At 40.1% G+C, this 115,343-nt stretch carries 88 protein-coding genes and 2 tRNA genes (2 of these 90 cut by a window edge); 56 read left to right on the top strand and 34 right to left on the bottom strand.

All coding sequences use genetic code 11. The annotated features are described in order from the left end of the window. Nucleotides 1-368 carry the 5' portion of a hypothetical protein gene (locus HDF25_RS17660; protein ID WP_184627156.1) on the bottom strand. The gene continues 70 nt to the left of window position 1, outside the view, so only the first 368 of its 438 coding nucleotides appear in the window; it begins with the start codon at nt 366-368; its stop codon lies beyond the left edge, outside the window. Between the two features lie 226 nt (nt 369-594). On the opposite strand from HDF25_RS17660, the gene HDF25_RS17655 reads away from it, so the two are divergent. Next, nucleotides 595-1,875, top strand: a complete 1,281-nt coding sequence (locus HDF25_RS17655) for an acetyl-CoA C-acetyltransferase (protein ID WP_184627153.1) — start codon at nt 595-597, stop codon at nt 1,873-1,875. A gap of 5 nt (nt 1,876-1,880) precedes the next feature. Here the strand turns inward: HDF25_RS17655 and HDF25_RS17650 are convergent, their stop codons facing one another. The 4 genes from HDF25_RS17650 to HDF25_RS17635 all read right to left on the bottom strand — a co-directional run bounded on the left by HDF25_RS17650 (nt 1,881) and on the right by HDF25_RS17635 (nt 6,120). Continuing rightward, nucleotides 1,881-2,423 carry a YbhB/YbcL family Raf kinase inhibitor-like protein gene (locus tag HDF25_RS17650; RefSeq protein ID WP_184627151.1) on the bottom strand — a complete coding sequence of 181 codons (543 nt, stop codon included), beginning with the start codon at nt 2,421-2,423 and terminating at the stop codon, nt 1,881-1,883. Between the two features lie 80 nt (nt 2,424-2,503). Continuing rightward, entirely contained in the window at nt 2,504-3,373 is an 870-nt protein-coding gene (locus tag HDF25_RS17645; protein WP_184627149.1) for a helix-turn-helix domain-containing protein, read from the bottom strand. Nucleotides 3,374-3,382: 9 nt separating this feature from the next. Beyond that, complete coding sequence (locus HDF25_RS17640; protein WP_184627147.1) at nt 3,383-5,587, bottom strand: alpha-galactosidase; 2,205 nt, start codon at nt 5,585-5,587, stop codon at nt 3,383-3,385. Nucleotides 5,588-5,691: 104 nt separating this feature from the next. After that, nucleotides 5,692-6,120 carry a DUF417 family protein gene (locus HDF25_RS17635; protein WP_184627145.1) on the bottom strand — a complete coding sequence of 143 codons (429 nt, stop codon included), beginning with the start codon at nt 6,118-6,120 and terminating at the stop codon, nt 5,692-5,694. Nucleotides 6,121-6,512: 392 nt separating this feature from the next. Here HDF25_RS17635 and HDF25_RS17630 point away from each other — a divergent pair, with 392 nt between their 5' ends. The 5 genes from HDF25_RS17630 to HDF25_RS17610 are packed head-to-tail and all read left to right on the top strand — an operon-like array spanning nt 6,513 to nt 14,180. Next, nucleotides 6,513-9,740, top strand: coding sequence for a SusC/RagA family TonB-linked outer membrane protein (locus tag HDF25_RS17630; RefSeq protein WP_184627143.1), 3,228 nt, complete (start codon nt 6,513-6,515; stop codon nt 9,738-9,740). 17 nt (nt 9,741-9,757) lie between these two features. Beyond that, the gene (locus HDF25_RS17625) at nt 9,758-11,239 is read left to right on the top strand and encodes a RagB/SusD family nutrient uptake outer membrane protein (RefSeq protein ID WP_184627141.1); all 1,482 of its coding nucleotides are present in this window, start codon (nt 9,758-9,760) and stop codon (nt 11,237-11,239) included. A gap of 28 nt (nt 11,240-11,267) precedes the next feature. After that, the gene (locus HDF25_RS17620; RefSeq protein WP_260409401.1) at nt 11,268-11,975 is read left to right on the top strand and encodes a fasciclin domain-containing protein; all 708 of its coding nucleotides are present in this window, start codon (nt 11,268-11,270) and stop codon (nt 11,973-11,975) included. Between the two features lie 21 nt (nt 11,976-11,996). Continuing rightward, the gene (locus tag HDF25_RS17615; protein ID WP_184627139.1) at nt 11,997-13,052 is read left to right on the top strand and encodes a DUF5007 domain-containing protein; all 1,056 of its coding nucleotides are present in this window, start codon (nt 11,997-11,999) and stop codon (nt 13,050-13,052) included. Nucleotides 13,053-13,058: 6 nt separating this feature from the next. After that, the gene (locus HDF25_RS17610; protein WP_184627137.1) at nt 13,059-14,180 is read left to right on the top strand and encodes a DUF3472 domain-containing protein; all 1,122 of its coding nucleotides are present in this window, start codon (nt 13,059-13,061) and stop codon (nt 14,178-14,180) included. Nucleotides 14,181-14,246: 66 nt separating this feature from the next. Here HDF25_RS17610 and HDF25_RS17605 read toward each other — a convergent pair whose 3' ends face one another. The 5 genes from HDF25_RS17605 to HDF25_RS17585 all read right to left on the bottom strand — a co-directional run bounded on the left by HDF25_RS17605 (nt 14,247) and on the right by HDF25_RS17585 (nt 18,699). After that, entirely contained in the window at nt 14,247-14,444 is a 198-nt protein-coding gene (locus HDF25_RS17605) for a bacteriocin (RefSeq protein WP_184627135.1), read from the bottom strand. A gap of 94 nt (nt 14,445-14,538) precedes the next feature. Further along, nucleotides 14,539-14,733, bottom strand: coding sequence for a hypothetical protein (locus HDF25_RS17600; protein ID WP_184627133.1), 195 nt, complete (start codon nt 14,731-14,733; stop codon nt 14,539-14,541). A gap of 361 nt (nt 14,734-15,094) precedes the next feature. After that, the gene (locus HDF25_RS17595; protein WP_184627131.1) at nt 15,095-17,248 is read right to left on the bottom strand and encodes a peptidase domain-containing ABC transporter; all 2,154 of its coding nucleotides are present in this window, start codon (nt 17,246-17,248) and stop codon (nt 15,095-15,097) included. Then, the gene (locus tag HDF25_RS17590; RefSeq protein WP_184627130.1) at nt 17,245-18,414 is read right to left on the bottom strand and encodes an HlyD family secretion protein; all 1,170 of its coding nucleotides are present in this window, start codon (nt 18,412-18,414) and stop codon (nt 17,245-17,247) included. The genes HDF25_RS17595 and HDF25_RS17590 overlap by 4 nt, the downstream gene beginning before the upstream one ends. A gap of 69 nt (nt 18,415-18,483) precedes the next feature. Further along, nucleotides 18,484-18,699: a hypothetical protein gene (locus HDF25_RS17585; protein WP_184627129.1), complete on the bottom strand. Its 216-nt coding sequence runs from the start codon at nt 18,697-18,699 to the stop codon at nt 18,484-18,486. 336 nt (nt 18,700-19,035) lie between these two features. Here HDF25_RS17585 and HDF25_RS17580 point away from each other — a divergent pair, with 336 nt between their 5' ends. Then, nucleotides 19,036-19,551, top strand: coding sequence for a DinB family protein (locus HDF25_RS17580; protein ID WP_184627127.1), 516 nt, complete (start codon nt 19,036-19,038; stop codon nt 19,549-19,551). 73 nt (nt 19,552-19,624) lie between these two features. Here the strand turns inward: HDF25_RS17580 and HDF25_RS17575 are convergent, their stop codons facing one another. Then, nucleotides 19,625-19,969, bottom strand: coding sequence for a TfoX/Sxy family protein (locus HDF25_RS17575; protein WP_184627125.1), 345 nt, complete (start codon nt 19,967-19,969; stop codon nt 19,625-19,627). Between the two features lie 100 nt (nt 19,970-20,069). Here HDF25_RS17575 and HDF25_RS17570 point away from each other — a divergent pair, with 100 nt between their 5' ends. The 6 genes from HDF25_RS17570 to HDF25_RS17545 are packed head-to-tail and all read left to right on the top strand — an operon-like array spanning nt 20,070 to nt 25,653. Next, complete coding sequence (locus HDF25_RS17570) at nt 20,070-20,642, top strand: hypothetical protein (protein WP_184627123.1); 573 nt, start codon at nt 20,070-20,072, stop codon at nt 20,640-20,642. A gap of 50 nt (nt 20,643-20,692) precedes the next feature. Further along, the gene (locus HDF25_RS17565) at nt 20,693-21,541 is read left to right on the top strand and encodes a bifunctional helix-turn-helix domain-containing protein/methylated-DNA--[protein]-cysteine S-methyltransferase (protein WP_184627121.1); all 849 of its coding nucleotides are present in this window, start codon (nt 20,693-20,695) and stop codon (nt 21,539-21,541) included. Between the two features lies 1 nt (nt 21,542). After that, the gene (locus HDF25_RS17560) at nt 21,543-22,256 is read left to right on the top strand and encodes a 2OG-Fe(II) oxygenase (RefSeq protein ID WP_184627119.1); all 714 of its coding nucleotides are present in this window, start codon (nt 21,543-21,545) and stop codon (nt 22,254-22,256) included. Between the two features lie 2 nt (nt 22,257-22,258). Then, nucleotides 22,259-22,513: an Ada metal-binding domain-containing protein gene (locus HDF25_RS17555; protein WP_221450942.1), complete on the top strand. Its 255-nt coding sequence runs from the start codon at nt 22,259-22,261 to the stop codon at nt 22,511-22,513. Then, nucleotides 22,486-23,091, top strand: a complete 606-nt coding sequence (locus HDF25_RS17550; protein WP_184627117.1) for an alpha-ketoglutarate-dependent dioxygenase AlkB family protein — start codon at nt 22,486-22,488, stop codon at nt 23,089-23,091. The genes HDF25_RS17555 and HDF25_RS17550 overlap by 28 nt, the downstream gene beginning before the upstream one ends. Before the next feature lie 54 nt (nt 23,092-23,145). Then, on the top strand, nt 23,146-25,653 hold the full coding sequence (locus tag HDF25_RS17545; RefSeq protein WP_184627115.1) for a hybrid sensor histidine kinase/response regulator: 2,508 nt from the start codon (nt 23,146-23,148) through the stop codon (nt 25,651-25,653). A gap of 1 nt (nt 25,654) precedes the next feature. Here the strand turns inward: HDF25_RS17545 and HDF25_RS17540 are convergent, their stop codons facing one another. Next, complete coding sequence (locus HDF25_RS17540; RefSeq protein ID WP_184627113.1) at nt 25,655-26,983, bottom strand: sigma-54-dependent transcriptional regulator; 1,329 nt, start codon at nt 26,981-26,983, stop codon at nt 25,655-25,657. Nucleotides 26,984-27,077: 94 nt separating this feature from the next. Beyond that, nucleotides 27,078-27,464 (bottom strand): hypothetical protein, encoded by a 387-nt coding sequence (locus HDF25_RS17535; protein ID WP_184627111.1) that lies wholly within the window; start codon nt 27,462-27,464, stop codon nt 27,078-27,080. Nucleotides 27,465-27,784: 320 nt separating this feature from the next. On the opposite strand from HDF25_RS17535, the gene HDF25_RS17530 reads away from it, so the two are divergent. The 4 genes from HDF25_RS17530 to HDF25_RS17515 all read left to right on the top strand — a co-directional run bounded on the left by HDF25_RS17530 (nt 27,785) and on the right by HDF25_RS17515 (nt 32,659). After that, nucleotides 27,785-29,014 carry a sterol desaturase family protein gene (locus HDF25_RS17530; RefSeq protein ID WP_184627109.1) on the top strand — a complete coding sequence of 410 codons (1,230 nt, stop codon included), beginning with the start codon at nt 27,785-27,787 and terminating at the stop codon, nt 29,012-29,014. A 231-nt stretch (nt 29,015-29,245) separates the two neighbouring features. Then, a complete protein-coding gene (locus HDF25_RS17525; protein ID WP_183882083.1) occupies nt 29,246-29,683 on the top strand; it encodes an RrF2 family transcriptional regulator in 438 nt (145 codons plus the stop codon). A gap of 86 nt (nt 29,684-29,769) precedes the next feature. Beyond that, nucleotides 29,770-30,561, top strand: a complete 792-nt coding sequence (cobA, locus tag HDF25_RS17520) for a uroporphyrinogen-III C-methyltransferase (RefSeq protein WP_184627107.1) — start codon at nt 29,770-29,772, stop codon at nt 30,559-30,561. Between the two features lie 490 nt (nt 30,562-31,051). After that, the gene (locus tag HDF25_RS17515; RefSeq protein WP_184627105.1) at nt 31,052-32,659 is read left to right on the top strand and encodes a S8 family peptidase; all 1,608 of its coding nucleotides are present in this window, start codon (nt 31,052-31,054) and stop codon (nt 32,657-32,659) included. 58 nt (nt 32,660-32,717) lie between these two features. Here HDF25_RS17515 and HDF25_RS17510 read toward each other — a convergent pair whose 3' ends face one another. Next, the gene (locus tag HDF25_RS17510) at nt 32,718-35,228 is read right to left on the bottom strand and encodes a hypothetical protein (RefSeq protein WP_184627103.1); all 2,511 of its coding nucleotides are present in this window, start codon (nt 35,226-35,228) and stop codon (nt 32,718-32,720) included. A gap of 333 nt (nt 35,229-35,561) precedes the next feature. Here HDF25_RS17510 and HDF25_RS17505 point away from each other — a divergent pair, with 333 nt between their 5' ends. Genes HDF25_RS17505 through HDF25_RS17495 form a run of 3 tightly spaced genes read left to right on the top strand, consistent with a single transcriptional unit; the run spans nt 35,562 to nt 49,582 of the window. After that, a complete protein-coding gene (locus tag HDF25_RS17505) occupies nt 35,562-46,541 on the top strand; it encodes a putative Ig domain-containing protein (protein WP_184627101.1) in 10,980 nt (3,659 codons plus the stop codon). A gap of 29 nt (nt 46,542-46,570) precedes the next feature. Next, nucleotides 46,571-47,566, top strand: a complete 996-nt coding sequence (locus HDF25_RS17500) for a PorP/SprF family type IX secretion system membrane protein (protein WP_184627099.1) — start codon at nt 46,571-46,573, stop codon at nt 47,564-47,566. Nucleotides 47,567-47,578: 12 nt separating this feature from the next. Further along, nucleotides 47,579-49,582 carry an OmpA family protein gene (locus tag HDF25_RS17495; RefSeq protein WP_184627097.1) on the top strand — a complete coding sequence of 668 codons (2,004 nt, stop codon included), beginning with the start codon at nt 47,579-47,581 and terminating at the stop codon, nt 49,580-49,582. Nucleotides 49,583-49,586: 4 nt separating this feature from the next. Here the strand turns inward: HDF25_RS17495 and HDF25_RS17490 are convergent, their stop codons facing one another. Next, nucleotides 49,587-49,943, bottom strand: a complete 357-nt coding sequence (locus tag HDF25_RS17490) for a PleD family two-component system response regulator (protein ID WP_184627095.1) — start codon at nt 49,941-49,943, stop codon at nt 49,587-49,589. An 87-nt stretch (nt 49,944-50,030) separates the two neighbouring features. Here HDF25_RS17490 and HDF25_RS17485 point away from each other — a divergent pair, with 87 nt between their 5' ends. The 3 genes from HDF25_RS17485 to HDF25_RS17475 all read left to right on the top strand — a co-directional run bounded on the left by HDF25_RS17485 (nt 50,031) and on the right by HDF25_RS17475 (nt 52,075). Further along, nucleotides 50,031-50,219: a hypothetical protein gene (locus tag HDF25_RS17485; RefSeq protein ID WP_184627093.1), complete on the top strand. Its 189-nt coding sequence runs from the start codon at nt 50,031-50,033 to the stop codon at nt 50,217-50,219. 55 nt (nt 50,220-50,274) lie between these two features. Then, nucleotides 50,275-51,435, top strand: coding sequence for an iron-containing alcohol dehydrogenase (locus HDF25_RS17480; protein ID WP_184627091.1), 1,161 nt, complete (start codon nt 50,275-50,277; stop codon nt 51,433-51,435). Between the two features lie 136 nt (nt 51,436-51,571). Further along, a complete protein-coding gene (locus HDF25_RS17475) occupies nt 51,572-52,075 on the top strand; it encodes a GAF domain-containing protein (RefSeq protein WP_184627089.1) in 504 nt (167 codons plus the stop codon). A gap of 4 nt (nt 52,076-52,079) precedes the next feature. On the opposite strand, the gene HDF25_RS17470 is transcribed toward HDF25_RS17475, so the two are convergent. Next, nucleotides 52,080-54,155: a S8 family serine peptidase gene (locus tag HDF25_RS17470; protein WP_184627086.1), complete on the bottom strand. Its 2,076-nt coding sequence runs from the start codon at nt 54,153-54,155 to the stop codon at nt 52,080-52,082. Nucleotides 54,156-54,187: 32 nt separating this feature from the next. Here HDF25_RS17470 and HDF25_RS17465 point away from each other — a divergent pair, with 32 nt between their 5' ends. After that, nucleotides 54,188-54,649 carry a carboxypeptidase regulatory-like domain-containing protein gene (locus HDF25_RS17465; protein ID WP_184627084.1) on the top strand — a complete coding sequence of 154 codons (462 nt, stop codon included), beginning with the start codon at nt 54,188-54,190 and terminating at the stop codon, nt 54,647-54,649. An 18-nt stretch (nt 54,650-54,667) separates the two neighbouring features. Here the strand turns inward: HDF25_RS17465 and HDF25_RS17460 are convergent, their stop codons facing one another. From HDF25_RS17460 to HDF25_RS17445, 4 genes are read right to left on the bottom strand one after another with little or no spacing between them, the layout of a single operon-like run. After that, nucleotides 54,668-55,525, bottom strand: a complete 858-nt coding sequence (locus HDF25_RS17460; protein WP_184627082.1) for an N-acetylglucosamine kinase — start codon at nt 55,523-55,525, stop codon at nt 54,668-54,670. 17 nt (nt 55,526-55,542) lie between these two features. Further along, entirely contained in the window at nt 55,543-56,856 is a 1,314-nt protein-coding gene (locus tag HDF25_RS17455; protein ID WP_184627080.1) for a TolC family protein, read from the bottom strand. Between the two features lie 12 nt (nt 56,857-56,868). After that, nucleotides 56,869-59,982, bottom strand: coding sequence for an efflux RND transporter permease subunit (locus HDF25_RS17450; RefSeq protein ID WP_184627078.1), 3,114 nt, complete (start codon nt 59,980-59,982; stop codon nt 56,869-56,871). Between the two features lie 10 nt (nt 59,983-59,992). Next, the gene (locus HDF25_RS17445; RefSeq protein WP_184627076.1) at nt 59,993-61,084 is read right to left on the bottom strand and encodes an efflux RND transporter periplasmic adaptor subunit; all 1,092 of its coding nucleotides are present in this window, start codon (nt 61,082-61,084) and stop codon (nt 59,993-59,995) included. Nucleotides 61,085-61,236: 152 nt separating this feature from the next. Between HDF25_RS17445 and HDF25_RS17440 the strand changes: the two genes are divergently transcribed. Further along, nucleotides 61,237-63,036, top strand: coding sequence for a M61 family metallopeptidase (locus HDF25_RS17440; RefSeq protein WP_184627074.1), 1,800 nt, complete (start codon nt 61,237-61,239; stop codon nt 63,034-63,036). 76 nt (nt 63,037-63,112) lie between these two features. On the opposite strand, the gene HDF25_RS17435 is transcribed toward HDF25_RS17440, so the two are convergent. Next, nucleotides 63,113-63,592 carry a hypothetical protein gene (locus tag HDF25_RS17435; protein WP_260409400.1) on the bottom strand — a complete coding sequence of 160 codons (480 nt, stop codon included), beginning with the start codon at nt 63,590-63,592 and terminating at the stop codon, nt 63,113-63,115. A gap of 285 nt (nt 63,593-63,877) precedes the next feature. Between HDF25_RS17435 and HDF25_RS17430 the strand changes: the two genes are divergently transcribed. The 8 genes from HDF25_RS17430 to HDF25_RS17395 all read left to right on the top strand — a co-directional run bounded on the left by HDF25_RS17430 (nt 63,878) and on the right by HDF25_RS17395 (nt 74,991). Continuing rightward, the gene (locus HDF25_RS17430; RefSeq protein ID WP_184627072.1) at nt 63,878-65,659 is read left to right on the top strand and encodes an AMP-dependent synthetase/ligase; all 1,782 of its coding nucleotides are present in this window, start codon (nt 63,878-63,880) and stop codon (nt 65,657-65,659) included. Between the two features lie 251 nt (nt 65,660-65,910). Then, nucleotides 65,911-67,248, top strand: a complete 1,338-nt coding sequence (locus HDF25_RS17425; protein WP_184627070.1) for an OmpA family protein — start codon at nt 65,911-65,913, stop codon at nt 67,246-67,248. Nucleotides 67,249-67,552: 304 nt separating this feature from the next. Next, nucleotides 67,553-68,011 carry a MarR family winged helix-turn-helix transcriptional regulator gene (locus HDF25_RS17420; protein WP_184627068.1) on the top strand — a complete coding sequence of 153 codons (459 nt, stop codon included), beginning with the start codon at nt 67,553-67,555 and terminating at the stop codon, nt 68,009-68,011. Beyond that, on the top strand, nt 67,992-70,397 hold the full coding sequence (locus tag HDF25_RS17415; RefSeq protein WP_184627349.1) for a 3-hydroxyacyl-CoA dehydrogenase NAD-binding domain-containing protein: 2,406 nt from the start codon (nt 67,992-67,994) through the stop codon (nt 70,395-70,397). Before HDF25_RS17420 ends, HDF25_RS17415 begins: the two co-directional genes overlap by 20 nt. Nucleotides 70,398-70,427: 30 nt before the next feature. Beyond that, nucleotides 70,428-71,606, top strand: coding sequence for an acetyl-CoA C-acyltransferase (locus tag HDF25_RS17410; RefSeq protein WP_184627066.1), 1,179 nt, complete (start codon nt 70,428-70,430; stop codon nt 71,604-71,606). A gap of 13 nt (nt 71,607-71,619) precedes the next feature. Beyond that, the gene (locus tag HDF25_RS17405) at nt 71,620-73,410 is read left to right on the top strand and encodes an acyl-CoA dehydrogenase family protein (protein WP_184627064.1); all 1,791 of its coding nucleotides are present in this window, start codon (nt 71,620-71,622) and stop codon (nt 73,408-73,410) included. Nucleotides 73,411-73,521: 111 nt separating this feature from the next. After that, complete coding sequence (locus tag HDF25_RS17400; RefSeq protein ID WP_184627062.1) at nt 73,522-74,073, top strand: FKBP-type peptidyl-prolyl cis-trans isomerase; 552 nt, start codon at nt 73,522-73,524, stop codon at nt 74,071-74,073. Nucleotides 74,074-74,076: 3 nt separating this feature from the next. Then, on the top strand, nt 74,077-74,991 hold the full coding sequence (locus HDF25_RS17395) for an FKBP-type peptidyl-prolyl cis-trans isomerase (protein ID WP_184627060.1): 915 nt from the start codon (nt 74,077-74,079) through the stop codon (nt 74,989-74,991). 13 nt (nt 74,992-75,004) lie between these two features. On the opposite strand, the gene HDF25_RS17390 is transcribed toward HDF25_RS17395, so the two are convergent. Beyond that, the gene (locus HDF25_RS17390) at nt 75,005-76,309 is read right to left on the bottom strand and encodes a cryptochrome/photolyase family protein (RefSeq protein WP_184627058.1); all 1,305 of its coding nucleotides are present in this window, start codon (nt 76,307-76,309) and stop codon (nt 75,005-75,007) included. Beyond that, nucleotides 76,306-77,214: a TIGR01777 family oxidoreductase gene (locus HDF25_RS17385; protein WP_184627056.1), complete on the bottom strand. Its 909-nt coding sequence runs from the start codon at nt 77,212-77,214 to the stop codon at nt 76,306-76,308. Before HDF25_RS17385 ends, HDF25_RS17390 begins: the two co-directional genes overlap by 4 nt. A gap of 202 nt (nt 77,215-77,416) precedes the next feature. Here HDF25_RS17385 and HDF25_RS17380 point away from each other — a divergent pair, with 202 nt between their 5' ends. The 6 genes from HDF25_RS17380 to HDF25_RS17355 all read left to right on the top strand — a co-directional run bounded on the left by HDF25_RS17380 (nt 77,417) and on the right by HDF25_RS17355 (nt 85,955). Further along, nucleotides 77,417-78,667 carry a DASH family cryptochrome gene (locus HDF25_RS17380; RefSeq protein ID WP_184627053.1) on the top strand — a complete coding sequence of 417 codons (1,251 nt, stop codon included), beginning with the start codon at nt 77,417-77,419 and terminating at the stop codon, nt 78,665-78,667. Between the two features lie 105 nt (nt 78,668-78,772). Next, on the top strand, nt 78,773-79,651 hold the full coding sequence (locus HDF25_RS17375; RefSeq protein ID WP_317618213.1) for a MerR family transcriptional regulator: 879 nt from the start codon (nt 78,773-78,775) through the stop codon (nt 79,649-79,651). 54 nt (nt 79,652-79,705) lie between these two features. Then, entirely contained in the window at nt 79,706-82,504 is a 2,799-nt protein-coding gene (locus tag HDF25_RS17370; RefSeq protein WP_184627049.1) for a 2-oxoglutarate dehydrogenase E1 component, read from the top strand. A gap of 20 nt (nt 82,505-82,524) precedes the next feature. Then, nucleotides 82,525-83,745, top strand: a complete 1,221-nt coding sequence (odhB, locus tag HDF25_RS17365; RefSeq protein WP_184627047.1) for a 2-oxoglutarate dehydrogenase complex dihydrolipoyllysine-residue succinyltransferase — start codon at nt 82,525-82,527, stop codon at nt 83,743-83,745. Between the two features lie 126 nt (nt 83,746-83,871). Further along, nucleotides 83,872-84,768 carry a hypothetical protein gene (locus tag HDF25_RS17360; protein ID WP_184627045.1) on the top strand — a complete coding sequence of 299 codons (897 nt, stop codon included), beginning with the start codon at nt 83,872-83,874 and terminating at the stop codon, nt 84,766-84,768. A 185-nt stretch (nt 84,769-84,953) separates the two neighbouring features. After that, the gene (locus HDF25_RS17355; protein WP_184627043.1) at nt 84,954-85,955 is read left to right on the top strand and encodes a hypothetical protein; all 1,002 of its coding nucleotides are present in this window, start codon (nt 84,954-84,956) and stop codon (nt 85,953-85,955) included. Nucleotides 85,956-86,026: 71 nt separating this feature from the next. Here HDF25_RS17355 and HDF25_RS17350 read toward each other — a convergent pair whose 3' ends face one another. The 3 genes from HDF25_RS17350 to HDF25_RS17340 all read right to left on the bottom strand — a co-directional run bounded on the left by HDF25_RS17350 (nt 86,027) and on the right by HDF25_RS17340 (nt 90,371). Continuing rightward, nucleotides 86,027-86,752 carry a head GIN domain-containing protein gene (locus tag HDF25_RS17350; RefSeq protein ID WP_184627041.1) on the bottom strand — a complete coding sequence of 242 codons (726 nt, stop codon included), beginning with the start codon at nt 86,750-86,752 and terminating at the stop codon, nt 86,027-86,029. Nucleotides 86,753-86,828: 76 nt separating this feature from the next. Then, on the bottom strand, nt 86,829-88,484 hold the full coding sequence (locus tag HDF25_RS17345) for a M1 family metallopeptidase (protein WP_184627039.1): 1,656 nt from the start codon (nt 88,482-88,484) through the stop codon (nt 86,829-86,831). Between the two features lie 6 nt (nt 88,485-88,490). Then, nucleotides 88,491-90,371, bottom strand: a complete 1,881-nt coding sequence (locus HDF25_RS17340; RefSeq protein WP_184627037.1) for a CocE/NonD family hydrolase — start codon at nt 90,369-90,371, stop codon at nt 88,491-88,493. A 110-nt stretch (nt 90,372-90,481) separates the two neighbouring features. On the opposite strand from HDF25_RS17340, the gene HDF25_RS17335 reads away from it, so the two are divergent. The 3 genes from HDF25_RS17335 (at nt 90,482) to lpdA (ending at nt 94,082) form a co-directional block, all read left to right on the top strand. After that, nucleotides 90,482-90,928 (top strand): GtrA family protein, encoded by a 447-nt coding sequence (locus HDF25_RS17335; protein ID WP_184627035.1) that lies wholly within the window; start codon nt 90,482-90,484, stop codon nt 90,926-90,928. Between the two features lie 9 nt (nt 90,929-90,937). Next, on the top strand, nt 90,938-92,605 hold the full coding sequence (locus HDF25_RS17330) for an ArnT family glycosyltransferase (RefSeq protein ID WP_184627033.1): 1,668 nt from the start codon (nt 90,938-90,940) through the stop codon (nt 92,603-92,605). A gap of 70 nt (nt 92,606-92,675) precedes the next feature. Next, nucleotides 92,676-94,082, top strand: a complete 1,407-nt coding sequence (gene lpdA / locus HDF25_RS17325; protein ID WP_184627031.1) for a dihydrolipoyl dehydrogenase — start codon at nt 92,676-92,678, stop codon at nt 94,080-94,082. 124 nt (nt 94,083-94,206) lie between these two features. Here the strand turns inward: lpdA and HDF25_RS17320 are convergent, their stop codons facing one another. The 5 genes from HDF25_RS17320 to HDF25_RS17300 form a co-directional block, all read right to left on the bottom strand. Beyond that, nucleotides 94,207-97,398, bottom strand: a complete 3,192-nt coding sequence (locus HDF25_RS17320; protein ID WP_184627029.1) for an efflux RND transporter permease subunit — start codon at nt 97,396-97,398, stop codon at nt 94,207-94,209. A gap of 30 nt (nt 97,399-97,428) precedes the next feature. Continuing rightward, nucleotides 97,429-98,493, bottom strand: a complete 1,065-nt coding sequence (locus HDF25_RS17315; protein WP_184627027.1) for an efflux RND transporter periplasmic adaptor subunit — start codon at nt 98,491-98,493, stop codon at nt 97,429-97,431. Then, on the bottom strand, nt 98,490-99,812 hold the full coding sequence (locus HDF25_RS17310) for a TolC family protein (protein WP_184627025.1): 1,323 nt from the start codon (nt 99,810-99,812) through the stop codon (nt 98,490-98,492). The genes HDF25_RS17315 and HDF25_RS17310 overlap by 4 nt, the downstream gene beginning before the upstream one ends. A 30-nt stretch (nt 99,813-99,842) precedes the next feature. Beyond that, a complete protein-coding gene (locus HDF25_RS17305; RefSeq protein ID WP_184627024.1) occupies nt 99,843-100,454 on the bottom strand; it encodes a TetR/AcrR family transcriptional regulator in 612 nt (203 codons plus the stop codon). A 203-nt stretch (nt 100,455-100,657) separates the two neighbouring features. Beyond that, nucleotides 100,658-101,266 (bottom strand): TetR/AcrR family transcriptional regulator, encoded by a 609-nt coding sequence (locus HDF25_RS17300; protein ID WP_184627022.1) that lies wholly within the window; start codon nt 101,264-101,266, stop codon nt 100,658-100,660. A gap of 154 nt (nt 101,267-101,420) precedes the next feature. Here HDF25_RS17300 and murB point away from each other — a divergent pair, with 154 nt between their 5' ends. From murB to HDF25_RS17280, 4 genes are all read left to right on the top strand, one after another. Next, the gene (gene murB / locus HDF25_RS17295; protein ID WP_184627020.1) at nt 101,421-102,437 is read left to right on the top strand and encodes a UDP-N-acetylmuramate dehydrogenase; all 1,017 of its coding nucleotides are present in this window, start codon (nt 101,421-101,423) and stop codon (nt 102,435-102,437) included. A 170-nt stretch (nt 102,438-102,607) separates the two neighbouring features. Then, nucleotides 102,608-103,138 (top strand): RNA polymerase sigma factor, encoded by a 531-nt coding sequence (locus HDF25_RS17290; protein ID WP_184627018.1) that lies wholly within the window; start codon nt 102,608-102,610, stop codon nt 103,136-103,138. A 333-nt stretch (nt 103,139-103,471) separates the two neighbouring features. Further along, a complete protein-coding gene (locus tag HDF25_RS17285; RefSeq protein WP_184627016.1) occupies nt 103,472-104,149 on the top strand; it encodes a lycopene cyclase domain-containing protein in 678 nt (225 codons plus the stop codon). Then, entirely contained in the window at nt 104,149-104,385 is a 237-nt protein-coding gene (locus HDF25_RS17280; protein ID WP_184627014.1) for a cytochrome b5 domain-containing protein, read from the top strand. The genes HDF25_RS17285 and HDF25_RS17280 overlap by 1 nt, the downstream gene beginning before the upstream one ends. Before the next feature lie 41 nt (nt 104,386-104,426). Here HDF25_RS17280 and HDF25_RS17275 read toward each other — a convergent pair whose 3' ends face one another. Beyond that, a complete protein-coding gene (locus tag HDF25_RS17275; protein ID WP_184627012.1) occupies nt 104,427-105,350 on the bottom strand; it encodes a PfkB family carbohydrate kinase in 924 nt (307 codons plus the stop codon). A 145-nt stretch (nt 105,351-105,495) separates the two neighbouring features. Here HDF25_RS17275 and HDF25_RS17270 point away from each other — a divergent pair. Both HDF25_RS17270 and HDF25_RS17265 read left to right on the top strand, forming a co-directional pair. Beyond that, nucleotides 105,496-105,569 (top strand) — tRNA-Asn (locus tag HDF25_RS17270). A gap of 118 nt (nt 105,570-105,687) precedes the next feature. Continuing rightward, a tRNA-Asn gene (locus tag HDF25_RS17265) sits at nt 105,688-105,761 on the top strand. Between the two features lie 133 nt (nt 105,762-105,894). Here HDF25_RS17265 and HDF25_RS17260 read toward each other — a convergent pair. Further along, on the bottom strand, nt 105,895-107,265 hold the full coding sequence (locus HDF25_RS17260; RefSeq protein ID WP_184627010.1) for a hypothetical protein: 1,371 nt from the start codon (nt 107,263-107,265) through the stop codon (nt 105,895-105,897). 178 nt (nt 107,266-107,443) lie between these two features. On the opposite strand from HDF25_RS17260, the gene HDF25_RS17255 reads away from it, so the two are divergent. From HDF25_RS17255 to HDF25_RS17225, 7 genes are all read left to right on the top strand, one after another. Continuing rightward, on the top strand, nt 107,444-107,824 hold the full coding sequence (locus HDF25_RS17255) for a DoxX family membrane protein (protein WP_184627008.1): 381 nt from the start codon (nt 107,444-107,446) through the stop codon (nt 107,822-107,824). Nucleotides 107,825-107,869: 45 nt separating this feature from the next. Further along, nucleotides 107,870-108,181 carry an ArsR/SmtB family transcription factor gene (locus tag HDF25_RS17250; RefSeq protein ID WP_184627006.1) on the top strand — a complete coding sequence of 104 codons (312 nt, stop codon included), beginning with the start codon at nt 107,870-107,872 and terminating at the stop codon, nt 108,179-108,181. A gap of 4 nt (nt 108,182-108,185) precedes the next feature. After that, on the top strand, nt 108,186-108,599 hold the full coding sequence (locus tag HDF25_RS17245) for an SRPBCC family protein (RefSeq protein ID WP_184627004.1): 414 nt from the start codon (nt 108,186-108,188) through the stop codon (nt 108,597-108,599). A 20-nt stretch (nt 108,600-108,619) separates the two neighbouring features. Then, complete coding sequence (locus HDF25_RS17240; protein WP_184627002.1) at nt 108,620-109,318, top strand: family 16 glycoside hydrolase; 699 nt, start codon at nt 108,620-108,622, stop codon at nt 109,316-109,318. 130 nt (nt 109,319-109,448) lie between these two features. Continuing rightward, complete coding sequence (locus tag HDF25_RS17235) at nt 109,449-111,407, top strand: KUP/HAK/KT family potassium transporter (RefSeq protein WP_184627000.1); 1,959 nt, start codon at nt 109,449-109,451, stop codon at nt 111,405-111,407. Nucleotides 111,408-111,500: 93 nt separating this feature from the next. Then, nucleotides 111,501-112,265, top strand: a complete 765-nt coding sequence (locus HDF25_RS17230) for a hypothetical protein (protein ID WP_184626998.1) — start codon at nt 111,501-111,503, stop codon at nt 112,263-112,265. Nucleotides 112,266-112,683: 418 nt separating this feature from the next. Next, nucleotides 112,684-114,000 (top strand): DUF3472 domain-containing protein, encoded by a 1,317-nt coding sequence (locus HDF25_RS17225; protein WP_184626996.1) that lies wholly within the window; start codon nt 112,684-112,686, stop codon nt 113,998-114,000. A 64-nt stretch (nt 114,001-114,064) separates the two neighbouring features. Here the strand turns inward: HDF25_RS17225 and HDF25_RS17220 are convergent, their stop codons facing one another. After that, the gene (locus HDF25_RS17220; RefSeq protein WP_184626994.1) at nt 114,065-115,003 is read right to left on the bottom strand and encodes an NADP-dependent oxidoreductase; all 939 of its coding nucleotides are present in this window, start codon (nt 115,001-115,003) and stop codon (nt 114,065-114,067) included. A gap of 84 nt (nt 115,004-115,087) precedes the next feature. Between HDF25_RS17220 and HDF25_RS17215 the strand changes: the two genes are divergently transcribed. Continuing rightward, nucleotides 115,088-115,343, top strand: the start of a protein-coding gene (locus tag HDF25_RS17215; RefSeq protein WP_184626992.1) for an AraC family transcriptional regulator. Its footprint extends 581 nt past the window's final position; 256 of the gene's 837 nt are visible here — the first part of the coding sequence; the start codon lies at nt 115,088-115,090; its stop codon lies off the right edge, out of view.

Genomic DNA, 115,343 nt, shown 5'->3' with positions numbered 1-115,343 from the left:
TTACTATAGTAAACATGGTTTCTTTGATCCAGTTGTTTTTGAGCAACTGGTTTCGGGTCCTGATTTTTCTGATCAAGAGCTTTTTTTTGTTTTTTGAGTGCTTTCATGGCGTCCTCCTTTTTTAATAATTGTTGAAAAATATTTTGATAACAAGAAATGCCGGGACAATTGAATATGTCCTGGGAATTATTGGAAATGGTAAGCTGGCTGGGCTGGTTACCCGGTTTGAAAAAATATAGATAATAGAATGCTTTCCTGGCAGTTTTATGAGTTGCTGCTGGCTGAAGGACAAAGTATAATGGTTTGCCGGGATACAGCAATAACCACTTTGCACTTCCTGATGACCATATTGGTAGTTGGAAAAGCATATTTTTCTGGATATCTATAACTCGGGCCTGTGTCCATTTTAATTAGATTAATAAATGATAATTGCTTACCATAATTTGATGGTACAAAAGTAAAAAGGATGATTGGGAAGGGCCGTTAGAGGAGACTTATAATTAAATTATAAATTCATTAGAATAATGCAGGGTTTTCCGTCAGAAGAACTTTATTAGCTGTAAATTGTATTATTCGAAACCAGAACGATAAGCTATGCTAAGTAATCAGGAATCAAGAAAAGTAGCAATAGTAGGATACAACCGTATTCCATTTGCCCGTCATAACACTATTTATACGACAGCAGGTAATCAGGAAATGTTAACTGCTGCGCTGAACGGATTGATAGAAAGATATGCTTTGGCGGGTAAACTCATCGGCGAGGTAGCTGCGGGAGCTGTAATCAAACCCAGTACCTTATTGAATCTAACCAGGGAATGTGTGATGAAGACTTCTCTGGACCAGAGAACGCCAGGCTGTGATATTCAGCAGGCTTGTAACACTGGTATTGAAACTGCAATTTATATCGCCAATAAAATAGCATTGGGTCAGATAGAAGTTGGAATAGCAGGTGGTGTTGATTCAGCTAGTGACGCGCCACTGGTTCTGGGCGAAAAACTACGTAAGATTTTACTCGCGGCACGCAGGGCAAAAACGTTCGGACAGAAATTAAATGAGTTCTCAAAGATTCGTCCCAATGACTTCAGACCTGTTGCGCCTATGAATATGGAGCCTGGCACTGGTTTATCCATGGGTGAACATACAGAGATTACAGCTAAGTATTATGGGATTTCGAGGGAAGATCAGGATGCATTTTCACTGAAAAGCCATCAGAACCTGGCAGCTGCCTATGACCGTGGTTTTTTTAACGGGATGTTAAGTCCTTATCTGGGTTTAGATCAGGATAATAATATGCGCAGGGATACCAGTCTGGAGAAACTGTCAAAATTAAAGCCTGCTTTTGATAAGCAGCATGGATCACTTACGGCTGGGAATTCATCACCGTTAACTGACGGGGCATCATGTATTTTATTAGCAAGTGAAGCCTGGGCTAAAGAACAGGGGCTGCCAGTTCTGGCTTATCTCACTTTTGCCGAAGTTTCGGGTATTGAATATATCAGGGATAAACAAAATCTTTTACTCGCACCTGTTTATGCTGCTGACAGGATGCTTAAAAAATCGGGATTAAGCCTCCAGGATTTTGACTTCTATGAAATCCATGAAGCTTTTGCAGCACAGGTACTGGCAATACTTAAAATATGGGAAAGCCCTGAACTGATCAGGGAATTTGGATTCAGTGAACCATTTGGAAGGATTGACAGCAGTAAATTAAATGTAAATGGGAGCAGCATTGCCACAGGGCACCCCTTTGCTGCTACCGGAGGACGTGTTTTAGCTACCCTAACCAAGTTGTTATATGAAAAGGGTAGTGGCCGGGGATTTCTTTCTGTCTGCGCAGCAGGCGGGATGGGTGCTACTGTCATTCTGGAAAGATAAACCCTTTATTGTTTCTGACCGTAAACCAACAGGGAGGCTTTGGCCAAAGTGGATAGATACATATTATAGCCTATATATGCAGGCGAAGCATTTTTATCCAGGTCGAGTACTTTATTTAAAGCGTAAACTGTAATTATATATCGGTGAGCCGGTCCGGGATTTGGTGCTGCACCGCCATATCCGGGTTTGCCGTAATCGGTAATACTTTGTATGGCTCCGGCAGGACTTTCATTTTTATCCGGATCGCCGGCCCCTGATTTTAATTCATTTACATTGGCCGGAATATTAAAGATGACCCAGTGCCAGAAACCACTTCCTGTAGGTGCATCGGGGTCATACATGGTAACCGCAAAACTTTTGGTTCCGCTGGGTGCGTTTGCCCAACTTAACTGTGGAGATTGATTTTCACCAGTATAACCCATGCCATTGAGATATTGTTTCTGATTGAGCTGTCCACCTAATTCATTGCTTTTTAAGGTAAATGTCTGGGCAAATGTAACGCTGTGAAACAGCAGTCCCGCTGCTATAACTGTCATGATCTTCTTCATAATTTTTTAATTGAGATTATGATTCAAATTTAAGCTGACAAGGTCCCGGACTGGTAGGGCAGAAAGCTCAAAAAATACGGCTAAACGTTCATGTTTCTGGTCTGGTATTTCTTTGGAGTTATTCCATAGATTTGTTTAAAGGCCTCAATAAAGCTGGATAAATTTTCATAATTTAATCTGTAATAGATATCGCTTGCTTTATCCCCTTTCTGTAACAGCCTGGCGGCATGCTCCATTCTTTTAGTCAGCAACCATTTGTTTGGCGATGTATTGTAAATCTTTGTAAAGCGTCTCTTGAAGGTCGAAATACTAATATTACAGAGAAAAGCCAGTTCCTCTACGGTGAGATTATTCTCCAGATTAGCCTCCATAACCTTACTGATCTCCAGGCCTTCATTATAACCAAGCAAGGCATCTCTTAAAGACAAAATCTGAGTAGGGTACTGTGTGCAGAGATGCAGAATCAGTTCCTCCAGTTTCAGTAATTGCATTGCAGGATTCCGGTGCTGCCCTGAGTTGAGCATCAGATTTAAGGAGTTGACAAAGTTATTCAGGAAATCATCATGCTGAAAAACCAGGAAGGTATTTCTGAGAGATACAGAACTGACGCTTTTCAAAATATCAGGATATTTAATAAAAACATCTCCAAGCACTTTATTATCAAAAAAGAATAGGATGCTTCTGTAATTACCTTCAGCAGAAGTAATCTTTTCTGTCATCAGGCAATTGCCGGAGGGCAACAACAGAAATTGAGAATTATCGATCTGTCTGCCAAAACCAGGATAATTGATGACCTTATCTCCCTCAATCAAAAAACTGAAAAGATTATGCTTAAAAGTTATCCTTGTCTTTATGCTGTTTACTGAAGTCCGGTAATCTAAAATATAAATTGGGTCTTTATGTTGTTGTGTATTCTCTAGTAAATCTTCCGGAAGGGTAAAGTATTTCATAATCTGATTTTATTCGATCACCAGCCAGGTATATCCGTTTGCAGGAATTGTTACTTCATAAGTTACATTATAGTTTCTGTCTATAGTATATGTTCTGGCATTTCCCTCCTTCTCTCTGATGGTGACTTTGCTGGTAAGCCCGGTGTAATATAATGGCAGTACAACTTTTCGTGTTATTTTTTCTGTCGAAGGATTATACAACATCGCCAACCCCTTTTCTTTATTCTGAGGATTAACATGAAGGATTCCATCCCAGTCTCCTCCGTCAGGTCTGCGAAGATGAATGATGTCTGAGTTGAGAATACTACGGTATTGCTTATACCAGCTGATTACCTTGATCACTAAGGCTTTGGTCTGATCTGTATCATATAATCTGGGGCCGCGGTAACAAGCCTGTATGCCGGACCCGTAATATTGCATCATCAGATTTTCGTACGAATCGAGGTGTTCAGCAAGAGGTTCTAAGGTAGATCGGGCATCACCGCCTCCATATTCAGTTAAGGGGACAAAACCCCAGCTCATGGAAGGTGTTTTTTCCCAGGTCCCGTCATATATATTCTGACGGTTCAGGATAACCTGTTGCTCCCGGGGTAGTTTGAAATTTGTTTCTTTATAACCAAGGGCTATTTTATTAGTCCCGTCAAGGAAGTACCAGTCCGGGGCATTCACGTAAACACCGTTCTCGCTGCACCAGCGGAATATACCTTTTTGTAACTCCATTTGCGCCCATTGAGAATCTTCCAGTCCTTTGTGACCCGGATGTTTCGTCGAAGCACAGACGTCACCAGGATAAGGACCGTCCTGCTCTAATATGTCCAGCCCTGTCTTTTTTATAAATTCTTTGATATGGGAAAGATAAGCCAGTCCCCAGTTTGAACCCAGGCAGGGAGCATGCGCAAACATTGCATTCACGTCAGCTTTTCCTGTTTTAGGGTCAATCACATCCTCCGCATCATTGATCCTTCTGCTGGAGAATAGGGAATATCCACCCATTAATATCCCTTTGCTGTGTGCGTAATCGACCAGGACTTTAATTTTAGCAATATTTTCCTGTGAGACATCTTCCATATTGATGCCACTTCCAAAACTTAGAATAATTGCCTCATAACCGGTGGTTGCACATTGGTCAACAGCTGTTTTTACAATTTTCGGATCAACAGAAATTAAATGCAGGAAAATTGGGTTCTCAGTAGACCAGGGGGCTATCTTACGATACATTTTTCTTTGGGCCAGGCCATTTCTGTCTCTGTCATAACTATCCAGAAGAAGTTCATTTGTCCGGATGGATTTAAAAGTATTACCCGGATTCAGTTCAACACCAGGCCCAATGGGTGGATAAACTTCCAGCAGACAAGGTGTTTTTAGATTATAGTTCACCTGCGAAGTATAGGTGGTATCTATATTCCAGTGTGTAGTCTGATCAGATAAACGGGCGTTCATAGAATTGTTAAAAGCGTAATTACTCTCAATATATAATCCATGAGGTTTTTTAATATCAGCAGGATTGCCGTCCACAGAAGATTCCTCTTCATGAACCGCCATCACCTCATTGATAACCTGGTCAAGTCTGATGGTTTTCTGACTTTTATTCTCGACGCTCAGCCATTTACACAGCAACGGAATACCATCATATAATTCATAATTTATATTCACTATAATTCCTTTGAGAAGAGGCAGAGGGGACTCAAAAGAAAATGTAAGCATCTTGCCAGCTGGTTGCTTTGGATTAGCTACCCACTGTTTTACAGGTGTTTTCCAGTTGACATAAGGCTTGACAGGAGAGATTTTATATGATTTGAAAATGAAATCTTCCGGATGGGCTGATAGAGAATCTACCCAGCTATTCAGCAGATAGGCTTTCTGTTTCTGGCCATACAGACCACCTATATTATAGCTTTTTCCATCGATCATTATTCTTGATTCCGGAGTAACAGCTCTGATAAACTGCTGGTTGCTACTCCGGTTACTGAAATCAATACAGGCCAGGTTAGGTTCTATGCGGAAACTGCGTTTTAATAAGCCATTGGTTAATATAATATCCTTACTATCGGCACTGCGATATATTTCGGCGTTTTTATCTGTAGAATTAATCAGCCAGTCCTGTTTTTTACCTGTTTCTTCTGTGTCTTTCCATAGGGGTAAGGTCGAAATTTTGTCTTGTGCTAAAAGATAACTTGCCTGGAACAGCAATATAATAACTAGTATTCTCTTCATATTTTAATATCTGGTCTGACGAATATAGAAAGATAAATATTAAAAATAAATTGTTGATTTTTTGATAGTTACTATAAAATGATTTAGCGTTATTCAATTGATTGTTAAATTTTTTCTGCGCCTGACTGGTTGAGAACCTGAATGCCGATGGCCAGAAATGCAAGGTCTTTGACCAGGAAGAAATCTGTTACCGGAACACCGTCCAGCATTTTCCAGGTACCGGGTGTACTGATTAGGAAACTCAGGGTGGAAGCGAAAATAATAATCGTCAATATTCCTGCAATTCTGCCGGCTTTTGCGTTCCAGAAGGAGGCAATCAGCAATAAGGCGGTAACGATCTCGAAAATTCCGATTAAGACAGAAGTCATCTGAACAGAGAAAATCTGATATAACCAGCTCATTAACCAGCTGTTTGCTACCAGCGGTTGGATAGCTTTAGCTTCGGAGGGGGTAAATTTTAAGATGCCGATCCATAATAAAACGACGATGGTTGCAATTACACCTAAAAGGTATCCTGATTTGTTGGTTTTCATTTTTTTTGATTTATAAATTAATGTTTGGCTATGAGCTTTCTCATACCTCTTTGTCGTTTGCTTACAGAATACCTTACAAGAAAAAAGGGGTAATATTTGAGCCCAGTTATTATTAGTATAACTGATACAAACGTTTGTGCGAAAATTTAATGGCAAACTGATGACAATCTGAAAATATTTCACGCTGATTTCTTGTGGGTTTATGTATTCTATTATATCTATAATAATAGATGGTAAAAATGTCTGTTTTTTTGATTTAAATGAGATTTTATGCAAGCGTTTGTGCAGCTAAATATTTCATTAACTGTGTTGTATGTCAATACCTTAAGTGTAAGCAAAGAGAGAACCACCTCCGCTTGATTTTTAAAAAACCTAACCAAAAACTAAACTTTATGAAGTGTAATTTACCTTTCATTAAGGCTTGCTTTGTGTTGTTGGTGCTACTGGGCATTAACCTCACTTCAAATAGCAAGCCTCTCCACACGTTGCACCGTAAATTCCAACGGATTTCGCAACCACCATCAGTTTTACCAATAGTTGTTCAGGGCGTTGTAAAGGATGCAGAAGGTGTTCCTTTGCCTGGCGTAACTGTGTATGTAAAAGGGAAAAAGAATGCAATGATCAGTACGGATGCAAATGGTGCATTTAAACTGAACGTAGATGACAACGATGTCCTTATTTTCAGAATGATAGGTTTTGTAGATAAGGAAGTTGCTGTTCATGGAAAGACGCAGTTATCAGTTATCTTAAAGGAAGATCAGAATGCGCTGAACGAGGTGATCGTTACAGGTTATGGCAGCATTGACCGTAAAAAAACTACGGCAGCAATAGCGAGTATAACCAGTAAGGATATCGAAAATCTGCCGGCGGCAAGTGTCGATGTGCTTTTACAAGGGAAACTTCCAGGGGTAAATGTGCAGAACTTTAGCGGGCAGCCGGGAGTAAAGACTTCATTGGTGGTAAGGGGGAATACAAAAATCCCAATGTCTTCGGCTAGTTTTAATACTGATGATTTATACAGTAATCCTTTGTATGTGATAGATGGGATTCCTATCGGGGATGATGAAGTTAAGGCCTTTGATGCAACGGGGACCAATTTCCTGGCAAGTTTAAATCCTAATGATGTAGAGTCTATCGATGTGCTGAAGGATGCATCAGCCGCTGCACTGTATGGATCCAGAGCGGCTAACGGAGTTATTCTGATCAAGACAAAACGTGGCAAATTAGGGGCGCCGAGAATAAGCTTTAATACCTACCAGGGATACATCCCAAAACCAAGAGAGGTCGCAACATTGATTGGTGCGGCAGAACGGAGGCAGAAAATGGATCTGATCTACAATTATGGAAACAATCTTCAGTTGCGTAATCAGGTCCCTCAGATGCTGACTGATAGTTTGAACCCGGCTTTTAATAATAACAATGATTATCAGAGTTTATTCTATCAGTCGGGTGCTGTACAAAATTATGACGTTTCTGTTTCGGGAGGATCCGAAGCAGTTAATTACCGTATTGGTGCAGGTATGTATAACGAAAAGGGAGTAATTATCAACACTGGTTTTAAGCGTTATTCGTTTAACAGTAATGTTGGGATCAATTTTAATAAAAACCTGGAACTGATTACCAGTTTACGTGCTTCAAACGGTAAACGTCTGGTAGGATCGGAACAACCATCTTATAATAATTACAGGAACCTGTTTAAGATCAATCCGATTTCTATGCCTTCTTCTCTATTGGAATTCTCTGGGGTAGACAGGGATGCTGCACTTAATCCATATTCTTATAAACGCAATGATAATATCAATAATGATCTGACAGGAAGCGGTGAATTGAGACTGACTTTTCTGAAAGATTTTAGAGTGAGCACCCGGGCAGCGGTAAGTTATTCCACTTCAAAACAGGATTATTCTTCACCCTCATTTTTACAGGATGATGGTCTGGGGTATGCCGAATCTATCTCTAACCTCAGAGAAAAATACATTCTGACGAATAATCTGATATGGACTAAAACTCTGGCCAAAAAACATAACCTGACGGCAACTTTTGTCCAGGAGTTTGAGAGCCGCAGAAATGAAGGCTCTGATTTTTATGGAAGCGGGGTGCCTAATGATAACATCAAGGTTGTTGCAGGAATACCTGTAGGTAAGTTGAGTGGTTCAACTGATTTATCTACCTATGCTAAATTATCTTACCTGGGAGCTGCACATTATGATTTCGATAGTAAGTATTTAATTGATGCCTCTTATCGCGCAGATGCTTCATCCCGCTTCGGTAAAAATAATAAATGGGGATATTTTCCGGCGGTGTCTGTAGGCTGGCTGGCTTCTAACGAAGATTTTATTAAAAAATACAGCTGGATTGATGAATTAAAGGTCAGGGCAAGCTGGGGACGTGCCGGTGATGAGAGTAGTATCGGGGATAATTCCCGTTACAATGCTTATACCTATACTGCTGATTTTAATGGTTCTACAACCACCAGTTACGGTGGAAAAACAGTGGTTATTCCTGATTACAGAGGAATTACGAATGATAATATTACCTGGCAGCGATCAGACGAGTTAAATCTCGGGCTGGATGTTGTCCTGTTCAAAAACCGGTTGAATTTTACCTTCGATGCTTACACCAGAAATACAACGGGTCAGATGCTGAGTATCGCAATACCGGAGTATTCAGGTTATCAGAATACATTTACCAATGCGGCTGGTGTCAGAAACTCGGGGATAGAGATTAATCTGATGGGAACAGCAATTAAAGGGAAGGATTTTGAATGGAGACCATCCATCAACCTGGCCTTTAATAAAAATATGGTCACTGCATTACCCAATGGAAACAGGGACTTATATTATACCGATGGCAGTGGTAGAACCTCTGTTTATATTGTTGGTAAACCATTGAATATGTACTATATGTATATCAATGATGGAGTGATCAATTCAAAAGGTGATTTGCTGGTCAATCCTTATACAGGGGCAGTAGGAGCGACCAAATGGGGAACCATGCAATTAGGGTATCCTAAGTGGCGTGATACCAACGGAGATTATTATATCTCTGATAATGCCGGTCAGAATGATATGACATTTTATGGTGACCCGAACCCGAAAGTTACCGGTGGTCTGACTAACTACTTCAGATATAAGGGTTTTTCATTGCAAATACTGACCACTTTTACGTTTGGTCGTACGATAGTTAATAATACGCTGGCGCAAAGACTTTCCAATGGATTGTTTTATGGAGACCCGGAAGCATTTGCCAAAACCTCTATTTCGGATATCAGCCAATATAATTACTGGCGTAAGCCAGGTGACCAGGCAACTTATCCTGCTTTAAATCCTTATATGGGATTATATGCCTGGCGTGTAGGACAATCTCTGTTTGTCGAACCAGGCTGGTATGTAAGGATCAAAAATGTCAGCTTCAGCTATTCATTTGATGCTAAGAAATCGAGCTGGATGAAGGCGGCTAAGATCGATAATCTGCGCTTATACAGTACAATTGATAACCTTCATATTTTTCAGAAGTTCTCGGGTGTTGATGCCGAGCGCGTAGATGGTATGGGTTATGATTACGGTGATGGTTATCCGATTCCGACAAAATATACAGTTGGTGTTCAGGTAGGATTTTAATTATTAATAGCAACGAAATGAAGATATTCAATTTAAAATACAGGGTGTTAGCAATTGGATTGCTAATGCTTTTGAGCAGTCTTACGTTTTCATGTAAGAAGGCACTGGAGAATAATCTGGTAAATGCAACTTATGAGAATACGTTCTGGCAGAATGAAAAAGACGTAGATGGTGCTGTCCTGGGTGGCTACGCACTTTTACGGAAAAGTATGTTTCAGGATAACTGCTTTTTTCTATGGGGAGATGGTCCAGTAGGTGTCTTTAATTCTGATGATACCAATGTATCCGGTATGTATACTTCAGGAGATTTTACGGTCTCTTACAGACAGACAGGAGCACATAACTGGATCAACTGGTATCAGATCGTAAGCTCAGCCAATCTGATTATTGAGAAAACAAATACAATTCCCGACTCCAAATTTGCTGCGGGCCGCAAAAATTATTTATTGGGGGAGGCCTATTTTTTACGTGCCTTGTCTTATTTCTACATGACCAGGGTTTGGGGCGATCTGCCTTTACAACTTACCGCTGTTACGACAGCTGATCAGGTGAAATTAATTGGCAGAACAGATGAAAAGCTGATTATGAATCAGATTATTAGTGATGCAGCCAAGGCTTCTTCTTTATTAACCTGGGAAGGGTTAAATGAAAATCAGAGGATCAGAGCGAGTAAAGGAGCCGCACTGGCATTACTGGCCCATGCTTCTGCCTGGACAAACGATTATACAAAAACAGTTTTGTACACTGATTCACTGCTGAACAGGGCCGATCTTTTTAATTTACAACCAAAAGGAACTATCCGACAGGTGTTCAGTAATACCAGTTCTATGGAGAATATTTTGGTCATCCCGTCAAAATATGCAAATAATGAATCGAGCAGCAGTGGTACAATAGCTTTTCTGACGGTCAGCAGTGACATTGTCAATGGGATGCCAAATGCCAATCCTACTTATTGGTTACTGCCTTCTGCCCTGGATAATTTATATACACCGGATGATGCCAGGAAAAAAGAATTTGTGGCCTATAGAAATACGGCTGACCTTAAACCTAATTTGATGAAATATGCTGATATACAGAATGTTGGTTCTGGAGGTAAGTATGATATGCGGGCCGAGAGTAATCTGATCATTTTCAGGCTGGCTGATCTTATTTTGTTAAGGGCCGAAGCTTTAAATGCACTGGGAAGGGATGGTGAAGCGCTTACTGCTGTCAACCAGATCAGGGACAGGGCAGGCGTAGCGCAACTTTCAAGTTCTTCTATTCTGTTGAAACGCGATATTCTGTTAGAACGCAGAAGAGAATTGATTGGTGAAGGTCAGAACTATTTTGATATCATCAGGAACAGCAGAAGTTACGGAACGGATGGAAGTGGTTTTTATCCTTCCTGGATGACTAAAGACCGGTTTAGTAAAAAGGGATGGTTATGGCCGATTCATAACGACATTATTAATGCGAATAGCCTGATCAGTCAGAATGAATGGTGGAAAGGCCGCTATTAATTTTCGTAAAATAATTAAACAGATTAAAATGAAGAAGATGAAATGTAATATATATATCACCGCTATACTGCTGGTATTATTTGGGAGTGCCTGTAAAAAAAGTGCCATTATAGATGGTGGCCTGAGCAAAGAGAAGGTGGATATGACAACCTACGATTTCCTGAAAACCAATCCAAGGCAAATGTTTGATACCACTTTATTGATTATAGATAAAGCTGGAATGAAAGACGTGATTAACAGTCCGGGAACTTTCTTTGTGCCGAATAATTATGCGATCAATAATTTTCTGAATGCCAAGAGGGATGAGGCCCGTAAACAAGATGAGAGACTTAATTATACACTGGATTCTTTGTTCAAGTATTTTTCTCCTCAGATGCTGAGAGATTCTATGGGGATCTATTTCTTCCCCCAGAAGATAACAAGGGACGGATTGAACAGCATTGGGGCATCTTATCAGTCTGTAACTAAAGGAGAATCGCTGGATGTTTCTCTGGAGGAAGCCAATCAGTACACTATACCAGGAATCATCACTAATAAGCCTCAGTATATTTATCTGAATAAGATACTGGGGGCTAAGGATATCCTTGCAGGTGACGGACTAACAAAAGTAGATCCTTCCGGCGATCCAAAATTACTGGATATTAAGACGCTTTGCCAGACCACTGGTATTATCACTAATACAGGTGTCGTCCATGTGCTGGAGAATAAGCATATCTGGACATTTAAGCATTTATAATTTCAAATTAAACCAAAGAAGATGAAAAAATATATAATATCAGGTTTATTTATCCTGTTGGTGATTACAGGGATCATGTCTTGTAAAAAGACGCAAATAGGTTATCTGAGCGATAACTTACGTTATTCGGCTAACCCATTAACTGTAATACAGGGGCAATTTATGCTGACCGATGGAATTATCCCGGACAATTCAACACCACCTTTCAAAATTACTTTATTAAATATCCGTAATAAACAAACGGGCATCAGGGAGGAATCCTTTTTTAAAGAATATGACGTAGCCATATGGAAAACGGCCTATGATCCTACAACGGATACGACCCTTACCTTAATTAATGCTAAAAGGGATATTCAGAAAAAGCTTCCTTTTAATGTACTGCCTGTAAGTGGTCAGTACCTGATTACTCAGGCAACTGAAAATGTTCCTGTTGGTGATTACCTGGTTGATTTGCAGGTGGAAAATCCTCACGGTACTAAAACTTACCTGGGCATCAATACAATTTCGGTGACGAAACCTGTTCAGTACGAATATGTAAATGCACCTTATTTTATTGCACTGAAAGCAGGGACAGAAACCTCAATACGGTTTCCTTTTGATGATCAATGGGTAAATCCAGATCTGGGGCAAACCACAAATACTACCCTAACCATCAGGAAGGTCGCGAACTCCCCAAATCAAATTGTTTTAAAAGTGCTGGATAAGAATGGTTCAGTTCTGCCTGGACAGGCCTTACAACAAAGACCGAGCGGGAATACCTTTCTTAAAACGCTGAGTACTTTCGCCTATAAGACCACAGTTACAGATACCGCTGTTTTATACGATTATGCACAGACCCGTTTCCCTGATGTATATTGGGATAAACAGTCGAACGGATTAAATTGTTACTACCGGATTTATAGCCAGTATATCGCCTCTATAGACACAGCCGATGCCAAAAACTGGTTCCCACCTAAGCAACTCCCTTATGGTACCTGGAATAAATATCCGGTAAATATTAATATTCGTTTTAATACCAAATTATACAGCCCTGGTAAATATATCTATGAGCTGAAATTAAGATTAACCAAAAAATAAAATTAGATGTATAAGACAAGATTTGTATTTACAGCGATACTGCTATCTGTTTTTTCTATTCAGGCCATCGGGCAGCAAAGCTGCCCGAAATGGGGCCCTTATGTTAAAACAACAAAGATGGGGAAGGTTAAGGCTGAACTGATGATGGCTGATGTAATGATACCGGCGGATGGTATAGCCCCCTATACTTACGCTTGTACTGTTCAGTTTGGAATTGGTAAAAGTGGTGGGTATTGTGGAATTCAGAAAGCGGGATTGAATGAAAAAAGGGCACCGAATAACATATTTTCTATATGGGATTTTCCGAATAAGGTGCAGATTACTGCAGCTTACAAAGATCCCCTTACATTTATTGGTGGATTTGGTGGCGAAGGGACGGGTTTACACTCTCATGCTGATTTTGGCTGGAAAACAAACCAGTGGTACACCAATATTGTCAGACGATGGACTGTTAACGATTCGACCACTCAGGTAGGGTACTGGATATTTGATCATCAGGAAAAAGCATTCAGACATTTTGTAACCTTTACTGTACCTGAAAAAGAGGCTATGTTACATAGCGACATGGGCAGTTTTCTCGAGAATTTTGCGGATGAGAAAAAACGGGCCCGTACAGCGGTATATAAGTCATACTGGATGCTGTCAGCAGATCAAACCTGGTTAAAACCGGATACACTGGTTGCGGAGGCCGGAGAAGGTTCCTGGAAAGCGGTGCCTTTTGGTAAAGATGGGGTAAAGGTTACCTCATGCGGAACAGCAGCAGGCCAGCTGAAATATAAATTTGCAGTACAACAGGAAGATCGTCCCGGAATCATTAGTCAGGCCGGAATATATGATCTGTCTTCTTATTATGATCATTCGCAAAAAAAGATATTTGTCAACTGGAGCATACTGTCCACTGCTACACCTCAGTTAGCTTATGAGGTTCAGATTTTTGATAATGAATCTTGTTCAGGCAGTCCTTTGGCCAGTCTGAAAGCAAAAGATCCGGATATCAGCAATGTGGGGCTTGCTGTAAGAGATATTAAGCTTAAAAAGCAGAATTACTATATTACTTTGCAGATTACCGATATTTTCGGACAGCTGTCGCCGGTCAGGAAAACAATACTGGAAGAATTGAAACCTTAATTTTATAAATGATAAACCGTTATACTGAATTTCAGTATAACGGTTTGAAAGCGTTAATCAATCTGATTACAGTGATCCGAAGATATAACCTACCTGTTGTTTAACGAAAGCTACAGTACTTGCCACTGTCACAGTTGTAATAAAGAGTGCTTCTTTAACGAGGCCTCCTAATAAATCGCCCAGGACACCACCGCCTTCAATAGTTGACATTTCTTTGGTGTTCATTTCCTGAACACCCAGATTTTTTAATTCCAGATTTTTCATATGAAGTATAAGTTTTAGGTAAAGGAATGTTTTTCAAGGCAGAAGAACCGTTATCCCGAGAGCAGAATAACGGTTTCAAATGAGTTATTATGGCTTAAAGCGATGTTAAAATGAATTTTAACAGATTGCCTGCAAAGTTAGCTGTATTACTTACAACTGTACCCGCCACATTAGCAATTCCACCAATAAGTGTCCATGCATCTCCAATGATACCACCACCTTCAATTGTTGCCATCTCTGTAGTGTTCATTTCCTGAACACCTAAGTTTTTTAATTCCAAATTTTTCATAATAGGGGGATTATTATAAATTAAGTTCCTTACTCGTTAAAGGCTTTTCAGGATACGCCTAGGTTGGCCAAACACTATAACGAAAGTAATCAATTTTGGATAAAAGTATAAGATTGACAAATTAGCAATATGTGCCTTTATGGGGTTGTATTAGTCTGAATACTTGGTTTTTATGTGTTTTTAGAGGCTTTTTGAATACTGTGCCAGGTAGGTGACATGGTTATTCAATTCGTTCATTTAACAATTCGATAAATGAACAAAGAAAAAATGATTAATTAAAATGATTAATCTTTATTTAAATTGATATAATGGTGATTGTAAGTGGCTTGTAAGGGGAATTAATTTTCCTATGAACATGGGTTTACATTTGTGGCAACTGAAGTTTCCACAGGTTTGCATAGGCAGAATCTGGGCTATAGATCAGATCATGATGCGTGCCTTGTTCAACTACAACTCCTTTGTCCAGTACAATAATTTTATCTGCACTATTCAATGTGCTCAGCCTGTGGGCGATTACGATCACGGTTTTTTGCTGAGATTTTAAAAGACTGATCATTTTCTGGACGTATTGTTCAGAAGCCGAATCAAGTGAGGAAGTCGCTTCATCCAGAATAAGGATTTCAGGGTTACGATAAAGTGCCCTGGCTATAGCAATACGTTGTCTTTGCCCTCCTGACAAAGCCGTACCATTTTCGCCAAGGTAGGTCTGGAATCCTCTGGGTAAGGTTTCGATAAATTCGAGAATGCCTAATTGTGAAGAGATCTCAATAATCCGCTGCATGTTGGGTTCGTAGTCTCCCACTGCAATATTATCAATTACATTACCAGCAAATAAATCAATCTTTTGTGGTACGACTGCTACTGTCTGCCGAAGCGATGTATTACTGATATATTTTAAATCATAATTCCCTATACGTACATTACCCTCCTGGATAGGATAGATATTCTGGAGGATTGACATCAGAGTTGACTTACCTGATCCACTTTCGCCAACTATGGCGGTAAATTTGCCTTTAGGGATAGTTAAATTTAGATTTTCAAAGACATTAATTCTTGTTCCATACCGGAATGAAACCTTCTCAAAATGTATGTCTCCTATCTTATCAGGACTAAGGTCTATCTGGTTTTCATCATTCTCGCGCTCCAGGTCCATAATTTCGAATAACCTGTCTGCAGCGATAACAGCATCCTGTACTGTTTTATTCATACCGATCAGGGTAGTGACGGGGCCGGTAAAGTAACCTATCAATGTATAAAATGATAATAATTCTCCTGGTGTTATGTTATTATCAAGCACATAACCAGCGCCGACCCAAAGCAATACTATAGTCAGTAATCTGGAAATTAACTCGGAAGATGTACTCGAAAACACAGAGTTTATATTTGATTTGAACCCGGTCTTTAAAAGATTTATAAAGCGTGTCTCTGTCTTTTCGTTTGCGTGTGTTTCCAGACCAAAACGTTTGATGGTACCAATAGCATTCAGACTTTCCACGAGCTGGGATTCCAGTTCGGCAGACTCTTCCATCAGTTTTCTTTGTGCTTTCTTATTTAATTTATCCGTGATGAAGTAAATCAATGAATATAATGGAATGACAGTAAGCATGATCAGGGCCAGTTTCCAGTAGTAGGTAAACATCATGATAAAGGAAAAGAATACAATAAAGATGTTGACCAGGAAATTAATACTGACATCATTTAAAAATGCCCTGATTTTTACTGCATCATTAATTCTGGAAATAATCTCTCCGACACGCATGGTGTCAAAAAACTGCTGCGGTAGTTTTAACAGATGTTTATAATAGCCCAGGATCAGTTGGCTATCAATCATCTGTCCCGTTTTGAGTGTGAAAATCGTTTTGGCCGTGCCGATAAAAAGCTGTACGAACAATATAATTACCATTGCCATACTCATTATATTGAGCAGGTTCCTGTTCCCGTCGACCAGAACAAAATCTACCAGTTTCTGTACGAAGACGGAAGTAGAAAGGCCTAGAATAGTATATACTATTGCCCCCAGGAGTGCCTGGATGAGAATACTTTGATGTGGTCTGATCAGGTTCCAGAACCGGCCTTTTACTGATATTTTCTCATTACCTGCCTGAAACTCTTCGGCAGGTAATAATAAGACTAATGCGCCTGTCCATTCTTTTTTGAATTCTTCATGGGTTTTACGATGCATGAGCCCATCACCAGGGTCCATTACCTCAATAAATTTGCTGGTTACTTTGTAAATGACAACATAATGCTGCAGGATATTTTCAATAATCAGATGGGCAACGGCTGGTGTTGGAATCTTAAAAAGACTTTCAAAGGGGCCTTTCACACCAGCAGCCTCAAAACCTAATTTACGACCTGCCTCTACCATACCTAATACGGTGGTTCCCTTTTTATCGGTACCAGCCAGCTGCCTGATACGGGCAACTGAAAGATCCAGTTTGTAATGTGAAGCAATGGATGCTATACAAGCTGCCCCGCAATCTGTTATATCCCTTTGTTTTACCTTAATGCTCATGCTTTGTCGCTTACATTTGGATTTACCCAGTCGTCCACCTTATCATATAATAACTGGTAAAGACTTCTTTCTGTTACGGTGAAACGGGCGGTGAAACTCATCCCTTTTTTCAGAAAACCTTTATAACCATTTTTCAACATCAGATAGTTTTGTGTCAGTTTGCACCTGACTTTAAACACTGGCTGATTATTGACAATGATAATATCATCTGATATATCCAGTACTTTTCCTGTAGCTAGTCCCCATTGATTATAATTAAATGCGTCTACCTGAAACCGTACCTGCTGGCCTTTTCTGACTAAACCTATGTCGGCAGGTTTGATATAGCAGAATGCTGTTATATTAGTGTCTGGTGATATTTCCCCGATTTTTTGGTTGGCAAACACATAAGCACCTTTTTGTATGCCTGACAGATTCTGAACGGATCCGCTTATCGGAGCCCTTAATACATATTGTTTCTTCTGTTCATCGATGTCTACCTGCTGACTGGAGAGCTGTCTGAGTTCATTTCTGAACTGATCTGCTTCAATCTGCCACTTGGATTTATATTTATTACTGATCATCTGATAGGCAGATGCAGCCTGTTCTTTCTCAAATTTGTATTTCTCATATTCTGATTCAGTTACAACCTTACTCTGGTATAATTTATTATACCTGTTGAAAGTAGTTTCTGCCTGATCTTTCGCAATTCTTGAGTTTTCAGATTCCTGGGCAAATTCCTGCCAGGCAGCTTTATACTGTCCGGTTTGTGGATTTGGATAGTTATAGCCGTTCCATTGGATATAAACCAGTAATTTTTTAATATCCTGTAAAAACTGGTTGATCTGACTCTGGCGTATCTGAACCAGTGCATCTTGTTTTTTAGGGGTAGAAGCGTCAATAACCAATAAGATATCTCCCTGTCTGAGTTTCTTATTGTCAGTCAGATTGAACTGAATAAGTCTGCCGTTTACAGGGACAGTTAGTTCGGTTTTTTCTAGTGAGGATTGTAAAAGTCCACTGCTTTTTACGCTGATAGGGGTTTTAATAAAGGGAAGTGCAGCAAAAGCGGCGAGGATAGATACTACAGTAATCAAATAAATCAGTTGGGATGGCCGGCTGATTCTGGACCGGTAGACGATGGCATTACTTGATATTGTTTCGGCGGTGTAAGTCGACAGGGACATAATTGTTATATAAAAATAACCGTTATGCTGAGTGCAGTATAACGGTTATAGGTAAAGGTATTGTAGCGTCTAGAACTTCGGAATAGGTCCGATACCTATATTTACCAATGGGCCTAATATCTTATTCAGAAAAGTGATTGTATTCCCTAGCAGATTGTTTACGTTATCTACGACTCCGTTAAGGATACCAAACAGATCAGTAATGAGATTACCACCTTCAGTGTTTAACATCTCAGTAGTGTTCATTTCCTGAACACCAAGATTGTGTAATTCTAATTTTTTCATATAGATAGATTTATTAATGGATTCATCGATAATTTCAATCTGGCTCTAAGCGAAATTAAATAATAAGAAGTTAAAAACATTGCGGGGATAAATAACCGAAGCATGAGGTGTCTTACTTTCCGCGGCGGGTAATACGTCTTTAAATGCTATCAATAGTGTTTTTGGTGAAAAAAGTAGAGTTATTGAATCTTTATTCAGTTTATTCATTATTGTCATGGCTGAATAGGAACGATTTTTTGGTTGTCTAAAAAAATAAATTTTCTGAAGACTGCTGACACAGGGTTGTCAGTAGGACGTTTTTCTTTGTGTTGTAATTATGGATTTAAAAAATAACTCATGGAAACTCAACAAGAATTAAACGCATTATCAAATGGAATTATGACAAGTGGGAGTCTGTTCAATCACTGGCAGGGACATCGCAGGGTCACACGCAGATTGATTGAAATTTTTCCTGAAGAACAGTTGTTTGAATTTTCAATTGGTGGAATGAGGTCATTTGCAGATATGGTCAAGGAGATATCCGGTCTTTCCGGTATCGGCATGAGGGGACTGGTAACAGGTGACTGGACATCAACACCTGAACTTGATTATCGTTCTGGAAAATCAGTTGTCAGCACCAAAGCTGAGCTTTTGTGTTTATGGGATGAGATTACTGTAGAAATTGATAGTTTATGGCCGCAGATCCCTTATCAGCGTTTTCATGAAGTCATCCAGGCATTTGTCGAATATGAAGGATATACTTTAGATATCATTCTATACTGGATTGATAATGAAGTCCATCACAGAGCACAGGGCTATGTCTATCTGAGGGCATTGGGAATCGAACCTCCGGCATTCTGGAACAGGGATTAATCCGTTTCTGATATATCTTGTTTGATGTTGTAGATTTTATATATAGTTTTTACCTATACAAGGCGGCCTGTGATTATTTGGTCTTCTTTCTCTTTTTAGCTGGTTTAGCTTCTTTATTAAACTGCAGAGAAAGGTCTATCCAATAATCCAGCCCCTGTTTGGTATTCACTCCTTCTACATAAACAAAATCTTTCATCACCCGGCCATTGTTAATCATCTGTCTGCAGTTATCCTGCTCCAGTTCTTTTTCGGCCTGTTGTTCACCGATACGACATAATAATTCGTCATTTCTGATACATACACACATTTTCTGATCTACCAGAAAACAGATTCCCTGGAACATCTTTTTTTCTTCCACATCGGGAAGTTCTGCCATGGACTCCCTGACCCGGTCCACCAATGATTCATTGTAAGCCATGATATATTGGTTAAAAGAAACTAAATATAAATATAACCAAACCATTCTGATTGCTCTAAAAGATTTGATACCTTGTGGCGTTTTGCAACGTTATTGCTTTATGAAAATTATTATTCCCCTGCTGGCGGGTATGCTGACAATGATAACGTATTCTTTATCTGCACAAACTAAAACAGATTGTAATCAGGTACTGGATCAGGAACCTTATTTTGCCAGACATAAAACTGCTGTCACAGATCCGCTTTTTTTGAAGGATCTGGAAATATTAAATCACTGTGGGAACTTTCAGGGACTGGATAGTGTATTGATGAAAGGATCTGTACTTGCTGCTTTTTTACTGAGTGAAGTAAATGACGGAAAGGCTGCTACCTACCGTACGCTGATCGACTTCATGGCCGGATTCAGAAATTCCCAGGATTATTACCAGGTAGTCGGATCGTTGCAATTATATAAAAAGCTGGAGCATAAAAAAGTAAATTTGCAGGAGTGGGATCAGGCTCAGCCTTTTTTTGTGAAATTAGGGTTCACTCAAAACGATATTGATGATTTTAAAGCTTTTGTGGCTGTTCCGGAACATCAGAACCTGACATACATTCAGGCTTATTATTTATATATGCAGGAATTAGATAAAGCTACAGGTAATGCTAAAACTGAGCAAGTTTCGGGTAGGTAATGCTCTTCTCTGACTATACTTTTGTGTAGTCAAATAAAAATTCATGAATCATGAAAGCACAGGAAGAAACTAATTTCACACGTATTGCCGAAGCTATCGGTTATATCAATAGTAATTTTAAAACCCAACCCAGTCTGGAAGAAATAGCAGAGCAAATAAATCTGAGCCCATTTCACTTTCAACGGCTGTTTACAACCTGGGCGGGGGTGAGCCCTAAAAAATTTCTCCAGTACCTGACTGTGGAGCACGCTAAAAAGCTACTAAAGGAAAATCAGGCGACACTTTTTGAAACTGCATTTGAAACAGGACTTTCCGGAACGGGCAGATTACATGATTTGTTTGTCAATATTGAAGGAATGACCCCGGGTGAATATAAAAATGGCGGAGAAAATCTGGTGATCAACTATAGTTTTGCAGAGACTCCATTCGGCAATATTCTGGTAGCCTCTACCCCTAAAGGGATTTGTCACATTGCATTTGCCGATGAGGGAGAAAAGGAGCTCAGTTTACTGAAATTGAAGTTCCCTAATGCAGTTTACCGGCAGATTGCTGATACTGCTCAACAAAATGCACTCTATATTTTTACACAGGAATGGAGTAGGATCAATGAGATCAAATTGCATCTGAAGGGTACTGATTTTCAATTAAAGGTATGGGAAACGTTGTTGAAAATCCCGTCCGGACAACTGACTACTTATGGTAAGGTTGCCAGTGGCATAGGTATGCCTACGGCTTCCAGAGCTGTAGGTACAGCTATAGGGGCTAATCCTGTTGCCTTTTTAATCCCCTGTCACCGCATTATTCAATCGACAGGTGTCTTTGGACAATATCACTGGGGAAGTGTCCGTAAAACAGCTATGATTGGCTGGGAAGCGGCAATGGCAGAAAATCAGGCATAAGATGGAAGCGATCACGGAAAAATTAAATTCAGTTAACTGGGAACAGCTTGAGCTGGATATGCATGATCAGGGGTATGCTATTGCTGAAAAGATACTGACAGAAGAGGATTGTTCGGCGTTAATCCATAATTATAAGCACCCTGAAAGCTACCGCAAGACGGTGATGATGGAAAGGTATCGTTTTGGAATAGGTGAATACAAGTATTTCAATTATCCTTTACCTCCTTTTATTGAGACTATCAGAACTTCTGTCTATTCAAGGCTTGCAACTATAGCGAATACCTGGATGAAAGCACTTCAGCTGGCTCATCATTACCCGGCTGCTCATGAAGAATTTTTAGCGCTTTGTAAAAGTCAGGAACAAACAAAAGCAACGGTTTTGATCCTGAAATACGGAAAGGGAGGATTTAATACTTTACATCAGGATCTTTATGGAGATGTTTACTTTCCCATCCAGCTGGTGCTGTTTCTAAGTGAACCTGGAAAGGATTATGAAGGAGGTGAATTTGTATTAACCCAACAGAATCCAAGGGCCCAGTCAAAGGCTATTGTATTAAAACCCCGTAAGGGTGATATGTTGTTGTTTACAACTAATTTCAGACCTGCGAAAGGCAGCAGAGGTTATTATCAGATGAAAATGAAACATGGTATCAGTGAAGTACAATGGGGGGAGCGTTATGCATTGGGAATTATATTTCATGATGCACTAAGCTAAGGATGATGATCAGACACACTGCAATCAGTGACCAGGAATTAAGAATACTGATCCGGAGAGCCGAAATTACGTTTGCCGGGAATAAAAAACTCATGATTTATGGAACCCTGCATTGTAAGAGTGGAAAAAGGATGAAGAGGGAGAACAGGGTGTTTTTTGCCAATGAAGAAGAAGCAAAAGCGAATGGCTTCCGCCCATGTGGAAATTGTAAGAAAAGTTTATATCAGCAATGGATTTATTCAGTAAAGGGGAATTAAAGAATATACTGCCTTATGATGGTGAGGTATATTATCACGGGCGGGTTGTCGGACCGGATAAACTTTCCTGTTATACAGATCGTTTACTCCACAATATCAACTGGAAACCCGATGAAGCAGTTATTTTTGGAAAACATATCTTCACTAAAAGAAAAGCGGCCTGGTATGGGGATGAAGCTTATGCTTATACTTATTCTAATGCAACCAAACAGGCATTAGCCTGGACTGAAGAACTTTTGACACTTAAGCAGCTGGTCGAACAGCTGACAGATACCTCGTTTAATTCCTGCCTGCTTAACTTATACCATCATGGAGAAGAAGGGATGGCCTGGCATAGCGATGATGAGAAATCACTGGGTAAAGATACGACCATTGCTTCATTGAGTTTTGGTGCTGAACGAAAATTTGCTTTCAAACATAAAAACACTAAACAGTCTTTATCTCTTTTGTTGGAAAATGGTAGTCTGCTGGTCATGAAAGGAGCGACACAAACCAATTGGCTGCATAGCCTTCCAAAGACGACAAAAATTACCAGACCAAGAATAAACCTGACTTTCAGAACAATCAAAGGCTTTTAAACACAAATTCTTTTGATCATTGTTATCTTTACTGGATATTGATAAAAAGCCTGAATGATAGATGTTTCCCGGAAGAGTCTTTTAAGTGCTGCCAAAGGCAAGATTATAATTGGTTTCGTATTGGCCTTTTTTGCCCTTTTTCTGGCCTGGGCGGTAAGTAAAATCGCATTTGATGAAATGCTGGATACTGTCGATACAATTTCGACACCTAATGCCAAGCTGAGATTAGTGAATATGGTTTCCAGGAAGGTGGCCAGTCTTGATCAGCAGCAAAAGAATCTGGCTTTTAATTCGCCGGGTAATTACGGTAATTTCTTTAAACAATCCGGTCAGCTCAGGCTTATGCTTGATTCTTTAGGGGATATGTATGCAACCGATTCGGTCCAGCTGGACCGGATAAGGTCTATAGAAAAACTACTTATCCAGAGGGATAAACAGTTTATCAATTATCTCAAAGTCAGGGAGGGTCTTGTCAATAATAAATCCTTTACCCAGGAGGTTCAGAAACTGAATGAGATGGTTAATAAGGGAGGACAGCAGGATAGTACAATTGTAACTACTGAAAAAAAGACCTCCACAGTAACGATTCTTCCGGTGGATGAATCGAAACAGCGCAAAGGGTTTTTGAGCCGTTTATTCAGTAAGAAAAAAGAAGAGGAAGAAGACAAATCTTATCAGGTTACCAATGAAGAAAAGGTAAAGAGAGATACAATTGCCCTGGCAGGTGAAACCGTCATTGCGAAAGGACTGGAAAAGTCACTGCGCAGCATTGCAAAAGAACAACAACTGAAAAGCGCACGTTTTCTGGATAGAGAGGCAGTGTTGGCTAATGCGAATGATGCGCTTATCCGTCAGATGCTTGATATCCTCCGGAAAGTGGAAAGCGAGGTGGTTACCCAGATTGAGCAAAATGGAATTGAAGCAAAGGCGGTAGTGAATACAGGTATAACAAGGATAAGCTTTATTATGATTGGTTTTTTCCTGTTAACTATAATTCTGCTCTATCTGATCCTGACTGATATTACCAAGAGTAACCTTTACAGGAAAGAACTGGAGCAGGCAAGAGACGAAGCAGAATATCATGGAATGGCGAAACAGCGTTTCCTCTCTAATATGAGCCACGAAATAAGGACTCCCCTGCAATCAATTATCGGCTATGCCGAAATTATCAGAGGGCAGGAGCATCCTCAGCTAAAGGATATTAATGCAATTTATCACTCTTCTGAACATTTGCTACAGATTGTCAATGAAATTCTGGATTACAACCGGATTATATCGGGGAAATTTACTTTTCAGCAGAGATCATTTAATATCAGGGAACTCCTGGAAGAAGTGATCATTGTGATGAAACCCCAGGCAGAGCAAAAGAAACTGAATATGCTGACAGAAATAGAACTGCATGGAGTTGATTTTGTAATAGGTGATGCTTTCAGGCTGAAACAGATTTTATACAACCTGTTGAGTAATGCAATTAAATTTACACAAAGCGGCGAAGTATTGCTAAGTGTGTTTTATAAACGACAGTCGGATAATCTGCATTTCACGTTCAGGGTAAAGGATACCGGAATTGGTCTGACAGAAGAGGAGTGCAGCAGAATATTTAATGAATTTGAGCAGATTGATTCTCCTGAGAAGGAAGTGAACAATAAGGCGGGAGCAGGTCTTGGCCTGACTATCATTAAAGCCCTTGTAGAAAACCAGGATGGCCGTATTTATGTCAAAAGTGAACCAGGGGAAGGAAGTACCTTTACAGTATACCTGACGATGAGTATTGCAGCTGAGAAACCGGACGAAAGCCTGGCTCCGCTGGCTCTTGAAAAATCATACAGTAATGCTAAAGTCTGGGTTGTAGATGATGACCAGCTGATTCTTGATCTGTGTCAGATCATCCTGAAAAAAAAGCAGATAGACCATTTATGCTTTAGTTCGCCCGCAGATCTGCTGGCTGCATCCTGGGACCCTAAGGTTAAATTCATTCTTATGGATATGCGGATGCCGGAGATTTCGGGTGCAGAACTTTGCCGGCTGATGAAGGCCAGGATCCCGGCCGATGTGAAGATATATGCCATGACCGCGCAAGTCCTTCCGGAGGAGCTTGAATCAGTGCTTCAGCAGGGTTTTGACGGATTGATTATGAAACCTTTCCGTGAAAATGATTTGCTTTCCATTTTTAGTATTACAAAATTACCGGAAGACGAAGTTACAGTAGCAGATTTCTCTACTATCACTCTCGATACCACAGTCGTGGAGAAGATGACTTTCGGCGACAAGGAGTTATTATTAAAAATTCTGAACAGATTTAAGGCTGATTGTGAAGCTGACACGATTGAACTACAGCAAAGTATAACAGATAATGATCAGCCAAGAGCCAGGCTGATTGTACACCGTATTGCAGGCAGAACAGCCCAGATGGGATCGGGGATGCTTGCGGCGGAATTCAGGACAATGGAAATGGAGCTGGCTGAAGTAAGTGATATTGACACATTAATCCGGCAGAAGCTCAAATTGCTGATCGAAAGACTTGATTTACTGATGCAGCTGGTAGATCAGAAAATCGGCTGATCTACTCAATCTCATAGCGCTCCATCTTGCTGTAAAGTGTCTTTCTGTCAATATTAAGCATTTTTGCAGCTTTTGATTTATTGTATTTTACTTTAATCAGCGTCTCCATAATCAGACTTTTCTCGTTGCTCTCGTTGATTGCTTTGAGATCTGATCCACCCGGTTTAGGTGTCTGTTTAATCGCCAGGATCATTTCGTCAGGCAGTGACTCTATTCCTGCGGTCTCGGCAGGGGTGAGCAAGACCATCCTCTTGATTACGTTTTTTAACTCTCTCAGGTTACCTGGCCAGTCATATTGTAAAAGCAGCTCTTTTACAGGAGCAGAAAGCTTTTGTACATCTCTGTCCAGCTCAGTATTGGAAAGCTTAATAAAATGGTCAATGAATAGCTCCAGGTCTTTGCCACGGTCACGTAAGGCCGGCAGCAGGATTTTGAATTCATTCAGACGATGATAAAGGTCTTCACGGAATTCGCCATTTTGTATGCTGTTCAGCAGATCGTCATTAGTAGCTGTAATAATCCTTACGTTAACCGGGATCTTCTTAGTGCTACCAAGGGGTTGTATAACTCTTTCCTGTAAAGCTCTAAGGAGTTTAACCTGTACTTCGTAACTCAGATTTCCTACTTCGTCCAGAAATAAAGTACCGCCCTCGGCAGCTTCAAACTGACCCTTTTTGTCATTCACAGCACCTGTAAAGGCACCTTTAACATGACCAAATAATTCGCTGGCTGCAAGGTCTTTGGAAAGGGCACCACAATCAATTGCTACAAAAGGTTTTGTATTACGCTTACTCTGCGTGTGTAATGTTCTGGCAGCATATTCTTTACCTGTTCCACTTTCGCCCTGGATAATGACAGACATATCGGTAGGGGCTACCAGGTCTATGTGTGCATATAGTTTATCTGCCGTTGCACTTTTTCCCTTAATAAAATCTTTGTGTTCAACTGATACCGATTGATTATGCTCTGGTTTTTTCTCCAGGGTTCCCCTGATGATCATTAATAATTCATCCGGATTAACAGGCTTGGTAATATAATCAATAGCACCAAGCTGAATTGATTTTACGGCTGTACGTACATCATTAAAACTGGTCATGATAACCACGGGGAAGTTTAATCCGTTTTCGCGCAGATGAGCAAGTACATCCAGCCCTGTTCCGTCAGGGAGCCGGTAATCTATCAGGAATAAATCAAACGTATGTTGTGTAAGAATTTTGAAAGTACTTTTGACATCATGAACGACATAGGGTTCATGACCATGTTTTTTAAGAAAGCCCTCTAACAATTGGGAGAATGTCAGATCATCTTCAATAATAAGTATTTTCGCCATAAGTATCCGCTTCGCTTTGGTATATAGGCAAAAATACAAAAGCCGGAGAACTTCCGGCTTTTATATTATTTATATTTTATTGTGTGTGTAACGATTATTGGATTACGGCACCGTCAGCACCAACTTTTAAGAAGGCAACTTTGTCTCCTTTTTTAACATCAACCTGGTAGTAAGTTGATTTGTCTGCATTGGTAATTAAAAAAGCTGTAGTTGGTGTCCATTCTTTATAAGCATCTGCTTTTAAAGTGTTTTTTACCGGCTCTGGTAAAGCTTCCAATTTTACAGGTACTTTAGCTGCGCTATCTTGTTTTACTACATTAACAGTACTATCCAATTTAATGGTACTCATAGTGCTGTCCAGTTTAAATGCAGCACTATCCTGCTGAACTGTAACCACTACCGGGGTTTTGATTTCATTTGCTTTAACTGTTGATACTCCTGCGATTGCTATAACTGCTGCTGATAAAATGAAATTTCTCATAACTAATTTATTTAATTTTTAAATTTTGTTTACTGTTAATTCTGTTTAGCTATGTTTCAAAATGGTGCCACCGTGCCAAGAAATAGTTAAGTTGCTCTAGTTAAGTTGATTATGTTTATCTGCTGAAAAATATAGTGATGACTTTCTCCACACTCTGTCCCTATACTCCTGTAATTTCGTAGGAAAAATTCAATTTTTGGATTGGATAATGGCTCTGGACTTCGGTATGAACAGTGGGCCCCTTGATAAATAAAGACTATAAAATTAGTAGTCTTTATTTTAATTAGTATTTTTGACCTGACGAACCAAAGATGTCTGCTATGAAATTACCCATAAATTACCTTGCTTTTATTATGCCCGTTTTCTTTATTTTCCTTGTGCTGGAATACAAACTGGCTAAAAGGAAGAAAAAAGAACATTATTTTAAACATAAAAGCTCGGTAGCCAACGTGAGTATCGGCATAGCAGAACGGCTGATCAATCTGTTTGTAGCAGTCTGGTTTTATCAGATTTATGAATGGATCTATACTAACTATGCCCTGTTCCATATCCCTGTTACCTGGTGGGTATGGATTATACTGATGTTATTTACTGACCTGATCTGGTATTGGTACCATCGTTTAGGTCATGAAATTAATTTCTTATGGGCAGCGCACATAGTCCATCATCAGAGTGAAGAGTTTAATCTGACCGTTTCTGCCAGGATTACAACCCTTCAGTCACTGATACGTAATATATTTTATGCTATCCTTCCTTTAATGGGTTTTCATCCTGCGATGGTGTTTACTATCCTTTTAGTGCATGGTGCTTATTCTTTCTTTACGCATACACAGCTGGTGGGCAAATTAGGCTGGCTGGAACATGTGCTGATTACGCCTTCTCTTCATGGTATCCATCATGCCAGCGATGAAAAATACCTGGATAAGAATTATGGGGATGTATTTACTTTCTGGGATAAGCTTTTCGGTACTTTTCAGCTGGAAGAAGAAAAACCAAATTATGGATTGACACATCCTTTAAGAAGTTATAGTTTTCTATGGCAGCATTTTCATTATTATCTTGAATTAATGGAGGCGTGTAAACGTGCTGTCGGGTTCAGACAAAAATGCAGGATATTTTTTGGGAACCCTTCTACACTCGATCAGGATATCAGGCCGCAACTGGAAAAGAAGTTCCTGTTACCGCGCAGAAAAGATGACCACCAGTTTAAGTTTAAACATTACCTCAATGCTCAGCTCATTGCGTCTATTTTAATGCTTACCGGTTTCACTGCATGGTTTCCGGTTCTGGGGACTGCAGATAAATTGATTATAGCTGCACTTGTTCTGCTGACACTGATTAATTGCGGCGCTTTAATGGAGCAGCATAAATATATTTATGAACTGGAATGTATCCGTATTATTTTTTTACTGAGTTATGTTTTCTGGAAAGTTGACGTTTTTGAATGGATTATTATTCCTGCGGTTGCCATGATCATCCTGGAGCGGGTATTTCAGGTCAGCCGTTTATATTATCGCTATATATTACGGGATGAATCTTTAAGATTATAAGCACTTCCGGAATACACATAAAACCTATCTTGTCTAAGAGCCTGTTTAAACTCATCTGTTCATTCGTTTATGCTTCTTTTTAGCTGCAACCTCGTCTTATTCATTTCAGGTAGGGAAGGCTACCAGAAATAAATAAGACTTGTTTCACTTAAAAATAAGCTATAAACGATTTGAACATCTAAATTTAAACAGGCTCTAATACCTAAATCTTTTCTTAGCTTTGTATTTAATATGTTGTCTAAGAAAACAAAATATGCCATTAAAGCACTGGTGGCTTTAGGCAAGAATGTAGAGAATCCTCCGATGCAGATTGTAAGACTGGCAGAACAGGAGATGATCCCCAGAAAATTTCTGGAGCAGATATTACTGGATTTACGTAATGCAGGTTATCTGTATAGTAAAAAAGGGGCAGGCGGCGGCTATTCTTTAAATAAGAATGCTGCAGATATTTATCTTGTCGATATTCTAAGAATAACTGACGGACCTATCGCTATGGTTCCATGTGCCAGCCTAAAATTTTATCGTAAATGTGATGAATGTCATGATGAGAAAACATGCGGCATTAGAAAAACATTTATTGATGTGAGAGATGCCACACTGGAAGTACTTTCAAAAACTTCTGTTGCCGACGTAATTGCCCGTGAAAACAGTGGCGAATTACTTTATTAAAAATTATTAATAAAAAGACTACTATTTACATAGACTTTGTTATATTTGCTGAGCAGCATTTGTATATATCTTTAAAATAGTAGGTTATGATTATCAATAAAGTAAAAAACGGCATACAGGAACCTCGTATTACCTTAGTTGGGGCAGGCCCTGGTGATCCCGATTTAATTAGTTTAAAAGGAGTAAAGGCTCTTCAGGCAGCAGATGTTGTTTTATACGATGCTTTAGTGAATGGTGCCTTACTTAATCATGCACCAGAACATGCTATAAAAATATTTGTAGGTAGTCAATCGGATGGTGAATCTTTTTCACAGGATGCTGTTAACAAACTGATGATTGATTACGCATTGAATTACGGCCATGTCGTGAGACTTAAAAGCGGAGATCCATTTGTATTCGCTAAAGGTTTTGAAGAAGTAAATTTTGCTGAATCCTATAGTATACAGACTGAGATTGTGCCTGGGATATCCAGCGCAACCGGAGTTCCCGGTCTACAGAAAATACCAATGATTTATGGGGATATGAGCGAAAGCTTCTGGGTTCTGTCAGGGGTGAATGCAAAAGGAGAACTTTCTTCAGATTTAAGTGGAGCAGCGAAATCCAGAGCCACAGTGGTGGTTTTAATGGGCATTGAACGGATCCGTGAAATAGCTGCCGTTTTCATAGCAGAAGGCAAAGACAAATTACCGGTAGCTGTCATCGAAAATGGATCAGCTAACGATGAAAAGATTATAGTAGGCGTTGTAGAAACCATCGCTGAACTGATTGAAGATCATAAAGTAGCTTCACCAGCTTTATTGGTTTTTGGTGATGTTGTTTCTTTGCATCCGTCCTTTGCAAGGATCAGAGATTTCTATCATGTACTTTCAGGAGAATAACCTGGGTTTTTAAACCTTCCGCAATACACAATCAAAGGTTTTCCCTTTAATCTGAACGGGCACATAATCTGCCCTCTGATTATTTCTGGTTGATACTACAATATGGATAAGATATTCATCAGAAGTGTCCTCATAAATATTTTATTATAAGATTATTCACCTGCAGTTCACACTTTGTTCGATAGGAACTGAAGATAGTCTTTAACATCTCTGAAAGAGGTCTGAATGAAGTCTGAACAAGGTATATTCAGTAAGCTGATTGTCAGTGTATTACATATGACGTATTTTGGTGGTTTTTAGAGCAGAATGTAAATGGATTATCTCCATTTGGGAAATTAAATCTTTATAGTTTATAATAAAATGCCAGGAGAAATACCTGGCATTTTGATTTATAATCAGGTGCAAAGCTTTATCTTTGGTTTTGGGACATTTTAGATTACAGGCAACATTTATCAATATTAACGTTTAAAGTATAATTTAATTAACATATATGAACACAGGAAAAAATAAAGTGGTATTGCGTGGGATATTTAGTCTGGCATTAATCGCCGGATTAGGATTTAATTCTTTTGCCCAGGCTCAGAAAGCTAACTGGCATAACCTTGATTTAAAAACGGATTCTGTATTTGGCGTTAGTACTGAAAAGGCTTATACAGAATTATTGAAAGGTAAGAAATCTACTCCGGTTATAGTAGGTGTACTGGATGGCGGGGTTGACATTAAACATGAAGATCTGTTGTCTGTGATCTGGGTAAACAAAAAAGAGATCCCGAATAATGGAAAAGATGATGATAAAAACGGATATATAGACGATGTAAACGGCTGGAATTTCCTGGGTTCGGCCAAAGGCTCAGTGAGTCATGAAGCGCTGGAGCTAACGCGTGTATTACGCAGGGATAAAGCAAAATTTGAAGGACTAACTGCTGAGACAGTTAAACCTGCTGATTTACCAGCTTTCCAGCAATATCAGAAAGCACAGGCTGATTTTGATAAACAGACAAATGAAGCGAAAAATGCTGTTGCGAACATCAGCGGATTAAAAAATGCACTGGATGAGATGGTGAAAAAAATGGGAAAGGAGAATCCAACCCTGACTGATTTTCAGAACTACACCCCTCAGTCAGATCTGGAAGGTCGTCTAAAGAATATTATGGTTTCCCAGTTAAAGAATTCAGCTTATGATGCTTTCTATAAATCTCAGATTGTTAAAGGTCTGGAGCACTACCAGGATCAGTTGACATATAATTTAAATATGGACTTTGATCCGAGAGCCGAACTGGTAGGGGATAACTACGCAGACAGCAAACAAAAAAATTATGGAAATAATGATGTAACTGGTCCTGATGCGAGTCATGGAACACATGTATCCGGAATTATTGCTGCTGACCGTACCAATGATATTGGTATAAAAGGTGTTGCTGATAATGTTAAGATTATGGGTGTTCGCAGTGTGCCTGATGGTGATGAACGTGATAAGGATGTTGCCAATGCTATCCGTTATGCTGTTGACAATGGTGCTAAAGTTCTGAATATGAGTTTTGGAAAAGCTTACTCATGGGATAAAAAAACCGTTGATGAAGCTGTTAAATATGCGATGTCAAAGGATGTGCTAATCGTTCAGGCAGCTGGAAATGATAATAAAAATCTGGATGTTGAGAAAAGTTTTCCGGACCGCAGATATGAAGGTGGCGGTATAGCAGATTCGTATATTGTGGTAGGTGCTTCGGGGTCGGTTGATGATAAAACGTTAAAAGCTGATTTTTCCAATTATGGTAAAACGACAGTAGATGTATTTGCCCCGGGTGTCCAGATCTATTCAACTGTACCTGGCTCGAAATACGAGGCTTACAATGGAACAAGTATGGCTTCTCCGGTAGTTGCTGGTCTTGCTGCATTAATCAGAGAGTATTATCCGAAATTAAAAGCTAAACAGGTTAAAGATATTATTCTGAAATCAGTTGTGAAAGTAAATCATAATGTAGATCTGGAGACCGGGGAGGGTGAAACACCTAAATCGGTACCTTTTTCTGATCTTTGTATCACAGGTGGTATTGTGAATACTTATAATGCTTTAAAGTTAGCTGCTGATTATAAATAGACAGCTTTTCTAATAAAAAAACGGGGCTGATTCTTAAAGAATCAGCCCCGTTTTTTTATTAGAAAAGCTGTCTTGAAACCTGATGTTCATCGAGGAGACAAAGTTTTTCATATTTATATTCGTTTACTAAATCATATTCTTTCAGATCTGTATAGATATTGATTAACAGATTGAACATGAACATCGCATTGAGTAAGACATTGTTTCTTCTGAAAAGTAAAAGACACTCTTTGGTATGATGGATAGCAATTTCATATTCCTTCCTGTTGTAGTATTGCTGTGCCTGAAACATTAAGAGAATAACCTCCTGATACTTTGCGAAATTAGTACAATTTCTATTTGAAAGGTAAACAATGATATTCTCAATCTGATCGGCCTTCCTGCCCGGCATACTTCTGGAACTATACATCCCATAAACAGCTAATATGTAAATGGTAAAGGTAGTCCGTTTGGCAAACTCTTTAGGATGAAGTTTAACAATACTGGAAATCACTTCATGTCCTGAGGACGCGTCACCTGTAAATAAGTTAACATAGAGGATGAGCAGGTAAGAAATTCCCTGCCTTGGGTCAATATGATGTTCCGGTTGAATTCCGAAAGGATTGTCACCTCTTTTCAGGCTTTCAATATTGCCAAGCAAATTTTTCTGAGCTGGTTGTTCCGAATTTATTTTAGCATAAATGATTTGCAACGCTTCTCCCGGATTCACCATCCATTCACTGGAATTCAGGTTGCTTATGTTTTTTATTCTCTCTTTGATGGCAGCTTTATCAAGTTTAATAACCTCCAGGACGCCCAGAATGGAATTATAGACTAATAAATGATCATCATTGCGGGCGATATCTATTAACGCGGCTACAGCCTCTTTATAACAGGAATCGATGAAATCAAAATTGATCAGTTTAGAGATAATAATTTCATGAAACTGATTTTCATCCAGTACCCTGATAATATCCGGATTAAATTTTGACCTGTATTTGATTTCTTCGGCCATGAACAAAATGAGGTAATTAGTCTCAAAGCTATTCAGGTTAAGTTTAAAGACCGATTTCAGTTCATGGAAATTTCCTGTTTTGATCAGGAAACGAGTAGTCCATTGTAAAAGCTGAAAACGTACCTGGTTGGCTTCATATTCTGTATTCACATAGGTGAAAAAATCCATGTTTACCTGCAGATGGAACCGCTCCAGTATTTCTACAAACAGAAAATATTCGAACATATGCGGATGTAAAAAACGCACATATTCTTTTGGATGTGAATTTTCCGTACGTTTTTCCTCCATTAAGATACCATCGGCAAGTAACTCCATGTAGGCATTTCTGAAAGCAGAAAGCTCAGCTATTAAGCTGTCCTTTTCTACCGCATTTGTCTTTTTTCCGTATTCAGTAAGCTGGATGATTTTCTTCAGGAAAAGTATCTTTTCAGTATAGTAATTTGAGCGGTAAATCTTTTCCTGTATGAAACGGGAAACCAACTCATAAAATGTGATGTTCGTGTAATAGTTAAAGTCAGGATCTTCCTCTTTGAGTTGATAGTACAGCTGGATATGAAGCGGAAATTTTAACTGGGCTTTTAGCCTCGGGTTTATCTCTTTGTTGTCCAGGTAATTGATTTTTGAAATAATTACATCTACTTCTTTTTCTGTAAGAGGAGGGACGTTTGATAATTCATGAAGATTGAAATAGTTTCCAGGGAACCATTTTGATTTCAGGAAAGAAGAGTGACGGATACGTTCATAAAATCTCATCCACGTTGTGGAGCGTAAACTCATCATCAGCTTGATATTCTTGAAATCTTCCAGTGAACAGATGAGGTTAATGATATTGTCAAACAGACGATTTTTGTCTTCTCTTTTTAAAACCAGGTCAGAAAAACCATCTATAATAATGATAAACTTGCCACCATGAGCACTATGCAGGTTATTTATATATTCAAGTGTATTCTCCTGAGAATCTATTTGGAGATGAAGCTTTAGCTGGTCCTCCAGATTAAAATCGACCTGATCTTTATTGAAAAGATTATAGGCGTTAACAAATAGAATGTTAGAGTCTTTATACGCAGCTTCCTGTTTGTAGAACAAATCTTCAGCTAAATGGCTCAGTAAAATTGTTTTTCCGTAACCGGGTTGTGAGATGATACTGGTGAAAATATAATCACCAGCATAGAATTCATCAAAATCATATTCTGCGAATTTCCGACTGATGGTGATATCGTAAGGGATACCGGACCTGTTTCTGATAGTTTTTAAAGTGAACTGAGTAGTCTTATCTGCTTTTTCTTTGAGAAGTCTCCAATCATCAGCAGGGGCGGTTGCTGGTGAAGAATTAAGGATATCGATAGTAGCAATGTCAACATATTCGGCAAGTGTAGTCAGCGTAAATGTGGAAAATTTATGTTTAACGACAGCGAAACCAAATAATCGTTTAATGGTTGTCTCACTAACGTTCTTGTTAAGATGCTTACTAATCTCAATTGAGATTCTCTTGCAGTCAGCTGGCGTAATAAATCGAATACCACATTTTAAGAGAATCAAGCTTTTAAGTTCGTTCAGCCGGTGATTGTATTCCATAGATCTATTTTTTCGATTGTTTATTCGATTTTAGGTAAAAAAAGCTAGTTACACCCCAACAGCAACCGAATATACACATATACGGGGTAAATGAACAGAAAGGTTTTAAATAAAAATAGCAGAATTCGCACCTTTTAGACGATAAATGCTTTTAGATAGCATTTAAATGCGCATGCTTGAAATTTTCTGAATTAGAAACTTGAAATTGAACAAAATGAACGGAATGGGCTGTTCATTTCCCTTTGTTTAAATGAATGATTTGAACACGAAATGAGAAGTTCGCTTTACTTAAAATTGTCGTAAGTATTAAAGTTAACCTCTAAAACTGCCGGTATGAAATATACTTCTACTCCCCGAATGTTAAAAAATTTTCTCCGTTTCCTATCTCTGGGTATTATTTTAGTTATAACGCTATTTAATACCCGATCGTATGCGCAAACCAAAAATTACGCGACGATAACTCCTTTCCCTGAGGTACTTAACTATTCTTCATTGGATCTGAATACCCCTCATGTGGATCCCAATGGTGGTTCTGTAACCAATCCGGGAAATGCTGCTATAGCACCGCCTGTGAGTCCTACATTACTTACGGCAAACTTTAACAGCGTTTTAGGTTTACTGGGAAATGAAGGGTCAGCTTCAATACAGCTTAAATATGGTGCTCCTGTCGCAGCAGGAACGACAACCTATATCCGTTTTGATCAGCCTTATTACACCGGGGTAACGCTTGATTTATTGAGTATTGTGGGTGACCTTACTGGTTTATTCAGTAAAAAACTGGTACAGGTAGATGCATTTACCGGTGCAACTTCCTCTGCTGCAGGTACCCAGATTGCATCTGCAAATGTGACGGCGAATATCGTCAAAGATGCATCGGGACAAACTTATTTTGCCGTTACTTCTACCAGCGCATATAATTCTGTCCGTGTTACGTTAAGACAAAGAAATACTTTACTGGCATTAAACCTCTTTGGTTCAATAAATATGAATGTATATACTGCATTCAATTATTCACCTGATAATTGTGCTGGTGCAATAGCTACAGATATAGGACAATCTACAGGATTAAATGTTTCGCTGACTAGTCTGGTGACCAATCCTGAACGTGCTATCGATGGTAATCTGGCTACATATTCTCAACTACAGGCTGGTTTGGTCAGCTTAGGTTCTTCTGTTTCTCAGACTATTTATCTGAATGGATTATCTGCACCAGGCGATGTAGCTAAAGTTGTATTTTCTCAGCCTGGTTCTCTTTTGAGTGTTAACGTATTAAAAACAATTACTATACAAGCTTATAACGGGACTACTCCGATCGGGACACCAGCTTCACTCAGTAATCTGATTAGTTTGCAGTTACTCGGACTATTTACGAATAATTCGCAGATACCAGTTTTCTTTACACCTGCTGCTCCATTTGACAGGATAAAGATATCGATAGATAATGGGCTGGCTGTCGGGGGTAATATACTTTCGGGCGGACTGAATATTAATGAAGTACAACGTACAGTCCCCAAGCCCACGTTTAATGGAATCACTGCCGGAGCTTTGACGCTCTGCGGTGGCAGTACATTAACTTTAAACCCGCTAAACCCAAATGCTGCATACACCTATAATTTTTATAAAAAGACAGGAACCAATGGTGCGGTAACTCAGGTAACTGGTGTGACCGGAAGTACACTTACACAAACAGGACTGACTGCTGGTGTGTACACTTATTATGTAGCGGCTGTAAAAACAGGATGTATAGCAGAATCTGACAGGGACAGTGTAGTTGTTACTGTTAACCCAACTCTGGTATTTACCGCAACTACACTGAATAATGGTACAGTAGGTTCTGCATATAGCAAACAGATTAGTCCGGCAACAGGAGGAACACCAACTTATACTTATACATTGGCTGCGGGAACGGCATTACCCGCAGGCCTGACCATTTCTTCATCTGGCTTAATTACAGGAAATCCTACTGTAGCCGGAACAGTAAATTTTGGTCTGGTAGCCACCGATATTTCTGGTTGTATGACTACGGCAAATTATACGCTGAAGATAACCGGGACGCTCACCTTAGCCACTGCTACCTTGCCAAATGGTACTGTGGCTAAAGTATATCCTTCTACTCAACTGCCAGTACCAACTGGTGGAAGTACTCCGTATACTTATGCAGCAACTAATCTTCCTCCGGGAATCGTTCTCAATCCCAATACCGGTTTGCTAACCGGGACACCTACGACATCCGGAACATATACTTTCCCGGTAACTATTACCGATGCAGATGGAAATACAGTGACGACTAATTTTACAATTACTGTCAGAAGTCCGCTGGTATTATCAGCTGCTACTTTATCAAACGGTACCACAGGTGTAGCTTATCCAACTCAGATTATTCCCCCTGCGACTGGTGGAAGTGGTGTCAATACGTATTCAGCGACAAATTTGCCTCCGGGCCTATCTTTCGATCCGGTGACAAGAGCGATTACGGGAACACCAACTACGGCCGGAACCTATACTTTCCCGGTAACTGTTAGTGATAACGAAGGAAATACGAATACACTGAATTATACAATAGTGGTCAAAGACCCGCTGTCCCTGGCCACTGCAACACTGCCAGACGGAACAGTGAATGTTGTTTATCCGACCCAGACTCTTCCGGCAGCTACCGGTGGTACCGGGCCATACACTTATGCGGCTACAAATCTGCCTCCGGGATTAACTTTTGATCCTGTGACCAGACAGATCTCGGGAACACCAACAACTTCTGGTACTTTCACCATTATGGTAAATGTAACAGATGCGGCTAATGGAACAATAGCTGTTCCTTACACACTGAAAGTTGGCGGTGCCCTTAATTTACCAGGAGCAACATTAGCCGGTGGAAAAGTAGGGACTACCTACACGCCGCAAACCCTGCCGGCAGTAACAGGTGGAACAGCTCCATATACTTATTCGGTTACTGGTCTTCCGGCTGGTTTGACTTTTGATCCGGCAACCCGTACAATCAGTGGAACACCAACTGTTGGTGGTACTTTCAATGTAACAATGAAGGCCAGTGATAGTGGTAGTCTGAGTACAAGTACAGACTATACACTTAATGTGACCATTGATCCTCCGGCAGTTTCGACTATGACAATCTGTAGTGGTAATACCGCTACCCTGACAGTTCAAAACCCACTGACCGGAGTAACCTATAATTTTTATTCTTCGACAGGTAGTACGCCTATCGGATCTGGTACTGCATTTACGACACCTGCATTAACCGTAACTACTACTTACTATGTGGAAGCAGTTTCAGGAACAGCGGTAAGTACCCGTGTTCCGGTAACTGTAACTGTGAACCCTACACCGGATCTGCCAACTGTTTTGACGAATAATGTAACTGTCACTGCAGGACAGACCGCAACACTTCAGGCAACTGCCACTTCTGGTTCAACTATTAACTGGTATGCTGCTGCTACAGGTGGTATTCCACTGGCTACCGGAGGAAACTTTACTACACCAGTGCTTAATGCTAATGTTACTTATTATGTGGGAACATCGAACAGCTCAAACTGTTCAAGCCCTACCAGGGTCCCTGTTATTATTACAGTGATTAATGGTACTGTTAATCCTAATTGTTACGCAGCAACTAAACAAGAAAGTGGTATTACCGGTGGATTGTTATGTATAGCCTGCGCAATTAATAACCCAGGTAACTCTACAGATGCAGACCTGACTAATTTTACTCAGATCTCTTTACCTGTCGGTCTGGGAACAACCGGTTATCAGCGTTTAATTTTCCGCGCTCCGGGTGTAGCCACTGATAGCATTAGTGTTGATCTGGAAACACCTACCGGCTTATTGGATCTGACAGCTCTTGGTGGTATCACCGTGAGTGTGATGAACGGAAGTACTGTGGTGAGCAGTTATCCTCTTAGTAACTCTTTGATTAACCTGAGATTGTTATCGGGTAACAGATTCACTGCAACCGTTGCGGCGGGAGGTGTTTACGACAGAGTAGAAGTCAAATTGAGTGGATTGCTGACAGCACTAACCAGTGTAAATATTTATGGAGCTTCGGTTATTGCACCTGGTCCTACCTTTAGTTCAGGAAATCAAACAATCTGCTCAGGCTCTACCGCGAGTTTAGCTGCTACTCCTGTAAATGGAACTGCACTTACCTGGTATAGTGCTGCGACCGGTGGAACTATTTTAGCTAATGGAAATACCTACACAACTCCAGCACTGACGGCAACTACTGTTTATTATGTAGAGGTTAGCAAAAATGGTTGCGCAAATCCATCGAGGATACCTGTCACAGTAACAGTGACTACGGGGCTCACAACACCTGTGATCACTCCTCCATCTCCTGTTTGTTCTGGTTCGACAGCAACCTTGTCAATAGCAAATCCGGTAACTGGAACTACCTACAACTGGTATACAGTTGCTACTGGTGGTACATCAGTATTTACCGGCACAACTTTTACTACGCCTGCACTGACAACGAATACTACTTATTATGCGGAGGCTGCAAATGGTACCTGTGTTTCTTCGGCCCGTGGAACAGCAGCGATAACAGTGAATGCACTACCCCTTTTACCACAGATTACCGCTTCGGCAACAACTGTAAGTCAGGGTCAGAGTGTAAGCCTGACCGGAAGTTCTACTGAAAGCAATGTTACATTCAATTGGTATACCTCTGCAAATGCTGTGACCCCAGTATTTACGGGTGTCACTTATATTACTCCGCCGTTGACTGCGACTACCACTTTTTACCTGGATGCGACTTCAACGGTTACAGGATGTGCTTCTTCAGCACGGGTTCAGCAAACAATTACTGTAAATCCTGCGGGAACACCTATACCGGTAGGATGTGAAGGGCCTGTCAGCGAAACTCATGGTATAGGAGGAGGGATTTCCCTTCTTTCCAGAGTAGATAATCCTGCACTGGCTATAGATAACGATCAACTGACTGGATCCACATTGTCTGTACCAGTTGGTTTATTGGGCGCTTATGTTTATCAGCAGGCTCATTTCGCTGGTTTATCAAATGTGGGTGATACTGTTCGTGTCCTGCTTACCTCTCCAGGTCAGTTATTATCACTTTCACTTTTACCAAGTGTAACGATCACTACCTACCAGGGAACGACAAGTAATAACGATGGTGTCGTGGTGACCAATCCATTACTTAATCTTCAGTTATTAAACGGTGGGTCCCAGGCATTGCTGACTTTTGTTCCGGCAGCTCAATTTGATGCAGTAGAGGTCAAACTGAATGCGGGTCTTGTGGGGGCATTAGCTTCTGTAAACTTTAACTATGCGAGAAGGACAGCGCTTGCACCGGTCGTTGCTTCGGCCAATGTAACAGCCTGTTTAAATGCAACAGCAACGCTGTCTGTGCCAGTTCCACAGCCAGGTATAATTTATAAATGGTATGATGCCGCAGGTACTTATCTGGGAAATGACGGATCGACCTTTACCACACCGGCTATCACCGCAAATACTACATTTTATGTGGAGGCTTCAAGAGGAGGCTGCGGAAGTTCAAGAACTGCTATTAACGTAACACTTGTTCCTGCGCCTCTGGTACCAGTATTACTTTCACCAACTCAGACTACCTGTGCAGGCAGTGCCATAACCCTTCAGGTACAAAGCCCTCAGCCACTGGTTACCTATAAATGGTTTAATAATGGTGTGGAGATTATAGGTGCAACTACTTCAGCACTGACTGTTCCTAGTGTTCTTGTGAATTCAACTTATGCTGTTGAGGCTATTAACAGTTGCGGTATCACTTCGGCACAGGCTACAGTAGCAGTGACAGTGGGCGCGTTAACACCTCCGGTACTGACTCCTGCAGCTGTAACTATCAACTCAGGCGAAACGGCAGTACTTGTTGCGAACTCATCAACTTCTAATCTGACATTTAACTGGTACACGGTTGATCCTGGAACTAATCCCGGAGCTATTCCTATATATACTTCTACCAGTGGCATATTTGTCACACCTGCATTGACTGCAACTACAACCTATTATGTTACTGCAACAAGTAATGTAGTGGGAGGCTGTCAGTCTGTAGCAGCTTCGGTGGTCGTAACTGTAAATACAGTAACACCAAATCCTGGTTCAGTACCTTGTGAAGGGGCAGTTACCCAGACCAATGCTGTAGGTGGTGTACTTCCTGTATTAGCAGGTGTTACAAATCCTGATTTTGCCGTAGATAATGATGCAAATACCAGCTCTTCACTCTTTATTCCGGTTGGTGTAGGTGGCTTTGTTACACAAAGAGTAGCCTTTACCGGAATCTCGACACCTGGTGACCAGGTTAAACTGAGTCTGACTTCTACCGGGGCATTACTTACGCTGGCAGTTGCTCCAAGTATAACTGTAACTACTTATAATAATGGAGTGAGCAATAATGATGAAATGCCGATTACAAATCCGTTAATCAGTTTAAATCTGCTAACTGGTAATACAGGAGCATTTGTACAGTTCACACCGACAAAACCTTTCGATGCAGTAGAGTTAAAACTAAACTCTGGACTGCTCGGTTTACTTACGTCTATCAACTTTAACTATGCACAGCGTATTGTTGCACCTCCTACGGTTGCTTCATCGGCTGTTACAGCTTGTCTGGGCGGTAGTGCCAGCCTTGCTGTGAATAATCCTGCAACAGGAATAACTTATACCTGGTATGATGGCTCGGGAGCAGTTGTAGCCTCTAATACGGCTACTTTTGCAACACCTACAACACTGACTGCCGGAACTTATACCTATTCGGTAGCGGCCATCCGCGGAGCCTGTCCAAGTGTGAAAACGCCAGTGACGGTAACCATAACCGGTTCTGCTCCGGCCCCGGTACCAGCTACCGGAAACCCGGTAACCACATGTCTGAATACACCAGTAACACTGAGTGTAAATCAGGTAGCAGGAGTTACTTACAATTGGTATAATGCGCTGACTGCAGGAAGTTTGCTGGCTTCAAATACAAGTACCTACACTACTCCGGCCAACCTTCCAGTAGGAGAGACCGATTTCTATGTAGAGGCGGTAAATGGAAATTCTTGTGTGAGCACATTTGCAAGAACCAAAATAGCTATTACTATCAATGCACCTGCAACGGCTGGTGATATTGCTGTCGCCGGTGCCGGAAATGCATTCTGTAGTGGAACAAATGCAGTGCTGACTGCCTCAAGTATTACGGTGACCAATCCAGTATTTACCTGGTATAGTGATGCCGCATTAACAGATGTAGTTGCAACGGGCCCAACTTTTACTATACCATCAGTAACAGCAACAACAAATTACTATGTTACGGTAAAAGGGGATAACCGATGCGTAAATGAAGCTGGTACAGCTAAACAGGTTACGCTGACAGTTAATCCACCGGCATCTGCTTCAGATATCACTGTGAGTGGTGTACCTGCGAGCCTTTGTTCTGGTACCTCTGTTACCTTAACTGCCAGCAGTACTACTGTGACTAATCCGGTATTTACCTGGTATAGCGATGCGGCCCTGACTCATGTAGTATCTAATACCGCACAGTTCATTACGCCGTCTACAACGACTACGACTCTATATTATGTAACTGTTCAGGGTAGTAATAAATGTCCTAATCCGGCATCCGATGCGAAAGTTATTACACTGACGGTCAATCCGCCTGCAAATCAGTCTGATATAAGTATAAATGGTATACCAGCATCTGTTTGTTATGGATCAGGAGTAAGTCTGTCAGCAAGCAGTCTGACAGTAACTAATCCAGTATTTACCTGGTTCAGTGATCCTGGGTTATCTACTGCTATTTTTACAGGGGCTAATTTTACTACACCAGTACTTAACGCAAATACTACTTACTATGTAACGGTACAAGGATTAAATAAATGTCCTAATGTCGTTGGTACAGCAAGTGTAATTGCACTGAATGTGAATACTCAGCTGACCTTTAATGGTACTGCATTGGCACCAGCTTCAACCTTGAGTTCTTATGGTGTTCAGATCAGCCCTGCAACAGGAGGCACTCCAGGTTACACTTATGACGTTGCAACCGGAAGTACTCTGCCTGCGGGATTAAGTTTGTCACAGACTGGCCTTATTTCAGGAACTCCGGCTGCTGTAGGAAACTTTACTTTCTCCATTAACGCAACAGACAGTAAAGGATGTACTGCAACCGGTCTGTTTACTTTAGTTGTGAGTAATACAGCTGTCCTGGCTCTGCCACCTGCAACTTTACCTGATGGTGTGGTTGGTTCAGCTTATGCTTTACAGACCTTGCCTTCAGCAACTGGTGGAACAACACCTTATACTTATACTGCAACGGGTCTTCCTCCGGGACTGACATTTGATCCTGTAACCAGAAATATTACTGGAACACCAACTTTAGCAGGTCCATTTACGATAAGAGTAACTGTAACAGATGCGAATAATTTAACTGCTTCAGCTAATTATCCGGTTAATGTTACGGTTCCGGCACCAGTTGTTGCTGGCGGATCAAGTTGTGGGGGTACTAGTGTAACCTTAACGGTAAGTAATCCTGTTACAGGAGTAACCTACAACTGGTATGCGAATGCATCTGGCGGAGCGTCAATCTTTACAGGAACCAGCTTCCAGACGCCACCAGTGACCGCAAATACCACTTATTATGTAGAAGGAGCTTCTGGTACTGTAACAAGTACAAGGGTAGCTGCTGCTGTTACGCTGAAATCACCTGCTACAGCAGCAGATGTCAGTGTAACTGGTATACCAGCAGTAGTTTGCGGAGGCTCAGGAGTTTCACTTACAGCCAGCAGTACTACAGTAACCAATCCGACATTCATCTGGTATAATGATGCTGCTTTAACCAGTGTGGCGTTTACCGGACCTGTCTTCAATACTCAGCCATTAACGGTGAACACTACTTATTATGTCACTGTTCAGGGACCAAATACCTGTGAAAGTTCGGCAGCTACTGCTTTTGCAGCTGTCTTAAATGTGAATCCGGCTTTAGTCTTTAACGGAGCGGCATTAACTCCGGCCTCAACCTTAAGTCCATACAACGAACAACTTAGTTCTCCAACGGGTGGTACACCGGGTTATACTTATAGCTTAGCTACCGGAAGTAATTTACCAGCGGGTTTAACCATATCACCGACAGGTTTAATCTCCGGAACTCCAGCTGCCACAGGGAACTTTACCTTCTCTGTTATTGTAACCGATAGTAAAGGATGCAGTGCAACAGGTCAGTTTACTTTAATAGTTGGCAATTCGGCTGTAATATCTCTGCCACCGGCAACTTTACCTGATGGTGTGGTAGGTTCAGTTTATCCTGTACAGACCCTGCCGGCTGCAACTGGTGGAACTACGCCTTATACTTATACAGCAACAGGTCTTCCTCCGGGACTGACATTTGATCCTGTAACCAGAAACATTACCGGAACACCAACTTTAGCAGGTCCATTTACGGTAACAGTAACTGTAACAGATGCGAACAACTTAACTGCTTCGGCCAATTATCCGATTAATGTTACGGTTCCGGCGCCGGTTGTTGCTGGTGGATCAAGTTGTGGGGGTGGACGCGTAACACTAACCGTAAGCAACCCTATTACTGCAGTTACTTACAACTGGTATGCGAATGCTACTGGCGGAACTCCAATCTTTACAGGAGCCAGCTTCCAGACACCGGCAGTTACGGCAAATACAACTTATTACGTAGAAGGAGCTTCTGGTACAGTAACGAGTACAAGGGTGGCTGTTAATGTTACCTTGAAGACCGCTGCTACATCAGCTGATGTGAGCGTAACTGGTGTACCTTCGGTAGTTTGCGGAGGCTCAGGAGTCTCACTGACTGCGAGCAGTACTACAGTGACCAATCCAGTATTTACCTGGTATAACGATGCTGCTTTAACTAGTGTAGCCTTCACCGGACCGGTCTTTGTTACTCAGCCATTAACGGTGAATACTACTTATTATGTCACTGTTCAGGGACCAAATACTTGTGAAAGTTCGGCAGCTACTGCTTTTGCAGCTGTCTTAAAGGTAAATCCGGCGTTGATTTTTAACGGAGCAACATTAACCGGAGCGACTACGGCTACAGCATATTTTGCTCAGGTCGGATCGGCGACTGGTGGTACACCGGGATATACTTACAGCGTGGCTTCAGGCAGTACGCTTCCAGCTGGTTTAACCTTGTCGGCTGCTGGTACACTAACAGGAATGCCAACTGCAACTGGAAATTATACTTTCTCTGTGATGGCAACTGACAGTAAAGGATGTACTGCTACTGCGGTATTTACGCTGACGGTTGGTAATACGGGTCAAATGACCTTACCACCGGCTACTTTACCCAACGGACAGGTAGGTGCTGTCTACGCACCGCAGACTTTACCGGCACCAGTTGGTGGCGCTGCTCCTTACACTTATGTCGCAACTAATCTGCCTCCGGGACTGACTTTTGATCCAACAACACGGACCATTTCGGGAACACCAACTCTGGGCGGAAGTTTCACCGTAACAGTGAGTGTAACTGACAGTAATGGATTAACTGCTGCTGCTGACTATGTAATTGTGGTTACTGTTCCGGCATCAACAGTTGGGAATGCGGTAAGCTGCGGCGGAAGCAGCGTGACTTTAACTGTCACTAATGTGCTGTCGGGAGTAACCTATAACTGGTATGCTGCTGCAACAGGGGGTACGATCCTGTTTACCGGACCAAGCTTCCAGACACCAGCAATCACGGCAAATACAACTTATTATGTGGAAGCTGTTTCTGGTACAGCAACCAGTGGACGGATAGCTGCTAATGTTACTGTTGCAACTACACTGGCTACACCAGTGGTGACTGTAAAATCAAGTACGCTGACCAGTATAACCTTTGGCTGGAATGATATCACAGGTGCGACCAGTTATGAAGTCTCTATAGACGGAGGAACAACCTGGACCAGTCCAAGCTCGGGACCTGCAGGAACCACACATCTTATCTCAGGGCTGCAGACAAATACATCCGTGAAATTGATGGTAAGAGCAAAAGGATTAACGACTTGTCAGACCAGTACAGCCGGAAGTGTTACGGGAACAGCTAATAACGGAGGACTGACTACCAATGATGTCTTCATTCCTAATACATTCACGCCAAACGGAGATGGTAAAAACGATGTGTTCTATGTTTATGGAAATGCAGTAGCAAAAGTCAGAATGCGCATCTATAACCAGTGGGGACAATTTGTATTCCAATCTCTGCAGCAGCAGGTAGGATGGGACGGTACATTCCAGGGACAGATACAGCCTAACGGGGTATATGTGTACTATATCGAACTTGTCCTGACAGACGGGTCTACATTGAATAAAAAAGGAACAGTTACGATTTTAAGATAAGAGACACATTAACCTGAAATATTAATAACATGAAGAAACTATCAAAAATCATCGTCTTGGGCTTGTTGTGCATTACGGGAGCTTCGAGGGTTAGTGCACAGATCGATCCTCATTTTTCACAATATTATGCAAATCCATTATGGCTTAACCCAGCTTTAACAGGGGTAATCGATGGAGATTACCGGGTGACAGTAAATGCTAAGCAACAATGGGGTTCGCTCTCTCATTCCTTTTTAACAGCAGGGGCCTCTTTTGATACGGCCCCTACAAAAAACCTTTCTTTTGGTGGAATGGTACTGAACCAGAATGCTGGCGATATCAGCTATAATTATCTCAATGCACTGGCCTCAGCAGCTTACCGTATCCGCTTTGGCAGGGCCGGTTTAAATATGATCAACTTTGGTTTACAGGCAGGGATCCTGAATAAGAGTTTTGATCCTTCAAAAATCACGACTGGTAATCAGTTTAATCCAGGAAGCGGATTTGATGGTAGTCTCCCTTTGAATGAGAATTTCTCTTCAAGTAATACGCTTGTTCCGGATGTGAATGCGGGTATTATGTATTTTGATGGTAGTGCTGACAAACGGGTAAATGTATTTGCAGGGGCAGCCGGATCTCATTTAACCCGGCCTATTGACCGTTTTCTGGGAAATGATGTCAGAATACCAATTCGGTTCACAGCGCATGGCGGTGCAAGAATTAAGGTAAGTGATGCTCTCGATATTACGCCAAATGGCCTTTATATGAAGCAGGGTACAGCAACAGAGACTTCAGCAGGGGCTTACGCTTCATTCTTTGTTAACCCTGAGGCAGATCTGATGTTTGGATCTAATTATAGGTTTGGAGATGCAGCTATTGCTTTCTTTGGACTGCATTTGAAAAATATGACTTTCGGGGTAAGTTATGACTTTAATACTTCAGGACTTAACCGTGCGACCAGCAGCAGAGGCGGTTTAGAGTTATCAGTCTCATTTACCAGCCGCAAGGGTGTTTCTGGTCCTAACTTCTTTTGTCCACGATTATAATCTGAATTATTTATGAAAGCGCTTAGACTACTGCTTTTGATCTGTTTACTGGGTACAGGAGCACAGGCACAATATGTAACCAATAACAAAAGAATTGCTGATGTATATTTTCAGAATAAAGACTATTATGCAGCGGCGGAGTACTATAAAAAAGCATTGAAGATCGGACCCGACAGTACAGGATTTGTGGTCCCATATGCTTTTGAAGCCAAAATGAATAAAGAAAAGACAAAGCGGCCGGAATATGAATATTGTGTTTTTCAATTAGCGACTTCTCTTAGGTTATATAAGGATTTCAGAGGGGCTGAAGCATGGTATGCCATCGCCAGAAATTTTAATGATCATAAATATGTGACCAGTTTATTCTATTACGGAGAAAGTCTCCGTGCCAATCAAAAATTCAATGATGCCATTGTAGCTTTTAAAGAGTTTCTGAAAAGAAGCCAGTCCAATGATGTTTATAACGATAAGGCGAAACTCGAAATAGCTTCCTGTAATTTTGCACTCTATGAAATGCGGTATCCCCGGTTGTATAAATTTAGTAAGCTGTTGAATCAGATTAATGATAAAGGGTCTAATTATACTCCTTTGCTCTTCAATAACCGATTTTATTTTACTTCTTCAAGACCTATAGCTGTAGGGAATAAAACAGAGACCTTCCGCGATAGCCGGACAAAGGCCAAAGTCACTAAAAAGGAAAACCCATTTGTGAATGCAATATATGAAGCATCAGGTAATCCACAAAGGGCATCTACGACTGTGCAAAAAATGGGTGCACCAGAGAAAGGTAAAGAATTTGCTGCCCCGGCTTTTACACCTAATGGGAGAGTGATGTACCTGACAATCTGGAGTGGCGAGGGAAATAAAAAGATCTGTCAGGTCAATATCTCCAGGGGTAACGGAGATGTCTGGTCAGCACCAAAGGAACTGGGTACACAAGTCAATATTGAGGGGTTCAATGCTATGCAACCTTTTGTGACCAGAGACGGGAAACACCTGATCTTTTCATCAGACAGACCCGGCGGATCAGGAAAATATGACCTTTGGTACTGTACCATCCGGAGTGACGGCTCTTTAAGTGAAGCATCTAACATGGGCAATACAATTAATACCAAAGACAATGACGTTGCGGCCTATTATAATTCTACGACCAATAAATTATTATTCAGCAGCGATGGAAGAGTAGGTATGGGAGGGTTAGACTTTTATGAAAGTACGGGTGATTTTTCAACCTGGTCAGAACCTAGAAACCTGGGATATCCTTTTAATTCTTCAAAGGATGACGCATACTTCACCCCTTCAAACAGTGATGATAGTGAGGGGTACATCAGCTCTGACAGAGAATCAGTTTGCTGCCTGGAAATGTTCTATGTAAAAAAAGAATTCATTACTATTGATGGAGTTATCTATGATTGTCATACAAACCTGCCATTGGCCGATGCACTGATTACGCTCAGTGATTCTATACAGGTAATGAAGGTGACTTCTGATTCTGAGGGAAAATATAGATTCAGAATAAACTCTAACAGGGAATTAAAGCTAACGGCGTCAAAAGATAATTACTTCACGAAGGTACTGCTGTACAATTATGATGAATTGGCAAAAACCGATACACTGGTTAATCCTAAGCTTTGCCTCGAGCCTTTTATTATCAATAAACCCATTGTGCTGGAAAATATTTTATACGATTTTAACAGTGCCAAACTGAATCCGTTATCGGAATCTATTCTGGACAAGCTGTATAAGATTATGGTTGATAATGAAACCATAGAAATTGAGCTGAGTGCGCATACGGATAATATAGGTACAGAAGCTTATAATCTGAAATTGTCTGACAGAAGAGCTAAATCCTGTGTTGATTATCTGATCGGCAAGGGGATCCCGGCAGGCAGAATGAAAAGCAAAGGTTATGGATTTAGTAAACCTATTGCACCTAATCAGCTACCTGATGGAAAGGATAATCCTGAAGGACGCCAGCTAAACAGAAGGACTGAATTTAAAGTAACTAAAAAATAAAATGTTAAAGCAACATCTCCAGTTTCTTTAACATGACTGACATTTCGAATGGTTTTTCCAGGTAATCGTTAGAGAGCAGACTCTCTCTCATGATATAATCCTCGGAAAAACCACCAGAAGTCAGTACAACCGGCAAATGTGCTGTACCTGGTCTTGTACGGATTTCTTTAAATATTGCTCTGCCATCCATCCCATCCAGTTTAATATCCATCAGAATCAGGTCTGGTCTGAATTCTTCAATAATTCTGAAAATCGGCCTACCGGTCATCAGAGGGAAGACTTTGTAATTATTTTCCTCCAGGACCAGCTGTACAACCTCCAGCAAATCCGGATCGTCTTCAACAACGAGTATTCTATTCATAGCTTTGTAAAAAGCATGCTGAACAAACAGAGTGCCATGATTAGCCAAAAGAATTAATACTTTTGACTTGAAATTCATCAGATCTGTATGCAATTAAAAGAACAAATAGAAGCTATTGCTAACACCTTACTTCCCAGTTTTATACCAAAAGATAACCAGGAAACCACTTTGTCTTTTCATTTTACCTTACCTCCGGATAATAGTTATAAGGTCTTCTTCGAGAAAGACAGTAAGGCAAAATGGCAGTTCGTCCGCTTTGAAGAGGCCGAAAGATAGAGCCTGGACAAAACAATGCTGATAGCACCATTTTAAAATCTCTAAAAACAGGAATATGTTAAACTTCGAATTTAAGAACCCGGTAAAAATAATCTTCGGAAAAAATCAGATCGTCAGAATCGCACAGGAAATCCCTGCGGATGCAAAAGTTTTAGTGTTGTATGGAGGTGGTAGTATAAAGTTGAATGGAGTTTATGATCAGGTTATGACGGCCCTGGCCGGATTTGATGTGATGACATTTGGTGGTATACCAGCGAACCCTGAGTATGAGATTTTGATAGAGGCGCTGGAACTGATCAAGGCTAACCGTATTACTTATTTGCTGGCGGTTGGTGGTGGCTCTGTAATTGATGGAACAAAGTTTCTTTCGGCGGCGGCCCTTTATGATGGGACCGAACCCTGGGATATTCTGAAAAATAAAATCAGAACGGAGAAGGGAATGCCTTTTGGTACAGTACTTACGCTGCCGGCTACAGGATCAGAAATGAATTCGGGTGCGGTGATTACCAGGGCCGAAACCATGGAGAAATTTGGGATGGGTGGCCCGGGACTTTTTCCTGAGTTTTCTATACTGGATCCCCAGGTAGTGAAATCTATCCCTCAGCGTCAGTTAGCAAATGGTATTACTGATGCTTTTACACATGTACTGGAACAGTATATGACTTATCCTGCACAGGCATTTTTGCAGGACAGGTTTGCTGAAGGGATTATGCAGACTCTGATAGAAATGGCTCCGCGGATACAAAAAAATCCGGGCGATTACGAAGCTGCGGCAAACTTTATGTGGTGTTGTACAATGGCCTTAAACGGATTGATTCAAAAGGGGGTTCCTACAGACTGGGCTGTCCATGCAATGGGTCATGAGCTTACTGCAATGTTCGGTATTGACCATGCCAGGACACTTGCTATTATAGCCCCGGTACATTACCGGTATAATTTTGAGAAAAAGAAGGAAAAACTTGCACAGTACGCAGAAAGGATCTGGGGGATAATGGAAGGTTCTATAGACGAAAAGGCAGAAATTGCCATAGTCAGAACAGAAACATTTTTTCATTCACTGGGAATAGATACCAGGCTGTCTCAATATACTTCTGATTATCAGGGTACTGCCGAGAAAATAGAAAACCGGTTTCTGGAAAGGGAATGGCTGGGTCTGGGGGAGCACAAGAACCTTACACCTGCTGATGTCAGACAAATCGTAGAACTGAGTTATTAGTCTTCCGGACAGGGAGGATTGGCGCAGCACCCTTTACTCCCTCAGGGTGTAAGTTTTTTTTGATAGAATATTTTAAAAGGGTATGGTAATTGTATAGGTTCGCAGGTATAAGTTATACAGTGTAATATATAATAAATTGGAGAATACTTTTGGACGGAATATAATTCCACAGGATGAAGAGGAGCGCTTAGAGAACTTAAAAAAGTATAAAATACTATATACCAAATCCGAACCTATTTTTGATCAGCTGGCAGCTGTTGCGGCAACTATGCTTAAGGTGCCAATGGCTATGATCAATTTTGTTGATAAGGATCATGTATGGACGAAGGCTGATCAGCTTGGTGATTCGGGTAATGAAGTGGAGAGAGGAACGAGTCTATGCTCTCTGGCGATTTTGAAGGGTGAGGTTACTGTTTTTGAAGATGCTCTTGCAGAACCATGCCTGATGTCAAATCCTTTGGTTGTAGGTGAGTTTGGTCTGCGGTTTTATGCTGCGGTGCCAATTACAACAACAGAGGGTTTTAACATTGGTGCAATCTGTATCGTTGATAAAAAGACCAGAACATTCAGTGCTGAGGACAGAAAAAAGCTGGAATGGGTGGCGAAAATGGTACAGACAGAAATAGAAAAACGGATTTAATCTCTTACTTCACGCAGACGAATTTTTTAGTATAGCTACTCTGACCGATCTTAATTACCATAAAATAAAGACCACTCGTATAACCGGATAAATCAATCTGACTGTAATACAAGCCTTGGAAATCACTCTTTTTCTCATTATATAGTTGTTGTCCTGATATGTTAATCAAACTAAGGTTTACTTCGCTTTTTTGGGCTACAGTAAAATTAATATTGATCTGATTTGCTGCAGGAACCGGATAAAGTACCATATTCATGCCGGGATCATCTCCTGGTATTTTAGTCGAAGCAAATGTTGCATCGCCTGAGATACCAGTTACCAGGATAGAGTAAGCCTGTCCTCCGCGTTTTAGAGTTCCTTTATGAGAAATGTTAAATTTATACAGACCGCCCGCTTTGGGGTCATCGATCTTTACCTGCTCAACATTATCTCTGGTGTTATCTCCCTTACCAGCAGCTGCAGAAGGATCGGCCGGATTCAGTGTCCATGGGTAATAAGTAGCTGATCCCTGAACCGCGCGCAGGTCCAGATCATTGATCAGCCTTGGAACAGGATTATTCAGCGCATTTAAAGTACTGACAGGAACGGCTTCAGGGTCAGTCCAGCAAATAGTGGCAGTTAGTGGGGTCCCTCCCTGAGCGGTGACTTCGATGTACTGTTGTTCACCTTGCGAAAGCACATTTTCAGCAATTTTACTTTTTAGATGATCATCCAGTATAGCTTGCGCTGCGGCTTCCATGTTTAACAGACCCCAGCCATAACTATAATCTGGTCCCGGGGCATTACCTGCTTCTGCAGCCGTGCCAATAGCTATTGCCTTCAACGTAGCTGAACGCATATAACTGGCGTTATTCTGACGGCTGTAAAGCTCCTGTAACAAAATCAGTGAACCGCTGACATTGGGAGTAGCCATGGAGGTACCGGAAAGAATAGTATAACTGTTATCACTGGTATTACTGGTGGAGGTGACCCTGACCCCATCTGCAACTAAATCCGGCTTAATCCTGCCATCATCGGTTGGGCCCCAGCTACTGAATGAAGCTACCTGGATGTTCTGTGGATTATAAGGCCCGTTTCCCACTGGGTTTATAGCACCTACGGTCAGGATATTTTTAGCAGTTCCATAAGTGGAAATATTGTCGTAGCTATCATTATCGCTTAGTCCGGCTGGTCGTTTACCTGCATCTGCCATAACCTTGTCACTATTGTATCTATAGTAAGTAGTCCCTATCGGAGGTCCGTTAACAGACCTGTTATTACCAGCCGATTTTACCGGGAGATAATAGGGTGCATTGTAACATATCTTATCCCAGTCTGCGGACTGGGTATCATAATAGCCAAATTTATAATCTTCATTCTGACCAGGGGCAGCGTAGAATTCCCAGCGCTCAGGATTGACATCTGTATTTAATGACCAGCCCGCTACTGCACCATAAGAGTGATTTGAAATCAGTAATCCGGCAGCATTCTGAGACATTTCGGGTGTGTCGTTGTCAAAATCAAAGGAATATAATTTTGGTAACCCGAAAGCCATTCCTCTTGCTACAGGATTTACACCTGCAGCCATCATAGTACCAGCAACATGGGTAGAATGTACAGCAGTGGTAGTCGTTCCATCCCTGACTTCAATCCGGCCACCTGCAAATTCAACATGGCTTGCCAGCACAGCATCGCTATCCCAGATAGCAATCTTACCTGAAGGAATGCTACTTCCATTAAGTGCCAGGCCAAGACCACCCCCGTTGTATAATTTATTGGTGCGGGTAGTACCTGCAGCAATGGTATTATTAGTCGTCATAAAATACACTGGCAGACCAGCATCGTCCATTCTTTGCAATCTCATCACAGATCCGCTACGATCTTTTTTGGTCAGTGCCCAGCCTTTTCTGGCAGCAGTAGAAAAAGCTGCAATTCTCTGGCTGTTAGCAGTGTTCAGGAGCATCGTCCCGTTCTCTTTTAAAAAAGTAGCATTAGTAACATTGGGCATAATAATTTGCTGTGCAGACACAGTGGAAATTGTTATACTTGTACTAAAGAGTATGGATATTACGTACTTTCGTAAATAGAGAGAGTTAATCATAAAGCACGAATTTAACTTTAAAACCCATATAGATGAAATTTTATTTAGTCGTTTTTTGCTCAGCAATTCTTCTTACTTTATCTTGTGCATTCGGTACTCAACCAAAAAAAATAATTAGAGAGGGAATTTCGGGTAGGGTAATATTAAAAGAGGGTAACCAGATGCCCGGGCCGGGAAAAAAAAAGGTTCATACAGGTAAAGGGGTACAACGCACAATTTTTATTTATGCACTGACCACTGCTGCACAGGCCGAGGGAGAAAGCCCACTTTTTAAAGAGATTCGTCAGCGATTAATCAGGAAGTTTAAAACCGATGCCAATGGCTTTTTCAAATGTAAACTTCCTGCCGGAAAATATTCGGTATTCACTGGTGAAAAAGATCATCAGTTTTTCGCTGGTTTGTCGAATGGAGCCGGAGAGTTAAACCCGGTTGAAGTTCTGCCTGGTAAATTAACTTCTTTCGATATTGAGATTAATTACAATGCTGTTTATTAGCGAATAAAAAAGAGGGGATTATTCTTTAATGATCCCCTCTTTTTTAAGAATATAATTATAGATTCCCTCAATGGGTTTCTGCATCACTTTTCCAAGACGCAGACCATTCATTTCATAGACTTTTCTTAAGGTGTCCTCGTAATAAAAGGCAACGGAGCCTACAAAGTGACTGTTCAGTGTTTTATAGTCTTTGAAATTCTTAATATTTACATCGATAAACTCCTGGAATCCGTCAATTAATAACTGATGAATAAATGGATGTTCCCTGTGCGGATACATAAAACGGCTGAAACCAGCCAGGTAAGTATTAGGCAATGGCTTTTGGTATACATTGGTAATGACCGTTTCTTTATCAGTTTCAAATTCTTTGGCGAACAGAACGCGCAGATCATCCGGCATCTGTTTATATAAATAAGAGGTAATTATTTTTTTACCAAACGAAGTGCCGGAACCTTCGTCTCCAAGAATATAACCCAGGCCATAATTACTGTCATAGGTTGATACACCGTCATAATAAGAAACATTAGAACCTGTACCAAGAATACAAATCAGGCCTTTTTCGTCTCCACAGGTTGCATAAGCTGAACCAACGAGGTCATTTTCTACGCTGATGTAGGCTTTGGTGAAAAACAAAGATAAACCATTACTGATCACCTCATGTTTATCCGGAGTGGAACAACCCGACCCATAAAAATAAATTTCTTTAACCGCTTCGGCTAATCCGTCTGGTATTTTTGTCTTTGACAAGATCTTAAAGATGTCCTGTGCATTCAAAAAATAAGGATTGATGCCCTGTGTGCTAAAACTGATGGTTTTGCCGTCTTTATATCCTAGCCAGTCCGTTTTTGAGGACCCGCTATCTGCTACTAAAATCATAAACGAAAGTAATCATCTTATTGAACATTTAAAGTACCACTAATCTCTTTTAAACTAATTTCTGTTAGTTTGGCCTGGTATCGCGCATCGAGATGTCGGATGATAGCATTGATTGAATTTCTCTGTGCCTCCCTCAGCTCCAGCGGACTGATACTGCCCAGACGATATTTTTCAAAAGTGATATCAAGATTTTGTTTAGCCAGCTCTACATTCCCTGTTTCTACTTTCAGCAGATCCAGATTGGTCAGGTAGTTCTGATAGGTAATATTCAGCAATGCGCTTACATCCAGTTTAGTTTGTGCAAGGCTCAGTTCTGACGAGTTAAGCTGGACCTTTGCGTTTCGTTCATTTTGTCTTTGCAGGAACCCATTGAAAATATTAAGGCTTGCTGTAAGACCATATGTCAGCCCGTTTGCCCGGAATTGCTGATTAAAACCAGTGGGACTGGTGCTTCTTGAAAATGCGTAGCCACTATTTACGGCCACCGTTGGATAACGTTGTCCCTTCACTTGTTTCAAGGTTAACTCCGCAATCTTTTTATTGATAAAAGCATTCTGCAGATTTGGATTTAAACGTTCTGTCAATAATTCCAGCTCTGCCAGTTTCAGGTTGTCCTCAATTCCATGTTGGGCACTGACCATAAATTGAATACTCAGATCTCTTGCCATCAGCTGGTTCAGCGTAATCCGGGAAGTATTTAAAATATTCTTTTGCTGTAAAAATAGTGTGGTATCTGTATTGTAATCTACTTTTGCAGTTAATACATCCAGTTTGGAACCACGGCCTATCTTTAATTTGTTATCAGCGATCACTACTCTTAAGCGCGAAATTTTCAAGGCGCTGTCAGTAGCCAGTACCAGTTGTTGCTGCCTTACCAGTGCAAAATAGGCCGATACTACAGATGAAATGGTATTTAAAATAGTTAGTTTACTGTTTACTTCGCCTTGTTTTTTCAATTCCTTCAGACGTTCATAATTGGCGAACATCTGGAAACCGTCAAAAATTGTCCAGTCGATTGCAGCCCCATAACTTAAACTTGTACTCAGTGCACCGTCCGTTTTCCTTTCCGGACCAGTTGCCGGGGTCTGGACTGTGTTTTGTCTGCTGCCTCCATCACTGAAATTTCCGACTATTCCAGGGAGCATTCCGGCATTCCCGGCATTCAGATTATTTTTGGCAATCTGTACCTGGTTTTTGATCAGCCTGATCTGATAATTGTTTTTTAGTGCAGTACTGATCGCTTCTTCCAGGCTGAGCGTATCCTGAGCTACGGTAGCTTGTGTAAAGCAAACTCCAAGGAAGGCTAAGAAATAAAAGAGATATTTATTCATTTGTTTATAATTTTAGACTACAGGATTTTTTTCCTGTTCCAGTGCTGCTTTTAACGATTCTTGTAATTCGGTATTTGTTTTGTGTTCTTTAGACCAGTAAGAATAGATTGCCGGAATAACGAACAGAGTTAATATGAGTGAAAAAGTAGTACCGCCTACAATCACAACTCCCATACCCATCCGGCTTTTTGCGGCAGCCCCCAATGCCATTGCAATAGGTAAGGCTCCGATGGCAATAGCCAGACTGGTCATTAGAATGGGTCTTAAACGTGAAACAGAGGCCTCTCTGATGGCATCATGTACATTTTTACCGCTTTCTTTTAGTTGGTTGGCGAATTCTACAATCAGGATACCATTTTTGGTAACTAATCCAATGAGCATAATCGTACCGATCTGACTGAATATATTCCAGCTCTGACCAAATAACCATAATGATAAAAAGGCTCCTGCTACAGCCATAGGGACAGTCATAATGATAATTATCGGATCTTTGAAGCTTTCAAACTGTGCGGATAGAATCAGATAAACCAGTAATAATGCCAGTCCAAAAGCGAAAAGTGTATTGGAGGAACTCTCCTGAAAATCTCTGGATTCACCACTGAGGTCGGTAGAGAAGGTCTCGTCCAGGACTTTGTCCCGTATTTTGTCCATTGCAGCTATCCCATCCCCGATACTTTTTCCCGGAGCTAAACCCGCAGAGACTGTAGCTGCGGTAAAACGGTTATTCCGGTATAGTTGAGGAGGACTGCTTTGTTCCTTTGCACTAACCAGGTTATCAATCTGGATCAGCTCGCCTTTATCATTTCTGACATAAACAGAACTCAGATCCAGCGGGTCCTTGCGGCTACCACGATCAAACTGCCCGATTACCTGGTATTGTTTGCCATTCATGAAAAAATAAGAGAACCGCTGGCCGCTCAGTCCAAGCTGAAGCGTTTGTGCAATGGCTGATACAGAAACGCCGAGGTTCCTGGCTTTCTCCCGGTCAATAGTAAGGTTGATCTCTGGTTTATTGAATTTAAGATTCACATCAGAAACAGTGAAGGTTGGATCTTTACTTACCTCTTCCATAAACCGGGGGACCTTTTCACGGAGCTTATCAAAGTTCTGTGCCTGTATAATATAACTGATAGGCAGGCCACCACGACGGCCAACTGATATAGTAGGCTGTTGTGTGACGAATACTTTTCCTTCGGTGTATTTTTTAGTAATCCTGGTGAGCTGGGCTGCTATCTCTTCCTGAGAGCGACCACGTTGATCAGGATCGCTCAAACCAATCCGCAGAAAACCACTGTTTACTGCACCCGTTCCTCCAAACCCAGGGGAGGTAACTGTAATATTCACACTCTTTTCCGGAACAGAGTCTTCGACCATTTTGGCTATCTTCATCATGAATTTATCTGTGTAATCATAAGAAGAACCTTCCGGCGTGGTGATACTCATATTAATGGCACTCCTGTCATCATAAGGTGCTGTTTCCTTCGGTAAAATTTTCCAGAACAGGACAATCAGACCCAGACAGGCTATAATAATCGGAAGGGCAAGCCATCTTTTGTTCAGAAAAAGGTTTAGGTTTTTGGCGTAATTATCATTTAGCCCGACGAAATAAGGTTCTGACCATTCGTAAAACCTGGATTTTTTATGTCCTGTTTTTTTCATCAGATAGGCATTCAGCATTGGCGTCAGGGTTAGTGATACAAAAGCAGAAATGAGAACAGCTGCCCCGATTACAATTCCAAATTCCCTGAATAACCGGCCTACAAAGCCTTGTAGAAAGATGACCGGCAAGAATACTGCAGCCAGGGTCACGGAGATCGAAATAACCGCAAAGAAAATTTCATTTGATCCTTTTATCGCAGCTTCAAAAGGAGAATAACCTTCTTCAACTTTCTTGAATATATTCTCTGTGACGACAATTCCATCATCGACAACCAGGCCGGTAGCAAGTACTATCGCCAGTAAACTCAGTACATTAATAGAAAATCCAAAAATGTACATGATAAAGAAAGTGAAAATAAGGGAGACCGGAATATCAATTAGTGGCCTGATCGCAATCGCCCAGTCCCTGAAAAACAGATAAATGATCAGGATAACCAGAACAAGGGAAAGAATAATCGTTTCTGCTACTTCCGTTACCGAATTTTTAATGAACCTGGTATTATCCAGAGATACATTCAGTTTAAGGTCTTTAGGAACATCATTCTTTAATCTCGCATACCTTTTCTCGAATTCTTTTGAAATATCCAGATAATTGGCTCCAGGTTGTGGAATAAGTGCAACTGCAACCATAGGTTTGCCGGATTCTCTTAAAAGAGTTTCTTCGTTTTCAGGGCCTAGTTCTGCATAGCCTACATCCTTTAGCTGGATTACATTGTTTCCGTTATTCTTTATAATCAGGTTATTGAATTCCTTTTCATTGGTTAACTTTCCTAATGTTTTGACCGTTAGCTCGGTTGTAGTGCCGGTGATTTTGCCTGAGGGAAGTTCTACATTTTCATTGTCCAGTGCAGTTACGATATCCTGCGAAGTCAAACCATATGCGGCCAGTTTATTAGGGTCAATCCGGATGCGCATAGCATATTTTTTTTGCCCCTGAATCTGAACACTGCTAACTCCTGGTATGGTCTGGATACGCTCGGCAATTACATTTTCGGCATAGTCACTCAGTTCGAGCTGATTTCTTTGATCACTCTGGATGGTCATTGTGATAATTGCATCAGAATTGGCATCAGCTTTACTGACTACAGGGTTTCCATCAATATCCTTAGGCAAGTTCCTGGTAGCCTGTGATACTTTATCCCTGACGTCATTGGCCGCTTCTTCAATATTTTTTCCAAGATTAAATTCTATAGTGATTGTGCTGCTTCCCTGGTTACTTGATGAAGACATATTTCTGATCCCGTCAATTCCATTAATGGATTTTTCGAGAGGTTCAGTAATCTGTGATTCAATAATATCTGAGTTCGCTCCAGGATAAGAAGTGCGGACTGAAACTACTGTCGGATCTATGTTGGGATATTCTCTGACACCCAGAAAGTTGTATCCGATGATGCCAAACAACAGAATCATCAGATTCATTACAATGGCCAGAACGGGTCTTTTTATACTCGTGGTGGATATACTCATTTCGGTAGGATTAGTTTTTAACTACTGATACTTTTACAGGGGCTTCATCTTTGAGTGAGAGTGCACCTGTTGTTAAAACTGTATCGCCGATTTTAAGGCCGGAAGTGATCAGGATATTTTCGTCTGTGCGGGTACCAGATTGTACTTCTACCTGTTTTGCTTTGCCATTATAGCTGATGAATACTGTTTTTCCTTTGAGTACAGGAATAATCGCCTGGTTTGGAATTAATATAGCATTATCAATTTTATCCAGTGTAAGAGAAATTTTTGCAAATGAACCAGGACGTAATTCGTTATTTGTATTGGCGGCGAGTGCTTTAACCTGCAGGGTTCTGGTCTGGGCATTGATTCCTGGCTCCAATGCAAATACCTTCCCGGTATAGAGTTGCGCAGATCCATCTGTACGGAAAGTGATAGTAGAATTTACTTTAATCTGGGCCATATATTTTTCGGGGACAGAAAAGCTGATTTTGACCGGATTGGTACTGAGTAAATTTGCAATTACTGTAGAGGGAGTAATATATACACCTGATGAAATAGACCGCAGACCTATTTTACCGCTGAAGGGAGCTATAATTGAGGTCTTAGCCAGTTGTGCCCGTATCAGCTGAGCCTGGGCCTTTAATGACTTCAGGTCTGCCAGAGCAGTATCATATTCTTCCTGGCTGATTGCACCTTTTTGCAGAAGTTGTCTGGCCCGGTTTTCATTTGTTGCAGACAGATTTTGTTTGGTCAGGGATTCCTGAAGCTGTGCCTGGATATCACGGTCATTAATTTTTACCAGGACACTGCCTTTGGTTACATTGCTGCCTTCTTTAAAGAAGATACCAGTAACTAAACCAGATACTTCACTCTGCAGGGCGACAGACTCATTAGCTTCAATTGTTCCGGTTATGTCCAGCTGATTAGCAAATGAAACCGGCTGTACCACTATGCCATTCACTGCCATATGCTGGTTTTTACCATCTTTATTAGCCTGTGAGCCTTTTGCACCAGTGCCTGTGCCTGAGGTTTCCAGTTTTTTGTTAGCGGATATTCTGTAGTAGACCAGGTAGGCAATCCCGAGAAAAATCAGAGGGTAAATGACGTATTTAAGTTTCATAAATTTTTTAATGGAATTTTAATGCCATCTGTGTTGCAAAAATATTTAAATATGTCCTCGGGTCATGGTTGTATTAAGTATGTTACAGCTAATTTCCAATTTTAACTGTGGGCTATTAAATATATTTTAAATTTGCGTCAAAAGAACTAAATATGCTGTTGAAAAAAATAAGTTTGGGGTTTATTGTATTGGTGGCACCCGTCCTGATGGCCAAAGCGCAAACCAAAGTTAATTATGAAGTAAGTTTTATAGAACCACAGGCTCATTATGTAGCTGTAAAAATGCACATAGCTGGTCTGACAAAAGCTTATGTAGATGTTAAAATGCCTGTTTGGGCCCCAGGTTCTTACCTGATCAGAGAATTTTCTAAAAATGTAGAAGGTTTTGCGGCTACATCCGGAATGAAGGTGCTCAAAACGGAAAAAATAAAAAAGAACACCTGGAGAGTTTATACCAGTAATTCTAATGCGGTTGATGTTAATTATAGCGTATATGCTTTCGAACCATCTGTACGTACGGCTTTTATAGATGCATCACATGCATTTTTATCGCCAACAGGAATTTTTATGTACCCCGATAACCAGCTGGCCTTGCCAAGCACAGTGAAAGTGATTCCTTTCGAAGGATGGAACAAGGTTTCTACGGGACTGGAACCTGTAGCTGGTCAGCAATTTACTTATACAGCTAAAAACTACGATATTTTATTTGATAGCCCGATAGAAGTTGGTAACCAGGATGTGTTTGAATTTACTGCTGCCGGAGTGAAACATGAAGTTGCCATGTATGGCGGTGGTAATTATAATGTGGAACGCTTAAAAGTGGATATGGCCAAAATCGTAGAGCAGGCAACAGCAATTTACGGAGAGAACCCTAACAAACATTATACTTTTATAGTGCATAATTTTTCGAGAGGTGGTGGAGGTCTGGAACATTTAAACTCTACAGTATTGGGTGCAAGCAGAGATGATTATGCCTCGGAAGAAGGATATAAAGGCTTTCTGAGTTTAGTGGCTCATGAATATCATCATTTATGGAATGTAAAAAGGTTACGTCCCGTTGCTTTAGGCCCATTTGATTATGAGAATGAAAATTACACAACCAATTTGTGGGTTGCAGAAGGTTTTACGGCTTATTATGAGAACAAATTTATGTTACGTGCCGGATTTTTAAATCCCGGAGAGTTTGTAAATACACTGACCAAAGCAGTAAATGATTTGATGAACACACCTGGTTCCAGAGTGCAGTCTGCTGCAATGTCGAGTTTTGATGCCTGGATTAAGTACTATCGTCCGGATGAGAATTCAAATAATAGCGGAGTTTCTTACTACAGTAAAGGAGAAGTTGTGGGATTGTTAATGGATCTGGAAATTGCAAATGCGACAAAAGGAAAATATAGCCTTGATGATGTGATGAAAGCGATGTACGAGCAATGTAAAATGAAAGGTAAAGGTTATACAGATGCTGAATTTAAGGCTATGGTTGAGAAAATCAGCGGTGTTAGTTTTACTAACTTCTGGGATATGTACGTGAATGGAACCCAGCCGATTGAATATGCTAAATATCTGGGGTATGCCGGAATAAAGGTGACTGACGAAAATGACCATAGTGTTGTTTATATGGGAATAGCTAACAGAAAAGTTGATGGCCATTTGATAGTGATCTCTGTAGGACGCAATACTTCTGCCTGGGATGGGGGTGTCAATGCAGGTGATGAAGTGATCAGTGTAGACGGTGTTGCAGCAGAGCAGGTGATTGGAAAAATGGCTGTGATAACGAGTAAAAAAGTTGGAGATGTGGTTACCGTAAAAGTGAAAAGAGATGGGATAGATAAGGACATTAAGGTTAAGCTTAAAGCAAACAGGAATGTGAGACTGGTAGCTAAGGTAGATCCGGACAGAACAGATGCACAATTAGCCGTATTCAAGAAATGGAGCACAGGATCTGTTAAGTAACGTATATATACTGAATATAAAAAGAGCGTCTGGAATATATTCCAGACGCTCTTTTTATATTCAGTAATATTGAAACCTAGAAGGTGAAACGCAATGATAGTCCTACACCAGAAGCGTCAAAATTTGTATCCGGGGCTAATTGAATAGCTGGTTTCCAGTCTAAAGAGATATTGATAGGGGCATCAGCGAATTTATAGTCCAGACCTAAAACACCATCAAGAGAAAGGTACAGGTCACTTGAATTATTAGGTTTGTATTTTACTGCACCAATACTACCACCACCGCCATAATACCAGTTCAGGCCTTGTGCACCACTGATAGGTTTGTATACCTCATATAATCCCGTTACACGGAAATAATTGTAACTGTTGTTAGATCTGAAATTGGCAATCAGGTCGAGCATTTTATTATCACCTAGTGAAGTTTTGAAAGTCACTCCGTTGGCAGCGCCAAAACGTCCACCTATGGCATTCTGATAGCCTTGTGCTTTAGATGTAAATTGGATTGCAAACGTAGCAATCATCGTTAGACAAAGTATTGTAAATACTTTTTTCATATGGATTTGTATAAAGTTTAAATGAAAAGAGAGCTTATCAATTACTATGCCGTTTGTGCTTTTTTTGGATATTCAGATGACAAAACAAGATGATTATGTAATCGAATTATCAAATTTTAGACGTTTTCAGGGTTTAAGAGGGTAAAACAGACCAAAATTAAAATTGGTTTTATTACTATAATTAATTTGTTAGATTTGGGAATAACAAAATTAATCTGGAACTTATTTTGTGCTTTGAACCTGTCGGGTTCTTCTGTAAAATATTAATCTTATATAATCGATATTATGCCTGTAACCGTAACCAGAGTATTTGATTTATTGAAATACAACTTAGAGAAATTCCCCAAAGATGAATTTATTAGTGGCAAGATCAATGGAGCGTGGAGAAAATATAGTACCCAGCAATTTGTTGAAATTGCAGATAATCTGAGCAAAGGTTTAATCCAGCTTGGAATGATTAAAGGTGACAGGATTGCTGTAATGTCTCATAACAGACCTGAATGGAATATTGCCGATTTTGCGGTAAACCAGTTTGGCGGATATCATGTACCCTTATATCCGACACTGGCTGAGCATGATATTAAGTTTATCCTGGATAATGCAGGCGTAAGTGTATTTTTCGTAGAGGATGAAGCGCTGTATCAGAAAGTAAAACCTATTTGTGCGGCAGTTAACCCGGAACTGAAACTTTATACTTTTAATGAGGTGGCTGGTGCTGATCACTGGACAGCCCTGTCAGATGCCGGAGCCAAAAACCAGGATATTAATCTGGAAACTTACCGGGAGGCTGTTACAGCTGATGATGTATTAACACTGATTTATACTTCAGGGACAACAGGAACCCCAAAAGGAGTTATGCTGACCCATAATAATCTTGTCCAGAATTTTATAAACTCTTCAGTGGTGGTTCCGCCGGGATTGGAGAAAGGACTTAGCTTTTTGCCTTTATCCCATATTTTTGAGAGGATGATTGTGTATCTGTACCTGTATATGGGTGTCTCTATATACTATGCGGAAAGTATGGATACTATTGTCGCTGATATCCAATATGTGAAACCAAATGCTTTTTCTACAGTGCCGAGATTACTGGAAAAGGTGTACGAAAAAATCATGGAGAAAGGGAAGTCACTTACTGGTATAAAGAGAGGTATTTTCTTTTGGTCTGTGGCATTGGCTGAAGAGTTTGATATGAACAGTAGCTGGCTTTACAGATTTAAACTTGGGATTGCCAGAAAACTGGTATTCAAAAAATGGCAGGAAGCCCTGGGTGGAAATATTGTAGTTATTGTATCAGGAGGTGCAGCATTAAATCCTCGTCTTGCCCGTATTTTCTGGGCAGCTGGGATGCCGGTTTTTGAAGGTTATGGATTAACGGAAACTTCACCGGTAATTACAGTTAACCATTTTGATCATGCGATGTTCGGAACAGTGGGACCTGTAATTGACGGTGTGGAAGTTAAAATTGCCGCCGACGGTGAGGTGCTGACCAGGGGACATAATGTGATGAAAGGATATTATAAACGGGAAGACCTGACTGCTGAAGCTATTGATGCAGATGGATGGTTCCATACAGAAGATATCGGTGAATTGGTGGAGGGCCGCTTTTTGAAGATTACAGATCGTAAAAAAGAAATCTTCAAGACTGCAGGAGGCAAATATGTTGCACCTCAGATGCTGGAAAATAAATACAAAGAATCTGTATTAATAGATCATATCATGGTATTGGGTGAAAACCGTAAATTCCCTTCTGCATTGATCGTTCCTAATTTTGTTGCATTGAAGGCCTGGTGTACCAAAAAGGGGATTGATTATACTACTAACGAAGAGATGGTGAAGAATCCACAGGTTCTGGAGAAATATAATCAGGAGATAGCCATTGGGTCAAAGGACTTTGGTAAATGGGAACAGGTGAAACGATTTGTCCTGCTGACTAAAGAATGGAGCATTGAAGGGGGGGAGTTTACGCCGAAGCTTAGTTTAAAGCGAAAAATTATTTTGGAAAAAAACAAAGACCTGATCGAGAAATTATATAAGGACGCAGAAGATTATAAATCAGATGCTCATTAAAAAAATATGTTTAAATAGTAATTTATATTGTGTCGGGGATGAAAAATATTTGTCAGGGTTCTTTATAATTCCTAACTTGGCGCCATATTATACAATTCTGTTCATTTAAAATGGCAGGTTTTGCTTCGATAAAACTACAGTTTATGAAGAAAAACCTGCTTTACAGAGGTTCAGGAAGGCATAAACTAATTGGTATAGATATTGCTTAAGTATCAAAAAATACCAGAACTATTTTTTATTAAACATATATTATGAAACAAAAATTATTTAAAAGTTTGCCGGTAGCAATAGCTGCCCTTTTTATTGGTGGTGCTGCCCAAGCTCAGGAACAACCAGTAAGTAATGCTGCACAACAGTTCAGTACTTGGTCTATCGGTGTAAACGCTGGTGTTTTAACACCAACTTCTCCACTAGGTGGCCACAATGATTTTTCAGAAAACAAATCTAGCTTTGGTTACGGTCTGTATATCAAAAAACAATTTACTCCATACTTCTCTTTAAGATTAGACGGAATCAGAGGTAAATTGAAAGGCGATAACTCGAAATCATACAATGACGGTAAAGGTCCTGCTATCATCGGCGGAAATACTGCTTTCAAAACTGATTTGAATTATGCTGCAAGTTTAAATGCTGAAGTTAACATCTTCAACATCGATATGTTCAGAAAACAAGATGCATTACAATTATATGTATCTGGTGGTGCTGGTTTAGCTGGTTACAAACCAACTGTAACTACTGCTGGTGGTGCATCTGTACAATATCCAAAAAATGTAAAAGAATTGATCATTCCTGTAGGAATTGGTGCTAAATTCAAAGTTTCTGAAAAAGTTAATTTTGATTTAGGCTGGTCAGTTTATTTTGTTGATGGTGATAACCTGGATGGTACTTACCGTTCAACTAACCACAGCGATAAATTCAACTATGCTCACGCAGGTTTAGAATTTGCTTTAGGAAAAGGAAAACAATTAGCTTTCAGCAATCCGGTAGCAGCTACTTATGACGAAGCTCTTCAGGCTAAAAACCTTGCTAATTCTTTAAAAAGCGACTTAGATGCTCAGAAATCTGAAAACGCTAAATTAAGAACTGAAATGGCTGACTTATTAAAAGATTCAGACGGTGATGGTGTTGCTGATAAATTGGATAAATGTCCTAACACTCCAGCTGGAACAGTTGTTGATGGTTCTGGATGTCCATTAGTTGCTCCTGCTCCAATCGTTACTGAAAAAGTAATCGTTACTGAAGCGGATCGTAAAGTTGTTAAACAAGCGATTAAAGACTTAGAATTTGATTTAGCAAAAGCTACTATCAGAGCTAAATCTTACCCATCATTAAACCGTGTTGCTAACTTATTAGTAACTAAAAACTTCAGCTTGAAATTAGCGGGTCATACAGATAACACTGGTTCAGCTGATCTGAACATGAGATTATCTAAAGACAGAGCTGAGTCAGTTAAAGCTTACTTAGTTTCTCAAGGTGCTAATGCATCTAGAATCGAAGCTACTGGTTACGGTAAAAACCAACCAATTGCAACTAACAAAACTGCAGCTGGTCGTCAGAAAAACAGAAGAGTAGAATTTACTTTATACTAGTCTGAAACCATTTTAGCAAAAGCCGCCAGGGTCAATCCTGGCGGCTTTTTTTGTGATCTTTTTTTCATCAGTATATAATTGTTTTCTCAGTAGTGTTTATTGTTTGTTTTGTCTTCGAGCTGCCTTCGGCGGTTTTAGCGGTTATGAAGCTATCCTAATTTTGATCTGTATTGATATTTTTATTTGTATCAATGAGCTCGCAAGCTCGGTTCATTTCGTGTTGTAATGAGATTTGAAAAATCATGATAGTTTCTTGGATACCAGTTTTTTATTCTTTAGCTTTGTTATGCAAGCATAGTAATTAATGAAACAACAGGAAACAATAGATTATTTATTAAAAGTCGTTTGGCAGAACATGTCAAATACCTATAATCAGATCGCATCGGGCTTTGGAATTACTCAAGCTATTGGTTATGTGCTGATTAATATCGATCAGGATGGTACTGCAGTCTCTCAGCTTGCCGGACTACTAGGGGTGAAAGCAACTAGCTTATCCAGGATGTTAAACAATATGGAAGAATCGGGATTAATATACAGGGAGGCATCGTCCGGAGATAAAAGATCGGTGAAAGTTTTTCTGACGGACTACGGAAGAGAGAAACGGCAGCTGGCCAAAGGAGTGGTTCGTTCCTTCAATGAGTATCTGAATAATCATTTGACAGTACCAGAAAAGAACAACCTGGTACAAACTCTACAAAAACTAAATAAACTCACTTTAGCATATACAGTAACTACAGGAAATGATGAACAAAAAGATAAATAAAGTAGCGGTATTAGGCTCCGGTATCATGGGCTCACGCATTGCTTGTCACTTTGCGAATATAGGTGTAGAAGTATTGTTGTTAGATATTGCGCCGAAAGAACTTAGCCCTGAGGAAACAGCGAAAGGGTTAACGCTGGATCATCCGGCGGTCAGGAACCGTATCGTTAATGCAGCATTACAAAATGCCATTAAAACCAATCCTTCTCCGGTTTACACTAAAAAAGTAGTCAATAAGATTACGACAGGGAATTTTGATACTGATATGTCAAAAATTGCCGGCGTAGACTGGATTATTGAAGTTGTAGTGGAAAATCTTGATATTAAGAAAAAGGTATTTGAACAGGTTGAGCAATTCCGCAAAGCGGGGACGCTGATTACCTCCAATACATCAGGAATTCCTATACATTTAATGACTGAAGGAAGAAGTGAAGACTTTAAGGCAAACTTCTGCGGAACACACTTCTTTAATCCGCCGCGTTATCTGCGTTTACTGGAAATTATTCCAACTCCTCATACTAAACCTGAGCTGGTAGATTTTCTGATGCATTATGGAGACAAATTTTTAGGTAAAACTACAGTTTTATGTAAAGATACTCCGGCTTTCATTGCAAACAGGGTAGGTGTATATTCTATGATGGCTTTATTACACCTGGTTGAAAAGCTTGACCTCACTGTTGAAGAAGTTGATAAGTTTACCGGGCCTGCATTAGGCAGACCAAAATCGGCTACTTTCCGTACTTCTGATGTGGTAGGTCTGGATACTATGATTAAGGTGTCTAAAGGATTATTTGATAACTGTCCTGAGGATAAAGCCCACGAGTTATTCAGACTTCCTGACTATGTAGTCAAAATGGAAGAAAATAAATGGCTGGGTGATAAAACGAAACAGGGTTTCTATAAAAAAACAAAAACTGCTGACGGTAAAACAGAAATTTTAGCGCTTGATCTGAAAACGATGGAATACCGTCCTCAGGAAAAAGTTAAATCTGCTACACTGGACCTGACCAAACCTATTGAGAATGTCAGAGACAGGATGAAGGTCTTCGCTGCTGGTAAGGATAAAGCTGCTGAGGTATTCAGACATTCTTTCTTTGGACTGTTTGAATATGTATCGGACAGAATTCCGGAAATAGCTGATGAATTATACAGAATTGATGATGCATTGCGTGCGGGGTTTGGATGGGATTTAGGGCCATTTGAAGTTTGGGATGCCGTAGGTATTAAAGAATCACTGGAAGGCATGAAAAAGTATGGGCATGAAGCTGCTGCCTGGGTTCATGAGATGCTTGCTGCTGGTCATACATCATTTTATAAAGTGGAGGATGGCGTTAAAAAATATTACGATATCCCATCTAAAAGCTATAAGGCATTACCAGGTGCCGACTCATTTATTATCCTGGATAATATCCGTACAACTAAAACGATCTGGAAAAACTCAGGTGCATCTATTCTTGATTTAGGTGATGGAATTTTGAATGTAGAGTTTCACTCTAAAATGAATACTATCGGTGGTGACACGCTTCAGGCGATTAATAAAGCTATAGATCTTGCTGAAAAAGATTACAGAGGTGTGGTTATTGGTAATGATGGTGCGAACTTCTCGGCTGGTGCGAATGTCGGAATGATTTTCATGATGGCTGTTGAGCAGGAATGGGATGAATTAAACCTGGCTATCCGGACTTTCCAGAATACTTCGATGAGAATCAGATATTCTTCTATTCCGGTTGTAGTTGCTCCTCATAATCTGACCTTAGGTGGTGGATGTGAATTCAGCCTGCATGCAGATCATGTGCAGCTAAATGCAGAAACCTATATGGGATTGGTAGAATTTGGTGTGGGTGTTATTCCTGGCGGCGGAGGTACTAAAGAATTTGCTTTACGTGCTTCGGACGAATATAAGGATGACCAGATTGTTCAGAACGTGTTAAAAGACCGTTTCCTGACGATTGGAATGGCAAAAGTATCTACTTCAGCTCTGGAAGCATTTGAGCTGGGCTATCTGCAAAAAGATAAATTTTCGGTTACTATGAACCGGAGCAGGTTAATTGCTGATGCTAAAGCAAAGGCTATTGAGCTTGCTGATGCAGGTTATACCCAGCCTGTAAGAAGAAATGACATCAGGGTATTAGGGAAACAAGGACTGGGAATCGTATATGCAGGTGCTAATACTATGTATTCAGGTCATTATATCTCTGAACATGATAAGAAGATTTCAGAAAAATTGGGTTATGTAATGTGCGGGGGTGATTTGTCATCTCCTACGGAAGTAACAGAGCAGTATTTGCTGGATCTGGAAAGAGAGGCTTTCCTTTCCCTTTGTGGTGAAAGGAAAACTTTGGAACGAATTCAGAGTATTGTGACTAAGGGTAAGGCACTTCGTAATTAATCGTTGGATTTTTATTAAAAATATAAAGACATGCAAGAAGCATATATCATAGCAGGATTACGTACAGCAGTTGGTAAAGCACCACGAGGCGTATTCCGTTTTACCAGGGCCGATGATCTGGCTGCAGATGTAATCAGACAATTAGTGGCCTCAGTACCTAATCTGGATAAAGAACAAATAGATGATGTCATTGTTGGAAATGCGACACCAGAAGCTGAGCAGGGCCTGAATATAGGCCGTATGGTTTCTTTGATGGGACTGGATACAGATAAGGTTCCGGGTGTTACCGTAAACAGATATTGTGCATCTGGTTTGGAAACTATAGCTACTGCAGTAGCAAAAATTAAAAGCGGAATGGCCGACTGTATTATTGCCGGCGGTGTAGAGGTCATGTCAGGTATGCCATTCGGTGGCTGGAAAGTGGTTCCTAATTTTGAAGTAGCTAAAAAGAACCCTGATTGGTACTGGGGAATGGGGTTAACTGCTGAAGCTGTAGCGAATGAATATAAAGTAAGCAGGGAGGACCAGGATGAATTTGCTTTCAAATCCAATATGAAAGCTGTGGAAGCGATAAAAAATGGTCATTTGAAAGCTGGTGTTGCACCGATCACTGTTACGGAGAACTACCTGGATGGTCAGATGAAAAAGAAAACAAGGAATTATGTGGTGGATACAGATGAAGGACCGCGTGCGGATACCACTCTGGATAAGCTGGCTAAACTAAAACCGGTTTTTGCCGCTGATGGAAGTGTGACTGCAGGAAACTCTTCTCAGACTTCAGATGGGGCGGCTTTTGTAATTGTGGTATCAGAAAGTAAACTTAAAGAGCTGGGCATTGATCCGATTGCACGCCTGGTAAGTTATGGCGTAAAAGGTGTACCCCCAAGAATCATGGGAATAGGTCCTATTGAAGCTATTCCTCTGGCTTTAAAGAAAGCAGGGTTGACTTTAGAACAGATGGATCTGATCGAACTGAATGAGGCTTTTGCTTCGCAGTCACTGGCTGTTGTCAGGACCCTTGGAATCAATCCTGATATTGTCAATGTGAATGGAGGGGCGATCGCTCTTGGACACCCGCTGGGCTGTACCGGTGCAAAACTTTCCGTACAGTTATTCCATGAGCTGAAACGCAGAAATGGTAAATACGGAATGGTGACAATGTGTGTGGGTAGCGGGCAGGGTGCTGCCGGTATTTTTGAACTACTATAATTTAAAGACTAACATGGAAACTACAGACAAAACAAAAGTAAAAGGTGGCGAGTTTTTAATAAAGGAAACCACATACCAGGATGTATTTATTCCTGAGGAATTTGACGAAGAGCAACAGATGATCGCCCAAACCTGCAGGGATTTCCTGACAGCAGAAGTGTATCCGAACCTGGAGCGTATTGATAAAATGGAAGAAGGCTTAATGCAGTCGCTGGTGACTAAAGCTGGTGAACTGGGTATCCTGGGTGTTTCTATTCCTGAAGAATACGGTGGTTATGGTAAAAACTTCAATACCTCTATGCTTGTTGCTGATGTAATTGGTGCTGGCCATTCGTTTGCAGTTGCTTTATCAGCACATACCGGGATTGGTACTTTGCCAATTTTATATTATGGAAATGAAGAGCAGAAAGCGAAATATATACCTAAACTAGGCTCAGGTGAGTGGAAAGCTGCTTATTGCCTGACAGAGCCTAACTCAGGATCTGATGCAAATTCAGGTAAAACCAAAGCTAAGTTATCCGCAGATGGTAAACACTATGTGATTAACGGTCAGAAAATGTGGATCACAAACGGTGGTTTTGCAGATATCTTTATTGTTTTTGCAAAAATTGATGATGATAAAAACCTGACTGCATTTATCGTAGAGCGTGCGTTTGGAGGTGTCACCATGAACCCTGAAGAACATAAAATGGGTATCAAAGGATCATCTACCAGACAGGTGTTTTTCAACGATTGCCAGGTTCCGGTAGAAAACATGCTGTCAGAACGTGAAAATGGATTCAAGATCGCTGTTAATATTTTAAATATTGGAAGGATTAAACTGGCCGCCGCGGCTGTTGGTGCTTCAAAAGCTGTAATCAGCACTGCGGTCAATTATTCTAATGAGCGTATCCAGTTTGAACGTCAGATTTCTAAATACGGTGCCATCCGTTTTAAACTGGCCGAAATGGCAACAAAAGTTTATGCGGTTGAGTCGGCTAATTATCGTGCCGGTCAGAATATTGACGATGCCTATGAAACTTTAGTTGCTGGCGGGATGGATCAGAGTAAAGCTAAACTGAAGTCTACGGAGCAATTTGCTGTAGAATGTGCAATTCTGAAAGTCTGGGGTTCTGAAGCTTTGGATTATGTGGTAGATGAAGGTGTTCAGATTTATGGTGGTATGGGCTTCTCTGCTGATGCACCGATGGACAGAGCCTACCGTGATGCTAGGATTAACAGAATCTTTGAAGGTACAAATGAAATCAACAGGTTGTTAACTGTTGATATGATGTTGAAAAGAGCCATGAAAGGTGAACTCGACTTAATGACGCCGGCTACAGCTGTGGCTGCCGAACTGATGTCTATCCCTGATTTTGGTGAGGAGGATGACACTCTTTTTGCAGCAGAAAAGAAAATTATTAAGAATCTGAAAAAAGCGACTTTAATGGTTGCAGGTGCCGCAGTTCAGAAACTGATGTTGAGCTTGTCTAAAGAACAGGAGATTCTGATGAATATTGCAGATATGGCCAGTTACGTATATGTGGCCGAATCTGTTATGTTAAGAACTGAAAAACTAGTGAGTTTAAGGGGTGCTGAAGCTTGTGAAGGGCAGTTAAACATGATGCGTATCTATTTTGTCGAAGCAGTTGACGCTTTACAGAAAGCCGGAAAAGAAGCTTTATGGGCTTTTGCCGAAGGAGATGAACAGCGTATGATGCTGGTAGGGTTGAAAAGGTTTACGAAAGTAGAGCCATTTAATGTAAAGGATGCCCGTCAGAAAGTTGCACAGCAACTGATTGCCGCAAATAAATATTGTTTCTAATAACCAATAATTTTTTAAAAGCGCCCCCGGACCGGAGGGCGCTTTTTTTTGTATTTGTTAAAATTGGTTAAATATTGTGCCATCCCTAATAAAAGACTATTTTTGTGCAATATGTTGAAAAGCAAATCTCTATTGTTGATTATTGTAGTGGCATGTTTTTTTGCAGCTTGTAAAACGGGACCTGCTTATGACAAGGCCACACAGTTTGCTATTGATGAGGCTTTGATTCAACATTATGTAGATTCTCTGAAATTACCAATGACGAAATCGCCTGAGGGATTATATTATCAGGTCATCAACCAGGGAGGAGCGAAGGTTACTATTGATCCTGCTCTTGACACGGTGCAGGTACGTTATATCGGCAGAGTAATGAATAGCGGAGTGTTATATGATTCAACGGCGACATTAGTGGATAGTCTGGCGACCAAATTTGTTCTCAATACCGCGATAGAGGGCTGGCAGAGAGGTATCCCGTTGATTGGTCCGGGAGGGCAGATCAGATTGATCGTCCCTTCGACAATGGCGTATCAGAACGTAGTAGTCAGTGCTTTACCAGCTGCAAATGGTACATCAGTTTTTTTACCTGCAAATACAATACTTGATTTCAATATCAGATATATTAAATTATTCAAATACAAAAAACCACAAGTCCAACCACAATAAACAATGCTTAAAAAGTTATCACAATTTGCTCTTGCCTTGATTGGCTTAACTGTCCTTTTTAGTTCTTGTAAAAAGGATTATGAATCTATTCAAAGTGTAGACACCAAGAAGATTCAGGACTATATTACGGCAAATAACCTGACCGTTATTCCGGATTCGGCTGCTACTGGTTACTTTTATCAGATTAAAACCGCGGGAACGGGAACGGCTAATTTTAAACTGACAGATTCTGTACTGTATCAGTTAACTGTTAAAGGACTGGAAAATGGTACAGTTTACTGGGAAACACCTTCAACAGCGAATTTGGGTACGTATGTTGGCTATACAAATGGATTGATTTCCACTGACGCAACGATAGCAAGTATATCTGTCCCGGCAATCCGCGATGTGATGTTAAAACTTAAACCAGGAGGTTCTGCAAGAATTTTACTGCCATCGTATTTAGCTTATGGCAAAAATGGTTCGGGAGGTGTTCCATCAAATGAGAATATTGATTTGTTGGTTTCCACTTTCCCGGAAAAAGTACAGCAGACTCTTGATGACCGTCTGATTAATGACTTTATTAAAAAGAATAGTCTAACGATGACTAAGGATCCGTCAAGAGTTTATTACAGTATATCTACTCCGGGAACGGGTGTGGGAGGGGCGATAACGATGAGCTCAACCTTAGTTATAAATTATACCGGCCGTTATCTGGATGGTACAGTATTCCAGACTAATGTAGCTGGTACCTTCACTTCAACACTGGCTTCACTGGTTAAAGGCTGGGGTGCTGTTATTCCGGGAAAAATAACTGCCGGAGGTAAAATGCGCATACTCATTCCTTCTGATCTTGGTTACGGATCAACATTGAGCAATGGAATTCCAGGAAACTCGGTTTTAGATTTCGATATCGAGATCGTAAGTGTGGCCAACTAGAAAATAATAACTCTTATTCTTTAAGAGCAGCACCATATACCCGGAGAATCCGTTCTCTTGCAAAAGCATGTTCAACTATAGGCTGAACATGCTTTTCTTGTTTATATTCAGGTGCCCACCGAAAGATATATTCATTCCCGGGATCAAACTTCTTTGCTTGTAATTCAGGATTAAATATTCTGAAATAAGGAGCCGCATCATTACCACAACCACAGGCCCATTGCCATCCACCCACATTACTGGCCAGTTCATAATCCAAAAGCTTTTCGGCAAAATATGCTTCTCCCCATCTCCAGTCAATCAGCAGATGTTTAGTCAGGAAGCTGGCTGCGATCATCCTTACCCGGTTATGCATATAACCCGTCTGGTTTAACTGATTCATCCCGGCATCGACGATAGGATAGCCGGTTTTTCCATTTTTCCAGGCTTCAAAATCCGATAGATTATTCAGCCATCTGATTTGGTCATAAGCAGGTTTAAATGATTGCGTCAGGGTATGTGGGAAATTGGCCAGGATCATCATGTAAAAATCCCTCCAGGCTAATTCCGATAACCACTTCTCTGCGTTTGCCTGTATGGCTTTTGCAACGGCCTCTCTGATGCTGATTGTTCCGAATCTTAAATGGATACCGATATGAGTCGTTGCATCATCTGCCGGAAAATCCCGTCTTTCTTCGTATGCGGCTAATTTATCTTCGAAACTGACTGAAGGAAATTGGAGCGGTGATTCTTCAAAGCCTATTTCAGTAAGTTTGAGGAAGGGCAGAGGAGGAGTCTGGAAAAGATTTTTCTGGTACTTTTCTACAGGGTAAGCTTTCACATAAAAACTGTTGAGTTTCAGTCGCCATTGTCTGAAATAGGGGGTAAAGACCGTATAAGGTTTTCCATCTGTTTTAACGATTTCTTTTTTCTCAAATATAACCTGGTCTTTATAGGTATGAAAAGAGATGGACTCAGAACGGAGATATTCTGCAAGCGAATCATCCCGTTCCATTGCATAAGGTTCATAATCATGATTCGTATAAACAGATTTTACAGTATACGACTGAAGTATTTCCGGCCATACCTGTTCCGGAGTACCGTATTTGATTAATAAAGAAGAACCTTTTTGCTGTAATTTAGTGTTGAGCTCCTGAAGGGTACGGTAAATAAAGGTTACTCTTGGATCTTTTGGATCATGAAGATCATCCAGTATTTTACGATCAAATATAAAAAGCAGTAAAACAGGGGCATTCCCTTTCAGTGCATGATATAATGCTGCCTGATCATCCAGTCTTAGGTCTCTTCTTAACCAGCAAATGCTTATTTCTTTGTTCATGAATGGTAAATGTCCGTTAAGGCTTGTTCAAGTTCAGGGAATTTGAAAACAAATCCGCTGGATAATAATTTATGTGCAGAAGCATTTGTGCTATTGGTAACCAATGAACTCATCTCTCCTAAAACGAGTTCTAATATTTTTTCCGGGATACCAAATGGCCATACCGGGCGGTTCAATTGTCTGGCGATCGCTTTGGTCATTGCTTTATTGGTTGCAGGAATGGGTGCACAGGCATTGTAACTACCCCTTATAGAAGACTGACGGAGCGCATAAAGATAGATCTGCATCATGTCATAATGATGTATCCAGGGGATATACTGCTTGCCATTGCCGATCGGGGAACCAGCAAACAATTTCACTGGAATGGCCATGGCCTTCAATGCCCCATCGTTCTTGTCAAGTACAACGCCGGTCCTTATTTTTACTATTCTTAAGTCCAGTTCATTTCCCTGGTCAACAGCCTTCTCCCATTGGATGCAGCATTCTGCAAGGAAATCATGGCCAGGAGTGCTTTCTTCTGTCAGGAGTTCATCTCCACGATTCCCATAATAACCAATGGCAGCGGCAGAGATAAAATCTTTAACCTGGTTCTTGTTCTCTTTGAGCGTTTTGAATAAAAGCTGAGTAGATAAAACCCGGCTGTCGATAATTTCTTTTTTGCGTTGCTCCGACCATTTCCTGCTGGAGATGTTTTCTCCTGCCAGGTGTATAATACTGTCAACGCCGTTAAGGCAGCTGATATCAATTTTCTGTTTGTAAACATCCCATAGGAATATCGCTACCTGATCAATTTGCTTAGGTTTTCTGGACAGTACCGATACTTTATAGTCTTGTTTTAAAAGACTTTGTATTAAAACTTTGCCAAGCATACCAGTTGCGCCTGTAAGTAGGATATGTTGTTTCATCCGGGATAAATATTATATACATCAGTTTAAACAGACTCTTAATATCAATTGCTAAATTTAAACAGACCCTAGCGTATTTTTGTTTTTATAGCAATTTTAAGGCGAAACATTTGTTTCGCTTATGTAAATATTACTTTGCGCATTAGATGTTAGGATAAAAATGCTATATTTTTGGTGATTAACTAAATTTTTGCATAATTGAATGGAATCTAGGAAAATACTTGTCTGGTTTAGAAATGATTTGCGCTTACATGACAACGAAATGTTAGTAGAAGCGATCAGTAAGTCCGATAGTATTCTGCCTGTTTATTTTTTTGATCCCCGTCATTTCGAACATACAATTGATGAAGATGCTAGAGCAACGCACAGCAGGTTTCGGTTTTTAGTTGAAAGTGTATCCGCTTTACGTGAATCTTTAAAAAAGCTAGGTGGTAATCTGCTGATTATTTCTGGAACTCCGGAAGAACATATTGCTGCACTGACTGAGCAGTATGAGATTGCTGAGGTTTATCATCACAGAGAAGTAGCTACCGAAGAGACAACTGTTTCTTCGAATGTCGAAGATTTGTTATGGAAGCTGAGAATAAACCTGAAACATTTTATCGGGCATACGCTTTATAATAAAGAAGACCTGCCTTTCCCAATTAAAGATATTCCTGATGTTTTTTCTCAGTTTAAGAAAAAAACAGAAAGAGATGCCATCGTAAAGGACTGTTTCCTTTCTCCCGTACAAATTTCTTTTGTGGAGGCCGAAGAATGGGGTGAGCTACCCCGGTGTCCGGAAGCCTTTTCCACAATTCCGGCTGGTGGCGAAGAACAGGGAATTAAACATCTGCAGGAATTGTTCGCGGCTGGATCTGAAATATATACGAAAAGTAGTAAGGGACATGCAGCTCAGCATGTTTTCTCTTCAAAACTTTCTCCATGGCTGGCGGTAGGTTGTCTTTCTCCAAGGAAAGTGTATTGGGCGGTCAAAGAAGCCGAACAGTTATCAGGAGCTAATAGTCATTTCACACAACTGATACTAGGTTTACTCTGGAGAGATTTCTTCAGATTTATGTTTAAGAAACATAGTGCCAGTTTTTTCAGAGATACGGCAACCGGAATTGAAGCATATGAGGATACCGCAGATTATGACCTCCTTTTACAGCAATGGAAAGATGGAAATACAGGCAATCCCCTGGTCGATCAGTATATGAACGAGCTTAATCAGTCGGGTTTTATTACCCATGCAGGACGTCTGCTGGTGGCTACTTACCTGATCCATATCTTAAAATTGAACTGGATAGATGGCGCTGGTTATTTTGAGCAGCGGCTGATAGACTACTCGCCGGCGAGTAACTGGGGCAACTGGGTTAATGTAGCTTTAGGTGGAAAAGATCCGCGTTCCAAAAATACATTTGACCTCGAAAAACAAATCAAAATGCTGGATATAGAAATCCATAATAACTGATCAAATCTGGAAATTTGTCATTGTCCTGGCGCTCATATTTCGTGAGTAGATTAAACAAATAAAAAAAATAAAACATTTTTTGTTTAAGAGTTGTTGTCAGCTTACGTGAAAAGATTCTCAATCAGTGATATAGAAGGCCTTATTGGCATCAAAGCACATACTATCCGGGCATGGGAAGCCAGATATAATTTAGTCCCTCCAAAAAGAACACCTACCAATATCAGGTATTATGACGAGGAGGACCTGAAACATCTGCTTAATATTGTTACGCTCAATGAAAAAGGATATAAGATCAGTCGTATTGCCAAAATGGACAAAGCACTGATCAATGATCTTGTAATCCAGTTGCAATCAGATTTTAATAACGATACCATTCAGGTACTCCGGCTTTCGGATGCTACCTTAAAATATGATGAAACAGCTTTTGCAGAAATTTTATCCGGCTGTATTCAGGAATTAGGCCTGATCAGCACTATGGACCTTGTCCTTTTTCCCTTTATGAAGAAGGTAGGGATGTTATGGCAGACTGGAGCTATTGATCCTTCCCAGGAGCATTTTGCATCTAATCTGATCAGGGACAGAATGATTGTGGAAATTGATAAAATCGATAAACCAGAGAAAAAAGACCCCAAAAGATTTTTATTGTTCCTTCCGGAAGCAGAGATGCATGAAACAGGTCTGCTTTTTGCCCGTTATTTGTTGAAAAGATGTGGCATGGATACTTTGTACCTTGGGCAGGAGATCCCTTATCTTGACGTTAAAAAAGTGCTTGCACATTATAAGCCCGACTATGTATTTATAGTACTGACCTCTTTAAACCTGGGAAAAGACATCAATAAAATAATCACCCGGGTGATGGATCATCTCGATGTCCCTCTGCTGGTTGCGGGTAGTTTAATCTCTGAATTTGATATACTTCTTGACGATCGGCTGACACCACTAAAAAAGGTTTGTGAAATCGTAGAATTTCTTGAAGAATTATAGCTGTTTTATAAGGTAAAATCCTAATTTTGCCATACTTATACCAATTCTTAAACAATGGATAATTTATCTTATCTCAACGGCGCAAATGCCGAATACATCGATTCTATTTATCAAGCTTATAAAGAAGATCCTAATGCGGTTGAATTCGGCTGGCAGAAGTTTTTTGAAGGTTTTGATTTTGGAAGAGGAGCAGATGCTGAATCAGTCAGTGAAGCAACTCCCGAACATTTTTTAAAAGAAATTAGTGTCCTGAACCTGATCAATGGCTATCGCCAGAGAGGTCACCTGTTTACGCAGACCAATCCGGTAAGGGAAAGACGTCATCATTTACCAACTCTGGACATAGAGAATTTCGGTTTAAGCCAGGCTGACCTGGATACCGTTTTTAACTCTGGTGTGGAACTGGTAGGGCTGGGCGCTGCTAAACTGAGTGATATTGTCGCTTTCCTAAAAAGGACTTATTGCAGATCTATTGGTGCGGAATATAAATATCTCCGTACACCTGAGTTGCTGAAATGGATTGAAAACAAGATGGAGAGTGTGCAGAACACCCCTAATTTTTCGATCGAAGAGAAAAGAAGAATCCTGAAGAAGTTAAATGAGGCTGTAAGCTTTGAAAACTTTTTGGGAACTAAGTTTCTTGGACAAAAAAGATTCTCTCTGGAAGGGGCAGAAGCTTTAATCCCTGCACTGGATTCAGTAATTGAAAAAGGGTCGTCACTGGGTATTGAAGAATTTGTAATTGGTATGGCACACAGGGGACGTCTGAACGTTCTTGCCAATATCATGCAAAAGACATATAAAGATATTTTTGCTGAATTTGAGGGTAAAGGTTATAGTGCAGAATCTCCATTTGGAGGTGATGTAAAGTATCACCTGGGTTATTCTACAGATGTAACCACCAATGAAGGTAAAAGTGTTCACCTGAGTTTATGTCCTAATCCATCTCACCTTGAAACCGTAAATGGTGTGGTTGAGGGGATGACACGTTCAAAGATAGACTTTAAATATGAGGGTGATAACTCTCGTATAGCCCCTATTCTGATTCATGGTGATGCTTCGGTAGCAGGCCAGGGAATTGTTTATGAGGTTATCCAGATGGCTGGACTGGACGGATATAAAACAGGAGGTACAATCCACCTGGTGATTAACAACCAGATTGGTTTTACTACAAATTATAAAGACGGACGTACAAGTACTTATTGTACTGATATAGCAAAGGTTACACTTTCACCAGTATTCCATGTGAACGGAGATGATGTGGAAGCTTTGGTTTATGCCATTAATCTGGCTATGGAGTACCGTCAGAAATATAAAAATGATGTGTTTATCGATATTCTGTGTTATCGCAGATTTGGACATAATGAAGCAGATGAGCCTAAATTCACTCAGCCTTTATTATACAAGAGCATCGAACAACATGCTAACCCAAGAGATATCTATATCAAACAACTGATTGGTGAAGGTAAACTGGAAGCAAGTCTGGCAAAAGAAATGGAAGTTGAATTCCGTGGTATCTTGCAGGAGAGATTAAACGAAGCCAAAGAGATCACCTCTACCTATAAGGCAGTGAAATTTGCAGGTGCATGGTCAGATATGAGAATTGCAAGTGCTGAAGACTTCGTGACCTCTCCGGACACCTCAGTTAAAAAGAGCACTTTATTAGAAATTGCTAAAAGAATAAGTACTTTACCGAAAGATAAAAAGTTCTTTAAGAAGATTGAGAAATTATTTGCCGAGCGTCACAAAATGGCAGCAAGCAGTCATGTTTTTGACTGGGCAATGGGTGAACAGTTAGCTTATGCTACTTTGCTTACAGAAGGTAAAAGAGTTCGTCTGAGTGGTCAGGATGTTGAACGTGGTACTTTTTCACATCGTCATGCGGTATTAACGCTTGAAGATTCGGAAGAAGAATATATCCCGTTAAGTAATCTTTCAGATCAGCAGGCACCATTTGATATCTATAATTCACATTTATCAGAATACGGTGTTTTAGGATTTGAATATGGTTATGCGATGGCAAATCCTAATGCCCTGACTATCTGGGAAGCTCAGTTTGGTGATTTCTTTAATGGCGCACAGATTGTTGTTGACCAGTATATCGCAAGCGCTGAAACGAAATGGCAGCGTGAGAATGGATTAGTGATGTTATTACCTCATGGATATGAAGGACAGGGACCTGAGCACTCTTCTGCAAGGATCGAGCGTTTTATGGAATTATGTGCTGATTACAATATGCAGGTAACCAACTGTACAACTCCAGCCAACTTCTTCCATGCCATCCGTCGTCAGTTCAAGCGTGATTTCAGAAAACCTCTGATTGTATTCACACCAAAAAGTTTATTGCGTCATCCGATGTGTGTTTCCAAACTGGAAGAGTTCACTGAAGGAAAATTCAATGAAGTTATCGATGACGCCAATGTAAAAGCGAATGAGGTAAACAGAGTGTTGTTCTGCAGTGGTAAAATCTATTATGAATTACTGGAGAAACAACAGAGGGAACAGATCAAAAATGTTGCTATCGTACGTGTTGAACAATTATATCCTACACCATTAGCACAAATGGAAACGGTTTATAACAGATACAAAAACGCGAAAGAAGCAATCTGGGTTCAGGAAGAACCAGAAAATATGGGTGCATGGCCTTATCTGTTACGTAAAGTAAGAAAGACAGCATTCAGGGATATAGAATTGATTTCGAGAAAAGAGAGCAGCAGTACTGCAACCGGATTTGCTAAACAACATGCGGATGAGCAGGCTTCTATTCTGGCTAAATCTTTCGAGGCTAAAGTAACCGAGATAGATCAGAAAATAGCAAAGAAATCAGTGAGTAAAGCGTATAACGTAGATTAGAAAAATATAATACATCAATTATGAGTCTAGAAATAAAAGTTCCGCCAGTAGGCGAATCAATTACCGAAGTTGTTTTATCCCGTTGGGTGAAGAATGATGGTGATGCCGTAGAAATGGATGAAGTAATAGCTGAGTTAGAGTCTGATAAAGCAACTTTTGAATTAACTGCTGAGCAAGCCGGAACTTTGAAAACAGTGGCGAACGAAGGTGATACCCTGGCTATAGGTGCTGTAGTTTGTACTATCGAAACTAGTGGAGCTGCTCCAAAAGCGGCGGCGCCAGCTGCAGCAGAAAAAGCGGTTGTTAATGATGCTCAGCCAGCTGCTCCTGTAGCAGAAAGAAATGGCGAGAGTTATGCAACCGGAACTCCTTCTCCGGCGGCAGGTAAGATCCTGGCAGAAAAAGGTGTTGACGCAAGTGCTGTTAAAGGTTCTGGTGTTGATGGAAGAATCACTAAAGAGGATGCGCTTAAAGCAGAGAAACCTGCAGCAGCGAAAACTCCGGAAAAAGCAGCAGTAGTTTCAGCACCAGTTGCAGGAGCTAGAAATGAACGCAGAGAGAAAATGTCTCCATTGCGTAAAACTGTAGCTAAACGTTTAGTGGCAGTGAAAAATGAGACGGCTATGTTAACTACATTTAATGAAGTGAACATGAAGCCAATCATGGACTTACGTGGAAAATACAAAGATCAGTTTAAAGAAAAATATGGTGTTGGATTAGGTTTCATGAGCTTCTTTACAAAAGCTGTTTGTGAGGCTATGAAAGACTTCCCTGCTGTTAATGCACGCATTGATGGTGATGCTATTGTTTTTAACGATTTTGTAGATATCTCTATCGCAGTTTCTGCCCCTAAAGGACTGGTAGTTCCGATTATCAGAAATGCAGAAAGCCTGAGCCTGGCTCAGATTGAAAAATCAGTAATTGAACTGGCAACTAAAGCGAGAGACAGTAAATTGACTATTGATGAAATGACTGGCGGAACATTTACAATCACTAACGGTGGTGTATTTGGTTCGATGATGTCTACACCAATTATCAATGCCCCTCAATCTGCTATTTTAGGAATGCACAATATTATTGAGCGCCCTATTGCAGAGAAAGGTGAAGTTGTAGTTCGCCCGATGATGTATCTTGCCTTATCTTATGATCATAGAATCATTGATGGCAGAGAATCAGTAGGTTTCCTGGTAAGGGTAAAACAATTATTGGAAGATCCAGCACGTTTATTATTAGGCGTTTAAGCTGTTTAAACTATATAGAAACCTGCTATCATCAGATAGCAGGTTTTTTTTTGTCCCAAGATTCAGCCCTATGCCATTTTATTGTATTTTAATTAGATTTTAATATCATTTCGTTACTTTTACGCTGTGAAAAAAAGCTACTTATTATTATTATTTCTTGTTTTTGGTCAAAAAATCAAGGCACAGGAAAATACAACTACGAATACAACTGATAATCCGGTTAAAATCGGGAAAAGTATATTTGGTAATGAAGTAAAGCGGGATTTCTCCAGAAAAGGTGATTTCTTTGTGCATTGGGGATATAACCATTCCTGGTACGATAATAGCAACATTAATTTCAAAGGCCCGGGTTATGATTTTACCCTGAAGAATGTCGTTGCACGTGACAGACAGTCTCCGTTAAGCCTGGAATATTTAAATCCGGGTCAGATTACCACTCCGCAATACAACATTCGTGCGGGTTATTTCATCGCGGATAATTATAGTGTGTCTATCGGCTGGGATCACATGAAGTACGTAGTGGACATTCCACAAAAGGTAGCTATTACCGGTGTGATTGGTGATGAAATTTCAACCCCAGGTGTTCCTACAGGAGCTTATGCCGGAACTTATAATGGTCAGATGATCGATGTTAAATCAGATATGCTGGTCTATGAACATACCGATGGATTTAACTATGCAAATATTGAAATCGCCCGTTATGATGATATATGGGTAGCCAGAAGCAGACAGACCTCACTAACTTTAGAGACTGGTATTGGCGGTGGAATGATTGTACCAAGGACGGATGCGCATTTATTTGGTCAGGGAAGAAATAACCACTGGAATGTTGCTGGTTATGGTTTTTCTGCTGAGGCTGGATTAAAGTTCTATGTGAGTAAACATTTATATTTCCAGAATACGACTAAAGTCGGTTGGACCAAGCTGAAAACTATTCATACAACAGGTAGAAATGATTTGGACAAAGCCAGTCAGGAGATCAAATTTGTAGAAAATCTATTTGCGATAGGTTATCAGTTTTAAAAATAGATACAGGCTATATTTTAGCTGCATTTACCTAGCCCGTGAGGTAAGAAGATGCTGTTAAAATATAGCTTTTTTTGTTCTATAAGGCAATGCGACTGGTCAGGATTGTTTAATAAAAAGGTAATATAAAATAGATATAGTTATCAGATTTATAGAGGATCTTAATGCAAACCCTATGAATTATGAAAAAGTATCAATTACCAGTATGTGCTGCTTTTGTAGCAGTTTGTTTTTTTGCCTGCAATAAGGCAAATGATCATATCAATTCTGATGGCAGCTATTCAGGCGGCCGAAATTCAATAGCTTCTTTAAACGTCAATAGTACCAGCGGAGTAAAAGTGCTGGGGTCTCCGGTTGCGGAAGCAAAAATCTACAAACTGATCAAAGGTTATGATAAGGGAGATAAATTTGAAGCCAGCGGAGTACAGTTTGTAGATGGCTATTTTTATGTAGCTTGTGACAATAGTTACCAGATCGTAAAGATCAAACAAAGTCTGCCAGAAAACAGTAATGAAAACAGCCTGCTCGGATCTGGATCCGGAGATTCGAATTTTGAAGGAATTACTTATGATAACAATAATACTCCTAATTTTTTTGTAGTCGAGGAATCAGTAGCCAACGGCAATCAGTACCAGCCACGCATACGGGAGTATAATGGGAGTATGGTTTATCAGAAAAGTATTTGGGCAGACTATTACTTTACCTCCGCAAATAAAAATAAAGCATTTGAAGGAATTGCCTGGGTGTTCCGTGGTGGAGAAGATTACATCCTGGGATTAGTGGAGGGTACAGGTAAAATACCTGTACTGAAGAAAACAAGCAGTCTGTGGCAAAAAGTTGCTGAAATAACCTTACCATCTTCAGTGAGTTTCACTGACTATTCTGATATTACAGTTTCAGGGAATAAAATAGCCGTTACCTCGCAGCAGGATTCCAGGTTATGGATTGGTACCTTAAGCAGTACTGACTGGTCTGTTACCGGAGGGACAATTTATGAGTTTCCAAGGGGGAATAGTAGTGGGGTGGTTGGTGCTGGAAATAGCGTATTATATGCTAATATAGAAGGGGTATCCTTTATTAATGATAAACAGATTGTGGTTGTTTCGGATAAAGCCAAATCAGATCAGCCAGCTGAACAGAGTTATAAGGATCAGTCCATTCATATCTTTAATCTTCCACTATAAAAAACGGCAGAATATAAAAAATGGAGATATCTGTTGGATACCTCCATTTTTTATATGAATTGGATTGAAGCTTAGTTTTTGCTTACACTACCTGATCCGATAATGGTTTTTTTAACCGTTGCATTTCCGGAATAGCTAATATTTCCTGAACCGCTGATTACTGCATCAATAGTTTTATTGGCAATAATTGCAATATCAGCCGAACCACTGATTTGTGCTGATAGTGTATTTACAGTGAAGCTTTTTCCTTTGAAGTTCCCTGATCCGCTAAGCGTAATATTAGATACATCTGCTTTTCCGCTTAAACGTACATTTCCGGAACCGCTGATTACTCCTGTGAAGTTTTTAACATTGGCTGTTGCAGTAATACTTCCTGAACCACTTAAAGTAGCAGAAAGATCGGCGGTGTTAATTGCATTCTCAACTTCCATATTACCCGATCCACTCATAGTTAGTGAAGTAATCTTTTTTGCCGTAATATAAGCTGTCACCTGTGCGCGGTTGAATTTCCTTGACCAGTCATTCCATTTAGTTTTAGGTTTAATGATAAGGATGCCGTCAGTCACTTCGGCTGTAAGATTGGCTATAGCTTCCTGGTCACCTTCAAAACGAACAGATTCTTTATTGCCCAAGGTGATTTTTATAGTCAACGGTCCGCCGGCAGCAACTCCTTTGAAGTTTCCAACAGATCTTTCATCTTCAGCAAAAGAAGTACTGTGTTTAACAGCCGTAAATGAATAAAGGGCGGAACTAAAAGTTAATAAAGTCAGAATGAGTAAAATATTTATTTTTTTCATCGTTATAAGGTTTTTAGGGGTGTATATTTTTCTATAAGACCATTGAAATTCTAATTTGTTGCATCAGACGATAATATTATTTACTCTTCTTCACAAGGATGTAAAAATTTGGATCTGCTTTAAAGTCATTCTCACTGATACCTTTTACTGTAGTCGTTTTCCAGTTCTCAGTAGGATAAATAAAGCTAAAAGTATCCGGGCTCAAAGAAACTTTAACCGGCATGTCAAATCCTTTAACTACATCTGTCCAGCGATAAGTTAATTTTCCATCTTTAAGCTGGTAACTAAGGACAGGTACTTGTGTTGTCCTTAAATACTGATCAAATATTTTGCTGAGTTTTAGCCCGCTTTTTTTGCTGATATAGTTCTCAACCTGTGCTGTGGTTACTGTCTGGTGGTAAAATGTTTTATTCAGACCTCTTAAAATCTGACGGAACTTTTCATCATCCTGTATGAGCTGACGGATAGTATGGATCATGTTCGCTCCTTTATAGTACATATCCCCCGAACCCTCACTGTTGACATCATAGTTGCCGATGATCGGAACGTCATTCTGGATTTTATGTCTGATACCGGTTACATATTCAGTCGATGCTTTTTTTCCATAGAAGAATTCAACAAATAAAGCCTCCGAATAATTGGTGAAGCTTTCATGGATCCACATATCAGCAAGGTCTTTTGAAGTGATATTATTACCGAACCACTCATGACCGCTTTCGTGAATAGTAATAAAATCAAATTTTAATCCCCAGCCTGATCCCGAAAGATCTGATCCTAAATAGCCCATTTTAAACTGATTTCCATAAGCTACGGCACTCTGGTGTTCCATACCCAGATGAGGGGCTTCTACGAGTTTATAACCATCCTTATAGAAAGGATAAGGACCGAACCAATGTTCAAATGCTTTCAGCATTGGTTTTACATCTGCATCCCAGTGTGGTCTGGCTTTTGCACTGTCAGCTTTCAGAGACCAGTAATCTAAGGTCAGATCGCCATCTTCGCCTTTATAAAGATCAGTCCAGTGTGCATATTTTCCAATATAAAAAGTGATATTATAGTTATTGATCGGATTAGCGACAAACCAGTTGTATTGTTTATAACCGTCCGGTTTGTCAACCACATTGCGTAATCTTCCGTTGGAGACCTCCTGAAGATCTTTTGGTACGCTGATGCTGATTAGCACACTGTCCACCTCATCACTCTGATGATCTTTGGTTGGCCACCACGAACTTGCTCCGAACCCCTGGCAGGCAACAGATACCCACGGATCTCCTGCTGTATCTTTACTGAAAATAAAACCACCATCCCAGGGAGGTCTGCGGGCTATTACCGGATTTCCTGAATAGTAGACCTCGAATTTATCTTTTGACCCTTTTTTGATCAGCGAAGGGAAGGTGATAAATACAGCATTAAATTCTCTTTTAAAAGGTAGTTCAGCCCCTTTGTATATTACCTTCTCAATTTTAAGATTGCTGAATAAATCAAACTGAAGTTTATTGAAATCAGTTGTCGCTGTAAAATTGAATTCGTTACTTCCTGTAATCGATTTGTTTTCTATATCTACCTTTACATCAAGATGATAATAATTGATATCATAACAGGTACGCAATGGCGTCAGCATTCCTCTTAAAGTATCTGCACGCGAAAAATTATGATGCCCCTGTAGGAGCTGCGCATTCGCATGAAGCAGTATAAAGAGGAGGAAAATGGTACTGAAAAATATTCGTTTCATCGTTGATTATGGTTTGAGTACGGTGACAGTTAAAGATGAGGTGTTGACTTTATCATGGTAAATACGGTGCGTGGCTTTTTGGAAGTCCTGATCGTCCGCATGGTAAATATCCAGGAAACGCTGAGGATTGCGGTCTACCAGTGGGAACCAGGAGTTTTGTACCTGGATCATAATTCTATGTCCTTTTTTAAAAGTATGCGCTACATCAGGAAGACTATAGTTTACTTTAGTCACCTGACCAGGAACGAACGCTTCCGGCTGCTCAAAACTGTTGCGGAATTTACCCCGCATGACTTCTCCTCGTACCAGCATTTCGTAACCACCCATGATAATACCTTTAGGATTAGGGCTAGGCTGAGCTTCATCTTCAGGATACACGTCAATCAGTTTAACAATATAATCTGCATCTGTACCCGAAGTCGATACCGAAAGTTTAGCAGCTAATGGCCCGGTCAGCGTAATATCCTCTGTAAGAATATCAGTCTGATAAACTTTGACATCTGGTCTGCGTGCTGCAAAACGCTGATCGTCGATCATGTATTCTCTTGTTCTTTTTTCCTGGATACCCTGTTGATAAGGAACAGGATTATTAGGGTCACTTACATACTCATCAAAACTATTTTCTGATTGAGGTGATTTAAAACTCAGTTTTCCATTTTCCTGTAAATACAAAGTCTGGTCTTCTGTGTCTTTCGGAGGCCAGCTGCTAAATTTTTTCCATTCATTACTTCCTGTTACAAAAATGGTAGCTTCTGCCAGGCCAGCATCTTTTTTATCTTTCAGGTATTGCATGAAAAATGGAAATTCCACATTCTCCTGAAACCACAGACTGGTGGGCTGACCAAATTCTATATCCCCGAAACTGTGTCCTGTTGATCTTTCCCATCCGCCGTGAAACCATGGCCCCATAACCAGATTGTTTTTTGCTTTTGGATTTTGTGTTTCAATTGCCTTGTAGGTATGTAAAGCACCGAATGCATCTTCAGCATCAAAGAAACCACCAACAACCAGAACAGCTGGTTTGATATCTGTAAGATGCGGGCGTATATTCATGTTTTTCCAGAAAGAATCATAAGTACCATGTGCCATCATATCATTCCAGAATTTGATCGTATCCCCAAAGTATTTGAGCTTGACGTTCTTCAGCGCACCAATGCTCTGGAAGAAGCGGTAATTATCTTTTATTGGTGGGTGAAAGCTTTTAGGTCCTTTGTCTGGTGTAATCGGATGTGGCCTTGGGACACCAAATCCAACATAAAAATTAAAAGCATCAGCCAGCATTAATGCACCATTATGATGAAAATCATCCCCTAAAAACCAATCCGTTACCGGAGCTTGTGGAGAAACTGCTTTCAGGGCCGGGTGAGCGCCAGGCAAGGCGGCAGTAGAATAAAATCCAGGATAAGAAATACCATAGATACCAGCCTTACCATTATTATCCGGAATATTTTTAAGCAGCCAGTCAATAGTATCATATGTGTCTGAGCTTTCATCTATATCTTTTTTGCTCTTTTTATGATCAATCTGAGGACGTACATCTACAAAATCTCCTTCACTCATCCATCTTCCACGTACATCCTGATAAACAAAAATGAATCCCTCTTTAAGAAACAAAGGGTTTGGGCCTAAAGTCATTTTATATTGATCTTCACCGTAAGGGGAAACCGTATACGGTGTACGGGAAATCATAAACGGATACTTCTGATTTTTATTTTTAGGGATGTAAATCGCAGTGAAAAGCTTAACCCCATCCCGCATAGGAATTTGTCTTTCAATTTTGGTGTAATTCTCACGTACATAGGCAGAGTCGGTGATTTGAGCGAAAGAAGAATAGCTAACCAGGAGCAGGCAGAGTGCTACCCAGGATAATTTGTAAAAAGGTTTCATACTGAAAAGTTTAGATGGTCTAAATATAAGGGGTAAGCACCCTTTTTTGTATGACATCCACGTATAAATCTAAATTGTTACTTACCTTTAACGCCATAAGAAATTGCTTCATGTCCCAAAATAAATTCAGTGTATCTTCTTTTTCATCTTTGCTGACACCAAAAATCCTGGCATTTATAAAATTTGGAATCACTGGTGTATCGGGCTTGTGTATCGACTTTGCATTAACCTGGTTTTTTAAAGATAAACTGGGATTTAATAAATTCGTTGCAAACGGAATTGGTTTTACTGCAGCTGTAATGAGTAATTATATTATTCACCGTAACTGGACATTTAAAGACAACAAATCCAAACCAGGATTACAGTTTACGGCTTTTTTTATGGTTTCGCTGATAGGTCTGCTCCTCAATTCGGCGATTATTTTTTTACTGGACAATATGATGCATGTGAACTTTTACATTAGTAAGGCGGCAGCTATTTTTACTGTTTTTTTCTGGAATTTCAGTGCAAACTATTTCTTTGTTTTTAAGACCCCGGACAAGAGAAAATCAATCTAATTTATACCTATGCAGAAGATACTTTCTGATCAGACTACAAAATGGCTATATCTGTTTATCGGGTTTGCTGTACTCTTAAACTTTACGGGGTTGTTCGTCACGATCATGGAACCAGACGGAGCTTTGTATGCTTCTATAGCTAAAGGAATGGCACAGCACAATAATTTTAGTGATTTGCTGGTGGAGGGGAAGGACTGGCTGGATAAACCACATTTTCCATTCTGGACGACTGCTGTTTTTTTTAAACTGTTTGGTGTCAGTACCTGGTCTTATAAATTACCTGGTATATTGTTTATCCTGCTGGCTGCTTATTATACCTTTAAATTAGCCTCAGTACTCTATACAAAACAGATAGGCTTATGGGCTGCACTGATCTTGCTGACTGCACAGCATATTCTGATTTGTACAATGGATGTACGGGCCGAACCTTTTCTGACAGGACTGATCATTGCCAGTGTTTATCATTTCTATAAGTCACTGGGTAAAAAATGGGTGCTCCATTTGATTGCAGCTTGTTTATTTGCCGCCTGTGCAGTCATGACCAAAGGTGTTTTTGCTCTAATTCCTATAGCAGGGGCAATAGGAGGAGAGCTGCTGATTAAAAAGAACTGGCCGATGGTATTTAATTTCAGGTGGCTGCTCGCTGTTGTACTTATTCTTATTTTTATTATACCCGAGCTTTATACTTTATATAACCAGTTTGATCTTCACCCGGAGAAAATTATCTTCGGACAAAAGGGAGTCTCAGGAATAAAATTCTTTTTCTGGGATAGTCAGTTTGGCCGCTTTTTTAATAGCGGACCAATTAAACAGCCCAAAGGCGATCCAACCTTTTTTCTGCATACTACTTTATGGGCTTTTCTGCCCTGGAGCCTGCTGCTGTTTACCGCAGTGTATCAGTTCTTCCGGAAAAACTTTAGAAAACCTTTACAGGCGGAATGGTTTTGTATAGCTGGTTCTCTGCTGACCTTCCTGATCTTTTCTTTATCGAAGTTTCAGCTGCCTTTTTATATTACCATTGTGTTTCCATTCTTTGCGATCATCACTGCAGAGTATCTGTGTAATCTGAAATTAGAAAGTTCTGTTAAAGCCATCCGTATAGTGCAGCTGGTTGTAGGTGGGATTATGGTTTTTCTGATCATGGTGCTGCATTATTTTTTCAGGCCCGATAACCTCACGGTCTTTACCGTTTTGTTGCTGACAGGATCTGTTGTGTTATTTGTCCTGGCAACTTTTACGAAGGTGAATGGCAGGTTTAAAATATGCTATCAGGTGAGTGCGGTCGCATTTTTTGTAAACCTGTATTTTAACCTGGCTTATTATCCGGCTGTACTGAAGTACCAGGCAGACAGTGAAGCTGCGTTCTGGATTAATGAACACAATACAAAAGACCTGCCAGTTGTCAGGAGCCGCATTGGCTACGCTTTTGCGGTAGATTTTTATGTCAACGCCCCACTTTATTTTTTAAGACCGGATGAAGCTTCATTCCTGCCTCCAAAACCTTATTTGCTTTATGCAGATACTGAAGTTATAGATCAGTATATCAAGCAGGGCATGAAGATAAAACGTCTTCAAACCTTTGAAAGTTTCCGGATCACGAAGGTAAACGGGAAGTTCTTAAATCATCTTACCCGTAAGGGAACCTTGTCAACCACCGAAGTAGTGTTGATTAATTGAAAGATTAAGCTTCAGAATGCCTTATTTCTATTGGGGTTTATTAACTTTGCTCAACAAAAATTTTATCATTATGCAATACGACGTCATTATTATTGGTTCTGGTCCTGGTGGTTATGTTAGCGCAATAAGATGTGCACAATTGGGGTTAAAAACAGCAGTTATAGAAAAATATAAAACTTTTGGTGGCACTTGCTTAAATGTAGGTTGTATCCCGTCAAAAGCATTGTTGGATTCATCTGAGCATTATCACAATGCGGCACATACTTTTACTACTCACGGTATCGGACTGAAAGACCTGAGTGTGGATATGCCACAAATGATTGCCCGTAAAGATGACGTGGTAGCACAAAATACTGCAGGTATTACTTACCTGTTTAAAAAGAATAAAATTGACAGTTTTGAAGGATTAGGATCTTTTGTAGATAAAAATACAATCAAGATTACTAAAACTGACGGAACATCAGAAAACATCACGGGTAAAAACATTGTAATTGCTTCGGGCTCTAAACCTACTGCATTACCATTTTTACCAATTGATAAAAAAAGAATCATTACTTCAACTGAAGCTTTAAACATTAAAGAAGTTCCAAAAACGATGATCGTTATTGGTGGGGGTGTAATCGGTCTGGAATTAGGATCTGTTTACGCACGTTTAGGTACTAAAGTTTCAGTAGTGGAATATTTACCTTCAATCATTGCGACAATGGATGCAGGTTTGGGTAAGGAATTACAACGTGTATTGAAGAAATCTTTGGGTATGGAATTCTTCATGGGACATAAAGTAACAGGAGCAACCACTAAAGGTAAAAAAGTTACTGTTTCAGCGTTGAATGCCAAAGGTGAAGAAGTAAATCTGGAAGCTGATTATTGTATCGTTGCTGTAGGACGTACTGCTTATACTGCAGGATTAGGTTTAGAGAATATCGGTATTAAAACCGAAGAACGTGGTAATAAAATTCCTGTAAATGCACATCTTGAAACTGCTGTACCGGGTGTATATGCTATCGGTGATGTAATTACAGGAGCAATGCTTGCGCATAAAGCGGAAGATGAAGGTGTTTTTGTAGCTGAAACGATTGCTGGTCAAAAACCACATATCAATTACAACCTTATCCCTGGAGTTGTTTATACCTGGCCGGAAGTTGCTTCAGTAGGTTATACTGAAGAGCAGTTAAAAGAAAAAGGTGTAAAATACAAAGCAGGATCTTTCCCTTTCAAAGCGAGCGGACGTGCTAAAGCAAGTATGGATACTGATGGTTTTGTAAAGGTATTGGCTGATGAAGCTACAGACGAGATATTAGGTGTTCATATGATCGGCCCACGTGCTGCTGATATGATTGCTGAAGCAGTAGTAGCAATGGAGTTCCGTGCTTCTGCTGAAGATATTGCAAGAATTTGTCATGCACATCCAACTTATACTGAAGCGATCAAAGAAGCGGCTATGGCTGCGACTGCTAACAGAGCAATCCATATTTAAGTATAACATAAATGATTAAAAACCCGCAGAACCCTCTGCGGGTTTTTTTATGCCCAACCGGGTTTTGTATAACAAAAAAAGGAACCCGTTATGGGTTCCTTTTTTAAATCTGAATCAGCTGAGCTTAATGCTGATGATCCAGATCATATTCTTTAACATCTTTATGATCATAAGGTTCTACCATTAGTTGTTCGATAGTAACCCCTTTTTTGTTGAATCCAAGTCTATCAAGTATACCGTCAAAAATCTGGTACATCACTGGCACGATAATCAGTGTCAGGAATAATGAACTTAACAGACCGCCGATAATAACCCAGGCCAGACCATTTTTCCATTCGGCACCTGCACCACTTGCCAATGCAATCGGTAGCATACCAATAACCATGGCAATGGTTGTCATCAGGATCGGACGTAAACGTGCGTGATTGGCCAGGACAAGAGCCTCATGGGTAGACTTACCTTCGGCCTTCATCTGATTCGTAAAATCGACAAGGATAATCGCATTTTTCGCTACCAGTCCGATCAGCATGATCAATCCCAGAATAGTGAATATATTCAATGCATTATTGGTCAGGGCCAGTGCAAGCAAGGCTCCGATAACCGATAATGGAATAGAGAACATGACTACAAAAGGGTAAACGAAACTATCATAAAGGGCTACCATGATCAGGTAAACCAAGATAATTGAAGCTAATAAGGCAATTCCCAGTGTTCCGAAACCATCTCCCTGGTTTTCAGCATCACCAGCCCATACATAACTCACGCCTACTGGTTTTTTCAGTTTACCTGATTTTTCCAGGTCTAAGAGCTGTTGCTGGAATTCAGCTACAATTGTTCCGGTAGGACGACCGATAGACTGTGCCCTTACAGAAACAGAGGTACTCTTATCTCTTCTTTCCAGCTGACTCGGGCCTGAGCCCTCTTTAATATTGGCAAACTGAGACAGTTTAATCTGCTGACCCGAAGAATTGACAAAGATCAGGTTTCTTACGTCGTCGATATCCTGACGGTTAAAATCCTGATAACGGATGTTGATATCATATTCGTATTCTCCTTTACGGAATTTACCATCAGTATTTCCACTGAATGCGGTTTGCATGGTTGCACCTACAGTTTGTAGTGTAAGGCCTAATGAAGCCATTTTATCACGGTCAACCTGTACATTAATCTCTGGACTACCATTTTCAACAGATAGTTTAAGCTCTGCTGCTCCTTTGATTTTTGATAATACAGTTTTGGCAGCTTCTGCATATTTCATCGCGCTGTCCAGGTCTGATCCCATCACAACGAGTTCAATCGGCGCATTCTCTGCAATACCCAGGATACTGATCGGTACTGTTTTTACCTTGGCACCAACCAGAACTTTCGCAAGTTCACGACTCACTTTAGTTGCATAGATACTTGAATTATCGGCACGTTTATCGCGCTCAACCAGTTTTACATTGATCTCAGATTTATAAGCTGTAGCTTGTGTTCCTCCAAAGTCACCACTTGACTGACCTACAGTCGTAATCAATTGCAGGATCTCAGGTTTTTTAGTCAGAAATGCTTCAGCTTTCTGCGTCATGAAATTCGTCTGATCAATGGAAGCATCTTTAGGAAGTTCAATCTGTACCAGGAACTCTCCTTTATCACTTTTAGGGAAGAACTCTGTTCCTATATAACCAGCCGGGATTAATCCGCATGATCCAAAGAACATGAGTAATACAATTCCGATTGTTTTCCCTTTATTGGCTAAAGACCAGTTCAGGATGCTGGTAATCCAGATCGTGAATTTGCGCAGCTGGCCTTCAAACCATAAGATGAAACGCCCGAATATATTCTTACCTTCTATTTTCTCCAGTTTACCAAAACGGGAAGATAAAAGAGGTACGATAGAGAAGGAAGCTAATAAAGAGAGCAGAGTTGCAATAATTACCACGACACAGAACTGACGCAGAATGTTTGAAACCAAACCTGTACTTACTGCAATCGGGAAGAACACAACCACAATTACCAAAGTAATGGAAACAACCGTAAAACCAATTTCGCTGGTTGCGTCATAAGCTGCACGGACTTTGTTTTTGCCCATTTCCATGTGACGGTAGATATTCTCCAGTACCACAATCGCATCATCGACAAGGATACCAACTACGAGTGATAATCCCAGTAAAGACATCAGGTTTAAGGTATAGCCTAATACACTGATCCCGATAAAAGTTGCAATCAGGGAAGCCGGAATAGATACCATGACGATCAGGGCGTTCCTGATACTATGCAGGAAGAAGAGCATCACAAAGGCTACCAGAATAATCGCAAGGATTAAATCGTGGATTACCGCATCAGCAGATTCCAGTGTGAAAATTGAGCTGTCGTTGGCAATAATGATTTTCAGGTCATTTGAGCTGTAATCCTTTTGCAGTGTTTCGATAGCTTTATGAACAAGTTTACTTACTTCTACGGCATTGGCATCAGATTGTTTAATGACCTGTATCGCGATAGCTCCTTTACGGTCTATACGTGCCAGTTTATCTACTTCTTTTTGGGCATCCCTAACATCAGCAACATCCCGTAAACGGATCTGTGCACCATCTTTTCCGGTACCCACAACCAGGTTACGCAGTTCTTCTACGTTTTTATATTTACCCGATAAACGGATTAAGATATCCTGGTTCTGTGTTTTTACACTACCAGTAGGGAAATCAAGGTTGGACGTTAAAATAGATTGCTGAACCTGTGGAACAGACAGTCCATAACCTTGTAGTTTATCTGCATCCAGTCCTACTTCGATTTCACGTTGCTGTCCACCAACAAGGTTAACCTGTGCAACACCATTTACTCTGGATATGATCGGAGCGATACGTTTATCGATCAGGTCATAAAATGAAGCATCATCCATTTTAGCTGATGCCGACATGGTAATAACCGGCAAATCATCTAAAGAGAATTTGTTCAGGGAAGGCGGTTTTACGTCAGTAGGTAAATCTTTCAGAATTGAATTTACTTTACGTTGTGCCTCGTTTAATGACAAATCCACATTGGCCTTATCATTTAAGGTAATCGTTACCACAGATAAACCTTCATAAGAGACTGCGTTCAGCTTTTTGATGTTCTCCATGGAGGATACTGCATCCTCGATTTTTTTGGTAACTGTATTTTCTACTTCGTTTGGCGATGCTCCCGGGTATATTGTGGAGATAGAGACCACATTATTGGAGAATTTGGGTAACAACTCATAACTTAATGAGAAGTAACTCAATAAACCCAGTAATGTCAGTACGCTGAATACCACGATGACAAGCGAAGGTCGTTTTATTGATATTTCTGTTAATTTCATCTATATATAGATTTATATGCTGATCAAAAATTATTTTATTGGTACCACCGGGCTACCATCAACCAGGTTGATCTGACCGCTGGTGATCACTGTTTCACCTTCTTTTAGCCCGTCGATGATTTCTACCTCATCACCAATAATTCTGCCTGCAATCACTTTACGTATTTTTGCGGTTTTTCCATCTTCCAGTACAAAAATCTGGTTGCTGCTCACACTACCCACAAATGAACCACGCGGAATGGTGATGATAGGGGACTGAGCCGGGAACTTAAAGATTGCAGTTCCATACATACCCGCTTTTATCGTGTTGGTATGGTTGTTTGCTACTTCAATTTCAATTGGGAAATTGAGCGTTGCATCGGCTTTCGGCGCAATGAAAGTAATTTTACCTGAGAAATTATCAGCAGGGAAAACATTTGATTTAATCTGTACATTTTCACCAATTTTAAGATTGGCTACCTGTCCTTCATTTACGTTAACCTTTAATTTCAATCTTGAAACATCAACCAACTCAAATAACTGGGTACCCTGAGCAGTAACAAAAGCTCCGGTTTCAATATATTTTTTATTCACAATTCCATCAATAGGAGATTTGATATTAGCATCACTCACTCTTCTTGCTGAACTTTGTAATCTTAATCTTGCGTTTCTTGTTGCTAATTTAGCCTGGTCAAGCTGCTGTTGTGTAACACCACCTGTCTGGAAAGAACTCACATATCTTGCTTCATCTCTGATCGCATTGTCCAGTGCAGCTTGTGCTGTTTCTTTGTCCGTATTGATGATTTCGGCATCAATATGAGCCAGAACCTGTCCTTTGTGAACGCGGTCTCCTTCAGCTACAAATATTTTGGTGATCCTGCCTGCATTTTCTGACAGAAAATTCAATTCTTGTATTGGTGCAAAATTACCATTTGCACTAAAGTCCAAATCAACGGTTTCTTTTTTCACTGGAGCCACACGTACGCTGATGGCACCACTTCCCTGAGCGACCAAAGCTGTCTGTGCGTCATTTTTCTTCTTATTGTTTTTGAGTACCAAAGCGATTGCTCCGATAACAACTATAATTAGAATGACTGTTATAATTACTCTTTTCATTTTAATAGTGATTTTATATTTCCGTTAGATTTGATTAGTTGAATTTCGGCAATTTTGTAGTTCAGTAATGCCTGTGTATAGCTGTTTTGTGCTGAAGTTAATGCATTTTCAGTATCTAAAAGATCAGTTAATGCAGCCAGTCCGTTTTTGTAGTTGTTTTGTGTACTGTTATAAATTTCCTGTGCCAGCAAAACGTTCTGACGTTGTGACCTGATCGTATTGATATTGTCCTTTAACTGGATTTTCGCATTTTCGTAAGCCTGGTTCAGGGTGTTTTTTTGTTGTCTGATATCTTCATCATTCTTTTTCAGATTTACTTCTGCCTGACGTACTCTGGAACGGGTAGCAAAACCATTGAAGATAGGAATGTTTAAGGTCAAGCCAATCGCAGATGCATTATAATAAGTAGCACTGCCATGGCGGCTAAGCAAATCAAATTTATCACTCATACCGGTTCTGGAAAGATTTCCGGTTAAAGATAATGTAGGGTAATATTCAGAAACGTAAGCCTTACGCTGTAAACCAAGTAAATCCTTCTGAATATTCAATAGTCTGATTTCTGTTCTTTCTTCAAGGTTGACACTGTCGGCCATTGCAGGTAAAGTCTCCACCTTACTGAATTCATCAGGAGGCAGGGTGATTGGTGTTGAAACTGGCATGCCCATCGAATATTTCAACTGATTTTCCAGTTGTACAACAGCATTGACAGTTTGTTCACGTTGTGTCTCCAGGTTAGTCAGGTTTACCTTAATCCGGTCTACATCAATCTTTTTAGCCAGACCATTCTGATATTGGTTGGCAATGATCTTTTCAACAACCTTTACGTTTTTTATATTCGTGTCAATGACGTTTAACTGTTGTCTGCTGACCAGAACCTGATAGTAATTATTGGCTACCAGCTCAATAACCTGTTCCTGGGTAAGGTCGGCGCTTAAGGTATAATATTTCTCACTTGTACGGGCTGCCTTAAGGCCAGTGAATACCTGTTGGTTAAATAATTGCTGACTTAACTGAACACCGCCGTTTACGTTCCAGTTTCTACCCATCTGGAAAGCCTGGTTTCCAACTATCAGCTGACCGATAATAGGATTGTAAGTCAGGCCACCATTTCCTGTGATCTGTGGAAGAGCCTGTGCTCTTATTTCCTGTGTTTTATATTTACCGCCATCTATATCCAGTTTTGCCTTACGTGCATTGGTGTTATTTTCGATGGCAAAATTAAGTGCATCTTTAAGCGTAAGCTGTCCTTGCGCATTTGCCAGACTGGCAAGCAGCAGGCAGAGCAATAAGATGGGAATTGATTTTACTCTTTTAGTCATGATTGTGGTTTTCTTGTAATTTGGGCGATTTTAATTTCTTAGTCCTTTAATGAATATTTTAGATAGGCTTATTTGTTTTTCCTTCATCAGTTTCAGTTCTTTTTTGCCTGGGAACAGTTCTTTGTTTCCGTGCATAATACATAATGAAGTTAATCCGGACTGACAGGAAAGATATAATTCAGCAAGTTTTGAAATATCTTCCTGTGGAGCTATTTCCTTGTTCTCTACTGCCATTTTGAAGATCTTTTCATGGAACTCCACATTTTTGACCAGCATCTTTTCTAAATATGATTTTAATTCTACTGAATTTAATGAAGAATCCGGGTTTCCGTTAGATAAATGGAGCATATAATAACGAAGAAAAAAACGATGTTTGATTTCCACGATGTTTAATAAAGTGGTTTCTATGCTTGTACCCTGTTTCAGATCAGCATATAACATGTCAAAATAATCTTTGAAAATTTTTTCTACAACACCCAGGATTAAGCTGGTTTTATCGGGGAAGTAATAATATAACGAAGGCTTAGAGACAGATAGGTCTTCTGCAATCTCGTTCATCGTTGTTTTGTTGATGCCAAAATGTATAAAACGCTTTATCGCACCCTCTATAATTAGCTCCCTTTTTTTATCCGTTTCTGCCATTTTACTTTTTTACCTTCTGACTTTATTATTTGTAAAGTCAAAAGTATGGCAAGCATTTCTATTTAAGAAACTTTAGTCTGAAAACATATCAGGCTAGTTGTTAAATGACATTTCTATGACTGATTTAGCGTGCTTTAGAAAGCTTAAAAATCTTATTTAGCACAAAAGGAAGATTAAATGATAATTCTGTGTTTAAACAGGTATTAATCAAGCGGTTTTAAGCCTGCAAGAAATATCTCAGCAAATCTTTTTTCTTTAAGAAAGATGAGTTTGAATTGTTCCTTTCCCGGAAAGATGTTCCTGGCCCGGTTAAGAATATTGAAATGAATACCTGAAACCGCTTCGACAAATATTTCGGTAGTAAAGGGGATATCTTTGATAGCGAATTCTCCTGATGAATCTCCTTTGGTCAGCAGGCCGGTGATGATTTTCAGTTCAAAGGCCCTGGCACGCTGAAATTTTTCATAAAGTGCTTCTGGTAACTCGGGACCAATCATTTGCGTGTACTCGAGCAGATTATAGTACTTCTGGGTAAAAGCCTGTCTTTTTTGAAGCAGTATAAGGATTCCTTCTGTTGCTGTTGATGTCTTTTCTACCGATTTAATCAGATCCCTGCTGATCGTGTGCATCATATGTTCGATTACACTTACATAAAGACTCAGTTTATCTGGGAAATAGTAATAAAGCAGGGCTTTCGAAAAAGCAATATCTTTTGCAATTTCGGTCATAGTGGTTTTTGCGAGCCCGTAGTGTGCAAATCGCTTTAACGCAGCATCTATGATTAAGAGTCTTTTTCTATCTTGATTTTCCATTGTGTGTGAGCAATGCTTTATTTCTATTTTATGCTGGCTTAAACAGCGGTCAGAATCGGACCTAAATTATACAATAATTATTAAATATTATATTTAAGATGTTTATTACACACCCTAACAATTACATTTGCGCTAAATAATTCTATTTATCCTTATGCTTGTATTACAAGAAAACATATCTCTTAAACCTTATAACACCTTTGGTATTGATGTTAAAGCCCGCTTTTTTGCCGAAATTTTTACTGAAAATGATTTAGCGGAATTAAGAAATCATACGGTATTCAGCGAAAATAAACTTTTAGTACTTGGAGGAGGAAGCAATGTGCTTTTTACTGAAAACTACGAAGGCCTGGTTCTGAAGATCAGTATCCCCGGGATTGTAACTGATGTTGCAGATAATCAGGTTTTAGTGACAGCCGGGGCTGGTGTAGTCTGGAATGATCTGGTTAATTACTGTGTGGAAAATGGTTTTGCAGGTATGGAAAACCTAAGCCTGATTCCAGGTACGGTAGGGGCATCTCCAATTCAGAATATCGGTGCTTATGGGGTAGAACTAAAGGATGTTTTTGAGTCTTGTACAGCATTTGAAATTGCTACAGGAAATATCAGAAAGTTTGATTTTGCTGATTGTCATTTTGCTTACCGGGACAGTATTTTCAAAAATGAATTAAAAGGTCAGTATATTATTACCAGTGTACAATTCAGGTTAATGACACGGATCAGGATTAATTCACAATATGGTGCTATACAGGCATTACTTGCAGAGCGGAGGATAACTCATCCGACTATCACAGACCTTTCAAAAATTGTGAGCGAAATCAGGGTGAGTAAGTTACCAGATCCATCCACTATTGGAAATGCAGGTAGTTTTTTTAAAAATCCAATTATAGAATCTTCAAAATTTGAAACCTTAAAACTGGCTTTTCCAGCAATAATCAGTTATCCTGCCGGAGAAGGAAAGGTTAAGCTGGCTGCTGGCTGGCTGATTGAACAATGTGGTTTCAAAGGAGTGACCGAAGGGCATACCGGAACCTGGAAAAATCAGGCGCTGGTATTGGTAAATCATGGGGGCGCAAGTGGAAAAGAAGTGTATAGTTTTTCAGAAAAAATAATAGACACTGTGTGCAGTAAATTTGATGTTAAACTGGAGAGAGAGGTAAATATACTGTGACAATACGCTGATTATTAGTGTTAACCAGATAAAACTATCTGTTTAACTATGAATTGAATTTTTGGTACATATGTTGTATAAGTGTTAATATACAAGATTAAACAAACTTGATAACGCCACTTTATAAAGGTCTTGTTTGCTTGCTTTCTTAACCTTAAAACTTAAACACTATGACAAAAAATGAATTCAACCTTCAGCTCCACAACCATTCGGTTTCCCTGCAGTCATTCGCTTTAAATTTTACTAAAGATATTGAAGACGCAAACGATCTGGTTCAAGACACTATGCTGAAAGCAGTAACCTACTACAGCAAATTTAAAGAGGGAACAAATTTGAAAGGATGGTTGTTTACCATCATGAAAAATACTTTTATTAATAATTACAGGCGCCTGGTTAAGACAAATGCCTTAATTACTAAATCTGAGGATATTTCATCTGCCAATCTGCATTATAGTGCTACTAAAAATACAATCGATAGTAAGTTTATTATTGGTGACATTAATAAAGCCCTGGCAACACTGCAACCTGAGTATTATGTGCCTTTTGTTAAATATTTTGAGGGATATAAATACCATGAGATTGCGGATATGTTAGATATTCCGATCGGCACAGTAAAAACGCGGATCCATGTAGCCCGTCAGATCCTGAAAAAGTATCTGAAAACATATTCTAAAGAAATTCTGGGAACAGAGATCGTTTAACTGTCTCTTCCGCTATAGAGAAAAGGCCTGTCAGCAATGACGGGCCTTTTTTGTTGCTGTCGGAGTAACCGATCAGAGATATTTACTGAATGGATCAGCAGTATGTTGACATAAAATCAGGTAGTTACCTTAGCTGTAAATGATCTGGATCTTATTCCTGTTTTCTTCAGTTCCGTTCGAAGCATCTTCGAACGATTTCCGAACGATCTCCGAACGAAGTCCGAACCAAAGCACTATGTCTTATACTGGTTTTACTCCGGACAACACGGTGAAAAAAGAAAGATGATTTAATGGGATCAAAAGTATATTTTTGATTTTCTGAATAAAAGCTCAATGAACTATACTTATTTATTAATTAACCTGGCATTTTTACTGATCCCGGTCCTGTTGTTTTCTGTCCGGCAATTGAATTTTACTGAACAGAGTAAATTCATTATTCTGGCCGTTTTGATTAATGTTTTTGTTTTCTCGGTACCAACAGAATTTCTGACGCAGTTAAAGGTAATTGCATTTAATCCTTCTTATATGACGGGAATGACGCTGTGGCAGTTGCCTGTTGAAGAGCTGTTGTTATCCCTGGTTCTTCCATTATGCGGGGTGTCGGTTTATCTTTTTCTCAATCTGCGTTTTCCTGATAATGGCCCTGAAAAATATAGTCTGGCTGTCAGTAATATGATGATTGGGGTATGTATTGCGATGTTGTATTTTGGACATCAGAAATTATATACACTATTTACATTTTCTATTCTGATTGTGTTTATTGTCTATATTGAATATGTAAATAAACTCCGCTTTATGTATAGGTTTTACAGGGCATTTCTGGTCTCTCTGATCCCATTTTATATTTTGTATGGTGTGCTGGTCAATCTGCCCTGTTTAAGTTTTAACAAGATACAGACTTTAAATTTTAATCAGCTGAATATTCCTTTTGAAACTCCTTTTTATTTCATGAGTATGCTTTTGCTAAGTATCTATCTTTTTGAACTTTTTAAATCAAGGGCAAAACGGTAATGGAATTACCAGAATATACTAAACAGCAACTGGCCTTAAGGAATGGTCAGGATAAACCGCAGATATGGGTGGCTTACCTTGGATTGATTTATGATGTCGGGGAAAGCCGTCTATGGAAGAATGGCAAACATTATGAACACTGGGCGGGCCAGGATTTAACCGAAGAACTGGCAGATGCGCCGCATTCCGAAACGGTATTTGAAAAGTTTACTGCTATTGGCAAACTCAAAAGTTAAGAAAAACACCAGTCCGGAAAGACTGGTGTTTTTTATAGATTCTAAGCTTCCTGTAAAGTGAAGGCGCTTAAATTCACGAATTCCTGTATACGGTCTGCAACTTCTTTTTCAGTCAGGTTGACAATTTTCTCCGTTCCGAATTTTTCTACACAGAAAGAAGCCAGCGCTGAACCATAAACAATCGCATTTTTCATGCTATCGAAATTGATGGTGCCAACTTTGGCTAAATAACCAATAAATCCGCCTGCGAAAGTATCTCCGGCACCTGTTGGATCAAAAACTTCTGCTAAAGGCAGGGCAGGGGTAGAGAATACTTTATCTTCATGGAACAGTAATGCACCATGTTCACCTTTTTTGATGATCAGATATTTTGGACCCATGGCCAGAATTTTCTTAGCTGCTTTAACCAGTGAATATTCACCTGAAAGCTGGCGCGCCTCTTCGTCATTGATCGTTAATACATCAACCAGTTTAAGTGTTTCCAGTAAATCATTCAATGCGATATCCATCCAGAAGTTCATCGTGTCTAAAACAATCAGTTTAGGTCTGTTTTTAAGACGTTTGATGACAGTTTGCTGTACTTGTGGAGTAAGATTACCTAACATCAGGTATTCGCAGTCCTGGTAACTCTCCGGGATAATCGGGTCAAAATCTCCCAATACATTCAGTTCAGTCACCAAAGTATCTCTGCTGTTCATATCGTTGTGGTATTTTCCAGACCAGAAAAATGATTTTTCACCTGCTTTGATCTGAAGACCTTCAGTGTCGATTCCGTGTTTTGTAAATGTATTAATGTCTTCCTGATGGAAGTCATCACCTACAACTGCGACGATTTTCACCTTATTATAGAAGTAAGATGCAGCTAAACTTGCATAAGTTGCGGCTCCACCTACTATTTTATCAGTCTTTCCGAAGGGAGTTTCAATTGCATCGAATGCTACAGTCCCTATGATTATCAGGCTCATATGTTTTATTTTAATTTTTTTTGAAAATTTTGTCTACAAATATTGCATAAATAATTTAAAAGCCCTAATATTGCAATCCCAAAACGAACGAAGCTTTATGCAGTTCATTAAAGCAGAAAGACGTTTCGGGATAACCAGAGAATACTCCTTCTTAGCTCAGCTGGTTAGAGCATCTGACTGTTAATCAGAGGGTCGCTGGTTCGAGCCCAGCAGAGGGAGCAGATTAAAAACCTTTCAATGTCATGTTGAAAGGTTTTTTCTGTTAAAGTAGAGGGCATTGCCTTTTTTATTACGCTTAAACTTTAAAAAAAAGCGTTATTTTTTTTAAAACCAGCACTCCTTCTTAGCTCAGCTGGTTAGAGCATCTGACTGTTAATCAGAGGGTCGCTGGTTCGAGCCCAGCAGAGGGAGCAGATTGAAGAAAGCCTTTCAGTGAAAACTGAGAGGCTTTTCTTTTTTACACATGGTGAGCAACTGGTCATCCCAAGAGAAGTTTTTAAACACCACATGAGGTCTCAGATGGAGAACGAAATGTCTTATATGATTATAGACTGTTTAGGTAACTATTGCAAAGTGTTTTATAGGCATCGTCTAACTTTCCCTTTTTCAACCAGCTACACACGACATCATGATAATCACGGTTCTTATATTCGATAAGTAGATAAACCAGTTCAATATCACTTATATCCGCATTTTTCATGATGTTAGGAAGGACCTGCTTCACCAGGTCGCTATTTTTACCTTGCAGGTTTTTTACGATAGCATGTTTAACCATTCTGTCCTGATTTGGTTTAGATAGGCATTCAATTAAAAACTGAATAGATTTCTTATCTTTTCTGCCTGAGAAATAATCATACAATGGATATATCTGCTTTTGATTTTTAGTCTTCGTGATAGTTTCACAGACCTCATCGAAGTAAATCTCATTATCTAAAACTGAGGTTCGCGTAATAAATGCGAAATAGTCTTTTGGCACATCATGGTCTCTCAGAACCTTGAACCATTTCCGCACCGTCTGTTCCCTCTTTGATTCAACCAATGCCCCGAGCAGATCTGTATTTACTGAATCTCTTTTCAGTAGGTCATCTAAATATTGTCTGTCATTTACTGAGTTACTATTTGCTATTGCTGTTAATGCTACAGCCCTTAGATTGTTATTATCTAGATACGGTTGCACGAGGTTCAACATATCTCCTGCCCCAAAGCTGGCCAAGACACTAATTCCCCATCCCTTTAAATCATCAGCTCCATTTGTCACAACATTCCTCAGTAACCCTTCCTTTATTGAATTAAACTCCCCTTTAGCCATTGCCCTGATTGCTAGGTATTGCACGAAAGGATTTTTACTTTTAATACTATCTAAAGCAAATGGCTCAATTACGTCAACGTCAAGTTGCAGAAATGGTGTTATGAGATAAGTTACTGCATCTTTACCTTCGAAGCTGACAATAGTTTTAACAAGCGGAGTAATGTCTCTGGTGTTTAATACCATTAGAATATTCGCCGCCCAGAAATCCTTGTAACTGTTTTTGGCAAGAATTGATGTAATGAGTTTTATTTTCGAGGTGTCATTGGTGGCTGCCGCCATAAAATAGCCCAGACTATTTTTATAAGCCGCGGAATCCAACAATAATAAATCAATATTCTTCTGATATAAGTCATCTGATTTAAATGACGCCAAAGGATAAGCGGATGTTTCCTTGCCGGTAAGCATTGCTGCAAACCGGGAATTTGAATTGAAGAAAAACAGCAGATGATTGTATTTTTTAAAAAGACTGTCAACCTGATTGGTAGGATAACCTGTTAAAACTAACTGTTGAAAGTCTTGCTCAAAATCTTTGCTTGTTTGTGCTTTACTAAAAAAACTTACAAATAGGAGTAATAAAGGCAATATTTTAGCTGCTGTTAATTTCATATTCTCTATAGCTAGAGAGCGAAGTTAAGTGTTAACAATCTGGCTTTCTTTGACAAAAATCAAAAAATCTCAAATAAACCCACCCTAAGTTTAATTTTTTTTTAAAAAATATTTGAGAAACTAACTAGTTGCATATATATTTGCAACCAGTTGGTTTCTTATTTAAAATAAAATAATTATGAAAAGTAAAATTCTCTTCGTTTTATGCCTGCTCACCGGGCTGATGTTCATCAATGCAGGTTTGGATAAATTCTTTCACTACATGCCCCTTCCAGCGCAAATGCCGGATAAAATGGTGAAAGTAATGAAAGCATTTATGGAAATAGGCTGGCTCCTGCCGCTGGTCGGTACCGTAGAAATTCTTGGCGGTTTGTTGTTAATCTTCCCTCGGACCAGGCCACTCGGGGCTATTGTTATCGTGCCGATTCTGACAGGTATTCTACTGGCCAATATTACTATGGCTCCATCTGGATTACCTATTGCATTTGTATTGATCGCAATTATTCTTTGGGTAATTATCGACAATAAGGAAAAATATCTGCCCTTGATCAGGAAATAATTTAAATATTACAGGGCTTGTGAGCCCTATATAAAATAACGTGTAGTGAGAAGAGATATATTCCAGGCTATAGCCGATCCGACCCGAAGGGCTATCATCGCTTTAATTGCCATACAGGCAATGACCCCTAATGCCATTGCTCAACACTTTGATACCACAAGGCAGGCAATTTCAAAACATCTCAGGGTTTTAACTGAATGTGAACTGGTCAGGCAAGGACATCAGGGACGGGAAATCTATTATCAGCTTGAAATTGACAAAATGAAAGAAATAGACAAATGGCTCGAACAATTCAGGGAGCTGTGGGAGACCCGCTTTCAACAATTGGATGAGCTTTTATTAACCATTCAAAAATAAAAAGATGAGCAACAAAATTACTGTTACTGCCAAGGTAAATGCAGACATTAAAAAAGTATGGGACTGCTATACAAATCCTGAACATATCACAAAATGGAACTTTGCAGATCCTTCCTGGCAATGTCCTTCTGCGACAAATGATATGCGGGTTGGCGGGAAATATTCGGCAAGGATGGAGGCAAAAGATGGAAGTTTCGGTTTTGACTTTGAAGCGGTTTATAATGAGGTGATTGAAGGTGAAAAATTCACCTATGCCATGCCAGACGGAAGGCAGGTGACTGTTGTTTTTAATGAAAATGGTACCCAAACCGACGTTATTGTAACATTTGATGCAGAAGAACAAAACTCCCTTGAGATGCAGAAAAATGGTTGGCAGGCCATACTTGACAACTTTAAAAAATATACCGAAGCAAACTAACTCTCTATAAACACTCAGCCATGAATAGATCCATTGTTTTAAAAGCAGATTTTAGTATTTCTTTAAAGAAACGTTATTTCTATCGTTTCTTATATATAGTTGTGTTTCTATTCTCTATTGTAAACAAAGGGATGGCACAACATGCGACTTATAACTTAGCTGATCTCAAATCGAAAGGGTTATTTATTATGGAAAACAGGAGCATGTCCCCGTTGACGGAGAAGCACGCTGTCCGGTTCTCATCCGCAGATGGATCTGGTGTCGCATGGCTAAAAAATGTTGAATTTTCTAACGGAACTATCGAAGTAGATCTGCGTGGTAAAGATATCAAACAAGGTAGTTTTTTAGGAATTGCATTCCATGGCGTTTCGAAAGATAGCTGTGAAGCGATCTATTTCAGACCGTTCAATTTTCTATCAAAAGACAGTCTTCAGCAAGCCCATATGGTACAGTATGTTTTTGATCCGGCTTTTGGGTGGGAACGTCTGAGAAATGAACATCCTGGTGTATATGAAAAGAAACTCCAATCTCCGCCAGCCCCAAATGACTGGTTTCATGTCAAGATTGTGGTGAAGGGAAAAATCATCAAAGTATATGTGAATAATTCAACTGAATCTTGTTTGGAGGTTAGCTCTTTAAATGAGAAAATGAGTGGAAAGCTTGGTCTCTGGGTTGGGAATTCTTCAGCCGGGGATTTTGCAAATCTTGTGGTGAATTAAAGGTGAATAATAATATTTATGCAGATCAGAATGGCCCTGTTTTTGAATAGAAACGAAAAGGAGACCTATCCATTCAATTTGTTCGGAATGCCCGCTTGATGTTATTTTGGAATTAAGACACGAATATCCTATGAGTACAATTGCACAAACGAGCATCCGGAAATTTCAGTCGCAGGTTAAGCTTGCAGGCATACTGATAGCTACAGGTATTGTTTTTGGGGATATCGGAACTTCTCCGCTTTACACTTATACCGCTATTTTCCAGCCCGGCGAAGTCATTGACAGTATGAAAGCTCTTGGCATCCTGAGTTGTATTATATGGACACTTACCTTACAGACAACGGTCAAGTATATCCTTATTACCTTACAGGCAGATAATAATGGAGAGGGTGGAATTTTTTCCCTTTATACATTGATCAGACGTTATTACGGAAAATGGGTAGTCATTCTGGCTATACTTGGTGGTTCATTTTTGATTTCCGACGGAATTATTACCCCTCCGATTTCAGTTGCTTCGGCCGTTGAAGGGCTTAAATTGTATTATCCTCACCTGAATACAATCCCTATTGTTATAACTATTCTTGTATTTCTGTTTGTAATCCAGCAATTCGGTACACAGGTTATAGGTAAGATATTCGGACCGGTTATGATATTGTGGTTCGCATTCATGGGGATCATCGGGTTTATGGCATTAAGTAAAGACTTTACCGTTTTAAAAGCGCTTAATCCCGTATATGCTTTTAATTTCCTTTTGCATTATCCGAAAGGGTTCTGGCTGTTGGGAGGAGTCTTTCTTTGTACGACAGGTGCAGAAGCGTTATACAGTGATATGGGGCATGTAGGACGTAATAATATCAGGGTGAGCTGGATCTTTATCAAAATTGCACTGATCCTGTCTTATGCCGGTCAGACCGCGTGGCTTTTAAGTGCCGGGAAGGCTAATAATTTGAGTCCGTTCTTTAATATCGTTCCTTTGCCTATTTATATCCCTGCTGTTGTGTTATCCACTCTGGCTACTATTATTGCCAGCCAGGCCCTAATTAGCGGGTGTTTTACATTAGCCAATGAAGCTATACATTTAGGCTTGTGGCCAAGACATAAAATTATTTTTCCCGGCAATATTAAAGGACAACTTTATATCCCATTCTTTAACTGGGCATTGATGGCAGCCTGTATAAGTGTTGTCCTGTATTTCAGGGAGTCAACAAAAATGGAGGCTGCTTTTGGTCTCTCAGTCACGTTGACGATGCTTTCAACAACCTGCCTGATCGTCTTGTATATGTTATCCCGAAGAAGGTCCTTAGCTATAATTATCCCCGTTACCATTATGTTTCTAACGGTTGAGATTTCTTTTTTGATTGCAAATCTGAAGAAGATCGCGGAAGGCGGATGGATCATGTTAATCATGGGAACAACATTATCCGCTATTATGCTGATCTGGAGATGGGGGCGGGGCACTGAAGAAAAACTGACAACCTACAGTGAATGGGAGCCAGATAATTTAAAAAGACTGGTGGGGCTCAGTCATGGAGAACGTATTGAGAACTTCAGTACACATCTGATCTATATTACCTCTTCTCCTTGGCCACAAAGAATTGAAGATAAGACACTCAATTCTATCTTTACTTCACCGCTGAAAAAGGCTGACATTTATTGGTTCTTTCATATCAGTATAACCGATGAACCCTATACCTTACAGTATAAAATTAATACACTTTCGTCCAATGACGCCTATTTCGTCGATCTGAAACTTGGTTTCAGAGTGCCTCCCAGAGTAGATTTATTTTTCAGGAAAATAGCTCAGGAATTAATTAAATCCGGAGAACTGGACCGTGAATATCGCGAAGACCTGAAGTTTGAACAAAATCCTATAGGTGGTTATAAATTTATTGTGATCAGTTCTTTTCTGTCGTTTGATAATCAGCTGCCTTTCTGGAAGAATTTCCTGATCCGGATATATTATAATATTAAAGGGGTGGCTGTGACCCAGGATGATAATTATGGACTGGATCCCAGTAATGTTATTTTCGAAAAGTATCCTCTTGTCTATACCTCTGCTGATCACATCAGACTGGAAAGAATAAAATAAACAGCTATTGTATGCATATTCTTGTAAACATGTATTTTGAGTCTGCTTCAGAATGGTCTATCTTAGCGAAAAGATTAAAAAAACATATTTGATATGAAAAAGTACATTCTGTTATTTCTTTTATTCCTCTCTTTTTCGGGCTATGCCCAAAATACCCTTAACAATTACAAATACGTAATTGTACCTGAAAAGCTTAGTTTCCTGAAGCAAAAGGATCAGTATAAATTAAATACACTGATCAAAATATTCCTTGAAGAAAGAGGGTTTACAACTTATTTCGATAATGCTGACCTACCCAATGAAATTGCAACTAACAGATGCAGTGCACTGAACGCAGATGTATTAGAAAAAAATGGGATGTTTACAACTAATCTTACCCTTTTATTAAAAGACTGCCAGGGTAATATTATTTTTAAAACCAAGGAAGGTAAAAGCAGGGAAAAAGAATATAACGTCTCTTATAATCTTGCTTTAAGAGATGCGCTTACGTCATTTGATAATGTTAAATATACTTATAACGGATCAACTAATGTACAGCAAAGCCAGCAGAAGGCTGTTGTCACTACCACTGTAGTTACGCCCCCGGTGGTCAATCAAGCCCCTGCCAAAGTCGTGGTTGCAGCTGAGACAAATCAACCTGCCGGAACATTATATGCACAGCCAACAAAAAATGGATATCAATTGATAGATACAGCTCCAAAAATAATTCTGACCTTGTTTAAGACTTCTGTTGAGGATTATTTTATTGCGGGTAACGGATCATTTAACGGAATAGTTCTCCGGAAAAACGGGAATTGGTACTTCGAATACTACAAGAACGATCAGCTTGTTGCTGATAAGCTGATGATCAAATTTTAAGAAATCATAAAACAGACTGAAAATGGTCTGAGTAAGCTAAGACAGAAAGCCCTTTCATTATTAAATGAAAGGGCTTTCTGTCTTAATTGCGATGTGGTCAAACGTTTGCGCATTGCTGTGTAAATGGTTGAAATTCAGATTGTATGTGCGAAATAGGTTGGTCTTGACAGGCTCCTGCCGCTAAAAGATGGTTATCAGGAGTTTTCGTATTTGTGCAACCCGGATTTTTATAATTTGATATCAAAAAAAAGCATCAGATTGTGTTCTTTATCGCGATGAATTATTGTTTTTAGTGTAACCAACAGCTATACAAACGTTTGTGTAATTATAATTTGATAAATATGATTGTCTGATGTTTAAGTTTGATTTACAGGGATTTAACCAACCCTTTTAATCATCTAACTAAACTCAACTATTTATGAAAACAAGACATTTTATCTACTGTTGTTTATCGCTGCTCTGTTTCTTCTCCTGTAAGAAAGATGGACAACAGCCCAATGCTCAGGCAAACTCATTAAGTTCGCTGAATGGCAAATCTGCTAATTCGCTGGGGGGAAGCTCCCTGGATGTGCCTATGGGCGGCAATGCATTTGTTACTACTTTAGGTTCAGGAGGAAATGAAGTCGTGACCACCAATACACTTTCAAACTGGAGTAATGCGAACAGCATTTTTTCTTCCTATTTCCGTTTAGGAACAACAGGGACATTGACTGTGAAAATGAAAGCTAAGGTAGCTTCTGGAAGCAGCGTTGTTAAACTGACAATTAATGGGACAGCATTTACAGTAAACCTTTCCGGATCAGCTTATACGACTTACGATGTGGGGACAGTCAACATCGCAAATGCTGGTTACGTAAAAGTAGATTTCCAGGGGGTCAATCGCACAGGTGGCTATTATGCAGATGTCTCAGATCTGATCATCAGCGGTACAGCCGTTGCATCAAACGTTAATTATGCCAATGATTCAGCTAATTTCTATTGGTCAAGAAGAGGACCCTCAGTTCATCTGGGATATACAGCTCCGGCTAATTCTGAATGGTTTTATAGTGAGGTGACAGTGCCGGTAGGGCAGGATCCGGTTGGGTCTTATTATATGGCAAATGGTTTTGGAGAAGGTTATTTTGGTATGCAGGTAAATTCTCCGACGGAACGGAGGATACTCTTCTCTGTATGGAATCCGACCAGTGGTACGACAACATGGACAAGAAAAGGGACTAACGTAGTCGCTACTAATTTTACGGGTGAAGGAACAGGTGGACAATCCTATTTAGTTTATAACTGGGTAGCTGGTAATACTTATAAATTCCTGACCCAGGGTGCTCCTGACAATAACGGTAATACTGTTTATTCCTCCTGGTTTTATGCGCCTGAGTTAGGCTCATGGCAATTTATAGCAACCTGGTCAAGACCGAATACGAGTACGTATCTGACGGGTCTTTACTCTTTCCTTGAGAATTTTGCAGATACGAATGGTTATTTTGGAAGACAGGCTCAATATGGAAATCAATGGGTTAAGAGCTCTACTGGCACCTGGACAGAACTAACCAGCGCTTATTTTGACGGAGATGCGACAGTAAATAACCAGCAGCGGATGGATTATGGTGGCGGATTACAAAACGGACAGTTTTATTTGCAGAATGGAGGTTTCTTTGCGAATTACGTGAATGTAAATCAAACCTTTAACCGGTCAGCGACAGGTACTGTACCTGTAATTAATTTCTCTACACTTCCTTAGTCTTGTATTGATCAAAACAAGAGGCGCAGTGATTTTGCCGCGTCTCTTGTTATAAATTCAGTAATTAAGGGATAGTGATAACTATTTTACCCTGTGTTTTTCCTGTCTCAACAGCTAGATGGGCATCTCTCATCTGTTCCAGAGCAAATGTCTGAGATACATGTGATTTAAGGCTTCCGGCCTTTAATAATCCGGCAATATGTTTCATACCCTCTCCATCAGAATGAACTAGGATAAAGTAACCATTGATGCCTTTTGCTTCGGCCTTTTCGGTTACTGCTTCGCGCAGACCAGAAGGGATACTGATAATCGTACTACCGGTTTTCATCACTTCTAACGAACGATCTATATTCTCGCCGCCAATGGTGTCCAGTACAAAATCAATATTGCTGGTCTCTTTCTCAAAGGGGCCAGAGGTATAGTCAATATGTTCATCAACGCCTAAGCTTAAAACGAAATCTTTCTTATCCGCAGAAGATGTACCGATGACATAGGCACCAAGATGTTTAGCTATCTGGACAGCATAGTGTCCAACCCCACCCCCGGCAGCGTGAATTAAAACCCGGTCTCCTTTTTTAATTTTCGCATGATCAACCAGTGCCTGCCATGCCGTCAAAGCAGCTAATGTGGCTGCTGCTGCCTCTTCAAAACTGATATTGGCAGGTTTTATAGCAAGATGAGCGGCTGGCGCAGCTACGTATTCTGCATAAGCTTTACCATGCCCCGGAAAATTGACCATCCCAAATACTTCGTCTCCTTCTTTAAAGAGATCAGAATTAGATGCCTTTACTATACCCGAAATATCCCAGCCCAGAATTATCGGATCTTCGTCTTTAAGTTTTGCGGCATAACCTTTACCGCTGCGGGTTTTAACATCCACCGGGTTAATGCTGATTGCTTTTACTTGTACAAGTACTTCCTGTTCATGAATTGTTGGGATGGACAAATTGCTCAAAACGAGGTTTTCGACACCTCCAAATTCTTTTAATATGATGCTTTTCATTTTTTTGATTCTTATAAGACAAAATTATCATGATTTAACCCGGTTCTTTTGTATATGCTTTCTCTATTTCAGTAAATTTGCGTCATGCGCAGGGAGACTCTATATGAACCTTTTGAAATTGTATTAAAAGAATTGGATGAATGCCCTAAGGAAGGACATGAACATAATTTCTTTGAACTGATTTATATCGTCTCTGGTACGGGACAGCAATGTATCAATAAGAATCACTTTGATTATCATGGCGGGCACTTATTCCTGATTACTCCTGATGACTGCCACTCTTTTAAAATTAAGGAAACCACTCAATTTCTATTTATCAGGTTTAATAATATCTATATTA

The organism is Pedobacter cryoconitis (assembly GCF_014207135.1).
In the GTDB taxonomy this organism is placed as follows: Bacteria; Bacteroidota; Bacteroidia; order Sphingobacteriales; family Sphingobacteriaceae; genus Pedobacter; species Pedobacter cryoconitis_D.
This window is presented reverse-complemented; position numbering and strand designations above follow the sequence as displayed.

What these genes read in the sequence shown, in the direction of transcription:
- HDF25_RS17655 (WP_184627153.1), top strand. Translation starts at nt 595, where the DNA reads ATGCTAAGTAATCAGGAATCAAGAAAAGTAGCAATAGTAGGATACAAC.
- HDF25_RS17650 (WP_184627151.1), bottom strand. Translation starts at nt 2,423, where the DNA reads ATGAAGAAGATCATGACAGTTATAGCAGCGGGACTGCTGTTTCACAGC.
- HDF25_RS17645 (WP_184627149.1), bottom strand. Translation starts at nt 3,373, where the DNA reads ATGAAATACTTTACCCTTCCGGAAGATTTACTAGAGAATACACAACAA.
- HDF25_RS17640 (WP_184627147.1), bottom strand. Translation starts at nt 5,587, where the DNA reads ATGAAGAGAATACTAGTTATTATATTGCTGTTCCAGGCAAGTTATCTT.
- HDF25_RS17635 (WP_184627145.1), bottom strand. Translation starts at nt 6,120, where the DNA reads ATGAAAACCAACAAATCAGGATACCTTTTAGGTGTAATTGCAACCATC.
- HDF25_RS17630 (WP_184627143.1), top strand. Translation starts at nt 6,513, where the DNA reads ATGAAGTGTAATTTACCTTTCATTAAGGCTTGCTTTGTGTTGTTGGTG.
- HDF25_RS17625 (WP_184627141.1), top strand. Translation starts at nt 9,758, where the DNA reads ATGAAGATATTCAATTTAAAATACAGGGTGTTAGCAATTGGATTGCTA.
- HDF25_RS17620 (WP_260409401.1), top strand. Translation starts at nt 11,268, where the DNA reads ATGAAGAAGATGAAATGTAATATATATATCACCGCTATACTGCTGGTA.
- HDF25_RS17615 (WP_184627139.1), top strand. Translation starts at nt 11,997, where the DNA reads ATGAAAAAATATATAATATCAGGTTTATTTATCCTGTTGGTGATTACA.
- HDF25_RS17610 (WP_184627137.1), top strand. Translation starts at nt 13,059, where the DNA reads ATGTATAAGACAAGATTTGTATTTACAGCGATACTGCTATCTGTTTTT.
- HDF25_RS17605 (WP_184627135.1), bottom strand. Translation starts at nt 14,444, where the DNA reads ATGAAAAATCTGGAATTAAAAAATCTGGGTGTTCAGGAAATGAACACC.
- HDF25_RS17600 (WP_184627133.1), bottom strand. Translation starts at nt 14,733, where the DNA reads ATGAAAAATTTGGAATTAAAAAACTTAGGTGTTCAGGAAATGAACACT.
- HDF25_RS17595 (WP_184627131.1), bottom strand. Translation starts at nt 17,248, where the DNA reads ATGAGCATTAAGGTAAAACAAAGGGATATAACAGATTGCGGGGCAGCT.
- HDF25_RS17590 (WP_184627130.1), bottom strand. Translation starts at nt 18,414, where the DNA reads ATGTCCCTGTCGACTTACACCGCCGAAACAATATCAAGTAATGCCATC.
- HDF25_RS17585 (WP_184627129.1), bottom strand. Translation starts at nt 18,699, where the DNA reads ATGAAAAAATTAGAATTACACAATCTTGGTGTTCAGGAAATGAACACT.
- HDF25_RS17580 (WP_184627127.1), top strand. Translation starts at nt 19,036, where the DNA reads ATGGAAACTCAACAAGAATTAAACGCATTATCAAATGGAATTATGACA.
- HDF25_RS17575 (WP_184627125.1), bottom strand. Translation starts at nt 19,969, where the DNA reads ATGGCTTACAATGAATCATTGGTGGACCGGGTCAGGGAGTCCATGGCA.
- HDF25_RS17570 (WP_184627123.1), top strand. Translation starts at nt 20,070, where the DNA reads ATGAAAATTATTATTCCCCTGCTGGCGGGTATGCTGACAATGATAACG.
- HDF25_RS17565 (WP_184627121.1), top strand. Translation starts at nt 20,693, where the DNA reads ATGAAAGCACAGGAAGAAACTAATTTCACACGTATTGCCGAAGCTATC.
- HDF25_RS17560 (WP_184627119.1), top strand. Translation starts at nt 21,543, where the DNA reads ATGGAAGCGATCACGGAAAAATTAAATTCAGTTAACTGGGAACAGCTT.
- HDF25_RS17555 (WP_221450942.1), top strand. Translation starts at nt 22,259, where the DNA reads ATGATGATCAGACACACTGCAATCAGTGACCAGGAATTAAGAATACTG.
- HDF25_RS17550 (WP_184627117.1), top strand. Translation starts at nt 22,486, where the DNA reads ATGGATTTATTCAGTAAAGGGGAATTAAAGAATATACTGCCTTATGAT.
- HDF25_RS17545 (WP_184627115.1), top strand. Translation starts at nt 23,146, where the DNA reads ATGATAGATGTTTCCCGGAAGAGTCTTTTAAGTGCTGCCAAAGGCAAG.
- HDF25_RS17540 (WP_184627113.1), bottom strand. Translation starts at nt 26,983, where the DNA reads ATGGCGAAAATACTTATTATTGAAGATGATCTGACATTCTCCCAATTG.
- HDF25_RS17535 (WP_184627111.1), bottom strand. Translation starts at nt 27,464, where the DNA reads ATGAGAAATTTCATTTTATCAGCAGCAGTTATAGCAATCGCAGGAGTA.
- HDF25_RS17530 (WP_184627109.1), top strand. Translation starts at nt 27,785, where the DNA reads ATGAAATTACCCATAAATTACCTTGCTTTTATTATGCCCGTTTTCTTT.
- HDF25_RS17525 (WP_183882083.1), top strand. Translation starts at nt 29,246, where the DNA reads ATGTTGTCTAAGAAAACAAAATATGCCATTAAAGCACTGGTGGCTTTA.
- cobA (WP_184627107.1), top strand. Translation starts at nt 29,770, where the DNA reads ATGATTATCAATAAAGTAAAAAACGGCATACAGGAACCTCGTATTACC.
- HDF25_RS17515 (WP_184627105.1), top strand. Translation starts at nt 31,052, where the DNA reads ATGAACACAGGAAAAAATAAAGTGGTATTGCGTGGGATATTTAGTCTG.
- HDF25_RS17510 (WP_184627103.1), bottom strand. Translation starts at nt 35,228, where the DNA reads ATGGAATACAATCACCGGCTGAACGAACTTAAAAGCTTGATTCTCTTA.
- HDF25_RS17505 (WP_184627101.1), top strand. Translation starts at nt 35,562, where the DNA reads ATGAAATATACTTCTACTCCCCGAATGTTAAAAAATTTTCTCCGTTTC.
- HDF25_RS17500 (WP_184627099.1), top strand. Translation starts at nt 46,571, where the DNA reads ATGAAGAAACTATCAAAAATCATCGTCTTGGGCTTGTTGTGCATTACG.
- HDF25_RS17495 (WP_184627097.1), top strand. Translation starts at nt 47,579, where the DNA reads ATGAAAGCGCTTAGACTACTGCTTTTGATCTGTTTACTGGGTACAGGA.
- HDF25_RS17490 (WP_184627095.1), bottom strand. Translation starts at nt 49,943, where the DNA reads ATGAATAGAATACTCGTTGTTGAAGACGATCCGGATTTGCTGGAGGTT.
- HDF25_RS17485 (WP_184627093.1), top strand. Translation starts at nt 50,031, where the DNA reads ATGCAATTAAAAGAACAAATAGAAGCTATTGCTAACACCTTACTTCCC.
- HDF25_RS17480 (WP_184627091.1), top strand. Translation starts at nt 50,275, where the DNA reads ATGTTAAACTTCGAATTTAAGAACCCGGTAAAAATAATCTTCGGAAAA.
- HDF25_RS17470 (WP_184627086.1), bottom strand. Translation starts at nt 54,155, where the DNA reads ATGATTAACTCTCTCTATTTACGAAAGTACGTAATATCCATACTCTTT.
- HDF25_RS17465 (WP_184627084.1), top strand. Translation starts at nt 54,188, where the DNA reads ATGAAATTTTATTTAGTCGTTTTTTGCTCAGCAATTCTTCTTACTTTA.
- HDF25_RS17460 (WP_184627082.1), bottom strand. Translation starts at nt 55,525, where the DNA reads ATGATTTTAGTAGCAGATAGCGGGTCCTCAAAAACGGACTGGCTAGGA.
- HDF25_RS17455 (WP_184627080.1), bottom strand. Translation starts at nt 56,856, where the DNA reads ATGAATAAATATCTCTTTTATTTCTTAGCCTTCCTTGGAGTTTGCTTT.
- HDF25_RS17450 (WP_184627078.1), bottom strand. Translation starts at nt 59,982, where the DNA reads ATGAGTATATCCACCACGAGTATAAAAAGACCCGTTCTGGCCATTGTA.
- HDF25_RS17445 (WP_184627076.1), bottom strand. Translation starts at nt 61,084, where the DNA reads ATGAAACTTAAATACGTCATTTACCCTCTGATTTTTCTCGGGATTGCC.
- HDF25_RS17440 (WP_184627074.1), top strand. Translation starts at nt 61,237, where the DNA reads ATGCTGTTGAAAAAAATAAGTTTGGGGTTTATTGTATTGGTGGCACCC.
- HDF25_RS17435 (WP_260409400.1), bottom strand. Translation starts at nt 63,592, where the DNA reads ATGAAAAAAGTATTTACAATACTTTGTCTAACGATGATTGCTACGTTT.
- HDF25_RS17430 (WP_184627072.1), top strand. Translation starts at nt 63,878, where the DNA reads ATGCCTGTAACCGTAACCAGAGTATTTGATTTATTGAAATACAACTTA.
- HDF25_RS17425 (WP_184627070.1), top strand. Translation starts at nt 65,911, where the DNA reads ATGAAACAAAAATTATTTAAAAGTTTGCCGGTAGCAATAGCTGCCCTT.
- HDF25_RS17420 (WP_184627068.1), top strand. Translation starts at nt 67,553, where the DNA reads ATGAAACAACAGGAAACAATAGATTATTTATTAAAAGTCGTTTGGCAG.
- HDF25_RS17415 (WP_184627349.1), top strand. Translation starts at nt 67,992, where the DNA reads ATGAACAAAAAGATAAATAAAGTAGCGGTATTAGGCTCCGGTATCATG.
- HDF25_RS17410 (WP_184627066.1), top strand. Translation starts at nt 70,428, where the DNA reads ATGCAAGAAGCATATATCATAGCAGGATTACGTACAGCAGTTGGTAAA.
- HDF25_RS17405 (WP_184627064.1), top strand. Translation starts at nt 71,620, where the DNA reads ATGGAAACTACAGACAAAACAAAAGTAAAAGGTGGCGAGTTTTTAATA.
- HDF25_RS17400 (WP_184627062.1), top strand. Translation starts at nt 73,522, where the DNA reads ATGTTGAAAAGCAAATCTCTATTGTTGATTATTGTAGTGGCATGTTTT.
- HDF25_RS17395 (WP_184627060.1), top strand. Translation starts at nt 74,077, where the DNA reads ATGCTTAAAAAGTTATCACAATTTGCTCTTGCCTTGATTGGCTTAACT.
- HDF25_RS17390 (WP_184627058.1), bottom strand. Translation starts at nt 76,309, where the DNA reads ATGAACAAAGAAATAAGCATTTGCTGGTTAAGAAGAGACCTAAGACTG.
- HDF25_RS17385 (WP_184627056.1), bottom strand. Translation starts at nt 77,214, where the DNA reads ATGAAACAACATATCCTACTTACAGGCGCAACTGGTATGCTTGGCAAA.
- HDF25_RS17380 (WP_184627053.1), top strand. Translation starts at nt 77,417, where the DNA reads ATGGAATCTAGGAAAATACTTGTCTGGTTTAGAAATGATTTGCGCTTA.
- HDF25_RS17370 (WP_184627049.1), top strand. Translation starts at nt 79,706, where the DNA reads ATGGATAATTTATCTTATCTCAACGGCGCAAATGCCGAATACATCGAT.
- odhB (WP_184627047.1), top strand. Translation starts at nt 82,525, where the DNA reads ATGAGTCTAGAAATAAAAGTTCCGCCAGTAGGCGAATCAATTACCGAA.
- HDF25_RS17355 (WP_184627043.1), top strand. Translation starts at nt 84,954, where the DNA reads ATGAAAAAGTATCAATTACCAGTATGTGCTGCTTTTGTAGCAGTTTGT.
- HDF25_RS17350 (WP_184627041.1), bottom strand. Translation starts at nt 86,752, where the DNA reads ATGAAAAAAATAAATATTTTACTCATTCTGACTTTATTAACTTTTAGT.
- HDF25_RS17345 (WP_184627039.1), bottom strand. Translation starts at nt 88,484, where the DNA reads ATGAAACGAATATTTTTCAGTACCATTTTCCTCCTCTTTATACTGCTT.
- HDF25_RS17340 (WP_184627037.1), bottom strand. Translation starts at nt 90,371, where the DNA reads ATGAAACCTTTTTACAAATTATCCTGGGTAGCACTCTGCCTGCTCCTG.
- HDF25_RS17335 (WP_184627035.1), top strand. Translation starts at nt 90,482, where the DNA reads ATGTCCCAAAATAAATTCAGTGTATCTTCTTTTTCATCTTTGCTGACA.
- HDF25_RS17330 (WP_184627033.1), top strand. Translation starts at nt 90,938, where the DNA reads ATGCAGAAGATACTTTCTGATCAGACTACAAAATGGCTATATCTGTTT.
- lpdA (WP_184627031.1), top strand. Translation starts at nt 92,676, where the DNA reads ATGCAATACGACGTCATTATTATTGGTTCTGGTCCTGGTGGTTATGTT.
- HDF25_RS17320 (WP_184627029.1), bottom strand. Translation starts at nt 97,398, where the DNA reads ATGAAATTAACAGAAATATCAATAAAACGACCTTCGCTTGTCATCGTG.
- HDF25_RS17315 (WP_184627027.1), bottom strand. Translation starts at nt 98,493, where the DNA reads ATGAAAAGAGTAATTATAACAGTCATTCTAATTATAGTTGTTATCGGA.
- HDF25_RS17310 (WP_184627025.1), bottom strand. Translation starts at nt 99,812, where the DNA reads ATGACTAAAAGAGTAAAATCAATTCCCATCTTATTGCTCTGCCTGCTG.
- HDF25_RS17305 (WP_184627024.1), bottom strand. Translation starts at nt 100,454, where the DNA reads ATGGCAGAAACGGATAAAAAAAGGGAGCTAATTATAGAGGGTGCGATA.
- HDF25_RS17300 (WP_184627022.1), bottom strand. Translation starts at nt 101,266, where the DNA reads ATGGAAAATCAAGATAGAAAAAGACTCTTAATCATAGATGCTGCGTTA.
- murB (WP_184627020.1), top strand. Translation starts at nt 101,421, where the DNA reads ATGCTTGTATTACAAGAAAACATATCTCTTAAACCTTATAACACCTTT.
- HDF25_RS17290 (WP_184627018.1), top strand. Translation starts at nt 102,608, where the DNA reads ATGACAAAAAATGAATTCAACCTTCAGCTCCACAACCATTCGGTTTCC.
- HDF25_RS17285 (WP_184627016.1), top strand. Translation starts at nt 103,472, where the DNA reads ATGAACTATACTTATTTATTAATTAACCTGGCATTTTTACTGATCCCG.
- HDF25_RS17280 (WP_184627014.1), top strand. Translation starts at nt 104,149, where the DNA reads ATGGAATTACCAGAATATACTAAACAGCAACTGGCCTTAAGGAATGGT.
- HDF25_RS17275 (WP_184627012.1), bottom strand. Translation starts at nt 105,350, where the DNA reads ATGAGCCTGATAATCATAGGGACTGTAGCATTCGATGCAATTGAAACT.
- HDF25_RS17260 (WP_184627010.1), bottom strand. Translation starts at nt 107,265, where the DNA reads ATGAAATTAACAGCAGCTAAAATATTGCCTTTATTACTCCTATTTGTA.
- HDF25_RS17255 (WP_184627008.1), top strand. Translation starts at nt 107,444, where the DNA reads ATGAAAAGTAAAATTCTCTTCGTTTTATGCCTGCTCACCGGGCTGATG.
- HDF25_RS17245 (WP_184627004.1), top strand. Translation starts at nt 108,186, where the DNA reads ATGAGCAACAAAATTACTGTTACTGCCAAGGTAAATGCAGACATTAAA.
- HDF25_RS17240 (WP_184627002.1), top strand. Translation starts at nt 108,620, where the DNA reads ATGAATAGATCCATTGTTTTAAAAGCAGATTTTAGTATTTCTTTAAAG.
- HDF25_RS17235 (WP_184627000.1), top strand. Translation starts at nt 109,449, where the DNA reads ATGAGTACAATTGCACAAACGAGCATCCGGAAATTTCAGTCGCAGGTT.
- HDF25_RS17230 (WP_184626998.1), top strand. Translation starts at nt 111,501, where the DNA reads ATGAAAAAGTACATTCTGTTATTTCTTTTATTCCTCTCTTTTTCGGGC.
- HDF25_RS17225 (WP_184626996.1), top strand. Translation starts at nt 112,684, where the DNA reads ATGAAAACAAGACATTTTATCTACTGTTGTTTATCGCTGCTCTGTTTC.
- HDF25_RS17220 (WP_184626994.1), bottom strand. Translation starts at nt 115,003, where the DNA reads ATGAAAAGCATCATATTAAAAGAATTTGGAGGTGTCGAAAACCTCGTT.